Consider the following 115343-nt stretch of genomic DNA (forward strand, 5'->3'; position numbering starts at 1 on the left):
ATGTTGTAAGCCGTCATCAGTAATGATGAAATCTACCACATGAGATTGCAGTAATTCCTTGATAGCCTCTGCACGCTTTGGTGACACAGCGACCGGTGCCCCCGTCCGCTGAAAGATCAGAACTGGTTCATCACCCGCCTGAGCGGTGGTGGTGTCATCAGACAGCAGTAGCGGGTAGACCGCTGATTTACCGCCGTAGCCACGAGACACGACACCCACACGATAGCCACGCTGTTGTAGCTGTTCAACCAACCAGATCACCACCGGTGTTTTACCGTTACCACCCGCAGTAAGATTCCCCACAATGATCACTGGAACCGGCGAACGCCATGCCGAACACAGCCCCAAGCGATAACTGGCCCGGATCAACCAGGTGACAGCACCATATAACCAGGACAATGGCAGCAGCAGTAAATACAGCCGCGATTGACCAGACCAGATACGCTCAATCATTGGCCAAACTGCATACGGTTGAGTTGCGCATAGACACCTTGCTGGGCCAGCAATTCAGCGTGCACACCACGTTCCACAATACGCCCGTCTTCAATGACCACGATCTCATCCGCTTTCTCGATAGTGGACAAGCGGTGGGCAATCACCAGAGAAGTACGGTTTTTTTGTAACTCATCTAGAGCGGCCTGAATGGCACGCTCTGATTCAGTATCCAACGCTGAAGTCGCTTCATCCAAAATCAATATCGGGCAGTTTCGCAGTAAAGCACGCGCAATAGCGATACGCTGACGTTGACCACCAGAGAGCATGATACCGTTCTCACCAATAACGGTATCCAAGCCATGTTCCATCTTATTGATAAAGTCCATGGCATACGCCATTCGAGCGGCTTCTTCAATTTCAGCACGGCTGTACTGTTCATCACGAGCGTAAGCAATATTATTAGCGACAGTATCGTTGAATAAGTGAACATTTTGTGAAACCAACGCGACTTGATTACGTAAGGCACCTAACCGATAATCTCTCAGATCATGCCCATCTAACAAAATGCTCCCTTCACTGACATCGTAGAAACGGGTCAGTAAGTTAGCAATAGTGGATTTACCTGAACCTGAGCGCCCAACCAATGCCACGGTTTTGCCTGCTTCAAGGTGTATATTGATATCATTTAGCGCAGGCGTATCCTTACCGGGATAATAGAAAGTCACATGACGGAATTCTATATCACCTTTCGCCCGTTCAACTTCAAGCTTGCCTTCGTCTTTTTCCTGCTCCATATCCAGTATGCTGAATAACGTCTGACAGGCTGCCATACCACGTTGGAACTGGGCATTAACATTTGTCAGCGACTTCAATGGACGCATCAGAGCAATCATCGCAGAGAATACAACGGTGATAGTACCGGCAGTCAACGTTTCCATTACACTTGGAAAACTTGCCGCATAAAGTACAAATGCCAAGGCAAAAGAGGCAATCAATTGAATGATGGGATCTGAAATAGAAGAGGCAGAAACCAGTTTCATCCCCTGCTGGCGCATACGGTTACTGACGGCATCAAAGCGCTCGGTTTCAACCTTCTGACCACCAAAGATCAAAACTTCTTTATGCCCTTTGAGCATTTGCTCAGCGCTGGTGGTCACTTCCCCCATAGTACTTTGCATATTCTTACTGATATTACGAAAACGCTTGGATACCAGACGGATCGAAATAGACACAATGGGTGCAATGACGATTAAAATCAGCGACAACTGCCAGCTGTAATAAAACATCATAATGAACAAACCAATGATAGAGGCCCCTTCCCGCACCACGGTCACCAATGCACTGGAGGAGGAGGCAGCTACCTGTTCAGAGTCATAAGTAATGCGCGACAATAAAGTGCCAGTCGATTGTTGGTCAAAGAAAGAAACGGGCATACCCATCATATGGCTGAATAAGCGACGGCGGATATGCATTACAACTTTACCCGACACCCAAGAAATACAGTAGCTTGAGATAAAGCCAGTTACGCCACGAATAACCATCAGGCCGATGACGGCCAAAGGCATCCATTTCAGAATTGAACTGTTCGAATTGCCAAACCCATCGTCCAGCAAGGGTTTCAGTAACGACAACATAAAAGTATCACTGGCCGCATTAAGGATTAATGCTATCGCCGCAACGATAAGACCGGTCTTATAAGGGGAGATCGTTGGCCATAGGCGACGAAAGGTCTGCCAAGTGGATAGATCTTTATCATTCATCATGCAAATACCAGCACCAGAAGAAATAGCGGCCCATTCTACTCATTATGACCTCTAACGCCAAACCGCTGGTGATACCAACGTGGCATTAATTGTTCCCGATAGCCTTTAACGAACCAAGTATCGCCGTAAAAATATACACTTAATTGCCCTGATATTGATGTATCACGCCAAATAATGCCATTTTTTTGATAGCGATTAATCACTTTTTTCGCAGGTAACCGCCATTGGTTATAACGAGCAACAGAAGCGAAGCCCAACTCTGGGCTAACTGCCCGCAGAAAAGGCGCGGTTGAAGAAGTATTACTGCCGTGATGTGGCACTTGCAGCACCGTTGATGCTAATTTCCCCCGGAAATCGTTCACCAACTGCCGCTCTCCTTGAGACTCAAGATCGCCGGTCAATAATATGCTATGTTTACCATCATTGATGCGAATGACACATGAGTCATTATTTTGAGCATTAAATACCTGTTCTTTCGGCCATAACACTTCAAAATCCAAACCTTGCCACCGCCATCTCTCACCCTGTTTACAAGGCAGAGTATTAGCTACGTTTTTTACGGAGAAAGGCGCACGTACGGTTGCCCATGGAAAAGCATCCAAGAGTACAGATAAACCGCCAGTATGATCCTGATGGTCATGGCTAAGGATAATCTGTTCAACAGTAATGCCACGCCATTTAAGGAACGGTAAAATGAAAATAGAGGCCATATTACCTGTAGGCCAATGATTGCCAGTGTCATAGATAATGGCTTTCCCCTCACGCTCAATCACCACAGCCAGACCATGCCCGATATCCAGCATATCCACACGCCAGTAATACTCATCACGCCGTTGAGTCAGTAATACCATATTAATGCACAGCACGACGACACCAAGAGGATGACTGCGCCACCACTGAAAGCGCCAGATAAATAATGCCAGCCAGCCACAATAAGCGATCGCAACAGAAGTCATACCAGTGTGTAACCAGCCTGCTTTTAGCTGATTAAGAGGAAATAGCACCACAGTCAACGAGATATCAGCCAAGAACCAGAATATATCAGCAGCAGGGAGTAATGCTAAAGCCAATGCCAATAATACGCAGGGCACGGTGAGCAATGAGACTATGGGGACCGCCCACAGATTGGCGGGTATAGAAAATAAACTTATACCGTGAAATAGCCCTATCTGTAACGGCATCAACAGTAGCATCATGCCAAACTGCAAATGAAACCAACGGATAACCAAGCCATACCAACCAGTCATGAAACGAGAAGAAATAGGGGCTAAGTGAAACCAACATATCAGGCTAAATACCGCCAGGCAGGAGAGCCAAAAGCTGTCTGATAATACGGCTAGCGGGTCGCTGACTAAAATTAGCCCCAGTACCCACCCCCACACCTGCCATGAGCTACATAAAACGCCGAACAAACGTAACAACAGCCACAGCGTTAACGCAATGGCGGCCCGGATTGCCGGAGAGTTTGCTCCCGCCAGCCAGACATAAATCATGGCAATCAGCCAGCCAATCAGTAGCGGTAGCAAAGGCCCAATCCAACTGACAGGAAAAAGAAACTGTATTAATCGGGCTAGCACTCCACCAAATAAGGCCGCCAGTGCGATATGTAAACCTGAAATCGCCATCAGGTGCGCAGTGCCGGTGTAGCGTAAGAGTGACCACTCTTCTTTGTTCAACTGCGATCTTTCACCAAAGGCCAGTGCTAACATGATCCGCCGCTGATCATATCCCACCAGCTGCTGCTCTACGCTACTGATAATTTTCTGACGAAGACTACACTCCGCATCCAGTAATTCAGCCTCAATGATTCGCCCTTGCAGTGGACGTCTGTTAGCCATAGCCCAGCGCTGACTGTCAAACCCGCCTTCATTCAATACGCTATGTACCGCTCTCATACGTAACCTAAACACCCACCGTTGTCCTGCACAGTATTGATCCAACCGCGCTGGCCACTTAACGTTGACTGCGATTGGAGGGAAAACCCGTTTTTCATTAATTTTCTGAATACTTATCACAACTTTCTGAGCGTCATCCCATGAAAGATATGAACTGTTTATTGTCGCAACTACCTGCTGATCCCCCTGAGTTAATGTTTCTATTTGCATCAGTATCCCATTGCCATGCCAAGTCCCCCACAGAAAGCTAATCACAGCCAGCGCTAAAAATTGGCAGTAACGATTGCGGCTTAACCACAAGAATGCACTTAGGGCTAATAGAGAACCAATAATGGTGGGCCCTGGCAGTTGATGCAGAAAAATAAGAGGCAAGACCCCAGCGGTTACAGCGGCGGCGGCCCGATCTGTTGATAATGCGATAAAAACCATCCCTGTTTTTACTCTTGAATAGCTTCGTTGCTATTCATCTTTGTCATCTGGCTGTTTACGCCATTTGGAATAGGTTGATTTTCAACATTGCGGACCAAGGACGCTAGCGCAAAAAGTAGAATTTCAACGCTGGCTCGTTAGCTATTTTAACTTGTTGCAGGAGTCGCCAAAAAAATGCGGGATGTATCGAAACCAGAAAAATGTTGAATGCCAGCGTGCATTAGTTAAAGAGTATTTATGGACCCGTATTTATGGGCGAGTGTTAATGAATGGATACATGCGAAGAAGTGCGTGTGGAAAAACACAGAGAAAAAGGTAGAAAAGAGAGTGAGTGTGACGATGGAGAGGATAACCGGTGGTCAATAAAACTATGTGATAAACAAGCTATTCAAGGAATTCGTTTTTACAGATATAACATTTACTTTTTACGCAAAAAAAAACGATGCCGATAAGGGCACCGTTTCGTATCAGCGTTTACATAATAACGCGGTAAGTTGTGAACAACTTAGCCGTAGATATTAGCGCGATCTCGCAATTCTTTACCTGGCTTAAAGTGTGGAACATACTTACCTTCCAGTTCAACTTTATCACCGGTTTTTGGATTACGGCCAACACGCGGAGCACGGTAGTGAAGAGAAAAACTGCCAAATCCTCGGATCTCAATGCGCTCACCTTCAGCTAGTGTTCCAGCCATATGCTCAAGCATTTCTTTCACTGCATCCTCAACGACCTTAGCAGGTACGTGAGATTGCTGGCCAGCAAGTCTTTCAATAAGTTCAGACTTGGTCATATTACCTCCAAGCTTTTCAGCTAAACTACCGTATTGGGGCGGAAGAATCGCCCCCCGTTATTATTACTCGCCTTTCGCAGCTTTGAACGCTTCAGCCATTGCGCTAGAGAAATTACTTTCTTCTGGCTTGGTGTTAACCGTAGCAATAGCATCTTTCTCATCAGCTTCGTCTTTAGCACGAACAGACAGGCTGATTACGCGGTTTTTACGGTCAACGCCAGTATATTTGGCTTCAACTTCATCACCTACGTTCAGAACCAGCGTCGCATCTTCAACGCGGTCACGAGTTGCTTCGGAAGCACGCAGATAACCTTCTACGCCGCCAGCCAATTCAACTGTAGCACCTTTAGCGTCAACTGCAGTTACTTTACCAGTAACAATAGCACCTTTCTTGTTAACAGACAGGTAGTTATTGAACGGGTCTTCTGCCAGTTGTTTCACGCCTAAGGAGATACGCTCACGTTCTGCGTCAACCTGCAGAACCACAGCTGCGATTTCGTCGCCTTTCTTGTATTCACGAACTGCTTCTTCGCCTGCAACGTTCCAGGAGATGTCAGACAGGTGAACCAGGCCGTCGATGCCGCCGTCCAGGCCGATGAAGATACCGAAGTCAGTGATAGACTTGATTTTACCTTCAACGCGGTCATTTTTGTTGTGGGTTTCTGCAAACAGCTGCCATGGGTTAGACTTGCACTGTTTCAGGCCCAGAGAAATACGACGACGTTCTTCATCGATGTCCAGAACCATAACTTCCACTACGTCGCCAACGTTAACAACTTTAGACGGGTGGATGTTTTTGTTGGTCCAATCCATTTCTGAAACGTGTACCAAACCTTCAACGCCTTCTTCGATTTCTACGAAGCAACCGTAATCAGTCAGGTTAGTCACACGACCAGTCAGCTTAGTGCTTTCTGGGTAACGTTTAGCGATAGCAACCCATGGATCTTCGCCCAGCTGTTTCAAGCCAAGGGATACACGAGTACGTTCGCGGTCGAATTTCAGAACTTTAACAGTGATTTCGTCGCCCACATTGACGATTTCGCTTGGGTGTTTAACACGTTTCCAAGCCATATCAGTGATGTGCAGCAAGCCATCAACGCCACCCAGATCAACGAATGCACCGTAGTCAGTCAGGTTCTTAACGATACCCTTGACTTCCATGCCTTCTTGCAGGTTTTCCAGCAGTTGATCACGCTCAGCGCTGTTCTCAGATTCGATAACTGCACGACGAGAAACAACGACGTTGTTGCGTTTCTGATCCAGCTTGATGACTTTGAACTCAAGCTCTTTGCCTTCCAGATGCAGAGTATCGCGAACTGGACGCACATCAACCAGTGAACCAGGCAGGAACGCACGGATACCGTTCAGTTCGACTGTAAAGCCGCCCTTCACTTTGCCGTTGATCACACCAGTAACGGTTGCAGCTTCTTCGTAAGCTTTTTCCAGCATCAGCCATGCTTCGTGACGCTTAGCTTTCTCACGGGACAGCAGAGTTTCACCGAAGCCGTCTTCAACAGCGTCCAGAGCCACGTCAACTTCGTCACCAACTTGAATTTCCAGTTCGCCTTGCGCGTTCTTGAACTGTTCTGCTGGAATTGCTGACTCAGATTTCAGACCAGCGTCAACCAGTACGATATCTTTATCAATAGAAACAACAACACCACGGACAATAGAACCCGGACGTGTTTCAATTGTTTTCAGGGATTCTTCAAAGAGTTGAGCAAAAGATTCTATCATGTTAATAATCTTCAGGATTCTTAAGTTTAACGTCCATCTAGCATCCCGCCGGATGGGGTTGTTTCACATGCCTCGCCACACATCCTTGCAACAAGGTTAAAGTGCTCTTCAATATTAATTTTAATAATTTTTAAAAAAATCGTATTGAGAGCGCAGAACTGACCGCATTGTCGTTATTTTTTCAACGGCAAGGCTAAAATTCGTTGGGCATAAGCCAGCGCCTGTTCGATCACCTGTTCGATGGACATACTGGTTGAATCCAGTACCAACGCATCCGCCGCAGGGACTAAAGGTGCAACAGACCGGTTACGATCACGGTTATCCCGCTCCTGTATCTCGGCCAAAAGACGTTCAAAGTTAACATTAAACCCTCTTTCCTGCAACTGTAGCATACGTCTGCGCGCGCGTTCTTGTGAACTGGCATCAAGAAATATTTTCACAGGTGCATCAGGAAACACGATAGTTCCCATATCCCGGCCATCAGCAATTAAACCCGGCGCTTCGCGAAAAGCTCGCTGACGACGCAGTAATGCTTCACGTACCCGGGGAAAAGCTGCCGCTTGGGATGCGATATTACCCACAGTCTCGGTTCGGATCTCATTGCTGACATCCTCACCTTCTAAAATAACTTGTAGCTGCCCATTCTGTGAAACAAAACGAACATCGAGATGTGCGGCAAGTGGTACCAATGCCTCTTCGGTGCTGATATCGACCTGATGATGCAAAGCGGCGAGTGCTAGCACTCGGTAAATCGCACCAGAATCCAGCAAGCGCCAGTTTAATGATTCAGCCAATGCTTTGCAAAGTGTACCTTTACCCGCACCACTCGGTCCATCAACGGTTATCACCGGGGCTATCGCCGTCATTTATCTCTCCTTTCGGTAGGCAAACCTCTCGTCTGCCCCCGGCAGGGCAAACATAGAGATAGCATTATACGCTGCATCAGTATGAACTGTTACCCTGAGTTGGTTCAGTTGCTGAAAATAAGACCATAGATTGTCGCTTGAAGTGTAGAAAAGATAGGGAGGATAGCCAGAAAAACATTTGCGATAGCGCTCTATTCGCTTACTCCTCGCCATTTATAAAAAAAATGAACAATGGGAGATATATCTTATAGAAACAGGCGGTTGATTCGCGCCCGTTTTAGTGTGATAGAACCTATCCCATCCAATTCAGGTGTTATCAGGCCAGTTGGCTCAGATGCGCAAACTGTTCGAAATAATCAGGAAAGGTTTTTGCGGTACATTTCGGATCAAGGATCGTCACGGGAGTGTCTGATAACGCGACCAGCGAGAAACACATCGCCATACGGTGGTCATCGTAGGTGCCTATATTTGCAGCGATTAGCTGCACAGGTGGAACCACGCGGATGTAATCTTCCCCCTCTTCCACTTCAGCACCCACCTTTCTCAACTCGGTTGCCATCGCCGTCAGCCGGTCAGTTTCTTTTACCCGCCAGTTATAGATATTGCGGATCGTCGTTGGGCCAGTGGCAAATAATGCCGTTGTCGCAATGGTCATTGCAGCATCAGGAATATGGTTCATGTCCATATCGATACCTTGTAGTTCACCACGGCTGCACTCGATATAATCGTCCCCCCACGTCACTTTCGCGCCCATTTTTTCCAGCACATCGGCAAATTTAGTGTCGCCCTGTACACTTTTCTTGCCAATACCGGTGACACGTACCGTTCCGCCCTTAATAGCCGCAGCAGCTAAGAAGTAGGAAGCCGACGAGGCATCACCCTCAACCAAATAAGTACCTGGTGAACGGTAGGTCTGGCCTCCTTTAATGTGGAAAATTTGGTAGTTTTCATGCCCCACGTCAATACCAAATGCTTTCATCAAGTGAAGAGTAATATCGATATAAGGTTTGGAAACCAGATCACCCAGGATCTGAATAGTCGTATCTTGCTCCGCCAGCGGGGCGGTCATCAATAAAGCGGTCAGGAACTGGCTGGAGACGCTCCCATCAACGGTTAACTCCCCCCCTCGGAAACCACCGCGTAAACGTAATGGCGGGTAATTTTCTTGTTCCAGATAATCGATCTGTGCACCGCCCTGACGCAGCGCATCCACCAAATGACCAATTGGCCGCTCCTTCATCCGAGGCTCACCCGTTAAGACGATATCGCTGTTACCCAAACATAACACCGCTGCCAAAGGACGCATGGCGGTGCCAGCATTGCCCAAGAAAAGCGACAATGGCCGGTCAGCCACTAATTTGCCCCCCAGACCATCAACCTCACAACACGTGCGATCAGCAGAAAGGCGGAAGTTCACCCCTAATGCCTGTAATGCATTGAGCATGTGGCGGATGTCGTCGCTGTCTAACACGTTATTCAACTGAGTGGTCCCTTCGGCCAACGCGGCCAGAAGCAATGCACGGTTAGAGACACTCTTCGAACCAGGTAAATTAACGGTGCCATTAACCAGGGCAATGGGTTGTAAGGTCAGGGATTCCTGCATGGGAAAAACATTCTCCAGTTTTGTATAGGCAACAGCCTCGCACAAAACGAAGCTGTTATTACAAATTAACGTGTTATTACGAATTAACGAGTTATTACACACGAACTCATTGTTGCAATAGACTCATCGACCTGGAGCGGATGGGTACCCGCTCCAGAAAAATCAGCCATGGCGGCGTTCAAAGTCAGCCATAAAGTCGGTTAAGGCTTTTACGCCTTCAATTGGCATCGCGTTATAGATAGAAGCCCGCATACCCCCGGCAACACGGTGGCCTTTTAAGGCCTGCAGACCTTGTGCTTCAGCTTCACTCAAGAACAGTTTGTCTAATGAAGTATCTGTCATTTGGAACGGAACATTCATCCAAGAACGGTTAGCAATAGCAACCTGATTGCGGTAGAAGCCCGTGCGGTCGATGGCACCGTACAATAACTCAGCTTTCGCCTGATTACGCTTTTCCATTTCACCTAAACCGCCCTGCTCTTTCAGCCATTTAAATACCAGGCCAGAAAGATACCAAGCGAACGTTGGCGGTGTATTGAACATCGAATCGTTATCTGCCAGTACTTTGTAATCCAGAATCGACGGCAACGCCGTGTGGGCTTTACCAAGTAAATCTTCACGCACGATAACCAGTGTCAAGCCCGCTGGGCCAATGTTCTTCTGTGCGCCAGCATAGATCACACCATAACGGCTAATATCGATAGGACGGGAAAGAATGGATGAGGAGTAATCGGCAACGACAATTTTATTGCCGAAATCAGGCTGTTCATTAATAGCAACACCGTCAATGGTTTCATTTGGGCAATAGTGCACATAGGCAGCATTATCGCTCAACTTCCATTGCTTCATTGGCTGAATACCTGTCAAGCCATTGTCATGGGTGGTGACATCAATAACATTAGGGGTGCAGTATTTTTGTGCTTCTTTAACCGCACTGTGCGCCCAATAGCCACCATCGATATAGTCAGCGCTGTTGCTGTCACCAAGTAAGTTCAATGGCACCGCAGCAAACTGCGCCCTGGCACCACCATGGCAAAATAACACTTTATAATTAGCCGGTATCTGTAATAGGTCACGCAGATCTTTCTCCGACTCTTCAGCAACCTGCATAAATTCTTTACTACGGTGACTAATTTCCATCACCGACGTTCCCAAACCATGCCAGTTACGTAATTCTTGTTCTGCACGACGTAATACTTCAACCGGTAACATTGCTGGACCAGCGCTAAAATTATAAACCTGTGTCATTTCCCCTCACCACGCTCTACTGAGATTGCCATCGTTATAACCCGTACCCCGGTTTTATCATTCGAGTCGGCCTGCTGCAACGGTTATACCCAAAATAATTCGAGTCGCAGGAAGGCAGCAAGGGAGAGACAAATAGGTTGGAACCGATTTGAACAGCATTTATGCTGTCCGAGGGTGAGCCTCAGGGATGAGACTCATTAATCCCGATGAGCTTATTTATTTTAAAGTCAACTACCAGTAAGTGACTGGGGTGACAAATCTGCTGGGAGCAGATTTGAACGCTGCTTGCAGCGGCCTCGCAGAGGCGAGGCCCAAGGACGGGCCGAATAATCGAGTAATAAGGGCTGCTCGCCCCCCCTACATCTTGAAGGACGACGGGTATAGATCATATGCCAATAGATAAACCCGTTAATAAACTAACACCACGTTGAGTATCGTAAGTCATCGTTGTATTCATTGTGATTCGTTGATTTACATGCCAAATCGCTCCCACAGATCCTGCGCCTTGATCGCTATATCCTGCAAGCCCGACACCAATAGAGACTTTAGAACCCGATTTTTGAGGAATAACCGCAGCAGCCATCGTCGCCGCTATTCCCGCGTTTAATTGTTTCTGCTTTTGATTAATATCTTTATCAAAACCGCCAAGTTTTCCATTAGAATAGGTTAAAAATTCATTGTTAAAAGTACGTTGGTACTCATTGATTTGAGAGTCTGTATATTGTTTTTCGGTATATATAAGGGTATAAACTGAAAGATCAGTATAGTTATTAGAATTATTTAACGTCACATCTATAAGATTATATACGTAATTAGTCTCTTCATTATACATAGCTAACAAAGATTCATCAGCGTAGATATTTGCATAATTATTAGCACTCTCCATGCCATTGTCAGTATAATTATTGCTTTCATTAGCAACCAATAATATTGAGTTGTCGGTATATTCATCAGTTGTATTCAACACAGCATCTAATGAGGCATCAGTATAATTATTTATATTTTCAGTGACAGTGAAAAAAGAGTTGTCAGAATATTCATTTGATAAATTCAGAACATCATCAAAGCTATCGTTTAACTGACTAACATTGATTGTATCTGTGTTCTCAACACCTTTTTTAACGCTGGTGATTTGTCTATCACCGATATTCAGTTCATCATCCCGTGTAGCAATCGAACCGCTACCCAATGCAGTTCCTCCTCCAGAGGATACCGAACCTATACCTAAGCTAGCACTATTATTACCGTTTGCTGCTCCGCCGATATTAACGACATTGTTCCCCGATGTACCGTTGCCGCTAACAGATACAGAATCTGTCAGAATGGAGTCTGTTGAATTACCGGATGTATTCCCACCGAACACCACGCTATTGGCAATCGAGGTTACTGAATCCCCCACGCCCATATTGCCAGAGCCGCCCAATACAGAGTTATCTTCAGTCAAATCATCTCGACCGATTCCATTCCCATCTATCACGTAGTTATTACTACCATTGATATTTGCGTCTGTGCTGTCAGTAACATTGTTTTCGCTCCCAAAAATGTCATTGTTTCCACCACCACTAATGGTGTTGTAGTGCCCTCCCGCGATAATATTATTATGCGTATCCATTAAATTATTTACAGAGCTAGCAATAATATTATTGTGATGACTGTTATGAAGACCATTCAGCGCCCCGGTGATCGTATTGTTATCACTGCCAACGAGCGTATTTTGATTGTCAACGCACCACGCTCCTGATGGGGACGTGGGATCCGAATAACAACTATTTTCATTACCGATAATATTGCTGTTGCTCTCTATAAGATTATTACCAATGCCAGACACCGTATTACTATCAGAATCCGTCAGAGTACTGCCCTGAGTGACAATAAGTAGGTTGTTGTTTGAGTTTATTAACGTGTTATTCTGCGCGCCGTAGAAGAGGCCATCTCCCAAGCTAATGGAGCTGATCGTATTGCCATCGCTACTTGCCAGGTTGTTACTCTGACCACCGTCTATCGTATTATTATGAGAGTCGATAAGATGATTACTAAATCCTCCCAACATCTCATTACCAAGACCGGTTAGTGTATTAATATCGTTATTACTGCTGGCATCAAAAATATTGATTGTACCATTGCCGTTATTATTGGTGCTGCCATTAATATTAGTATTGTTAGCTATCGCTATCGGCGAGGTAAATGCCGCGATTAACCAAGTGGCGATATATGTGCGTTGCATCCGTTGCATCCGTTTAATTTCCTTATTCATTAATTAATGCCAAAAGCAAAACCCGCTGCAACACCGACACCGCCTTCAGTGTCGGCAGAAACATTGACTCGCGTTATCGTTTTATGATTGATGTTCCAGTCGCCTCCCACAGCGAGTGCACTTTGCCCGCGATAAGCACCTATCGCCATCCCAAACGATTTTTCATATCCGAATTTTTGAGGAATACCTGACATCGCCATTGCACCAGAAATACCTGCATTAGTCTTATTAAAATTCTTGTTAACTTTATCACTAAGTTGATTGTATTTATCATCAACATAACTTTTAGCATCGGATAATGACGTTTCAAACGCTGTATTTACCGTCTTATCCGTATAGCTATTTACATCATAAATAATTGATGAAACCTTACTATCCACATAGTTATAGGTGTTATTTAGCGTTTCTTTCGATTTCCCGTCCATGTATGTTTTAGTTGTATTAAATATCTCAGCAGTTTTACTGTCAGTATAAGTATTTGCACTATTCAATGTTTCAGATGATTTATTATCAGTATAGTTATTTGCTGAATTTAGCGTTTCGGATGATTTGTTATCTGTGTATGTATTTGCATTATTAATTGTTTCAGTCGCTTTGTTATCCGTGTATGTATTCGCATTATTAAGTGTTTCGGTCGCGTTGTTATCCACATATATATTAGCGCTATTAAGTGTCTCACCAGCTTTAACAACCAGTTGACCGACATTCGCTGCATCGGTATCTACCACCCCCGCTTTAACACCGGTTATCTGGCGATCACCGATGTTCATTTCATCAGATCGTGTTGCATTGGAGCCGCTACCAATAGCAATTCCGCCATTCGTTGACATGCCGCCACCTACCGATACTCCATCCCCATCACTAACACTGCCATTCCCAATGACAACGCCATTTGTCGAGTTAGATAAGCTGCCACCGTTGCCAACAACCACACCATTTGTCGAACCGCCAAGCGAGTTATTATTCCCTACCGCAGTTCCATTGCCAATAACCCCCGTATTTAAATCACCGATATTGACATCCGCGAACACAGACCCAGAAAAAATTGCCGTGATGATAACAACCGATTTTTTAAAATTACTTTTTGTAAACATGTTTAATATCCATAAGTGCTATTAGGGTTTGCATTATTTTCACCCCGTTATATTTTGACACATTGATACCGACTCAATGGGGCGTCCATTCCATTACAACCATATTTTGGTTAATATTATCCAGAGAACATTCTCCTTCGGATATAACCAAAACCATTCTATCTATTGTTCTGCCTCGAATGAATTGCAAAAATGAGGAGAGGGGTTGCAATAAATGTCTGTCGGGAATTTTTATTTCTAAATGAATACCACGTCCATAGGACGTGGTATTCATTTAGAAATAAAAAGACCGTAGCCTTCGCAAAAGATTCACAGCATCAATATGCGTGGAATATTTTTTGAATTTCTTGTGGTTTTTGAGTTTGCGTTAGTGCTAACTGTAATAAAACCCGTGCTTTCTGTGGATTAAGTGCACCCGCAGCGACAAAGCCGTATTTAGCGTCATCAATTTCAGCACCTTCTGTGGTTAAACCACTGGGCACTCGAGACGAGCGCACAACTGCAACCCCGTGACTTGCGGCGGTTGCCAGCGTATCGAAAACCGTATGATAGAGATTGCCGTTCCCCACGCCAGCACTGACAATCCCCTGATAACCATCGGCAATCAATGCCTTGGCTGGGATGTCCGATGCATTAGCATAGTTATAAATAATACCAACTTTCGGTAATGTATTTAGCTTACTGATATCAAAAGCAGGTTGTTTTGCTGTTGGTTGATGCAAATAATTAACCTTGCCGTCATAGATATACCCCAATGGCCCTGTATTCGGTGATTGGAATGTTTGCACTGATGTGGTGTTAGTTTTTACCACATCACGACCAGTGAGTACGGTGTCATTCATTGCCACAAGCACACCCCGTTTAGCCGAGTCTGCTTCACTGGCGACCACCACCGCGTTGTAGAGGTTCAACGGGCCGTCTGCCCCTAATGCCGTTGCCGGACGCATTGCGCCGACTATCACTACGGGTTTATCACAATTGACGGTTAAATCGAGGAAATAAGCTGTTTCCTCTAAGGTGTCCGTCCCATGGGTTATGACAAAACCGTCTGTTTTAGTACAGTCTTCGTTGATTTTTTTCGCCAGAGTGAGCCAAACATCATCATTCATATCTTGTGAGCCGATATTCACCACTTGTTCGCCCTGAATATTAGCAATATCTTTTATGGCCGGAACGGCCTCTACCAGTGCTTCAACCCCCAATTTGCCAGCGGTATAATTGGATTTTGTGGCAGAATCACCTCCCCCGGCGATGGTACCCCCGGTTGCCAATAAAGTAATATTAGGTAGAGCAAAAGCCGGGCTGCTGATCCCTACAAATATTCCGGCGAGTACAGTTAGCTTTATGTATTTCATATAATTACCCCATTATTTATAAGCTAATTAATTATCCGGAATATCCATATGAAAACTGTGATATCTACTGTGCTTTCGGAATACATGGAGCTATTAACCAAAACCCCGTATGATTGCACGCTTTTAGTACCGCCAAAAAGTGAAGACAATGACGCAAACTTTTATTCCCGGCAAAGACGCTGCGCTGGAAGACTCCATCTCCCGTTTTCAGCAAAAACTGAACGACCTCGGTTTTAATATTGAAGAAGCCTCCTGGCTTAACCCTGTTCCTCACGTTTGGTCGGTACATATTCGCGACCGCGACTGCCCGCTGTGTTTTACCAACGGCAAAGGTGCCAGCAAAAAAGCGGCCTTGGCATCAGCTCTGGGCGAATATTTTGAGCGTTTATCCACCAACTATTTCTTCGCTGATTTCTATCTGGGCAAAGCCATCGCTGAAGGTGATTTCGTTCATTACCCAAACGAGAAATGGTTCCCGATCCCGGCGGATAATCTACTACCGGAAGGCATTCTGGATGAGCGTCTGCTGGCGTTTTACGATCCAGAACAAGAGTTGGTCGCCAGTGATTTGGTTGATTTGCAGTCGGGTAATACCAAACGAGGTATCTGTTCACTACCCTTTACTCGTCAATCAGATTTAGAAACTGTCTATATCCCGATGAATATTATCGGTAATTTGTATGTTTCAAACGGTATGTCAGCCGGGAATACCGCTAACGAAGCCCGCGTACAGGCGCTGTCTGAAGTTTTTGAGCGTTATGTGAAAAACCGCATTATTGCGGAGTCCATCAGCTTGCCAGAGATCCCCACGGAGGTATTGAATCGCTATCCAGACGTGGTGGAAGCTATCACTAAGCTGGAAGAAGAAGGTTTTCCTATCCTGTCTTACGATGCCTCTCTGGGGGGAGCTTACCCGGTTATCTGTGTCGTGCTGTTTAACCCGTCAAACGGTACCTGCTTCGCATCATTCGGCGCACACCCCGATTTTGGAGTGGCATTGGAACGCACAGTGACGGAGTTATTACAGGGCCGCAGTCTGAAAGATCTTGATGTCTTTACTGCACCGACCTTTGATGACGAAGAAGTGGCAGAACATACCAACCTGGAAACCCACTTTATCGATTCAAGCGGTCTAATTAGTTGGGATATGTTTAAGCAGGATGCAGATTACCCATTTGTTGACTGGAGCTTCAAGGGCACCACGGAAGAAGAGTTCGCGACATTGATGGCTATCTTCCAAGAAGAAGGTGCCGAAGTGTACATCGCAGATTATGAGCACTTAGGTGTCTACGCCTGCCGGATCTTGGTTCCGGGGATGTCTGATATCTACCCTGCCGAAGACTTGCTGATGGCGAACAACACCATGGGCGTGCATCTGCGTGAGACTTTACTGGCCTTGCCAGATACAGACTGGCAGCCAGCACAGTACCTGGAATTGATTCAGCTGATTGATGATGAAGGCTTGGATGATTTTGCCCGCGTGCGTGAACTGCTTGGTATCGCCTCCGGTAAAGATAATGGCTGGTATACTTTGCGGGTCGGCGAGCTGAAATCAATGCTGGCACTGGCGGGCGGTGATCTGGAGCAAGCGCTGATCTGGGTTGAATGGACACAAGACTTTAACTCTTCCGTCTTTACAGCAAAACAGGCCAACTATTACCGTTGCCTGCAAACGCTACTGCTATTGAACCAAGAACCCGATCGTGATCCAATGCAATATTACAATGCATTCGTCAAGATGTATGGTCAGGAAGCTGTCGATACCGCCTCAGCGGCATTATCGGGTGAGATTCGCTTCAACGGTCTGTTCAGTGTTGACGAAGATCTGAAAGCATTACCCGCTCATCAGGCTTTACTCGGCGCTTATGCTAAGTTGCAGGCGGCTAAACGTCGCCATTGGGCTAAAAGCGAGTAATACGGCTCTTCCTTACCGCTCCGCCAAGTTATTGAGTTTGTAGCTTGGCGACAAACGGACGGATCCCGAATCACTGACGCCTGTCAGTGATTCGGGCAAGAGTGATTCAGGTAAAAAACATGCCGCTACCCCCCTAGCAATACCCAGCCAAAAGGCGATAAGCCCCCCTACTCAAGATGAGAAAAACCTAAAGCGTCAGTACGTATTTTCACCACACCTTTTTATTTCGTTCTGGCTGTTGCTTATTTATTGTTGCAGTTATTCCTTATTAAAAATAAATACACTCATCTGAGTCTGGCTATTGTTTCTGTTATAAAAAACATTATTTTCTGACACCCAAATGACTTTTTTGAACAATTATTTTTTTCTAAAAAGGTAAAAAAGATACAGAGGTAAATAAATAGTTAATTTTTAATGAACAGCACCAATAAAAACAGCTACAAACCTCCCTTTTTTTTAACTTTCTCGGCAACGTTCAGGCTGTTAAATCAAAATTTTTTGCAAAAATTAAAATATTTTTTTCTGTTTAAAATCAATATAATAGATCGATAATCCCTATGAAAAACAAGGTTTAAGGGTAAGCTAAACTCGCCCAATATGATCCATATCAATTTTCACGCTATACTGCTTTGCTAGTATCTCACTGTGCTTTATTAACCCTATAAGAGAGAGTTAGTGTGAAAGCTGACAACCCCTTCGATGCATTATTACCTTCGGCAATGGCTAAAGTAGCTGAAGATGCTGGTGTCTATAAAGCCACCAAGCATCCGATGAAAACTTTTTATTTAGCGATTACCGCGGGTGTCTTTATTTCCATTGCGTTTGTTTTTTATATTACAGCAACCACCGGTACTGCAGGTGTCCCTTTTGGCTTTGCCAAACTGGTCGGTGGTATTTGTTTCTCCCTAGGGCTAATGTTAGTCGTGGTGTGTGGAGGTGATCTTTTCACTTCAACTGTGCTTACCACTGTTGCCAAAGCCAGTGGCCGTATCACCTGGCGTCAGTTGGCAACTAACTGGGTTAATGTCTATATTGGGAACTTGTTCGGCGCACTGTTCTTCGTCGGCCTTATCTGGTTTGCAGGCCAATATACCGTGGCAAATGGCCAATGGGGCTTGAATGTTCTGCAAACGGCAGAACACAAATTGCACCACACTTTTATTGAGGCAGTGTGTTTAGGTATTTTGGCTAACTTGATGGTTTGCCTGGCGGTTTGGATGAGTTACTCCGGCCGTACCATAACAGACAAAATGTTGGCGATGATTTTACCGGTGGGAATGTTTGTTGCCAGCGGTTTTGAGCACAGCATCGCCAATATGTTTATGATCCCGTTGGGTATTGTGATTAAAAACTTTGCTTCACCTGAGTTTTGGCAAGCCATCGGTTCAGCACCTGAGCAATTCGCTCACTTGACCGTAAGTAACTTTATTATTGATAACCTGATCCCAGTCACCATAGGCAACATCATTGGTGGCGGACTACTGGTAGGGTTGACTTATTGGGTAATTTATCTGCGCGGTGACCAGCAACATTAACGTGTGGCCGCTACGTCTGGTTTTCGAGAAATTAACATTAAAAGGTAGATGCATTATGACCGAACTTAATGAGAAATTGGCCAAAGCATGGCACGGTTTTACCAAGGGTGATTGGCAGAATGAAGTCAACGTTCGTGACTTTATCCAGAAAAACTACACCCCTTATGAAGGTGATGAATCCTTCCTTGCCGGCTCTACCGAAGCGACCGACAAGCTGTGGGCGCAAGTTATGGAAGGTATTAAACTGGAAAACCGCACCCATGCGCCAGTGGATTTCGATACCGACGTAGCATCAACCATTATCTCCCACGATGCAGGCTACATTAATAAAGATCTGGAAACTGTCGTTGGTTTACAGACTGAAGCGCCATTGAAACGTGCTCTGATCCCATTCGGCGGCATCAAAATGGTCGAAGGCTCTTGCAAAGTTTATGGTCGTGAGCTTGATCCACAACTGAAAAAAGTCTTTACCGAATACCGTAAAACACATAACCAAGGTGTGTTTGACGTTTATACCAAAGACATCCTGAACTGCCGTAAATCTGGTGTGCTGACTGGCTTGCCAGATGCGTATGGACGTGGTCGTATCATCGGTGACTACCGTCGTGTTGCGGTATACGGTATCGACTTCCTGATGAAAGACAAACTGGCTCAGTTCAATTCACTGCAGGCAGATTTGGAAAACGGCAAAGATCTGGAAATGACTATCCAGTTGCGCGAAGAAATTGCTGAACAGCATCGCGCCCTGGCTCAAATCAAAGAGATGGCGGCTAAATACGGCTGTGATATTTCAGGTCCGGCGACTAACGCCCGTGAAGCAGTTCAGTGGACTTACTTCGGCTATTTGGCTGCAGTTAAATCCCAGAACGGCGCAGCAATGTCCTTCGGCCGTGTTTCTACCTTCCTTGATGTGTACATCGAACGTGACATGAAAGAAGGTAAACTGACTGAAATCGAAGCGCAGGAACTGATTGACCATTTGGTTATGAAACTGCGTATGGTTCGCTTCCTGCGTACGCCTGAATATGATGAGCTGTTCTCTGGTGACCCAATCTGGGCAACCGAGTCTCTGGCAGGTATGGGCGTTGATGGGCGTACTTTGGTCACTAAAACCAGCTTCCGCTTCCTGAATACCCTGTATACCATGGGGCCATCTCCAGAGCCGAACATGACCATTCTGTGGTCTGAGAAGCTGCCACTGAATTTCAAAAAATATGCGGCTAAAGTGTCTATCGATACTTCATCTGTACAGTATGAAAACGATGACCTGATGCGTCCTGACTTCAACAACGATGACTACGCTATCGCGTGTTGTGTCAGCCCAATGATTGTGGGTAAACAAATGCAGTTCTTCGGCGCCCGTGCCAACTTGGCTAAAACCATGTTGTACGCAATCAACGGCGGCGTTGACGAAAAAATGAAGATCCAGGTGGGCCCGAAAGAAGCGCCAATGATGGATGAAGTGCTGGACTATGAAAAAGTCATGGAACGCATGGATCACTTTATGGATTGGCTGGCTAAACAATACGTTACTGCGTTGAACATCATTCACTACATGCATGATAAGTACAGCTATGAAGCTGCACTGATGGCGCTGCATGACCGTGATGTTTACCGTACTATGGCATGTGGTATTGCAGGTCTGTCTGTTGCTGCTGACTCCCTGTCCGCTATCAAATATGCCAAAGTAACCACTATCCGTGATGCTGATGGCCTGGCTGTTGACTTCAACATTGAAGGCGAATATCCACAGTTTGGTAACAACGACTCACGTGTTGATGATATTGCCTGTGATCTGGTTGAGCGCTTCATGAAGAAAATTCAGAAGCTGCGTACTTACCGCAACGCGGTTCCAACTCAGTCCGTGCTGACCATCACGTCTAACGTTGTTTATGGTAAGAAAACAGGTAACACCCCAGATGGCCGCCGTGCTGGTGCTCCATTTGGCCCAGGTGCTAACCCAATGCACGGTCGTGACCAAAAAGGTGCGGTTGCCTCTCTGACTTCCGTGGCTAAACTGCCGTTTGCTTACGCGAAAGATGGTATCTCATACACCTTCTCTATCGTGCCAAACGCACTGGGTAAAGATGATGAAGTCCGTAAAGCTAACCTCGCTGGTCTGATGGATGGCTACTTCCATCACGAAGCGTCCATCGAAGGTGGCCAACACCTGAACGTGAACGTAATGAACCGTGAGATGCTGTTAGACGCGATGGAAAACCCGGAAAAATATCCGCAGTTGACTATTCGTGTATCTGGTTATGCTGTTCGCTTCAACGCGCTGACCAAAGAACAGCAGCAGGATGTAATTACCCGTACCTTTACACAGTCAATCTAATTTTTTGATGCAGTAAGGTGTTACAACATTAAAGGCTCCATATTTTATGGGGCCTTTATTTATTCAGGGTAGGAAATACCGGCTATATTGATGAGTGGATGAAAAATTCAAATATCACTATTTTGAACCGTATTCCTTCATTTCATCGAATGTTCTGGTGAACTGATGTGTACGGTCGATCTCTTTATATTCAATATCACTGATATCGGTACGCTGATAGCCAATAACCGGATAAACTCCATACCAGTTATCTATCTCCATTATTTTCAACCAGTTAGAATCCAAGCCGAACTCTGACGATGACTCACCATTGGTTAATCGCTGAACAGATTCAGTGTAGTTATTGATTAATTTTTCATAGTAATGATTATTGACCAGATAGCTGTTAGCCAAGTAGGCGAAATTTACTTTAAAAAAATTCTCATCAATAGCATTAACGATATAATAACTCGCGGATAAAAATGCAGCATCCCAGCGAATACTATTCAGTTTAGAGAAGAATTTGTTTGTCCGAATAATGGTTTCATCGTCATCGTCGAAGATCATGTCGTCTTCAAGTACCAAAATATTTTTCCAATTATTCTCTTGCGCCATTTTTAATACTGCAAGATGTGATTTTGCACAACCGATAAAACCTGACCCCGATCTTATTGCTTCAAAGCGGATTATTTTTTCAGGTGGAAAGCATACTTTTTCCAGTTCTTTTTTGATGTGCTCATTTCTATCCGTACGTTCCTTCAAATTAATGTAAACAACTTTGTCTACTAAAGACCAATTCCAATTTCCATTCATTAGTAAAACTCCATTTACATCTATACCAAAATAATTCCAGTTACAGGAAGGCAGCTACCGTACATGCATCTTGAAGTATGGCGGGTATAATTTTCCTGCCTATTATTACATAGAGCGTAGTTTGCCTACAATAACAGAACTGTATGAAATACACTCACCACATCGTTACATTAACGATTGGAAAATATTCAATTACCAATAAATACAGTCAGTTGATAGTACCCCTTAAGTTTTTAACTTAAAAACAGTCAAGTCTCCACGTTTTATGCTGTAACACACATCTTAGCAAGAGTTATGCCATAAGAATTCATCCATCAGGTCATTGTTTTTATAAGAATGGTTTAATTTATGACTAATGGCATTATTTATAGTGAATAAACAGCGTGACCAGACACTCATTGATCATAAAAATCCCAGTAAAAAATAGCATTATTTTTCATCTGATGTAATAGCTCCGTTGAGACAGCGGTGGTCGAAAAATGAAAACAAATTCTAGGGTGAAGTTATCTGAAATAAGGCCATTATTTTGATAATATACTGATGCTTATCAAGAGACAAAAATGGAAGACGTAGTCCGTTTCCTGCCTCTAAAACTATTCCATCTGATAAGGCAGCGAAGTACAGACTTACCGTTTAAGTCAAACTATAGTTAACAGCATAAAAGACGGAGGTCAGTGAAACCCCATATCCTTAATTACTGGGCTATACCTGAGCTGAGGCACATATACGCCACGCTTTTTATAGTAAATAGAGGTAATATTTACACTAGAAAAAATTTAAGGCTCTCCGCAATACAACAAATGATGACGTATCTACGCGTCTTGTAAAATGCAAAGGTACTGAGTCCCATAAAGGAGTGTCTATATCATGCCTACCATTCAGCACCAAACAGTACTAACTGGAACTTTATGAACAAGATAACCGATTGTATTACAACAGACCCCTCCGATCTTGTAGAGGATAAGAAGCCTGTGCTTGGTCGTATTCATTCATTCGAATCCTGTGGCACTGTTGATGGCCCAGGCATTAGATTTATCGTATTCTTCCAAGGCTGCCTAATGCGCTGCCTGTATTGTCACAACCGAGATACCTGGGACACCCACGGTGGCAAAGAGGTGACAGTTGAAGAATTAGTTAAAGAAGCGGTTACCTATCGCCACTTTATGAATGCTTCAGGTGGCGGTGTCACTGCCTCTGGTGGCGAGGCCATATTGCAGGCTGAGTTTGTCCGCGATTGGTTCCGAGCCTGTCACAAAGAAGGTATTCACACCTGTTTGGATACCAATGGCTTTGTACGCAGGTATGATCCCGTCATTGATGAGCTGTTGGATGCGACAGATTTAGTCATGTTGGATTTAAAACAGATGGATGACAGCATTCACCAGAACTTGGTTGGCGTATCCAATCACCGGACCTTAGAGTTTGCCCGTTATCTGGCAAAGCGTAACCAGAAAACCTGGATCCGCTATGTCGTGGTACCAGGCTGGTCCGACGATGATAAATCAGCACATATGCTGGGTGAATTTACTCAGAACATGAGCAATATAGAAAAAATAGAATTACTGCCTTACCACGAACTGGGTAAGCACAAATGGATTGCGATGGGGGAAGAATACAAGCTTGATGGCGTCAAACCGCCAACAAAAGAGATTATGGATCGCGTGAAAGGTATTTTGGAAAGCTATGGCCACAAAGTTATTTACTGATTTAGAACCCTGTGCTGATGTATGTATTTACTAATACATGTTATTTGACTCATGCATACTGCTTGCTCATGGGCATTAAGTTTGGCCTAACAACTGCCGCCATACTGGATGAATCCGCTGGCGGCGTTGTCTCATATATTGATACCGTTTTATATTGATACGGTGTGCTTTTATACCGCAGCATAAGGCGTTTGTTGGTGATCCGGCTTCTTCAACAGCATCATCAAATACACCAGTGCCACACCCGCTATCATGATAAACAATAAATTATCTGAATAGCGCTGCATCAGCAGTGACGTCATTGTCGGCCCGGCCAGACTCCCGAGGGTATAGCTCATTAGTAACGCCTGATTCATCGCAACCAATTCATCAGCGCTGGCTTTTTCACACGCCCAGGCCATAGCCACCGGGTACAAAGTGAAACCCGCGCAGCCTAGAATAAATAATGCCGGTGCCATCGCGTAATTACCCAAGATCGCCACACTACCGAGAATGACGACAAACACTTGGATCCGCAGTACCAATAAGCGACCATAACGGTCAGCCATTTTCCCCATCGGCCATTGCCCAATAATCCCTGAACTGACCAGCAATGCCATCCACCACCCCACGCTGGCGTCACTCATCCCCTTATGGGACAAATACAAGGGCAGTAACCCATAAAGTGACCCTAAGAGCACACCGGAGATAATACATCCATTGATACCTAAACGGGCGCTACGGCGTTTTAACATGGGCCAAACCGCAATAGGCGATGACTCGCGACAACGCTGATGTGAGAACTGAGCAAACAGTAACGGTAACATCGCCGTAATCACCAACGCCCCCACCCACGGAATAACACTGAGCCGCTGTGTAGAGACCATACCCAGTAATAATTGCCCGATGACTGTCCCTAAATAGTAAACCATCATGTAGGCCGCCAGCAGTTGCCCGCGGTTAGTTAAGGTGCCACTGCGTAATAAAGCGCTTTCGACGATAACCCAAATCAGCGCGCAGGCAATACCCGCCAAAAAGCGCCAGCCCAGCCAGCTCCAAAAATCAACTGTCAGCATCAGCCCACAAGTTGCCAGTGCAAACAATATACAGGAGAAGTGATAACTGCGATTAAACCCGAGTTGCTGAATAAAGCGGCCTGCAATCAACGTTCCTACAAGATTACCAGTGAAATAAGATGAACTCACCATCCCCACTTGCCAGGTCGGCAACTGTTGATGTGATAGCCATAAGGGAACCAGTGTGTTTAAAACCGCGATAGAGATCGTGAACAGCAATAGCCCACAAAGCAGGAGTAGCACGGGACGAGAATATGCGGACATAGTAAGACAGAAGCCGTCGGGACAATAAAAGTGAGCGCATCATGCCACTGGCGATAAAAAAGTCAATTACCCATTGGGGAGGGATAGCACAATATGTCATTTGGCTATGATTTCAGTATTTATACGGAGGTATTATGACGGGCAGTGAGGGAGATGAACAAGAAAAGAAAAGCGCCCGCAGGCGCTTTCGCAATAGCAAATAACAGACGCGGCAATTAACTCATTAACCAATGTATTCCAAGCCACCCATATATGGGCGTAGTACTTCAGGTACTTGGATACGACCATCAGCCTGTTGGTAGTTTTCCAACACCGCCACCAAGGTACGCCCAACCGCCAAACCAGAGCCGTTCAGCGTGTGTACTAAACGCGTCTTTCTGTCAGTTTTGTTGCGACAACGGGCCTGCATACGGCGCGCCTGGAAATCCCACATGTTAGAACATGAGGATATTTCACGGTAAGTGTCCTGTGCTGGCAACCACACTTCCAGATCGTAAGTTTTGCTGGAGCCAAAGCCCATATCACCGGTACACAGTAATACCTTGCGGTATGGCAACTCCAGTAATTGCAGAACTTTCTCGGCGTGCCCCGTCAACTCCTCCAACGCAGCCATAGAATCTTCCGGACGAGTGATCTGCACCATTTCAACTTTGTCGAATTGATGCATACGGATCAAACCACGAGTATCACGGCCATAAGAACCGGCTTCAGAACGGAAGCACGGCGTATGGGCGGTTAACTTCAATGGCAGAGAGTCCTCTTCCAAAATTTCATCGCGCACCAAATTGGTCAGCGGAACTTCAGCAGTAGGAATCAAAGCATAGTTACTGTTGTCTGATTCTTCTGTCAACGGTTTAGTATGGAATAGATCTTCACCAAACTTGGGTAATTGGCCCGTGCCGTACAAGGTGGCATGATTAACCAGATAAGGGACGTAAGCTTCCAGATAACCGTGTTTCTCGGTGTGCAGGTCTAACATAAACTGAGACAGAGCACGGTGCATACGGGCAATTTGCCCTTTCATCACCACAAAACGTGCGCCGGTCAGTTTTACTGCCGCAGCAAAATCAAGGCCACCGGCCATTTCGCCCAGAGAAACATGATCTTTTACGTCGAAGTTATACTTGCGAGGCTCGCCCCACCGGCTGACTTCGATATTGTCACTCTCGTTTTTACCTACTGGTACTGAATCATCTGGCAGATTAGGAATAGACAGAGCCAAATCGCGGATTTCGTTTTGTAACTTATCCAACTCAGCTTTAGCGGCATCCAGTTTCTCACCCAGAGCATTAACTTCCAGACGTAATGGTTCGATATCTTCGCCACGCGCCTTTGCTGCGCCGATCAATTTCGATCGGGAGTTACGTTCTGCTTGCAGACTTTCTGTTTCAACCTGTAAAACTTTGCGGCGCTCTTCTTGTTGGCGCAACACCTCAACATCAAGTTTAAAACCTCTGCGAGCCAGTTTTTCGGCGACTGCGTCTAGCTCATTGCGCAGCATATTGGGATCGAGCATGCTAGTCCTGTGCTTGTAGTTATGGATATACCCTTTTAACTTGAGGTTGCTGCGGTATTAGCAGTTCCAGCTCACTCGAATCACTTGGTCTTCGTAAGCTCATCAAGATTCGCTGGCTGACTACCTGCAACGTCAATCATTAAGGGCATAAATGGTAATTAAAGAAGAATTTAACGATGTAAGTGATATAAACAACCACTTACCAAGTAGTTATAATGCTAACCTTACCGCAACAGCAAAGCTAGCGGTAGCGTTTTATCGGGCTATTTTTATCCTGTTCAGCTAACCATGCCAGCTTCTCACCGATTTTACCCTCCAGACCACGAGATGTTGGCAAATAGTAGCGGGTCGCCGCCATTTCAGGTGGAAAATAATTCTCACCCGCAGCATAGGCGTGCTGCTCATCATGGGCATAACGATACTCAGCTCCAAGCCCCATCTCTTTCATCAGTTTAGTCGGTGCATTACGCAAATGCTCTGGAACATCGAAATCGGGCTTATCGCGAGCATCCTGCATCGCAGCTTTAAATGCAGCATACACAGCGTTACTTTTAGGTGCGCAGGCTAAATAAACAATCGCTTGGGCAATCGCCCGCTCCCCTTCGGCTGGCCCCACACGGGTAAAACAATCCCAGGCCGATATCGCCACCTGCATCGCACGAGGATCGGCATTACCAATATCTTCTGATGCGATAGCCAACAAACGCCGGGCAACATAGAGCGGATCGCCCCCCGCGGTGATAATGCGCGCATACCAGTACAACGCAGCATCCGGTGCCGAACCACGAATAGATTTATGTACCGCCGAGATCAAATCGTAATAACGGTCGCCTTTGTTATCAAAACGGGCGCTACGCTCACCAGAGACTTCTTTCAGCAATTCTGGAGTCAACACACGGACGCCACTGGCATCTATTTCTGCCATGTCAGCCATCATTTCCAGGCTATTCAACGCCCGCCGAGCATCCCCGCCGACGAGTTCAGACATCATACGGCGAGTTTCATCGGGCAGTAAAATATTCTGCCCGCCGTAACCTCGACTGCTATCAGACATGGCCTGATCGATCACTTTCTCAATATCTGCTGCGGTTAGCGCTTTGAGCAAATAGACTCTGGCTCGCGAGAGCAATGCAGAATTTAGTTCGAAGGAGGGGTTTTCTGTTGTCGCACCAATAAAAGTGATAGTGCCATCTTCAATATGAGGTAAAAATGCATCCTGCTGGCTCTTATTGAAACGATGAACTTCATCAACAAACAAGATAGTCCGTCGGCCAGCATCGCGGTTTTGCCGCGCCCGCTCGATAGCCTCGCGAATCTCCTTAATACCAGAGGTCACTGCAGAAATCCGCTCAACATCGGCTTGACCATAACGGCCAATAATTTCTGCCAATGTCGTTTTACCTGTTCCCGGCGGCCCCCAGAGGATCATGGAGTGTAACTGCCCGGCAACGATTGCCCGCGGTAGCGGTTTACCCGGTGCCAGCAAATGTTGCTGACCAATATATTGATCCAACGTCAAAGGCCGCATACGCGCAGCCAATGGTTGAAACTCATTTTGGGAAAAATCGAGGGACATATTACTCACTCAGACCTCACTACCGCTGATCATCTAGCGTCACACCTTTTGGGGGAGTAAAAGTAAACTTACTGGCGTCAACCGAGCTACTTTGCTGACTTTTCAGTGTATAAGCACTGCGTTGACCATCTTGCTCAACGGCAGTAAAGCTTTTGATAGTGCCGCTCGGCGTCACACTTATTGCAAATTGCTTTAAATTACCGCTAGCACTTTTAGGTGTCAGTTCAAAATCATCGCCTTTCTGCTTAACATTATATTGCTTCCAGTCATCTGGGTTGTTGCGGGTAATCAACATAAACGGGGTGTTACCCGTCGCATTCTTCAACCAGGTGGCTGTGGCTTGTTCAACAAATGGGTTATAGAACCACAGCGTTTCGCCATCAGATATTAATACGCTCTCATCTGGTGATGTCATATGCCAGTTAAACAAATTAGGACGTTTTACCCACAGTTCACCCTCACCTTCCTGCACCACTGCCCCATCTGAACTGGTAACAGCTTGCGAGAAGCTGGCATGGAAGCTATTCACTTTACTCAAACGATTTTGTAGATCTGTGCTGGCATCCGCCAACGCAGAAGCTGAAATAAAACCCGACAGAAAACAGCAAGCAACAAGCAGTCTTTTCATTATTCTAAACACCTTATAAATTTCATTGCACCCCAACTGGGCTGCCACAAAGGCTGATTAATAAACACGTTCTCCCCGACCGACTTGAAGTTGCAGGGGGCGTTAATCTCGAACCTTTAACTTGCGTAAGGGCCGCAAAGCGGCCCTTCAGATATTAACAGAATTCGTCAGCACTACCGCGAAGTAACCCATTACTCATGGGGTGGTGGTGCCAGAACCTCACGATTACCATTATGGCCCGGTGTACTCACAATCTGCTGAGCTTCCATCTGCTCGATAATACGAGCGGCCCGGTTATAACCGATACGGAACTGGCGCTGTACACCTGAGATAGAGGCCCGGCGTTTTTCCAGCACAAAGTTCACTGCTTGATCAAACAAGGGATCCAGTTCTTCATCGCTGTCCAGACCAAGGCCACCGCCTTCGCCCTCTTCACCGCCACTGAGGATGCTATCAATATATTGCGGACGACCACGGGCTTTCCAGTCATTAACCACGGCATGCACTTCCTGATCACGGACAAACGCACCATGGACACGTACCGGAATTGAGGAGTTAGGGGCCATATACAGCATATCGCCCATCCCCAGCAGTGATTCGGCACCACCTTGATCAAGGATGGTACGCGAGTCAATTTTACTCGATACCGTAAATGCAATACGCGTTGGGATATTGGCTTTAATCAAACCAGTAATCACATCCACTGATGGGCGCTGTGTTGCCAGAACCAGATGGATACCGGCAGCGCGGGCTTTTTGAGCCAAACGAGCAATCAGCTCCTCCACCTTTTTACCCACCGTCATCATCAGGTCAGCAAACTCATCAACCATCACTACGATGTATGGAAGCTTCACCAACATTGGTGGTGAGATATCCATACTGTCAGAAGGTTTCCAGAACGGATCCGGGATTGGACGCCCCATGGCCTCAGCTTGTGCCACTCGCTCGTTGTAGCCTGCCAGATTACGCACACCTAAAGCAGACATCAATTTATAGCGGCGTTCCATCTCACCGACACACCAACGCAATGCATTTGCGGCATCCTTCATATCGGTAACCACCCCGGTTAACAAATGAGGAATACCTTCATACACTGACAGCTCCAGCATTTTCGGGTCAATCATGATAAAGCGCACGTCATCTGGCGTAGCTTTATACAAAATGCTGAGGATCATCGCATTCACCCCAACAGATTTGCCTGAACCGGTGGTACCTGCAACCAGTAAGTGAGGCATTTTAGCTAAATCAGCCACCACGGGTTGCCCGGCAATATCTTTACCTAGCACAATCGCTAATGGCGACGGGTTCTCACGGAACTTGGCGCAATCCAGAACTTCCCGCAGGTAAACTGTTTGGCGATGTTTGTTGGGTAGCTCTAAGCCGACATAAGGTTTACCAGGAATAACCTCCACGACACGTACCGCGATAGCCGATAAAGAGCGGGCTAAGTCGCGGGATAAATTGGAAATTCGCGACGCTTTAACGCCGGGTGCTAGATCCAGTTCAAACCGGGTAATGACAGGCCCCGGAGAAATCCCCACCACTTCAGCTTTAACCCGATAATCCCCTAACCGGGCCTCAACCAGCCGAGCGGTTTGTTCTAAAGCGAACATATCCACCGGTTCTTCTTCTGCTGGCGGAGAAGACAGCAAATCAAGCGTAGGCAATGGTGTCGTCGGTTTTTGCAACGGCTGGTCATTACGCATCAGGAAGGGATGGATCAAACTATCCATAGCCGCTGTCGGCTGTGAAAACGCTGGCGGTTGCGGAGATGACGATAGCGGTGCCGCGCTCACCGGTGCTGCATTCAGCGACGCAATGCTAGCGGGTGTAACGCTGGCTGATGTAACACTGGCTGATGTAGCACCGGCTGATATAACTACAGGCTGTGACACAGGTGCCGGTGTCGATTGGCCATATGTTGATTGACCATATGTTGGCGTATGGCTTGGCTGAGTTGGTGCGGATTGCCCCAAATGTGCCTGCTGCACGGATGGCTGATAAGTTGGCACTTGCTCAGGGTAATCTTGGGGGAGGGTTTCTTCTTCCCCTTCTAACTGCACTGGCTCATCAACATCTGTCTCATCAACATAAGGAGAAAGCGTGAACAGAGGCTCACGCGGGCTGTCATCGACTAAATCAGCAATCGGTGAGAAGGTAAAAGCCGTACTCGTATCAACCGAACGTATGTTGTCAACGGCGTTATCTGCATCCCCCGTAGATCCATAACGGTGTTGCTGTTGCGCGGCAAAAGCCTGACGTAATTCTGCCTCTTGCAAAGCCTGCTCATCTCCAAGATCGCTCACCTGCGAGGACGTAGTAGGCATTTCTGCCGCAGGTGACCGTTCTGTTACAGATGACTGTTCTGCTAAAGGTGTCTGTTCTGCTAAAGTCGATAACGCGTAACGTTCTGATTGCTGATCGGCAAACGCTTTGCGCAAGATAGCCTGCTGCAAAGCAGCATCTTCATCAGATGTTATTTCAGTACCGTAAGAAGATGCCGCCATCTGAGAATTTTGTGTTTCGTCACCATCACGTTCACGTAATTCCTGCTCTGCCATACGCTGCGAAGGCAGTTTGATGCCGAAGGAGGCCAGTTCACGCCGTGTTGGAATACGAACCGGATTTGGCCGTGGCAATTCAGGCCCGATACCTTGTTTTATTTGGGAACTGCTGTCACTGGTGGCCGTGAACGCAGGCATAAAAGTCGCTGCCACAGTACCAGATGCTGATACTGGCTTATTGGTCAGGCTTGTTGTGGATAAACCATCAATCTGCGCATCCAAGCCAGGGTTCATATACGGCGTACTTCCTACCGAAACATGCCCGCTCTGAACGCTATTTATCTGATGACTATCTAACTGACCACCAGTGCGCTGAATCGCCGAGAAATCGAATGGGGAATGAGACACTGGCGTTAGCGACATATCCCATGCGCCCAACTCAGGTTCAGGCCGTTCAGTTGGCGCATCAGCAAGTGTCTGAATTGGCAGTGACTCTTCTGGCAGTTCAAAAGAATACAGAGGAGGTGTTGCCGTATTGGCCATTACAGGTGTCGTACCATAGATCGCTGCCGCATCATGATTGAGAACCGGTTCAGCCGCTACGTCAGCGGTCGGAGACGATGCCGCGTCTTGAACGCTACAATCCGTAGCCCGTAACGGACTCAATAATGGGTCATACTCATCTTCTCTATTAGCTGCAACTAATGACCCATGCTCAGCAATACTGTCAGTCACCGAAGGAGCCGAGAACAAAACGTCATCATCTGTATGGGCTAACGCCGATGTAGCCACAACACCAGCACCTGCCGCGTTGTTTGAGATAACCCCCTTTTCTTGCCGGGCGATATCGCTGCCATCAGCATGAACATCGTCATGATAGCTATCTTCATCATCATAGCGCTCTTCACGACGGGAGCGGTTGGTGATAAATGTCAGTGAACCTAATACCGCTGCACCAATTTTCTCGGCAATCATCAACCATGACCAGCCAGTAAATAGCGTTAATCCCACCGCCCAAATACAAAGCAGTGTTAAAGTCGCACCGACACCGTTAAACCACGGCAACATGGCATTACTGAATAAGCTACCAATTACCCCACCAGAGGCAAAGTAGTAAAGGTCATCGATATTAAGTGCTGCCAGCCCACAAGACGTCAAAATCAGGGCTAGGGTACCAATCAGCCGTAATGAAAGGGCAAAGTAATCGAGATACTCATTGGCATCACGTTGGCGAAAAGCCGTCCAGCAAAATATCACCATGATGGGGGGGATCGCGTAGGCTAAAACACCAAAGGTGGAAAATAGCGTATCGGCCATCCAGGCACCGATACTCCCACCTAAATTATGGATAGGCTCATGCCATGCGGTCTGAGACCAGCTAGGGTCTGAGGGGTTGAAACTGACCAGCGCAACCATCAGGTACGCAGCCAAAATAGTAACCACAATCAACACAGCTTCAAGCAAACGACGGCCATTGCTGAGTTTTTTCAGGGTAACTTCTTTATCTTCTGTATATTCCTGGCTCAAGAAAGGCTCTCCAGGTTCCTGTTAACGGGTCTGAGCAACAACGCCGAGAAGCCTCCCCGGCGTTGAAACTGTATGAATAAACAGGAGTGTAACCAAATTACTCAGGTTTTGCACCTGCCCGTTTACCGAGTTTTAATAACCAAGCGGTTACTCTGCTTCACTTCTTCCATAACGACATAAGTGCGAGTGTCATTAACCCCCGGTAGGCGAAGCAAGGTTTCACCAAGTAATGTCCGGTAGGCAGACATATCAGGCACTCGGGTTTTCAACAAGTAGTCGAAATCACCTGAAACCAAGTGACACTCTTGAATTTCCTCAAGATTTTTAACTGCGGCATTAAATTGCTCAAATACATCCGGAGCACCACGATTCAGAGTAATCTCAACGATTACCAGCAATGATGCATCCAAATATTGTGGATTAAGCAATGCGGTATAACCATGAATGAAGCCCTGACGCTCTAAGCGGCGAACCCGTTCCAGACATGGTGTTGGTGACAACCCTACTCGTTTCGAAAGCTCAACATTAGAGATACGGCCATCCTTTTGTAATTCATTTAGGATGTTACGATCAATACGATCGAGCTCTTTCCCCGGGCGTTTCTTATTATCCATCATTTATAATCTCTCTTAATTTCTTTGAGTCTGTAACAGGCTCTGGCCGTAAAAGATCCCAGAGTCTGTTACAAACAACGACCCGCAGCCTGTTTTATGCAAATAGATCAACACGTTGTTATCTCACACCCTGTCTGTCCAACCGTATGCGAGCCACTCGATGATTATTAGCGTTGAGGAAGAGACAAGACACCATAAACACCAGCAGAAACTCCCCCCTACTGTTGCCCATGAACTTATTCCACATGCCATCCAGTATTAATCGAAAACATTCCAGGGTTTTCGATTGGCATCACTGATACCAAATCTGAAATCATAGCGCGCAGATAATTTCTTCTTCCTATGATGTTTTCGCAAATGCACAGCCGATTGTCAAAGTAAAAGAAGTTAAATCAGTAGAACGTGCCAGAATTAGCGCAACAGTCGTCGCCTCTGACCGATTTTTCTTCTTTTTTTTGACGATAAAATAGTACAAAAAAGCTTATAGAATTTCAGGAAAAATGTTGCCTATCGCCCTGTAAGCCACATATTTTATGGGGTCAAAGCAATTTTAGGTTTCTTTAGCCTGAACGTTGAGGTGGAATTTTGACCTAATGCATTAATGTTTTTAATTATCGATATTGCTAACTGTCAATTCTTAATACACTTAGTTTAATAAATAGGCTTTACCTATCAAACAAATTGCTAACAACATTTTTGTTTGCTTTTTTTAATGTCATATTTTCCCTACAATCACTCACATTATCCGCCATTGTGGGAAAGAGGTATTCATGAGCACGGTTAAACATAGCAAATTGATTATTTTGGGTTCTGGCCCTGCGGGTTACACCGCGGCAGTTTATGCCGCACGTGCCAACCTGAAACCAGTATTGATTACCGGGATGGAAAAGGGCGGGCAGTTGACCACTACCACAGAGGTAGAGAACTGGCCAGGTGACCCTGAAGGTTTGACCGGGCCAGCACTGATGGAACGTATGCACGAGCATGCTGAAAAATTCCAGACAGAGATTATTTTCGACCATATCAGCAGCGTAGATCTGCAAAACCGTCCATTCCGCCTGTTCGGCGATGGGGCGGAATACACTTGCGATGCCCTGATTATCGCAACGGGCGCTTCTGCCCGTTACTTAGGGATGGAATCAGAAGAAGCCTTTAAAGGAAAAGGGGTTTCTGCCTGCGCGACCTGTGATGGTTTCTTCTATCGTAACCAGAAAGTTGCCGTTGTCGGTGGTGGGAACACGGCGGTTGAAGAAGCACTGTATCTGGCGAATATTGCCGCTGAAGTCCATTTAATTCATCGTCGCGACACGTTCCGCTCAGAAAAAATCCTGATTGACCGCCTGATGGAAAAAGTGAAGAACGGCAATATCGTGTTGCACACAGACCGTACGCTGGATGAGGTTCTGGGTGATGACATGGGGGTAACGGGGATACGCCTGAAGACAACCCACAGTGATGAGACCGAAGAGTTAGCCGTTGCCGGTGTGTTCATCGCTATCGGCCATAGCCCTAACACCGGTATATTTAGTGGCCAACTGGCGTTGGAAAATGGCTATATCAAAGTGCAGTCTGGCCTCCAAGGCAATGCCACACAGACCTCAATTCCTGGTGTGTTTGCTGCCGGTGATGTGATGGATCATATCTATCGTCAGGCTATCACCTCCGCGGGAACTGGCTGTATGGCAGCACTGGATGCAGAGCGCTACCTAGACGGGTTGGCAAACGATAAATAACGCCCTATTCCATTGGGTTTTTATTGCGACTGGTAACACCGTTTCACCTCGCTCTATACGGGTGGCCACATGAGCCGCCCGCTTTTTTATCTGCTTTATTGTTGGGTATCCACATCCCAATAAAAAACAATCAATTAGTTATTTTCATTTTGACATGCGGCGACTATCACAAACTCATTTTTTTTCACAAATGCAATTGTTTTTACAAGCATAATTATTTTCACCTCGGGTCATGACAGGGTAAGATTACTCCTCGCTGGTTTGCTCACTCAAGGGTGACAAACATTTTTGATATTTTTATCCTCAAAGTAATTGGAGTCGCAAGTAGGCTGCAAGCAAACGAACCCCGATGAGCAGGTACCAGTCGTGCTTAGAATGAGTAAGCGCCGCTTAGTATACAAAGGGGATATCACTCTTTTATGTGCAGACAAGTCATCTTATGAATAAGACAAGACAGTATGAGTTGATTCGTTGGCTGAAAAAACAAAGCGCCCCCGCGCAACGTTGGCTCCGCCTATCCATGTTACTCGGCCTGCTTAGTGGGCTATTGATTATCGCTCAGGCGTGGTTGTTAGCCACCCTGTTGCAATCTCTCATTATCGACAAATTATCCCGTGCGACACTGACCACAGAGTTCTACCTGCTGGCAGGCGCATTTGCCTCGCGTGCGGTGATCAGTTGGCTGCGTGAGCGGGTGGGGTTTATTTGTGGTATGCGAGTGCGTCAGCAGATCCGTAAAGTGGTGTTAGACCGGTTAGAACAACTGGGGCCATCGTGGGTGAAAGGTAAACCGGCCGGGAGCTGGGCAACAATAATTCTGGAACAAATTGAAGATATGCAGGAGTACTACTCCCGCTATCTACCACAAATGTATCTGGCGGTATTTATCCCGGTACTGATATTAATTGCCGTCTTCCCCATCAATTGGGTTGCGGGCCTGATCTTGTTTGTCACCGCCCCCCTGATCCCCATATTCATGATATTGGTCGGGATGGGGGCCGCAGATGCTAACCGGCGTAATTTTGTCGCATTGGCAAGATTGAGCGGTAACTTCCTTGATCGCTTGCGTGGGCTGGATACGCTACGTTTGTTTAACCGCGCCAAAGCAGAAACCGACCAAATTCGTGACTCTTCGGAAGATTTTCGCAGCCGAACAATGGAAGTACTACGTATGGCCTTCCTCTCTTCTGCTGTCTTGGAGTTTTTTGCCGCCATCTCCATTGCCGTAGTTGCCGTCTATTTTGGTTTTTCCTATTTAGGGGAACTGAATTTTGGTAGCTATGGCTTCGGCGTGACGCTGTTTGCCGGTTTTTTGGTGCTAATACTGGCGCCTGAATTCTTCCAACCCCTTAGAGACTTAGGGACGTTCTATCATGCTAAAGCACAAGCTGTCGGTGCGGCTGAATCGTTAGTGACATTTTTAAGCAGTGAGGGAGAAGCCATTGGTCAAGGCGAGAAACAACTGAACGGTAAAGAGGCCATCGCCCTTGAGGCGAATGAGCTGGAGATCCTGGCACCCAATGGTACCCGTTTAGCTGGGCCACTTAATTTCTCACTGCCAGCAGGCAAACGGGTTGCCATTGTTGGCCAGAGTGGTGCGGGGAAAAGTTCGTTGCTCAATCTATTGTTGGGTTTTTTGCCTTATCGCGGCTCGCTAAAAGTCAACGGTATCGAATTACGTGAACTGGAACCACAAGTCTGGCGTAGTCAGTTGAGTTGGGTAGGCCAAAATCCACATCTACCGGAACAGACGCTGGCCGCCAATATTTTACTGAGGCAACCTAATGCAAGCGAGCACCAACTGCAACACGCGGTGGAACGGGCTTATGTCGATGAATTTTTGAAGGATTTACCTCAAGGGCTGAATACTGAAATTGGCGATCATTCGGCACGTCTTTCGGTTGGGCAAGCCCAACGTATTGCCGTCGCCAGAGCATTATTAACCCCATGTCGTTTATTGTTGTTGGATGAGCCCACCGCTAGTCTTGATGCCCACAGTGAGCAGTTGGTGATGAAAGCGCTGGAAGAGGCCTCCCGCGCGCAGTCTACCCTGCTGGTCACTCATCAGTTGGAGGACACGCTGGGTTATGATCAAATCTGGGTGATGGATAACGGCCGTCTAATTCAACAAGGTGATTACTCCACCCTTAGCCAGTCAGCTGGTTCATTTGCCAATCTGCTGTCTCAGCGCAATGAGGAGCTTTAATCATGCGCGTACTTCTTCCATTTTTGGCGCTTTATCGCCGTCATTGGTTCTTGATTTCTCTTGGCATTGTATTGGCTATTGTAACGTTGCTGGCCAGTATTGGCCTACTGACGTTATCGGGTTGGTTTCTTGCCGGAACCGCTATTGCGGGGCCTGCGGGGTTATATACGTTTAACTACCTGTTACCCGCCGCAGGTGTCCGAGGTTCGGCAATTATCCGTACCGCAGGCCGCTACGCTGAACGGGTCGTCAGCCACGATGCCACGTTCCGGGTACTGACGCATCTGAGGATATTTGCCTTCCAGAAGATCTTACCTCTCTCTCCTGCCGGTATTGCCCGCTTCCGTCAAAGTGAGTTGCTGAATCGCCTGGTTGCTGATGTCGATACCCTCGACCACCTCTATCTCCGGGTGATATCACCGCTGGTAGCAGCCTTGGTGATTATCGCTGCGGTAACGTTTGGTTTGAGCTATCTGGATCTTAATCTAGCATTGACACTCGGGGGAATACTGCTCGGCTTACTGCTCTTGGTGCCCTTGATTTTCTATCGCGCCGGTAAGCCTATCGGCAGTGACCTTACGGACTTGCGTGCGCGTTATCGTTCACAGCTTACATCTTGGTTACAAGGGCAAGCTGAACTCTTGGTTTTTGGCGCATTACAGCGCTTTCGTGCTTCACTTGAAGAAATTGAACAACATTGGATGGCGCGTCAGAAACAGCAGGCGTCGCTGGCGGGCTTAGCACAAGCCCTGATGATTTTAGCCTCCGGCCTTACGGTCACACTGATTATGTGGTTAGCCGCAGGGGGAATTGGCGAGGATAACCAGCCGGGTGCATTTTTGGCCTTGTTTGTTTTTACTTCGTTAGCTTCGTTTGAAGCGCTGTTACCCGTTGCTGGTGCGTTCCAACATTTGGGGCAAGTCATCGCTTCAGCAACCCGTGTGGGTCAGCTAATGGAACAAAAACCTGAAGTGACATTCCCCACCAACGGTCCAGCACCAACCTCACAGGTCGCGCTGGAAGTAACAGGGTTGAGTTTTACTTACCCACAGCAGCCGTTACCCGTTTTGCAAAATATATCGCTGTCCCTGGCCGCTGGGGAGCATATTGCGCTACTTGGCCGTACGGGTTGTGGTAAATCTACACTGTTGCAATTGTTAACCCGTGCCTGGGATGCCAGTCAGGGCCATATCATGCTGAACGGGCAACCACTAGCATGCTATGACGAGGCGGCGTTGCGCCAGATGATAACTGTGGTTAGTCAGCGTGTGCATATTTTCAGTAGCACGTTGCGTGAAAATCTATTACTGGCCTGCCCCACAGCTTCCGATGAACAACTGAAAAAAGTATTGGAACAAGTAGGTCTAACCAATCTACTGGATAACAGCGAAGGGTTAAATGCCTGGATGGGGGATGGAGGCCGGCCTCTATCCGGTGGTGAACAACGTCGTTTGGGCATAGCTCGCGCATTACTACACTCGGCTCCGTTGTGGTTGCTTGATGAACCAACCGAAGGGCTGGATGCGGAAACTGAACAGCAGATTCTGGGGCTGTTACGTGAACATTGTCAGGATAAAAGCCTGATTATCGTCACTCACCGCTTGTATGGATTGGAATATATGGACCGTATCTGCGTAATGGATGGCGGTAAAATTGTTGAACAGGGTGATCACCACCAGTTGTTGCAAAACAAAGGGCGCTATTACCAATTCCATCAGCGGCACTGAGCCATCAGCGGAACGAAGAAAATAGCCGCATTGGCAACCATGCTGTGGTAGATGCAGATATAAAGTCAATTGGCAGCTAACATTAATAAAAGCTGCTGAACCAAAGCGATACTATCAGTTATTGAGACCCAGATAGCGTGTCAGTGCTATAAATATTTGTCAGTGCCATTAAGGAAGCTTATGCGCGTCACACAGCTCTCATCACAGTCATTTATTTTTCCCTCACCTGAGCTGGCTCTGCGCGAACCAAACGGTTTATTGGCATTAGGGGGGGATCTCACTGCTCCTCGCCTACTGGCGGCCTACCAGCGGGGTATTTTTCCCTGGTTTAATCCCGGAGAGATGATTTTATGGTGGTCGCCAAATCCCCGAGCCGTATTATTCCCAGAAGATTTACACATCAGCCGGAGTATGCGGCGTTTTATTCGTCATTGCCCTTATCGTTTTACCCTCAATCACGCTTTTGCTGATGTGATTAGCGCCTGTGCCACAGAACGTGATGAAGGGACATGGATTGGCCATGATGTACAACGAGCTTACTGCCAGTTGCACGCTTTGGGACACGCCCATTCGCTGGAAGTTTGGTTGAAAAACGAACTGATTGGTGGTTTATATGGCGTTGCTGTTGGCGCAGTGTTTTGCGGCGAGTCGATGTTCAGCAGGGCTGATAACGCTTCAAAAAGTGCATTAATGGTTTTTTGTCATCATTTTACCCGTCATGGTGGAGAACTGATTGACTGTCAGGTCCTCAACGCTCACACTGCGTCGCTGGGTGCGATTGAAATCCCACGCAACTTTTTTTTGCAGCAGTTGAGTCAACTCCAGTTTAGTCCACTACCGGCTGAATGCTGGTTACCGCAATCGTTGAGTTTTTCATCCGCGATGCAGTAAAGATCAATCGTTCAAAAACACCCCATATTAGGCTTTCTCCCCTCTTGCCGGCAGACTAATTTTGCTGAAATAGTGCGATGAACGCCAACACTTCTTTACATAATGTGGGTTTTTCGGCATTATCTTGCCGGTTAAAAACTAAGGTAGTTACACCTAGAGGATTCGATGGCCAAAGAAGACAATATTGAAATGCAGGGCACCGTTCTTGATACGCTGCCGAACACCATGTTCCGCGTTGAATTGGAAAACGGGCACGTGGTAACCGCTCATATCTCCGGTAAAATGCGTAAAAACTATATCCGCATCCTGACGGGTGACAAAGTCACTGTAGAGCTGACCCCGTACGACCTGAGCAAAGGCCGCATTGTCTTCCGTAGCCGTTAATCGGCTAATCTGTCGTTAGTGATGACTAGCGAGCTCTGAGGATGTAGTCCCCCCTCCGGCGCCCTTCCCATTTATGGCAAGGGCGTTTTGCGTTATCTTTTATTTGCGGCAAATAACCGGATGTAAAAAACAGGCTGAACGTAAAATAATCACCATCTCCCGAGACGGTGCTTTGAAAGCTGGCAATAAAAAGGGCGAATGCTGTTTTAGCTATCGCCCTTTATTTTTATACTGACCCGTCCTAAATAGCGTTTTTTTAACCGACTAACTTAATGAACTGCCCCTTCAGTTTTACGCTTTTGCGCGCTCTGAAATTCATAAGCCAGTTGTTGTTTCTCTTTATCCAGATTAACCGTAACCGAGCCACCGTCAACCAGGGAACCAAATAACAACTCATTCGCCAGTGGTTTCTTCAGATTCTCCTGAATAACCCGGGTCATTGGTCGGGCCCCCATCGCTTTGTCATAGCCTTTCTCAGATAACCAATCGCGCGCTTCATCACTGACTTCCAGTGACACGCCTTTAGCATCTAATTGCGCCTGCAACTCAACGATAAATTTATCGACCACCTGCTGGATAACCGCAGGAGACAAATGGTTGAACCAAATAATATTATCTAACCGGTTACGGAACTCCGGTGTGAATATTTTTTTGATCTCTTCCAGCGCGTCAGTGCTGTTATCCTGCTGTTTAAAACCAATGGAGGTACGCTGCGTTTCCCGTACACCCGCGTTGGTGGTCATCACCAAAATGACGTTACGGAAATCGGCTTTACGCCCATTGTTATCGGTCAGTGTACCGTTATCCATCACCTGCAATAACAGATTAAACACATCAGGATGCGCTTTTTCAATTTCATCCAATAACAACACAGCATGAGGATGTTTGATCACTGAATCAGTCAATAACCCGCCCTGATCGTAACCAACATACCCAGGAGGCGCACCAATCAGGCGACTGACAGTATGGCGCTCCATGTATTCAGACATATCAAAGCGGAGCAATTCGATGTCGAGCGCTTTAGCCAACTGCACCGTAACTTCGGTTTTACCTACCCCCGTAGGACCTGCAAACAGGAAAGAACCGACGGGTTGACGCTCGTGACCTAACCCTGCACGGCTCATTTTGATCGCCTCAGATAGCGCATCAATCGCCTTATCTTGACCGAATACCAACATGTTTAGGCGATCACTCAGATTTCGTAGGACATCGCGGTCACTGGCAGAAACCGTTTTTTCCGGGATACGGGCAATACGGGCTACCACCGATTCGATATCCGAGACATTGACCGTTTTCTTGCGTTTATTCACTGGCATCAGGCGGCTACGTGCACCGGCTTCATCAATGACATCAATGGCTTTATCCGGTAAATGGCGGTCATTAATATATTTAACCGATAATTCAACCGCAGCACGTATTGCTTTCGCGGTGTAACGCACATCGTGGTGCGCTTCATATTTTGGTTTCAGGCCATTAATAATTTGAACCGTCTCTTCTGGTGTAGGTTCGATGATATCAATTTTCTGGAAACGACGTGCCAGCGCGCGATCTTTCTCAAATATATTACTGAATTCCTGATACGTCGTGGAACCAATAACCCGGATCTTACCACTGGAAAGCAGAGGTTTAATCAGATTCGCGGCATCCACCTGACCACCAGAAGCCGCACCAGCGCCAATGATTGTGTGGATTTCATCGATAAACAGGATGCTGTCTTTGTCATTTTCCAACTGCTTTAGCAGCGCCTTAAACCGTTTTTCAAAGTCACCACGGTATTTGGTACCCGCCAGCAATGAACCGATATCCAATGAGTACAGCGTACATTCGGATATGACTTCAGGAACATCACCTTGCACAATACGCCAGGCCAACCCCTCAGCAATAGCGGTTTTACCAACACCTGATTCCCCCACCAGCAGCGGGTTGTTTTTACGTCGGCGACACAGTACCTGAATAGTCCGCTCCAGCTCTTTATCGCGCCCAATAAGCGGATCAATGCCGCCAACACGGGCCAGTTGATTTAAGTTTGTGGTGAAGTTTTCCATACGGTCTTCCCCGCTGGCCTGCTCTTCACTCGCCGAGCTATCAACATTCGGCGTCTGGCTAGGCTCGTCCTTACGGGCACCATGGGAAATAAAGTTCACGACATCCAAGCGGCTGACATCATGCTTACGCAGCAGGTAGGCCGCCTGAGACTCTTGTTCACTGAAGATGGCAACCAACACGTTCGCGCCGGAAACCTCATTACGGCCCGATGACTGCACATGGAAGACCGCACGTTGTAGTACGCGCTGAAAACTGAGCGTTGGCTGGGTATCACGCTCTTCTTCACTGACAGGTAGTGTTGGTGTAGTTTGTTCGATAAACGCTTCTAATTCCTGGCGTAACGCCACCAGGTCAACCGTACAGGCCTCCAACGCTTCCCGCGCGGCTGGATTGCTCAGCAATGCCAGCAATAGGTGCTCCACGGTCATAAACTCGTGTCTGTGCTCACGCGCTCTGGCGAAAGCCATATTAAGACTGAGTTCAAGTTCTTGATTGAGCATAGGCACCTCCCAATAATTGCCTTAATCAGGCTTTTTCCAGCGTACAAAGCAGTGGATGCTCGTTCTCCCTGGCGTATTGATTTACATGGGCGACTTTTGTCTCTGCCACTTCAGCAGTAAAAACACCACAAATCGCCTTTCCTTGATAATGCACATTGAGCATCAGCTGTGTTGCACGTTCAATATCATAAGAAAAGAACTTTTGCAGAACGTCAATCACAAATTCCATCGGTGTGTAATCGTCGTTGTTAAGTATCACTTTATACATCGAAGGCGGTTGAAGCGCTTCGATTTGTTTATCTTTGACTAAATGTTCAAAATTCAGCCAGTCGTTGTTCTTGCCCATTGCCTGCCCATCGTTTTACTGAACCCCACAGGAGCAATACCTCACTCCGGTTATAAGACCATTTCATACAGATATCTATCATTATTTTAACATCACTTATGCCATAACGCCGCCAAAGAAAAAAACGCCAGCGTTTGCGCAAAAAAACGGTAAAATTGTAACCAAATAAGCGCAATAGCGTTAGCTACATCAAACTTTGAAGAACGCCTTCCACCAGACAAAAGCCGTTCTCTTGACGTTAAGGCCATTTCCACTAGAGTGTATTTTTGTGAGCTGTTGGAGTTTTAACCAACTCGCGTTCACTTTAACCAGTGATTACCTCATCTCAAACTAGAATAGCCTTGCGAGGGACGTAGAAGTATGGAGACGGGTACTGTTAAATGGTTCAACAACGCCAAAGGTTTTGGCTTTATTTGCCCTGAGGGCGGTGGCGAAGACATTTTCGCTCACTATTCAACTATCCAGATGGATGGTTACCGAACATTAAAAGCCGGCCAAATAGTTAACTTTGATGTTCATGAAGGCCCCAAAGGGAACCATGCCAGCCTGATTGTTCCGCTAGAGTTAAATAGTGTACCACCGTTAGACGGTGTATCACCGCCGGAACTCGCTATACTGGCCTGACACCACGTGACCTGCCAGCCATATCCAAAGATATCGTTGAGTTACGTTAACTGCGCTGTTCATCGCAACTCAGCGCATTGTGATTCATACCTGTACTTTTGATTCAAAATGCCAGTCAATGACGACTGGCATTTTTATTTTTTCTACTTCGACTACCCTAATAGAAGAGTACGAACAGAGAGCCGTTGTTTATCTTCTATTCACGGGCTAATGCTATTCATGAGCTAATGCTATTCACGAGCTAACGCATCAATCGGGTTAAGCCGTGCGGCACTGCGGGCAGGCAAATAGCCAAACACCACGCCAATCACTGTCGAACATAAAAATGCACTGAACAATGCCATGGGGGGGAAAGCAATACGCCAGTTAGGCAAGAACATTTCCACAATCAGCCCTATGGCAAAGGATAATGTTATTCCGAGCGCCCCGCCTATCAGGCACACCAGAACCGCCTCAATCAAAAATTGTTGCATAACGTCGCTGGAACGCGCCCCCACCGCCATACGGATACCGATCTCGCGCGTCCGCTCGGTTACGGAAACCAGCATAATATTCATCACGCCTATTCCACCAACCACCAGTGAAATAACCGCCACCAACGTCAGAAACAATTGCATTGTCTGCGTTGTTTTTTCAGCCGTCTGCAACAGACTATCCATATTATAAGTAAATATATCTTTTTTGCCGTGACGTAAGGTTAACAACCTGACCAACTGCTGTTCAGCCTCTTTACTGCTGTACCCCTCTTTAATCCGGATCGTGATGGAATCAAAGTAAGATCGCCCCATCAAGCGGCTGGCCATCGTACTGTAGGGTACCCACACCCGCAGTGCTTTATTGCTGCCAAACATCGATTGTTTTTCTTTCGCCACACCAACCACTGTAGCAGGCATATTGCCCACCAATATCACTTGCCCAACCACATCGTTCATATGAGGGAACAGGCGGCGTTGGGTATTGAGGTCAATAACCACTGTCTGGGCCTGCCGCTCAACCTGTTCGCGGGTGATAGGTGCCCCCTGTTCCATCGCCATACCGAATACCCGAGAGTACTCGTCACTGACTCCCAAGACACTGGCTGCCACATCAATATTGCCAAACCGCAGCCGCATGCTGCCGCCAATAGAAGGAGATACCGCACTGACGTAAGATTGAGCTTTCAATGCCGCCATATCGTCATGTACCAACGCTTGGCGGGTACTGGGGTCATCATCACCAAAATCTTTACCGGGATAGATCTCAATGGTGTTCGTACCGATAGCGCGGATATCCGCCAAGACAAGCTGCTTCGCGGCATCGCCTACAACCAGTATCGATACCACCGACGCAATACCAATAATGATACCTAGCATCGTCAGCGCGGTACGCATTTTATTGGCCGACATGGCGCGCCAGGCCATTAACAGAGCCTCACGAAAACGGCCAACCAGTTGCTGCCATGAAGGTGCCGCTGGCGTTAGACTCATCAGTTCCGCCGCCGCTACGGCTTGCCCACTTTTTGAGCCTGAGTCGGCCATAATACGGCCATCTTTGATCTCAATGACCCGCTCAGCCTGCGCAGCAACTGTGGGGTCATGAGTCACAATAATGACCGTATGCCCCTGCTGTTGTAGTTGTTTCAGGATAGCCATCACCTCGACACTAGAATGGCTATCCAATGCGCCAGTAGGCTCATCGGCGAGAATAACTTGCCCACCATTCATCAACGCCCTGGCAATACTGACACGTTGTTGTTGTCCGCCGGAAAGCTGATTAGGCCGATAACTCACACGTTCACCCAGCCCCAACCGGGTCAACAACATGTTTGCTCGCTCGCGGCGCTCATTTTTACCTAACCCAGCATAAACCGCCGGGACTTCCACATTATGCGCGGCACTAAGATGCGGAAGCAGGTGGTAACGCTGGAAAATGAAACCAAAATGTTCACGGCGTAGTGCCGCCAACGCATCGTCATCCAACTCATCAACATTCTGCCCAGCGACACGATAAATACCGGCACTGGGTTTATCCAGACATCCCAAGATATTCATCAAGGTCGACTTACCCGAGCCGGAAGCGCCAATAATCGCGACCAGTTCACCCGCATTGATGGTCAATGAAACATCCTGCAATACATCGACAATTTCTTCGCCAGATTGATAACTACGGCGGATGCCTTCTAATTCAAGCAATGCCGCCATTATGCCTCCACCGCGCCACCGCGGCTGACGATGACGTCTTCGCCGACACTCAGCCCGCTAATAACCTGAGCATCGACATTATTACGAATACCGATGGTCACTTCACGCTTCTCTTCTTTACCCTCTTTCAGGACCGTAACCTGATAGCGATTACTCCCTAACTCATCACCCAACGCTGCCAGTGGGATCACCACGGCCTGCTCTATATTGGCTAGCTGTATAGATACCTGAGCCGTCATTTGCAACCGCAATAATCTGTCAGGATTTGGTACTTCAAAACGTGCTGAATAAAAGATGGCGTCATTTACTTTCTCTGGCGTTGGCAGAATATCTTTTAGTACGTCAGAAAAACGCTTGCCGGGATCGCCAAGTACCGTGAACGAGGCTTTCATCCCCGGTTTCAGGTTGATAACATCTGCTTCTGATACCTGCGCTTGCACCAACATGGTACTCATATCGGCCAGTGTCAGAATATTGGGCGCTTGCTGTGCGGCAATCACCGTCTGACCTTGCAACGTGGTGATTTGCACAACATCACCATCCATCGGTGCAGAAATTTGGGTGTAATCCAGATTAATTTTGGCCGTATCTAAACTGGCTTTCGCTTTGTTGATTTGGGCATCAATCGTGCCAACTTTCGCGTTTTTAACCGCCAAGTCTGTTATCGCCTGGTCCAAATCCTGCCGTGATACCACCTGTAATTTAGCCAGATTTTGTTGACGACCGAGCGTAACCGTTGCCAATTGTAATTCGGCCTTCGCCTGTATCCGTTGTGCGTTCAAGTCCTGTAATGTTGCTTCCACTTCCTTAATTTGGTTTTGCGCCTGCTGTGGATCGATCATCGCCAGCAATTGCCCCTGCTTAACGTGATCGCCAATTTCTACATACAGTTTTTCCAACTGACCACTGACCTGCGCACCCACATCAACTTTACGAACCGCATCGAGCTTACCGGTTGCCAATACATTTTGCTGCAGATCACGGTGAACCACTTTGACTGTTTGATAGCTAACGGGGGCGGGTGCCATCAGATTCCTGGCGATGAAAAAACCACCGATAAGCAATACCGCAGTGGCGGCAAGCCACCGACACTGACCTCTACTGAGTTGCATCAAATCAATTACCTTCCCTATTCTTATTTCCATGGCAGTTAAGTGGTTGAAAAATGGATCATATCAACACAAAGAAAATATGCCTGTTGAAAATACCATTAAAAAATCTCATTTAGCTAAACCAAGCGCCTGGATCTATCGCACCACGGCACAAAATATTAGATTTATTGATATTTTGTTTAGCTCTTACCTGTTTCAATACCACTGGTAAAACAGTAATTAGACGGATTTAATCATGCGAGTTATCAGTAATACACAATTAAAATCTGACGATATCAATCATTGGAGACTGATTGTATTGTTATGCAAAGGCAGTCCGATATTCAGTGATTCGTGGCAAGAATGGAAGTTTCGGCTTAAATTTATCATCCGGGCATCAATTAGCCCAAGACTAACACTTAAGCTACTGATACTAATAACAAAACAACCTTTTTCACATAGCCTTCTACGCGCACAACCCGATTTACCGTGCAAATTACATCGCCCCTATCTGAGCCACACCTTCAATAACCACCAGAAACTGGGTGTCTTATGTGATCACTTTCAGCTAATCACTCAATGTATGCCGAAAGCATTACATTACAACTATTTACATCGTTCACCTTATAAACTGGTAACGTTAACCGGCAAAGGCGGCGAAAAATATTCCCTTTATTTGGGCATAATACCAAAGCTCAATAAAGAGGGAGAAATTACGCTGATGTTGGCCAATGAGCAACGACAAACACTGGCGTTGATCACTTTCAGTTTATTTTATTATCAGCAGCAAAAAACATTATTTATTGGCGGCTTACAGGGTGCTGATAATAAAACACCTCACCGTGAAATTCAGGGCTGTACTAAAGCGTGCCATGGTTTATTCCCAAAGCGTTTGGCGCTAGAGGCTACCTGTTATCTGGCTGAACTAATGGGAATAGAACAAATTATGGCGGTAGGAAACTCCACTCATATCTATCAACATTGGCGTTATCGGGCGAAGAAAAAAAATAAATTACATGCAGATTATGATGGCTTTTGGCTCTCACTCGGTGGTAACCCAGACACTGAAGGGCATTTCAGATTACCCACCAGAATTGCCCGTAAACCTCTCACCGATATTGCCAGCAAAAAGCGGGCAGAATATCGTCGTCGCTATGCGTTCCTGGAGCAATTAGAAACCGGGTTAGCCACACATTTTATGTAAACGGCTTAATCGAATTACGTGAGCGATTTAAATTACGTGAATGACTTAGCAAGATATATCTAAAATAATTCGAGTTACAACGGGGTCCCACAGAGACGAGGCCCATGGACGGGCCGGGTAACGAACGCAGTCAACACGGCTACAGCTTGAAGTATGACGGGTATAGTGTCCTCTCTATTCATCAGCCCGGCCTCGGGCCAACCAAACCACGCGAGAGAACATCTTTTTCAACAATGGGGGGATTGATTCTACTCCCCACTGTCCTGCCTGGTTGGCCACTTCAATGGCTAAATCGGGTTTGGAAGTGCGATGTATGGCTTTATCAATGACCCTGCGGGGTTGCATTTTCGCATTCGCGGGGATCGCCGAAACACGGTGATACACTTCATCAAAACCGGCACGGTATAAAAAATGCTCCATATCAGGCGCAGGCAAAATTGTCAGGCGGTCCCGCTCACTATCGCGCCCCTGATCGGCCATATTGCGCACCGTGGCCGCGTATTTTTTACCCGCGTCATCACCATCGGTCAAGGTATGCCACTGGATCCCCATCCGGTTGGCAAATTTCAACAACGGGCGCAAACCACTCTGGGCAAATTCGATCACTTTTACCCCTTCAGCCTCAAAGTGATAACCACACTGGCGGGCTAATTCGTTCAGTAGCCAAATTTCTGTTTCACCTTCCACCAGCAACCAGCAGCGGGCGAATAATGCGGAGGGCCGGTTGAAGCGAATGTGAAAAGCAATTCGGCGGCTGTCTTCAGGACTCATGCCTCTTGGGCCAATACGGTAAGTGGCCACTCTGGAAGATTCACGTACCAAGCGACAAATGCTTTCCAGTGGCACTAATGACACTAATTCGCCGGAGTTAGTGGTGGTGATACGCTGTAGCGGTAATTGGCTAAGCAGCCCCCAAGCTACGGAGAGCATAATCGGATGTAGCCGCGTTTCCGGGTCTTCGACCAAGAGCAATGGCCGGGCATGAGGATCGAGGCTCAGTGAACCTTTTGCTTGCAATAAAGTTGAAAACATCCCCAACAAAATTAGCCTCATACTGCGGCTGTTAGGTTCTGCCGCCATGCGGTTGATATTGTCTAATGCTTGCCATGCCGCACGTTCCGGCTGCGGACGGGGGGGATGATTGTGATGACCCGGCAATTGAGAACCTTGCTCAGCAAAATAATGCTCAAGCAGTTGGCGCATCGCCTCCACCCCTTGGCGCAACTCTGCATTGGTCAGTTTTTGCGGATTCCGTACCAACTCGCGGCTCAACTGATCTAACTGCCGATTCAATTCGGCCTTATCTGGCGCTTTGCCGTCTTCGGAAACGGTACTGCGCAAACGGCGTATAAAACGCGCATCCCGTAATCGTAGTACGGGGTGAATACGGATCACTCCCCGCGCCAGTTTTTCGATATCGTGCAACGGCAGAGGTTGCCCGTCTAGATTCAGAAAAGTACGCCAAGTGCATACCGTCCCATCATCACCCAGCTCTCCTTCCACTCGATAGTAAATACGATGTAACCCATCGTCATTTTTTATCCACAGTGGGGCTAACTGGCGGTAACGTGGAGCATGCCAATGGCCAATATCTTTTTCACAAAAAGTCAAAATAACCTGTAGATGGCGCTCTTTAGCACTTTCATCCCCTGCTGGATAATAAAAATCCTGCACAGTGAAATGATAAAGTTGGGGCTCTGGAGATAAAAGTAGTGTCAGCGCATCTAATAAACTGGATTTACCCCAAGCGTTCTCACCGATCAGCACCGTATTATCGTCAAGGTTCAATGAAATACGATTAATACCGCGAAAACCGACAATTTCTACGCGTTCAAGATACATGCTACGCCTCCGATGAGAACTCATTCAGACTAATACTAGAGATAACATTGTTAACCCAATAATAATAGTGGTTCATTCTGCGAGAGAAACGTAAAAAAACCTTATAGGTCAAGTATTAGTCAAGCATGGCATAGCACTTTACTCTGTCCAGGATTTTATATAGTTTATTGTGGTACAGAGCCATTGTTCATCCGTTCGTGATACCCACATTATTGGTATCACAGCAAGGTAACATCACGGTGAGCTTACTTCAGTCAGTGATTAAGGTGAGTGAGCGCGGCTAACACCACTGTAACCTCTAGTCATAAGAGTCTATTTTTATTTTAGTCGCCATACAGGACGGTACCACTCGTGTATTCAGGATTGCTGATCATTCTTTTGCCGTTAATTATTGGTTATCTCATCCCACTTAGCCGCAAAACACTTATTCAATGGATCAACCGCTCGTTAAGCTGGATGGTCTACGTGATTTTATTCTTTATGGGTATTAGCCTGGCATTCCTGGAAAACCTTAGCGCTAATCTGCTGCTTATTTTCCAATATACCAGCATCTTTTTTCTGTGTATTTTATGCGCTAACCTGCTCGTCCTATTTTTACTTGAACGCAAAATACCGTGGAAACATACACATCGTCAGGAGACATTGCCTTCACGATTACATATGGCACTGGAGTCATTAAAGCTCTGCGGTGTCGTGATTGTGGGTTTCCTGTTAGGCCTGAGCCAATGGGAATGGCTACAATTTGCGGCCAAAGGCAGTGAATTAGCCCTGATTTTTCTGCTGTTTTTGGTCGGGATTCAATTGCGTAACAGCGGTATGACGCTGCGTCAGATAGTATTAAATCGCCGGGGAACCATAGTCGCTTTTGTAGTTGCGCTGAGTGCGCTTGTGGGCGGTATTATTGCTGCTGCCCTGCTCGGTTTACCGATAAAAACCGGGTTGGCGATGGCCTCAGGTTTTGGCTGGTATTCACTGTCCGGTATTTTACTGACTGATGCCTTTGGGCCTGTTATTGGTAGCGCCGCGTTCTTTAATGACCTCGCCCGAGAATTAGTGGCAATTATGTTGATCCCAACGTTGGTACGCAGTAGTCGCTCCACAGCACTGGGCTTATGCGGGGCAACCTCGATGGACTTTACCTTACCCGTATTGCAGCGCAGTGGCGGGCTGGAAATGGTCCCTGCGGCTATCGTACATGGCTTTTTGCTCAGTTTGCTGGCACCAATATTAATGGCTTTCTTCTCCTAATCTCACCTTATCCCCCCAGTCGCGCCCCCGCCCTCTGGGGGTTCTCTCTTCCCTATATCGAATAAATTCTCATTCGCAGTAATAATTGCGCCAAATCAATATAAGTGAATATTGCATTAAAAATACCTTTTTAAACCGACGGCGTATCTCTATGCTTCAAAACACGCATTACAAATGCAACTTTAAAAAGGAAAATAAAAATGTTCTGTGTGCAATGTGAACAAACTATCCGAACGCCAGCAGGTAACGGCTGCTCTTACGCGCAGGGAATGTGTGGGAAAACCGCCGAAACCTCAGACCTACAAGACTTGTTGGTTGCTGTATTACAGGGGCTATCAGCTTGGGCGTTACAAGCCCGTGAACTGGGTATTGTCGATAGCCAAATTGACAGCTTTGCCCCAAGAGCATTTTTCTCAACGCTGACCAACGTGAACTTCGATTCCGACCGTATTGTGGAATACGCCAAAGAAGCCATTTTACTGCGCCATTCTCTGGCTGTCCGTTGCCGTCTGTTGGATAGCACGATTGCCGTTGAACACCCACTGGCTGAGTTGCAACTGGTGGCAGACGATATCCCTTCACTGTTGCAACAATCACAGCAGTTCGCCCTCAATAACGATAAAGCTGATGTCGGCGATGATATTCACGGCCTACGTATGCTGTGCTTATACGGCTTGAAAGGCGCAGCGGCTTATATGGAGCACGCCCACGTATTAGGCCAGTCTGATGAGCAAATCTATGCTGAGTACCATGCCTATATGGCCTGGTTGGGCACTCAACCCCGTGATATCGATACCTTACTGAATAACGCCATGGGTATTGGCAAAATGAACTTCAATGTGATGGCCATTTTAGATCAGGGCGAAACCCAGTCCTATGGCGATCCACAACCGACATCCGTTAATGTCCGCCCGGTAGCGGGCAAAGCGATTTTAATTTCCGGCCATGACCTGAAAGACTTACAAATGCTGCTGGAACAGACGCAGGGCAAAGGCATTAATATTTACACTCACGGTGAAATGTTGCCCGCTCACGGCTATCCAGAGTTAAAACGTTATCCACATTTGGTGGGGAACTATGGCAGCGGCTGGCAGAATCAGCAGACCGAATTCGCCAAATTCCCTGGGCCGATCCTGATGACTTCCAACTGTATTATTGACCCGAATGTGGGCAACTACGGTGACCGCATCTGGACTCGCAGCATCGTTGGCTGGCCGGATGTCAACCACTTAGACGGGGAGGATTTCGCCCCAGTGATTGAGCAAGCACTAGGAATGGCGGGCTTCCCCTACAGTGAGCTGGAACACCTGATCACCGTCGGTTTTGGCCGCCAGACACTCCTGAATGCCGCTGATACGGTTATTGATTTGGTTGCCAGTAAAAAGCTACGCCATGTCTTCTTGGTGGGGGGATGTGATGGTAGCCGTACTGAGCGCAGTTATTTCACCGATTTCGCCCGCAGTGTGCCGCAAGATTGCATCATTATGACGCTAGCCTGTGGCAAATACCGCTTCAATAAACTGGACTTCGGCACTCTGGAAGGATTGCCGCGCTTACTGGACGTCGGTCAATGTAATGATGCATACGCAGCTATCATGTTGGCGGTTAAATTGTCGGAAAAATTAGGTTGCACCGTCAATGACCTGCCTCTCAGTCTGGTGCTGTCATGGTTTGAACAAAAAGCCATTGTCATTCTGCTAACGCTATTATCGCTGGGGGTGAAGAATATTTACACCGGCCCAACGGCACCGGGTTTCCTGACCGATAACCTGATGGCGATCCTTTATGAGAAATTTGGCATGCAGCCAATAACCACCGTAGAACAGGATATGCAGGCGATTTTGGGTCATTAAGTCAATTATGCCGCCCGGTCAATAGATTTTCTCGCCGTTGACCGGGTTATTATTGCACGCTTTTTGCGACTTCTTTTGCCAGAGAATGACCAGATTCATTGTGAGGCCCCAATGACCGATTTTATTCCAACCGATTCCCCTACCCCCTTCTGCCCTAACCGTATGCAGGTCCATTCCATCGTGCAAGAGACGCCCGATGTCTGGAGCCTACGGCTGATTAATCACGATTTTTATTCTTATTTGCCGGGCCAATACGCGTTGGTGAGTATTCGCAACAGTGATGAAACCTTGCGCGCCTATACCCTCTCCTCGACACCGGGTTTAAGCCCTTTTGTCCAACTCACCGTGCGCTGTTTACCTGATGGTGAAGGCTCCCGCTGGCTGACTCAGCAGGTTAATGTCGGGGATTATCTGTGGCTTTCTGATGCTCAGGGCGAGTTTACCTGCGCCAATGCCGATGATGACCACTATCTGATGCTGGCCGCGGGTTGTGGCGTCACGCCAGTGATATCAATGTGTCGTGCACTACTGGCTCAGCGCCCACAGGCAGACATTCGGGTAATTTTTAATGTCCGCACCCCTGCCGATGTCATTTTTGCCAATGAATGGCACAACTTATTGCAACGCTATCCACAGCAATTAAAACTCACGCTAATGGCAGAGTCAGCGGCAACGGCTGGGTTTATTGAGGGGCGAATTAATGCCCATATTATGCAGCAAATCGCCCCAGATATTGCCCGCCGCCGCGTGATGACTTGCGGGCCTGCGCCCTATATGGCGTGGGTTGAACAGTATTGCCAACAACAGCAAGTGCCTGCCGATCATTTCCAGAAAGAACAATTTCGTACCGCTGATGAGGTTATCGATACCAGTAATGAATTGATGATGACTATCAGCCGCCCGCTACGCAGTGTCAACGTCCCGGTTGGCACCTCCCTGCTATTTGCGTTGGAACAACACAAAATACCGGTGATGGCCGCCTGCCGCGCGGGCGTTTGTGGCTCCTGTAAAACCCACATTCTGCATGGTGAATACACCACCACCAGTACCATGACATTGACGCCAGAAGAAATAGCTCAAGGTTATGTTCTGGCATGCAGTTGCCAACTTCAGGGGGATATCCAGTTGGCGTGATGGCACTACTGGCCTAACGACAACCGCCCTTCCCGCCCCATAAAGTGCCTATCTTGGTCATCAATGGGGCATTTATCCTCAAACACGCCATACTTTGACCTCATAGAATAATAACTTCGCCAAGACACCTTGAGGTAACAACTATGAAGCAAACTGTGGCAACACTGATCGCTAAAACGTTGGAACAGGCGGGCGTTAAGCGGATTTGGGGCGTAACCGGGGATTCACTCAATGGTCTGAGTGATAGCCTGCATCGTATGGGAACTATCGAGTGGCTGGGCACACGTCACGAAGAAGTGGCCGCTTTCGCCGCCGGTGCGGAAGCACAGCTCACCGGGCAGCTAGCTGTATGCGCGGGTTCCTGTGGCCCTGGTAACCTGCATTTGATTAATGGCTTATTTGATTGTCACCGTAACCATGTTCCGGTACTCGCCATTGCTGCACATATTCCCTCCAGTGAAATTGGTAGCGGTTATTTTCAGGAAACTCACCCACAGGAGTTATTCCGCGAATGTAGCCACTACTGTGAACTCGTTTCGAACCCAGAACAGTTACCAAGAGTGTTAGAAATCGCCATGCGCCAAGCCATTCTTAACCGTGGCGTATCGGTTATTGTTTTGCCGGGCGACGTTGCATTACAGGCGGCTCCGGAAGATGCCGCCGTCATCTGGCAGACACCGAAATTACCGTTGGTTCAGCCACCGATGAGTGAGTTAACGCTATTGGCTGATATCCTGAATAAAGCTAAAAATATTACCTTGATGTGCGGTAGTGGCTGCGCTGATGCTCATAATGAAGTGGTCAAATTGGCTGAGAGACTACAAGCCCCTGTAGTTCACGCCCTGCGTGGAAAAGAGCATATTGAGTGGGACAACCCTTACAGTGTCGGTATGACCGGGCTGATTGGTTTCTCCTCAGGCTATCAAGCGATGCTCAATGCCGATACCCTGATTCTGTTGGGGACCCAGTTCCCCTACCGCGCGTTTTATCCCACTCACGCCAACATCATCCAAATTGATATTAATCCCGGAAGTCTTGGCGCTCATTGCCCCGTCAACATGGCGCTGGTTGGGGATATCAAAACCACCCTAACCGCGCTGTTACCGCAGCTAGATACCAAAAGTGACAGGGCGTTTCTGGATAAAGCGCTGGAACATTACCGTACCGCCCGCCAAGATCTGGATGCTCTCGCCACCGCGAATGATAACCAGCCGATCCACCCACAATATCTGGCACAACAAATCAGTCACTACGCCACAGAAGATGCGATTTTCACCTGCGATGTGGGTACCCCAACCGTTTGGGCCGCACGTTATTTGCAGATGAACGGCAAGCGCCGTTTACTGGGGTCGTTTAACCATGGCTCAATGGCTAACGCCATGCCGCAAGCAATTGGTGCCCAAGCAACCGCCCCTGACCGACAAGTCGTGGCCTTGTGCGGTGACGGTGGTTTCACCATGCTAATGGGGGATTTTCTCTCACTGACCCAGCTAAAATTACCCGTAAAAATCGTGGTGTTTAATAACAGCGTACTGGGGTTCGTGGCAATGGAGATGAAAGCGGGCGGTTATCTGACGGATGGCACGGACCTGCATAATCCAGACTTCGCCGCAATTGCCAACGCTGCCGGCATCAAAGGGATTCGGGTAGAAAAAGCCTCTGAATTAAATGCGGCACTGGAAAGTGCCTTTGCACATCCTGGCCCCGTATTAGTGGATGTAGTGACGGCGAAACAAGAGCTATCAATGCCACCGCAGATTAAGTTTGAGCAAGCCAAAGGATTTAGCCTTTATATGCTCAGAGCCATTATTAATGGCCGTGGTGATGAAGTGATCGAGCTGGCAAAAACTAACTGGTTACGCTAATCAAAAGGTCTTGTAGCCAATAAAAGTCTTTGTCATTTACCCAGACAGTCGTATCGGATGTGTGCCGACACGGCTGGCGATATATTCTTTGCCCGGCAAAACAGCGTTTTTACATCACATCTAACTAAAATTTAATCAAGAGCTTGGGGGAGATCCTGTTTAAAACAAATAGCGAGCCAGTAGGCTTTTTTGTTTCGATATTCTCGCTATGATGAAATCTATTTTTCCAGCCAATGAGAAGACGATGCTGATCGATTTACGCAGTGACACAGTAACGCAACCCTGTGTAGCCATGCGCGCCGCGATGGCGAATGCCGAAGTCGGTGATGATGTGTATGGCGATGACCCAACCGTCAATGCGCTTGAAGCCAAAGCCGCCAGTTTGTCAGGTAAAGAAGCCGCGCTGTTTCTACCGACAGGTACTCAGGCAAATCTGGTGGCGTTATTGACCCATTGTCAGCGTGGTGAAGAGTATATTGTCGGCCAAAAAGCCCATAACTATTTGTATGAAGCAGGAGGTGCCGCCGTTCTGGGCAGTATCCAACCACAACCTATTGATGCCAATGATGACGGTACATTATCACTGGATAAAGTTCTGGCCGCCATCAAACCCGATGATATTCACTTTGCACCCACCCGGCTGTTAAGTCTGGAAAATACTCACAGTGGCAAAGTCTTGTCTCTGCACTATTTACAGCAAGCCTGGGCGTTGACCCGCGAGAAAAAACTGGCACTGCATATTGATGGCGCACGTATTTTTAATGCTGCGGTGGCGCTGAACGTGCCATTGAGTGACATTAGCCAATATTGCGATACCCTGACAATTTGTCTGTCAAAAGGGTTGGGGACGCCTGTTGGGTCCCTGCTCTGTGGCAGCGCAGAATTCATTCATCGCGCCCGGCGTTGGCGAAAAATGACCGGTGGTGGTATGCGTCAGGCCGGTATTTTAGCGGCAGCCGGGTTGTATGCGTTACAACACAACGTGGCGAGACTCAAAGATGATCACGATAACGCCCAGTGGCTGGAGCAGCAATTACGTGACCTGGGTATTGAGATAGCCGCCCCCGGCGCACAAACAAACGTGTTGTACATTAAGCAATCTACCGAGGTCGCCTCAAAGCTGGGTCCCTGGATGCGTGAACGCGGTGTGCTCATCAGTGCCGGGCCGCTCACCCGCATGATTACTCACCTTAACGTTAACCGAAAAGATCTGGAAAAAGTTGTCGCGCTGTGGCGTGAATTTATTGCCGAGCAACATTCATGACACCACAACGGATCTTAGTGTTAGGTGCCAGTGGCTATATCGGCCAACATTTGGTTCCCTTGCTAAGCCAGCAAGGCCATCATGTCACGGCCGCAGGCCGCCGTATCGAGTGGCTAAAAGAGCAGGCGTGGCCAAACGTTAACTGCTGCTTTGTCGATCTTTATCAGCCCGCAACCCTCAATGCCGCGTTGCAAGATATTGATGTACTGTATTATCTGGTTCATGGCATGGGTGACGGCCAAGATTTGATTGAGCAGGAACGTATAGCTGCCAGCAATATGAAGAACGCTCTACAGCCATTGGGAACAACGCAAACATCATCCGTTAAACAGATCATTTATCTCGGCGCATTACAGCCGGGAGATAACAGTTCTTCGCATCTGATCGCCCGCAAATTAACGGGCGATATCCTTCGTCAAAGCGGTATCCCGGTCACTGAGTTGCGAGCCAGCATTATTGTCGGCCCCGGTTCTGCTGCCTTTGAAGTGATGCGCGATATGGTTTATAACCTGCCCATTCTGACACCTCCCCGCTGGGTACGCTCTAAATCGTCACCCGTCGCACTGGATAATCTCCTGGTTTATCTGACGGAGCTACTCAATCATCCAGCAGAAGAACACCGAATTTGGGATGTCGCCGGGCCAGAATATATCAGCTACCAAACGATGTTTGAGCGGTTTATTGCCATCAGCGGCAAACGCCGCTGGCTGATCCCTATTCCACTGCCAACCCGGTTTATTTCGGTCTATTTCATTAATATGGTCACCTCGGTGCCAACCCCGATTGCCAGCGCACTGATCGAAGGCCTAAACCATGATTTACCGGCTGATGGCCGCGCCTTACAGGCACTGATCCCGCAAAAATTAATCAGTTTTGAGGAGGCGGTTAAAGAGACACTGCGCCGTGAGGATGAGGTCGTAGACTCTGCTGACTGGGGTTATGACCCAGAGGCCCGCGCACGCTGGCGGCCAGGTTACGGTTTTTATCCTAAACAGGCCGGTTGCCAACTTTCAACAACCGCGTCCAGTGAAGCGTTGTGGCATGTGGTGCAACAAATCGGTGGCAAAGAAGGCTATTTCTACGGCAACCCATTGTGGAAAATCCGAGCCAGGATGGACGATATGATCGGCGGTGGTGTGGTGTATGGCCGCCCTAAACGGGAAACATTGGAGTTGGGTGATCTCATTGATGGCTGGAAAGTCATCACCGTCAAACCATTACGCCAGTTGGCATTGATGTTTGGTATGAAAGCACCGGGTTTAGGCCGCCTGACCTTTACGATTAAAGACTTGGGCGGTTGCCGCAGCTTCGATGTCCGCGCGTGGTGGCATCCAGCAGGTTTCAGCGGATTACTCTACTGGTTTATTATGATGCCAGCACATCTGTTTATTTTTCGTGGAATGGCGAGACGCATTACTGCGCTGGCAGAACACGATGACCGTGGACGTGATGCGCCGGCAAAAAATAACTCGGACTCAAAGCAATGATTGCATAGCGCATCATTTCACGGAAGAATGGCATCTTATTTTCGGGGCGAATAGTTTCAGGCGCTAGCATTTTGATTTTGGGTGGGAATCGGATTCGTTATGAAGGTATTGGTTACCGGCGCAACCAGTGGATTAGGCCGAAATGCGGTTGAATATCTCCGTCGTCAGGAGATCAGTGTTATCGCCACCGGTCGTAATCAGGCGATGGGCGAGTTATTGACAAAACTGGGTGCTAAATTCATTCATGCTGACCTGACGGATCTGGTTTCCTCACAGGCAAAAGCCATGCTGGCGGATGTCGATACACTGTGGCATTGCTCAAGCTTTACCTCACCTTGGGGAACAGAGCAGGCTTTTGAGTTGGCAAACGTACGCGCGACGCGCCGCCTCGGAGAATGGGCAGCGGCTTATGGCGTAGAGAATTTCATTCATATCTCCTCGCCATCCATTTATTTCGATTACCACCATCATCGCAATATTCAGGAAGATTTCCGCCCCGTGCGCTTTGCCAATGAATTCGCTCGCAGCAAAGCCGCCGGTGAAGAGGTAATCAAACTGCTGGCGCTGTCCAATCCACAAACACACTTTACTATTTTACGCCCACAGGGGTTATTCGGCCCGCATGATAAAGTGATGCTGCCCCGCTTGCTACATATGATTAAACATTACGGTACCCTGCTGCTGCCCCGTGGCGGTGACGCACTGGTGGATATGACCTATCTGGAAAATGCCGTACATGCGATGTGGCTTGCCACCCAAAGTCAGAAGACTCTTTCTGGTCGCGCTTATAATATTACCAACCAGCAACCCCGCCCTCTGCGCACTATCGTGCAACAGCTACTGGATGCCTTGGATATGAAATGCCGAATTCGCTCAGTGCCTTATCCCATGATGGATATCATGGCCAGGGCGATGGAGAGAATGAGCAATAAAGCAGAAAAAGAGCCGGTGTTAACACACTATGCGGTGGCTAAACTCAATTTTGATCTCACACTCGATACCCTCCGTGCCGAGCAGGAGTTGGGCTATCGCCCAATCATCTCACTGGATGAAGGTATTCTCCGCACCGCCCGCTGGCTGAAAGAACACGGTAAGTTTCGCGGCTAATGGGGTATTAGGTTATCTTGTAACTAGTCGGTTATCTTATAACTCGTCAGTTATCTGCCAGCCGCCATAACAGATTACTTTACCTAAGGTCATCATATGAAAAAGAAAAATATTGCCCTCATCCTCCCTCTCGCTCTTTTACTTAGTGCCTGTGCCAGTAACGTTAATCCTGTTTTTGAGGCCACCAGCAGCCGCAGTAGTCCCTGTATTGAGGGAGGGCCAGACACGGTAGCGCAAAAATTTTATGACTTGCGTATCCAGCAGATAGGCGGCCAACAGGGCCTACCTGATGATAATCTGTCCGCACAATTTCGCCCTTATTTAAGCCAGTCGCTGTATAACGATATTCAAGCCGCCAGAAAACAAGCCAGTAACCGCACACCGGCTCAAGCGAATAAAACCCAAATGATCAGCGGTGACATTTTCACCAGCTTACGTGAAGGCAGTACCTCCGCCAGTGTTGCCAGCGCATCGACAATCCCCAATACTGATGCCAGGAATATCCCGCTACGCGTTAATCTGAGCCACCAAATGGCTGATGGCAAGGCGGTGATGTGGCAAGATGAAGTGCTGATGATCCGTGAAGGAACATGCTGGGTCGTTGATGATATCCGTTTTATGGGCGTTAGCGCACCCGCCAGCAGCCTGCGCCAATTGTTGGGTAATCACTAACCTAACGGCTCGCCACGGGGAATGGCTCACGGCACGTCATCCACTATCACCTCTTCCCACAGACAACCGTAGTGGTCAACATACTGGCCTCTTTGATAGGAAGAGATGATACCAAGACCATTCCCTATCAACCCCACGAGCCGTCATTGTCAACAAGGAGGAAATCACTATGCAACCCACTCATACGCTAACAAGGTTAACTGTTATCGGTAAATTAATTATCGCCAGTAGCTTTTTTCTTTCCCTGGCCGTACAGGCACAGCAATGCGGCCAGACGGCTCCGCTCATTAATGAGCGATTAAGCTATATGAAAGATGTCGCGGGATATAAAGCTGAAAATCATTTACCTATAGAAGACCGCATTCAAGAAGAGAAAGTGATCAATAGCGCCATGGCGCAAGCGGAATCACTGGGCTTAAACGGTGAATCAATCAAACCGCTTATGGTGGCACAAATCAATGCCGCAAAAGCTATCCAGTACCGTTACCGCGCGGACTGGTTATCACAGCCAGAACCGGGTTGGCAACCCAAACCGCTAGATAACGTACGCGCTAATATTGGTGAGTTAAGTACGAAGATCCTCAAGCAGATAGCGGAAGAACTGAAAACCTGTAAACCCGCCGAAATGGGTGATAAGGCGCACTTTATCAACACGATTCGCCAACATAATCTCACCAGTGCTGATGTTGAGGCCATATTCTCAACCTTCAATCAGGTAAAATTAAAATAACGGGCCAGTCCTCCCGGCCACACATCTTTCGTACCGGGTTCCTTCCCGTGGCCCGGTACTTATTGATTTACAAACTCATTTTTCTGTCTGTTTTTTAATCGGCACTGCTGATGTTGCTGCTCTGGCAGGTTTATTCATCACGCGACAAATTCCCCCCGAGCGCAATCAAATACAGATGTTATGCTGTTTTTAACCGTTTATTCTGGCTATTCATAAATTTTAACGCACAAAGATTGCATAAGTATGCCGTGGAAGTTACCATTCCCCGCATCATTGGCTATTCAGATTTGGCGCATGAGTATTCAACTTAACGGAATTAACTGTTACTACGGCGCACATCAAGCGTTGTTCGACATTACATTAGATTGTCCAGCAGGCGAGACCCTGGTGTTACTAGGCCCTAGTGGTGCGGGTAAAAGCTCGTTGCTGCGCGTACTTAACCTGCTGGAGATGCCACGCTCAGGTACCTTGCAGATCGCCGGTAATCACTTTGATTTTTCCCGCGTTCCGGGTGAAAAGGCTATTCGCGAGTTGCGTACTAACGTGGGCATGGTCTTTCAGCAATATAATCTTTGGCCGCATCTTTCCGTGGTACAAAATCTGATTGAAGCCCCTTGCCGCGTGCTAGGTTTGCCAAAAGAAGAAGCCATGGCCCGTGCGCAGAAATTATTGTCACGCCTGCGTTTAACTGATTTTGCTGACCGCTTTCCTCTGCATCTTTCGGGGGGTCAACAACAGCGTGTGGCTATCGCCCGCGCGTTGATGATGGAACCGCAAGTGTTGCTGTTTGACGAGCCGACCGCCGCGCTCGATCCAGAGATTACCGCACAAATCGTCAGTATCATCCGTGAATTAGCCGGAACCGGTATTACTCAGGTGATTGTAACCCATGAGGTTGAAGTGGCTCGCAAGACGGCCAGTCGTGTGGTTTACATGGAAAACGGTCATGTTGTGGAACAGGGCGATGCCAGCCACTTTACCCAACCAACAACCGAAGCTTTTGCCAGCTATCTGTCACATTGATATCTATTTGGGAATTTGCGATGAAAAAATTAATAATAGCGACCGTCCTCGCCAGTATCAGTTTGTCAGCCTCTGCCGCTGAAACCATTCGTTTCGCTGCGGAAGCCACTTACCCACCGTTCGAATTTATTGATGCCAATAATAAAATGCAGGGTTTCGATATCGATCTGGCTAATGCACTGTGTAAAGAGATGCAAGCCGATTGCACCTTTACCAATCAGGCCTTTGATAGCTTGATCCCAAGCCTGAAATTCAAACGTTTTGATGCCGTTATTTCGGGCATGGACATCACCCCAGAACGCCAGAAACAAGTGGCATTCACGCAGCCTTACTACGATAACTCAGCGCTGTTTATCGCCCAGAAAGATAAAGTGGCAGATTTAGCCGCACTGAAAGGCAAACGTGTCGGTATGCAGAACGGCTCTACCCACCAAAAATACTTGATGGAAAAACACCCTGAAATCACGGCTGTACCTTATGACAGCTACCAGAATGCCGTCCTTGACCTGAAAAATGGCCGTTTGGATGCCGTATTTGGTGATACCGCAGTGGTGAATGAGTGGCTGAAACAGAATGACCAATTAGCGGCTATTGGTGACAAAGTGACTGACGCTGACTTTTTCGGTACCGGTTTAGGTATCGCGGTACGCCAGAGCAACACCGAATTACAGGGTAAGTTAGATGCTGCGCTAACGAAAGTTAAAGCCGATGGCACCTATCAAACTATCTATAAAAAATGGTTCCAGCAGTAATCTAAACACCCATGAATGAATTTCAACCTTTAGCAAGTGCCGCCGGTATGACCGTCGGCCTTGCCGTTTGTGCACTGGCACTCGGTTTGGTTCTGGCGATGCTGTTTGCCGTCGGTGAATCATCACGTTTGAAAGTGGTTAGTTACCTGACTATCGGTTGGGTGACTCTTTTACGCGGATTACCCGAGATTCTGGTGGTCCTGTTTATCTATTTCGGCTCTTCTCAGCTTTTGATGATGTTGTCGGACGGTTTCACGCTGAATCTCTATCTGTTTGAGCTGCCCATTAAGCTTAATCTGGATAATTTCGAGGTTAGCCCATTCTTGTGCGGTGTGATCGCACTGGCCCTGCTCTATTCCGCTTATGCATCGCAGACATTGCGCGGCGCACTAAAAGCGGTGCCTATCGGGCAGTGGGAATCCGGCCAGGCACTCGGTTTAAGCCAGACGGCGATTTTCTTCCGTTTGATTATGCCGCAAATGTGGCGACATGCCTTGCCAGGTTTGGGTAATCAATGGTTGGTATTACTCAAAGATACCGCGCTGGTGTCGCTTATCAGTGTCAATGACCTGATGCTGCAAACCAAAAGTATTGCCACCCGGACGCAGGAACCCTTCACCTGGTATGTGATTGCCGCAGCAATCTACCTGGTCGTGACCCTACTGAGCCAGTATGTCCTCAAATGGATTGAACTCCGTACCACCCGTTTTGAGCGGAGCGCATCCTGATGTTGGAATATATACCCGAGATACTGAAAGGGCTGCATACCAGCCTGACCTTGACCATCGTCTCTTTACTGGTGGCGTTGGTGCTGTCAGTGGTGTTTACCATCGTTCTGACGCTGAAAACCCCCATTGCTACCCCACTGGTCAAAATTTATATCACCCTGTTCACCGGTACCCCGCTGTTGGTACAGATCTTTTTGATCTATTACGGTCCAGGGCAATTCCCGGCAATCCGCGAATATCCGTGGTTGTGGAGTCTGCTGTCACAGCCATGGCTGTGCGCAATGATTGCTCTGGCATTGAACAGTGCAGCGTATACTACCCAACTGTTCTACGGTGCAGTACGGGCTATTCCCTCCGGCCAATGGCAATCCTGCGAAGCACTGGGGATGTCAAAACGTCAATCGTTACGTATTCTGCTGCCTTTTGCCTTTAAGCGGGCACTATCATCCTATTCCAACGAAGTGGTATTGGTCTTCAAAGGGACCTCGCTGGCATACACTATCACCTTGATGGAGGTGATGGGATATAGCCAACTGATGTATGGCCGAACCTATGACGTAATGGTGTTTGGTGCCGCCGGGGTTGTTTACCTGTGCGTGAATGGCTTGCTGACGTTGCTGATGCGGTTAGTGGAGCGCAAAGCACTGGCCTTTGAGCGACGTAATTAAGCGGCCCTGCCCCTTATGCGACAACGCCGGATCATCAACCAGAAATTGCGTGATGATCCGGTTTCCTTAACGCCCCTCCCCCGCGATTTACCTTATATACCCGTCATACTTCAAGCTGCATGTGTGTTGACTCGAATTATTTTGGGTATAACGGTCAGTTTGCCTTGTGAATATCAGGCCACCTTCTTTTTACTGCGTAACCCCAGTTGAATGCACGATACCACCACCAGCCCGCCGCCAATCAATGACAACATCAATGGCACCTCATCCCAAAATAGCCAGCCCCAGGTAATATTGAAGACAATGCCGATATAGCGCACCACAGACACCACGATCAGGTTATCCGAAGAGAATGCCTGCGTTAAAACCACCTGGCCTAGCAATGAGACAAGAGCAATAGCGATGAGTATGCCGAACTGATACCCGCTCGGCCAAACAACGTTATGCCACATCAGCGGGATAGAGATCAGCGTTGCGATAAACAAAAAATAGAAGACGATTTCATAATTATGATGGCGTTTAGTGAGCTTATTCACCGACAAATAAGCAATAGCCGCAAATACCGCACTCATCACCCCCACCAGAGACGCCAACGTATAGGTGGAAAAATTCCACGGGCGAATCAAGATAATCGCGCCAATAATCACCATCACCAACCAGAAAGCCATGGTGGCATTCACCCGTTCGCGCAACACCAGCAATGACAGCACAATCGAGAAAAACGGTGACATATAGGCCAACATGCTGGCATCTGCCAATGTCAGGTGCGCAATACTGTAAAAATAACAAATCAGATACAGCGCCCCCATCGTACCTCGTAGTACTAACAATGGGCGATCTTCACGGCTGAACGCTATCCCCCTCTGATACATCAGTAACCCAATCAACAAGCAACCAATGCTACTGCGGAAGAACACGATCTCACCGGTAGGAATTTCATCAGCGATGGTTTTGACTAACACATTCATCAGGCTGAAAATCAGGGAGGCAAGAATGGCCAACAACGCGCCTTGGTTCATGTCTGGCTCCGCCATTGTTGTTCGATGATGGCCGCCTGCCTGTCACAATCGTTCACCCATAGAGAGGGATGGCAATGTTCCTCACCGACCCGGTCAATAAACACATTGAGCGCCTGTTGGAATCGCTGTAGCAGCCGCTGTGCTGTGGGCATCACCACATCCAGAGCGCTCGCCAGTAATAACAGCGTTCGCAACTTGCGAACATCCTCCAGCGGTACTCGCGGTAAATGCCACAGAGCATTCGCATCTTGATATACCGTGGCCACTTTAACCGCCGAAAAGTCATAAAATCGGCCTTGTTCATCCGGTGTAGAGTATGGATCCACTAACAGGGCGGTGTAGCGAACAAACAGCGCGTATTGCTGTTCAATAGGGGAAAGTTGCGGAAATTCGTCAATCCAGCGCCGACTGACCATGGTGGCAGGTACCGGATAGTTGTCGTCATTGAGAAAACGCAGTAAGTTGATTTCTTCCACCCCTAGCCGGTTGAGGAGTCTTTTATAGTCATCGGCCAGACCGGCTAAATCCGCAATCACCGCCGGGCAGACCGGTCCTTCTGGCTGGGTTTTATACAGATATTGGCTACGTTGATCCGGATAAAACAGCGCCTGTAACGTGGTATCCGCCAGCGCCAAAGGGGGATGGACATAATTGGTGATGCTAAAACGCTCAGCAGCCAACAAGTTAGAACAAGGTAAGGTGTCAATGTGATGGCGGGCTAATACCGCCGTTAACCAGCTAATCTCTACCGATCCCGCGTTACCCCACTGATTGGCCAGATATATCCGCTGCTTAAACGCTTTGGTATACGCCCGATAAGGCTGTATAGCGCTAATATTTTGGATATCAGCGCTAATATATTTAGTATCAGCATAATAACTGGACAGGCTGATGACCTCGACATCGCACTTCCCCGCTACGTTTAACAGATTCTGCACCATCAGGCCGGACCCTATTGAAGAGGATAGCAAAATCACCGATTTTAAGTGTGGCAACTCTGCCCATGGTATCTGTTGTAGGACGGTATAATAGTGGTCGGCGGGCACTGCCAAAATCAAGCGCTGCCAATCACCAACCACCTCCGCCAATTGATCGATATAGCAATCAATCGTGACGCGGTTCTCTTTCTGGGTTGCTTGTGCCTTGCCGGTACCCTGTAGATAAAGGGTTGGTGTAAGTGCCAGATACTGCTTTAATCGCTCGCCCTTGGTACTGGGCCGATTATATAGCCCCAGCCGAGCATCGCCTGTAGCTTTGATATCCACCGAAAGTTGGATAGCCGCAGGCCCGGCCCCCAGAATTAAGGTCGGCAGGGTGTTATTCATGGTGATTAGGTTCCAAAATGATAAGGTCATAAAGCCCAGTGGTCACCGGTTTACTGGCGGTGCGCCAATGTGAGCAGTTCGCCTCATGGCAATAAGGGCAGTTGAAAATAGACTTCAGCCCATTGCCATAGCGCATCACTAATTTGCAGGATCGGGTCACATAAGGAACCAATTGTGCTAACAGCGCCTGTTTATCCGCCACCAATGAAGCAACGATAATGTGGTCAACGGGACGGTCCGTTAACTCTTTCAGGTTATCAATAAATTGCACCTGTTTTTCCAGACCGAGGGATTGAACGAGCTGGCGAGCTAACTGCTGTGCGGCGGGATCGTGATCGTAGCAAAAGACGGTTGCACCGAGCTTGGCAACCAGTACCAGCGCCGTGGTCGGCAAGGCACCGCTGCCCACCAACAACACCTTCTCACCCATCTGCATACCGGCAAGTCCGATCTCTTGTTGCAGCGATTGGTTAAAACTTGTCAGGTAGTCGTCAGTATTGGAGGATGGCCCACACAGAGCGCATACCTGATGTTTTTCATAGTCACACAATGCCGCATTGGCGACCTGTCGTAGTTGGGAAATTTGTTTTACCACCGCATCATCGTGCTCCAACTGCAACCGGTAATCTTGCAGTTGCGGCTCGTCATTGAAGGACTGCAAGCGACTAAAACGGCGCTCTAACAGCACAAAATGAGACTGATCCTGCTGGGCATTATCGTGTAGCTGGCTGATTTCTTGTTGCAGCCCCGCGAGTTGGGCCAGCACATCGGCTTTCATCAACGCATACATATTTTCTCTCCATGAGTAGGTAAGAACTGAGTGGGTAATAAGTAGTGATAGCCCAAAGGGCTTGTTCCACTTTCAATACCTACACCAAATACGGTGGACATCATGGGATCCGCGATCACCTGATGGGCTGCGCCATGACAGGCAATATTTCCACGGTGGAGCAACGTGAGTGTTTGGCAAAAGCGCAGCGCCAAGCCCAGATCGTGGATCACCATTAATGTGGTGCATTGGTGGCGTTTGCTGTAATCGACGATTTTTTGCAGCACACGCAATTGGTGGTGAATATCCAGAGCGCTGGTCGGCTCATCCAGCAAAATGATCTGCGGCTGAGCGATGAAAGCCTGTGCGAGCATCACCAACTGGCGCTGTCCGCCACTTAGCCTGTTGAAGGTTTGGTTTGCCAGAGAGGAAATGCCGCACTCTGCCAATACCAGCTCGACCGCATCAGTTTGCGCGGGGCTGACACGCCAGCTCAATTGGCGAACTTTACCCAGTAAAACCATTTCAAAAACAGTCAGTGCAGAATCACTACGGTTGAGTTGTGACACATAGGCGATGCGTGTGACGCGCGTATTAAGTGGACACTGCTGATATTCGATCTGCCCGGTAATGGGTACCATGTGGTTAATGGCTTTGAGTAACGTGGATTTACCCGCTCCATTGGGGCCAATAATGCCGCTCACCTGTGCCGCAGGCCACGTCAGAGAAATATCGGTGAGCAGTGGGCGTTTGTGAAGCGTGACGCCGACTTGCTTTAACGTCAGTTGCGTCATGCCCGTTTCACCTGTTTAGTCACAAAATAGAACAATACCGGGACACCGATCAGCGCAATGATAATGCCTATCGGCACGACACCATTTGGCAGCACGAGTTTGGAAATAATGGAGGCCAGAACCAATAGCAGGCTGCCACAAAGCGCCGAAATACCGATCAGGTAACGTTGATCTTCTCCAACCAACATGCGGGCGAAGTGAGGAGCGACCAAACCGATAAAACCGATAGTGCCGACGAAAGACACAGAGGCGGCGGTCAGCAAGGTTGCCAGTAGAAAAGCTAACTTGCGTAAGGCGCTAACATTAATCCCCAAACCTAGCGCTTGCTCTTCCCCTGCTGAAAGTGCAGTCAATCGCCAAGCCTGCTGCAAACAGATGACTAACGAACAAGCCAGCACGCTGCCTGTAATTAACACCCCCTGCATATTGGCTTTAAGCAGGCTACCAAACAGCCAAAATACAATTTGTTGCATCGCTTCTGGTGAGGCCAAAAATAGCATGAGTGATTGCAACGACTGAAAAAAGAACAACACCACAATGCCGCTCAACACCAAAATTTGCGGTGTCATCCCCTGCCGTTGGCCCATAAAGTAAATGGGCAGACAGGCCAGTAATGCCATCAGAGAAGCCAATAACGGGGTGCCTAACGCTAATACTCCCCCCACGCTGAAGCCAGTGAGGATCGATAATGCGGCACCAAACCCTGCTGCCGCTGAAATACCCAAGGTATAAGGGCTGGCTAACGGATTCGCCAATACGGTTTGCATCAACAAGCCAGCCAAACCCAAACTCGCTCCCACCACCACGGCGGTTAACGTCATCGGCAAACGAATGGACCAAAAAATGATCTGGTGTAATTCATCATGCTGCGAAGAATCCACCAAGAACAGTCGCAACACATCAAATGGGCTAAGGTTGGCCGCGCCAGTAGCCAAATCGACAACCATTGTGGCCAGTAGTGAGCTGATCAATGCCAGTGTGAGTAACCAGCGTCGTAGATGGAGTTCCTGAAAAAATTGCCGTCCCTGGGTGGTGGGTTCTGAAAAGGTTGCCATTATTCTCCCTGCCATTGCTGCATAAATACGCCATCTGCTTTGATGGGCAGATACTCGTCATAAAACATTTCGAGATTACGTTGCGGGTTCACATCTTCAAATACAGAAGGAAAAAGCGCCTTGGCGACAAATTGCACGAAAATGTAGTCGTACAACGTACGGACGCCACCATGGTAGAGCGCGTAAAAACGTGTTTGTTTAATCGCAGGCAACTGTGACCAGCCGGGGCGCTGAGCATATTGGGTCATGCTTTTCTGGATGATCTCAGGCTTGGCACCAAAACCCATCGACACCGCGTTCGGCATTTTCGGCCAGTCTCCACCCGCCAAAAAAATCACCTCGGGTTTCTGAGATAACACATACTCTGCGCGCAATGGAGAAGGCGTGGTGACCACGCCTGTAGCGATATTATTGGCACCGGCCTGTTGAAGTAAGGGGCCCCAAATAGATGTCCCATAGCTGCTGCTGTATTCACCCGGCCCTTTATCACCGAGTTCAATATAGGTTTTCGGCGAAGGCAAATTCGCTTGGGTAATTCGTCTGCGAATATCTGCAAAGCCTTGTTGATAGGCGATAGCCAAGCGTTCAGCCCGTTCGCCGTGACCTAATGCTTGCCCCATCACCCGAATACTGGTGAGCTTCGCGTCCTCTCCCTGATTAAAATCAACCACGACATAGGGAATAGAGAGTTGCTGTAATACCGGCAAATAGTTGGCGAAGCCTTCGAGCTGCCATTTTGCCAGAATCAGCAAATCTGGTCGGGTCGCCAACAGGCGCTCAAAGTCAAAACTTTGGTTATACAAAGAGCCAACATCCACCAGTTGGCTTAAACGCCGTAGGGCTGCCTGATAGCGTGGCCATTGGCTGGCCCGTAGGCTCCAATCACTTTTAGAGAAGGCCACGACATGTTGATAACTGTCTGGCCCATTGATCGCCAAAAAATCCTCATAATAAAAACCGATATAAACACGCTGTGCTGGCGCAGCCAGTGTGACCTCTCGACCATCAACATCCTTGAGATGGATCTCAGCCAGCGCACTGCTGCTGATACCCCACCAAAGGCATAAACTCCAAAAAATACGTAACAACATAAAGGACATTCTCGTCAATGTGCGTGTTATGTTATAATGTATCAATTAAATGTTGCGCTCAAGAAAAAGATTGAGGTTGATGGCAAAGCTCAGTGAGTGAAGGGTTGACCGCACTTAGGCGCGCGCTGGTGACTTACACCACTTACGACCCCAAAGGCACATTTCCCCTCCATTTGACTTTATCAGCAGCTTGGATTCTCATTGAGTCTAATGAGAGGTGCTGATACAAGGGGTTTGAGGGCCAATGGAACGAAAACGTACTATAAGGGCTTCCCCGAACAGTCAACGCCGGTTTGATTTTTTCTGTCTGACGCTCAATGAAGCAAAGGGATAAGACTGCGGTACTATAAACGGTCATGATGAATCGTCATCGATTCGGACCCTGATGAAAGACGCTCGTGAGGTTCTCGTTCGCTAAGCGGATGCAGATATCCAGTAGGTTTTGCAGATATTCCTCTCGGGGTCAAACCCGTTAACATCAACGCGTGCAGCCAGAAAAAGTGTTGGCCTTCAGATAATGAGTTTCAGCTATTGGGTGATGAGTACAGCTTAAAGTCATCACCATAATTCAATGATGCCCAGCATAGTCGGGTGTTTTTTGCAGCAATAGCGACGGCTGCACGCCAGTAACCCCGGCGATTGATCAGTGAACATACCCACCGACTGAAGGGATCCTGTTTATGCTCCACGCCAATCATTACAGAGCGAGCGCCCTGAACCAGTAAAGTACGCAAATAAGCGTCACCCGCTTTTGTTATTTTCCCCAGCCGGGCCTTTCCTCCACTGCTGTACTGTGATGGCGTCAGACCCAGCCAGGCAAATTTTTGTGGTGTTCTCTGGCTAATCTCCGCAGCTGTTCTGTACTCTGCGGGGCAATCAGGCCAAATTCAGATACCAGGCCACGAAGCCGGTTACCGGTTATATGATGCGGTGCGTTCCTCAATAAAACCCTGGCGGGTACGATGCAGGCATTGCATGGACTGCTGTTCTTCATCTTTTACCGGCACAAAACGCATGTGGGGCCGTCGGGCGGCTTCGCAAATTGCCAGCGCATCAGTTGCGTCATTTTTACCGGTTTTACCTGCCAGCCGGTATGGCGAAACGAATTTCGGGGCCATCAATGTAACGTCGTGACCATACTGCTTGAAAAGCCTTGCCCAGTAATGATCGCCTAAACAGGCTTCCATCCCAATAACGCAAGGTGGCAGGCTGGCAATGAGTTCGGGCAGTGCAGCCAGGGCTACTTTGGGTTTAACGAGAACAGCATTGCCATTTTTATCAACACCATGAACGGCAAAAACATTTTTAGCGAGGTCGATCCCAACAGTTACAACGGCCATGGTTATTCCCCTGTAATATTTTGGTACTCCCCATAATGTCACGGAAGATGGTTACAGTAACCACATCGAGGGGAAGTCCCTTTCATTCGCTAAGAATGATAATTCATTGTTTTGCTTAAATACTTTCAGTCATCAGTCGGTACTCTTCTGGCGTCAGATTGGCTGGGATGTTTGCGCTAATGCGACAGAACCATCTTTAATAGATAGTTCAGCCATTTCTCTATAACCGTATTCATTATTAAAAATAACACACATCGGCTTCCCATTTGCTCTACCTGAAAGTTCCAACAGTGCGTTTGAGTTTTCAAAAAGATATCTATTGATATCACCTTTTGAGCATTTTTCAAAACCACTTGAAAAATCAACATACATAGCTAAAGCAGAAGAGTTATAATTATTTTTTGGCAAAAACAAAATCTCACTTAAATTTGGATTGTAAGTAATAGAACTATTTATATGTGCCAGGTCTGCCAATCTTCCCTTTTCAATGTGTTTTTTAACGGCATCAAGATCATCCTGCCCTCGTTCTCTTTTTAAAAATTCACCTTCACTGCTAATCTTAAAATGTTTATCTCTAAACAGGACATTCTCTGTAATACCTTTAGTATATGCCTTGTTTGAAATATTATGAACTTCCCTATGAGAGTGGTTTATTGTATTATGCATGCTTGGAAACGCGTTTTGGATATCAATTGACTCAGGATTAATAATACACCCAAAGGATAATTTGCTTAGCTTCATGGAGCTAATATGTTGGTTGCCAACATCTATCATTTCTTGCAACTCTTCAATCTCATATTTGTCTGTACATGTATTCAACTGCTCTGAAAGATCAGCAACATATGCTTTTATGTTGTGATTGTTTCTTGGAGAAAGGTCTGTTCCGAACAATTTGTCGTTACACGAAGGGAAAATAACTGAACCAGAAAAGTTCTGGCACCCTTTTTCATCCCCTGAAAATAATCGACTTCTCCGTTCAAGATTATCATTTTCAATGTGCTCAAAATTAAAATCAAATACATCAATCTTTCCTGTGAAAGATACAACAAGAATCGGCTTGTTATGCAAGTTAAAATCATTTACAACCAAGCCAACATCACCGATTTGGTTTGCAGAAGCTTCAGAAGTCTGCTCAATTTTTCTAAATATAAATGCAGGACTATGATCATTAACCTTCATTATTTATCTCATCCTAAATTAAATTTTTTCAAAAAACACACCTACCAAGAAAATAAAACCGAGTGAGCACGTAGGTATCATCTACATCTAAGAAAATCCTGCAATAATATACTCACATCTTACAAAAACTCTTTCTGTTTTCAACTGAGGTAAAATACTGAATTTGGCCACCTGGCTCGCTGTGATTAGCTGATTCAGCTACTAAATGTAGCTTCGCACGCATCTTTTGGAAAAGTTTCATCTGATATTTAAAACCCTTTTTATCAAGATGTTAATCTGTAAATTAAGATCTAATTAAGCTACCTTTCCATCTTCCAGAATTTTATAAACCGTGGAGTGGGCGATCTGCTACGGGCAGCGCGGTGAGATCAGAAAGCGCTATCGAGAAGGGCAGGAAGATCAACTGAGTGCACTGGGCCTGGTCACTAACGCAGTGGTTCTGTGGAACACGCTTTATATGCAGGAAGCAGTGGGCTGGATGCGCAGTAATGGAGAAGAAACCGGGGAAGAGGATATCGCCCGGTTATCCCCACTGATGCGCGGGCATATCAATATGCTGGGACATTATACGTTCACGCTACCGGAGGATATTATGAAGGGAGAAATGAGGATGTTAAATTTCAATTTAAACAATGAATTATCTCCTTAACGTACGTTTTCGTTCCATTGGCCCTCAAACCACTACACCACGAGTCTCCATGGGGAAGTGGGCTTCAGATTTATTGATTAACGCTCAAAAATCACTTGCCGTCTTTATTTCTGGCATTGATAAATGGAACACTGCTATTTGGGAGCATCGTCTGTGGTAACTCTCCGTTCCATTTTTCTGCGGTAATTAACTCGACCAACAATGGATTTTGTTTTAAGGCATCAGCTCTTAATTTTATAGCTTCAGCCTCTGCTGCGCCCATTAATCTGATAGTCTCAGCTTCTGCCGCACCCATTAATTTTATTTTTTCAGCGCCAATTTTTGCAATACTTAATTGAGACTCGGATTGACCTCTTGCTTGTTCAATGGCGATATCAGCATTAATTTTTTCTGTCTCTAACATTTTTCGCGTTTTTTCGACGTTAACTTCAGCCTTCATTCGCTCTTCTATGCTGGCTTCATACCCTTCGGTAAAATCAATATTCTCGATATTAACGGAATTAATAATGAGAGGTTCGTCTTTAAGCACCAGTCTTAACTCTTCGGTGACTCGTCTAACAAAATCTTCTCTGTTCTGCACAGCAGATACTGCGGTGTATTGGCCAAATACATTTTCTACTTGTGTTGGAACATGTCGGCTTACCAGACGCTCCGCCATATTTTGAATCGAGCCATATTTTACAAAGAGATCTTCAACGCTAGCAGGCGGGACCTGAAACCCAATAGACACAACCATTTGGGCAGGTTGTTGATCTTTACTGTACGCTTTTAGTCTGTCGTATTTAATTGAACGATTAGAAATAGATATCGTTTCAACTTCTGTAATTATTGGTATTTTAAAGCCAAGGCCCGGTTCAGCCACAGCGACCACTTTTCCCCATTTAGTAATGATGCCCCTGTCACTTTCATTAATTGTGTACCAACTTCCCAGTAAGCAAATAACCGCGATTAATGTTAATATCGCCAGAAAGCCACACACAGTAACAAATCTCATGGACATTTCTTTCTTCATTCTCATATTAATACACCCTGTTTTTAATAAAAAAACTTATATCTAAGAAATAAAAACCTCAAATAGAAAAATATTGTTATTTCTCTTTTTATTCTATATGTAAACGTGTTTTATTTGGTTGTCACTCTAAATACAACCAATGCGTTTAATTTAAGTAACTTATATTCTATTTTTAATGAAACACTCCCTAGCGGGATAATAACAAATCACTCCCTATCTTTATTTTTTAATACCAACCTTTTGCTCAGCCTCATTATACCGTCATCAAAATAATTTTATACAAGATATGTCCTATTTTATTATTTAAACTCACCAATAATATAATTTTATAATGAAAATCTCATCATTTAACAAATGATCATAAAATTATCACCATGGTAATACCAGAAACGATCAAAACAATAACGCTAATCTTCATTGAGACAATGTTAACCACGAGCATCGTATTAACCCCATGATTTAGGCACTCATCTTCATTGAGCCAAACCATATTGGCGATGGGGAATGGAACCATCTGGTGGCAGAAATGCGGGCATAAGCCCATATAGACAGAATGGGTTATCTCCAGACATGCTAACAACCCATACTCAGTTTCCGCACTTTCACTCATTTCTCTGGATAATATATTTTAAATTTTTAATCACATTACTTGCATATAAATTCATAAAATGGCAATGTGAATCTCATCAGATGGGGGCTGTTTTTGCGAAAGAAACAAACCAGATACAATAAAATCAATAACTAATAACATATTCTATTAAAAAATTCAGACAGGAGTTTAAGCATGAAAAAGTTACTATTGGCAACCTTATTAAGTGGCATGGTTTTCAGCGCTACCGCCGCAGAGACCATCCGTTTTGCAGCCTCAGCCACCTACCCGCCATTTGAATCTATGGATGCCAATAACGAAATCGTTGGCTTTGATATGGATCTGGCAAAAGCACTGTGTAAACAAATGGAAGCTAACTGTACTTTCACTAACCAAGCTTTTGATAGCCTGATCCCAGCGCTTAAATTCAAGCGTTATGATGCCGTTATCTCTGGTATGGATATCACGCCAGAACGCAGTAAGCAGGTGGCATTCACTCAGCCTTATTACGCTAATTCCGCGATTGTTATCGCCCCGAAAGGTAAATTCAGCACTTTTGCTGACCTGAAAGGCAAAAAGATTGGGATGGAGAATGGCACTACCCATCAGAAATATTTACAGGATAAACATCCTGAAATTCAGACCGTGTCTTATGACAGCTACCAGAATGCCATCATTGATCTGAAAAATGGCCGTATTGATGGTGTATTTGGTGATACTGCGGTAGTGAATGAATGGCTGAAAAGCAATCCTAATTTAGCCTCTGTCGGTGAACATGTGACCGACCCACAATATTTCGGCACCGGTTTAGGTATTGCTGTGCGCCCGGATAACATCGCCCTACTGACAAAATTGAATGAAGCCATTGATGCGGTGAAAGCTGATGGTACTTATCAAGCGATCAATGATAAGTGGTTCCCTCAATAATCCCCTTCATATTTGACGTTGCAGGGGATGCGCTTGTTAGCTGCCTACCTGCAACGTCAGTGACTTTAGCTCTTTAACTCTTTGACTTTGGTTCACTGCATACTCACTTAAACCACATCTAGCGACGCAGAGCCAGTAATGTGAGTACTTCGTAGTGGCTGGTATGCGGGAACATATCAAACAGTTGTACCCGTTTAATGTGGTAACCCGCAAGCAAACTGATATCTTTCGCCATCGTCTCTGCATTACAACTTGAATAGAGAATAAATTCAGGTGCCATCTGGCTCAGGTAATCACATAACTCGTGGCCAATCCCCCGCCGTGGTGGATTCACCAAGACCAGTTCAGGTATTTGGGCTTCAGCGGTAGCAAAGCGGGTAGAATCCAGTGCAGCGAAACTGACATTTTTTAGCCCTAACTGCTCAGCCGACTGGCGGGCACAGGCGATAGCTTCAGCACTGATTTCAATGCCTGTTAATTGAGTCTCTGGCCCCGCACAATGTAAACCAAAGCCGCCCACACCACAGAACAGATCCCACATACTGTGAACCTCATGCTCCTGCACCCACTGCCGTGCTGTTGCATACAACGAAGCCGCCACCTGTGGATTGGTCTGGAAAAAACTTTGTGGGCGGATATACAACGGCACCTGATTAAACCGCTCAGGCAGGGCCTGTTGTTCGGTCAGCGGGATCTCCCGCTCCCCTTCCAGAATCGCCATATGCACTGGCTGAATATTGGCTGAAATCACCGCCAACTGCGGCAACTGTTGTTGCAGCCACGGTAACGCGGCAGTTAACTGCGCTAACTTGGTTTCAGAACGCAGCACAAAGCGCAGCATCAATTCACCGTTGTAGGTACTTTCTGTGAGTAACAGGAATTTAAGTTCGCCACGCTTGCGCGCAACGTTATAAGGAGTCAAACCCGCCCTGGCAATAAAGGTTTTCAGTACCGCAAATACCGGTTCGAAGGTGGCCGGATAAAGTGGACATGCGCATAAATCAACCGGTGTACCGTCACGATGCAGCATACCGAGTAACGGGCGTTCCACACTGCCGCTGACGACCATTTTCGCCTTGTTGCGAAAGGCACTTTCGCGCCCAAAAACCGGTGCTAGCCACTGGGTGACCGCATGACCAGCCAACAGGCTTTCCAGATGATGTTGTTTATCAGCGAGTTGTTGTGGATAGGGTTTATCCAGCCACTGACAAGAACGGCAGCGACCCGCCGTATACTGTGCGCAATGCATTAATATTGACCGTTATACTCTGAGACAGTAGATAATGTGCAGCCGAAGCTGTCGATGGGCGCGAATTGTAGCACTCTATGGCGTTAAACACTCATTTTTGACTGGTGGAAATAGCGGTGCCAGGGGAAAAATAACAACCCGAGAATCACCACATCGGGGATTTTTTGCAAAAGCAAACTGTGCAAAATTTCAGCGCCGCTATCGCCTTCAATACGGAAAATATCTGGCTCCAACCAATTTAGTGAAGCCATAAGCAGGTAAATCATGATGATCAACTGACAAATCAGATAACACCAGCGCGCCCAGTTTCGACGGTGACACACCGCAACACCACACACCATATCCAACAACAGCAAGACAATACTGGCAAAAAAAATCAAGCCGGTGTCCCAACGTTGCAGGCTATCACTGATAACATCGCTAACACCACTGAAGCCCAGTTCAGCCACTAATAACAATACGCCGATGATTCGGGTCGCAATGATAGCCGTTCCCCCAATGACGACAGGGACAGGCGTTGCTGCTGAGGATGAAAAGGACGGTCTCATATTGCTTGGTTACCCCCAGTCTGATGCTCATAATCGGTTTTCCGCAACCTGATGTTATCTCTCACAATAACGCCGCTCTAAAGCGGCGTTAAAGGAGACGAAAGACTAACAGCTTTAGGGAGAATCAGCTACGAGCAGCTTTACGTAATTCGCGTAATCTCTGCTTTTCCGCACGCGACATTATCCACCATGTAAATAAACCGATAACCCCAACCACCAGCAGGATAAGTGTCGCTAACGCATTAATCTCTGGATTCACCCCCATACGCACACTGGAGAATACCAACATCGGTAACGTGGTGGCCCCCGGCCCGGCAACAAAACTGGCAATAACCAGATCATCAAGGGATAAGGTAAAGGCCAGCAACCAACCAGAGATCAGCGCAGGGGCGATCATCGGCACAGTAATAACAAAGAAGACCTTCAGTGGTGTCGCGCCCAGATCCATGGCCGCCTCTTCGATAGAGCGGTCCAATTCGCGCAACCGCGAACTGATGACCACCGTCACATAGGCCGTGCAGAAAGTCACATGGGCCAGCCAGATGGTGAACATGCCACGTTCTGCGGGCCAACCAATGGCATGCCCCATCGCCACAAACAGCAGCAGTAGTGACAAGCCAGTGATGACATCAGGCATAACCAGCGGTGCGGTCAGCATAAAAGCAAAACCGGTTGACCCACGAAAACGCCCAAAGCGCACCATGACCACCGCGGCAATCGTCCCCAACACCACCGCCATAGTGGCAGAGGCGGCGGCAATCGTCAGACTCAGCCCAACGGCAGAGATCATCGCCGAATCATTAAATAGCTGCGTATACCAACGGGTTGACCACCCTGCCCACACCGTCACCAGCTTCGAGCTGTTGAACGAATAAATTACCAGCATCAACATCGGGGCATACAGGAAGGTATAACCGACGGTCAGGATCACCCGACGCCAGACAGAACGCACCTCCGGTAAGTTATTCATACCGCTCCCCCAATATCTTTATTTTGATGTTTGTGGAACCAGAGTATCGGGGCAATCAGCAGCACTAACATCACGGTTGCCACCGCAGAGGCCACCGGCCAGTCGCGATTATTGAAAAACTCCTGCCACAAAATGCGGCCAATCATGATGCTATCCGGCCCACCAAGTAGCTCGGGGATCACAAACTCCCCAACTGCGGGGATAAATACCAACATGGAGCCGGCGACAATACCGCCTTTGGTCAACGGGATAATCACACTGATAAACGTCTTGAACGGCCTGGCCCCGAGATCCAACGCAGCTTCTACCAGCGAGTAATCCAGTCGCGTTAATGCGGTATAAATCGGCAACACCATGAATGGCAGGTAGGAATACACCACGCCGATATAAACCGCTAGATTGGTGTGCAAGATGACTAACGGCTGATCAATAATTCCTGTCCATATTAAGAAATTATTCAAAATACCGTTATTTTTTAGAATACCCATCCAGGCATAAACCCGGATCAGGAATGACGTCCATGACGGCAGGATAACCAACAGCAATAAGATGTTGCGGGTCGATGATTTACTATGAGCAATCGCCCAAGCCAATGGGTAGCCAATAAGCAGGCAGCACAGCGTTGATACTGCCGCCACTTGCAACGATTGCAAATAGGCATCGATATACAACGGATCATCCAGTAGTAGCAGGTAATTACCCAGATTTAGCGAGATATCCAGCTTACCGTCCAGCCAGGTGGTGAGATCGGTATAAGGTGGAACCGCCCGCGCCATTTCCGCCAAGCTGATTTTAAACACGATCAGGAATGGCAGCATAAATAACAGGAATAGCCATAAATATGGCATGGCGATGACCAGTTTACGGCCATGCGCCATTTGGAAACGTTGTATCCGCGCCTTAACCGGCCCAACTGAGTGGATCGGGGGTTCTGCGGCCCCACTCGTGGATTCTGGTATCACAATATTGGCTCCCCAAACTATTAATTAGCTTCCCAAAACCACGCAACTGTCAGCATCCCAACAGAGTTGCACTTCATCACCCCAGGTTGGCATACCTTTACGGTAGCGATGACCATTCTGTAACTGCGCACTCAGCATCTGCCCACTGTGCAATTTCACGTGATAAATGGATAAATCGCCCAGATAAGCAATGTGAACCACTTCACCTACGGCAAAGTTACAGCCATCTTCTGGCACCTGATCACATAACATCACTTTTTCCGGACGCAGGGCGACCAACACGGGCACTCCGTCAACAACTGAGGCATCGGAATCCACTTTTAGTGGATGGCGTAGGCCAGGGCTATCAATCACCAGCGCGTCATCTAAACGTTCTTTTAGTACTCCTTCGAACACATTCACTGAGCCGATAAACTCAGCGCTGAATCTGCTGTTCGGATGCTCATAAATCTCTTCTGGCTCACCAATCTGCACAAACTTGCCCCGGTTCATAATGGCAATGCGCCCGGCCATAGTCATCGCTTCTTCTTGGTCATGGGTGACCATCACACAGGTTGCGCCCACCCGCTCCAAAATATCCAACACTTCCAGTTGCATACGGTCACGTAGCTTTTTATCCAGCGCCCCCATTGGCTCATCCAAAAGCAGCAGTTTTGGCCGTTTAGCCAGGCTGCGTGCCAATGCCACACGCTGGCGCTGACCACCGGATAATTGATGCGGTTTACGTTTAGCAAACTCTTGCATATGGACCAGTGTCAGCATCTCTGCAACCCGGTTTTTAATTTCATCAGACGGCAGCTTATCCTGCTTCAAGCCGAAAGCGATGTTTTGCTCCACGGTCATGTGCGGGAATAGTGCGTAAGACTGGAACATCATATTGATAGGGCGTCGATACGGAGGAACATGGGATAAATCCTGCCCATCAAGGACTATCTGGCCTTGCGTTGGCTGTTCAAAACCGGCCAGCATCCGTAACAGAGTCGATTTACCACAACCTGAAGCCCCCAAAAGTGCAAAAATCTCACCTTTATAAATGGTCAGATTGACATCATCCACGGCCACCTGACCGTCGAATGACTTGGTTAAGTTGCGGATTTCCAGCAAAGGGGTAAACACCTTCTGGGATTTTGGCTGTGGGCGGGGAATAACATCATTCACTCAGCGTGCTCTCCGTAAAAGCAGAACAGGCCACATTTAACATGCGGCGCAATAAAAGACAGGAACAGGAAGATAAACTCCCTGCCCCTACCAGGATCAATTTCATTTTTACCGTCAATGAATGAACAGTAAAGTACGTTAGCCGCCCCCTATTCATTCATCATAACGGCTTATTTACCGCTTTTAACTTTTGTCCAAGCCCGAGTGATGACCCGGTCAATTTTCGGATCCTGCACTTTTAGTGTAAACATTTTGGCACGTATATCCGCTGGGGGGTAAATCCCTGGGTTATCACGTACTTCGGCATTCACCAACGGTGTAGCCGCTTGATTGGCGTTCGCGTAGAACACGTGGTTACTGATATTCGCAATCACATCAGGACGCATCAGGTAATTAAGGAACTGGTAAGCTTCATCCTGATTCTTAGCGTCAGCAGGCATCGCAAACACATCAAAGAACGCTAATGCGCCTTCCTTTGGGATACTGTAGGCCACATTCACCCCATTCTTCGCTTCTTTGGCACGATTAGAGGCTTGCATGATATCGCCGGCCCAACCAACAGCGACACAGATATCCCCGTTCGCCAGATCATTAATATATTGTGAGGAGTGGAAATAACGGATATTCGGCCGCAACTTCAGCAATAAATCCGTCGCGGGGCCAGTGTAATCCGCAGTGAGTGTACTGTTCGAATCTTTACCTAAATAGTTGAGTACCGTTGCAAAAATTTCGCTCGGCGCATCCAGGAAGGAGACACCACAACTTTTCAGCTTCTCAAGATTTTCGGGCTTCAGCACCAAGTCCCAGCTATCGACTGGCGCATCTTTTCCTAGCACTGCCTTCACTTTCTCGACGTTATAGCCAATACCGGTCGTGGCCCAGAGATAAGGAATGGCATATTTATTATCGGGATCGTGCTTACTGACCAGCGCCAATAACTCAGGGTCGAGATTTTTCTCATTCGGTAATTTGTTTTTATCCAGTGGCTTAAAGACACCGGCTGACAATTGACGCTCAAGGAAACTGGCTGATGGCACCACCAAATCAAACCCTGTGCTCCCCGCCATTAATTTCCCTTCCAACACCTCATTAGAGTCAAACACATCATAAACAACCTTAATGCCGGTTTCCTTTTGGAAATTAGCCAGCGTATCTGGGGCGATATAATCGGACCAGTTGTAAATGTGCAATATCTTCTCTTCGGCAGATGCTGAGACGGACGCAGCCATCAACAGACCGGCAGCAACACCCGATAACCATTTTTTACGTTGGGTGAACATCCGTTAACTCCTCCAAAACAGGGGGTAAAATAGTGCGTTAAATTTGTATCTGGTGAGATACAACGCCGTTGCCTTCCGAGCATCGTAATCACCCAATACCGATGTATGGCTATGCACTGTAAGTGACTATTTACCTGGTAAGAGTAATCTCTGACTTCGCGGGGAAATATTATGCCCTTTGCAGAAATAGCAGCATAACCGCAGTTCGTAATCTGCACCATACTCTAGGGTAAAAAACGCCTTTTATCGATTTTTCATGCATATTCTATCTATGTAATACGCCACTAATGGCACAAACGGCGACAAATATCTGGCAAAGGAGGGCAAAAAGCAGAATATCTTATGGCGAGTAGGGGATTATGTTAGGTAAATAGGGGATTATGTTAGGTAAATAGAGGATCATGACTGGTAAGTAAAGGGCTATGACAAGTAAATAGAGGGTTATGAAAAATAAATAGAAGAAATAGCCGCGTGCCGCTGATATCTGCGGCACACACTCTTTAATTCAGGCAACATCACCCAACCACGTACTCTCATTCCCCCCATTATTGGGGATATAAATTAATGAATGATGGGGTAAGAGGTGGCGGTTAGCGGTACTTCCTCTTCGTCATTGTTGCCAATAAACAACAAATCATTGGCCCGTGCTTCCATAATAATCATTGAAATTTGCTCTTCACATTGCTGCATGAAGTAACCAAATTGCTCAATTGTGACGCCAACTTCCACCACCAAGGACTGGCAGACAATCAGTTTTGGTAGATTATCATCCTGAATATCGATAAACGCTTTGACCGTCAGTGAGCTGGCATTAATTTGGCTAAGATCAGCGACCAAGGGGATCAACGCGGTTGGCCTAACTTCAGCCAGTGCCGAAAACAAGATAATGTTATCAACCAGATCGATTTTGGCATCAAACACACCCTCAAAATTTTGCATGTGCGGCAAATGGAGCGCCTGACAGGAGTCACACTCAAAAAAGGAAATACCGAGCTGATCCAGCCAACGCCGTAATAAGGCTAAATCAGGGACGATGAGTGAATCCATAACAACCTACCTCACGATGCTCATAATACGAAAAGTGGCATAGCTTACGGAATATTGGCCGATAGCGCTATGATCAATCCCGACTAATTTGATGTCTGGACCGTCCTTCGACTTAGATATTCTCAATGTGCTTATAAAATCTTAGTGATTATCCTGACCCGATTTTTTACTTTTCGCAGCCAGTTTTTCCTCTGACACCTTCTGTGGCGTCGATATTCTGTCAGCACTGCCCAATAATGGACCAAAACCGCTGGCTAAACGCCAGACAATACACACTGCCGCCGGGATCATCAGGCCGATCCCCACAAAAATCATCATAATGGCAGCAGTGGGTGTCCCCATTTCCCCTGGCAATGACAAATAATTATTGATGCTTAAATAAGCAACAACCAATAACAGCAACCCCAGTACTTCTGAAATGATCACAATCCGGGGCATATTTCCTAACGAGCGCATCTTTTCCTCCGACAGGCTCTGCATGAGCATTTATACCTAAAATAATTCGAGTTGCAGGAAGGCGGCAAGTGAGATATCCCAATGAGCTTACTCATTTAACAATCAACGGCCAGTAAGTGATTCGGATTATTGAACGTAGCCAACGTACATGCAGCTTGAAGTATGACGGGTATATCCAGTGTATTGAATCCATACAGCTTGTAACAGCACCAAGAAGCAAATAGGTAAAATTAATCAAACTAACAGGTAATACCTGCTTTTTTTTCACTGCACCAACGGGCATAGTAGACCACAGTAAAAATGAGTAATACGCCAAATGTCATTTAACAGTTGAATATATCAGCAACTGTTGACGAAGTGATTATCTCAATTTAATAAAGGAGTTTTGCATGTTTGCTGTGATTTTTGGACGTCCTGAGTGCCCTTACTGTGTCCGTGCCAAAGAGTTGGCTGAGAAACTGGCATCTGAGCGTGACGATTTTAAATTCCGTTATATCGACATTCATGCCGAAGGCATTTCCAAAGCCGATCTGGAAAAGACCGTTGGTAAACCGGTTGAAACCGTGCCACAAATCTTTATTGATGAGAAACACATTGGCGGCTGTACTGATTTCGAAGCCTACGCCAAAGAACATTTGAGCCTGTACAAGTAATCTGGCAGGCAACTTGGCGGTGACCGCACTTATCCGATAAGGGTGTCCAAGACACCCTTTCTTTATTGCTGGTATTTCGCTCGGTGATAACCAAATAGTTAAAAAAATATAACACTCACTCATCTTCAGTAGATAAAACCATCATCTATTTCTATTCTAGTGATCTCATCTGGCAATACTAAACTTTCTGCTTACTACTGGCTGTCTTGCAACAGACCGACTAGAATAAGCCCCGCTATCATCTGTCTGTTTCTCCCATGTCTGTTTCTCTCGCATAGCGATTCGCGGGTTGAATTTAGGAAGAGGTGTCGTTCTCTCTGGTTATGGAAGAACGGATGCATAGTGAATCATTCAAATTTAACGATCCTGGGCTTAATAAAAAGTCATACTTTGTGAATATAAACATCCTGTGAATATAAACGTCGCAAATTTGTTAAACGGCAACTATATCTTGCTGTTATTCGTAGTCTTAGCGCTGGGGTTATGCTTAGGTAAGCTGCGCCTTGGTTCTATCCAATTAGGTAATGCTATTGGTGTACTGGTGGTATCACTATTGCTAGGGCAACAGCATTTCGCCATCAATACTGAGGCGCTAAATCTGGGCTTCATGTTGTTTATTTTTTGTGTCGGTGTTGAAGCCGGTCCTAACTTCTTTTCTATCTTCTTCCGTGATGGCAAAAATTACCTAATGCTCGCCTTGGTCATGGTGGGCAGCGCGATGATGTTAGCATTGGGGCTTGGCAAATTGTTTGGTTGGGATATCGGTCTGACCGCCGGGATGCTGGCAGGGTCAATGACTTCAACCCCCGTTTTGGTCGGAGCCGGTGATACGCTACGCCATACCATTACCAATAACACGTCACTACAACAAGCACAGGATAATTTGAGCCTCGGCTATGCCCTGACTTATCTTATAGGACTGGTTAGCCTAATTTTAGGCGCGCGCTATTTACCTAAGCTTCAGCATCAGGATTTACCGACCAGCGCCCAACAAATTGCCCGCGAACGAGGCCTGGACACCGATAGCCAGCGTAAAGTGTATTTACCTGTCATCCGTGCTTATCGTGTAGGCCCGGAACTGGTTGCCTGGGCAGATGGTAAAAATTTGCGTGAATTAGGGATTTACCGCCAAACCGGTTGCTATATCGAGCGTATCCGCCGTAACGGTATTCTAGCGAATCCAGATGGTGACGCCGTGCTACAAGTCGGCGATGAAATCTCGTTGGTGGGTTACCCAGATGCCCATTCTCGCCTTGACCCCAGTTTTCGCAATGGTAAAGAAGTTTTCGACCGTGATCTGTTGGATATGCGTATCGTCACCGAAGAGATCGTGGTCAAAAATAGCAATGCCGTCGGTAAACGCCTCAGCCATTTAAAACTCACCGACCACGGTTGCTTCCTTAACCGGGTCATTCGCAGCCAAATTGAAATGCCCATTGATGATAACGTGGTGTTGAATAAAGGCGATGTGCTGCAAGTCAGTGGTGATGCCCGGCGAGTAAAAAGTGTGGCAGAAAAAATTGGCTTTATCTCTATTCATAGTCAGGTCACTGACCTTCTGGCCTTCTGCTCATTCTTTATTCTTGGGTTAATGATCGGCCTGATTACTTTCCAGTTCAGCAATTTCAGTTTCGGCATTGGTAATGCCGCAGGGCTGTTATTGGCGGGGATCATGCTGGGATTTTTACGTGCCAACCACCCTACTTTTGGCTATATCCCGCAAGGCGCCTTGAATATGGTGAAAGAGTTCGGGTTAATGGTCTTTATGGCAGGTGTCGGGTTAAGTGCTGGCGGCGGCATTAATAGCAGTCTGGGTGCCGTCGGTGGGCAAATGTTGATTTCCGGTTTGATAGTCAGTTTGGTTCCGGTGGTGATCTGCTTTGTCTTTGGTGCTTATGTTCTACGTATGAACCGTGCGCTGCTTTTTGGTGCCATTATGGGGGCCAGAACCTGTGCACCCGCCATGGACATCATCAGTGATACCGCGCGCAGCAATATTCCCGCATTAGGCTACGCGGGGACTTACGCTATCGCCAACGTATTACTGACCTTGGCTGGCTCGTTGATTGTCATTCTCTGGCCAGGGATATTAGGTTAGATAAAAGAGGCCCAAGGCAAATCTAAATACTATTTTATACTTTTTTCATTTCCCCCGAACTTTCTTATCAGACGGGGGTCTGAATTAGTGCCACTGCTTTTCTTTGATGTCCCCATATTGAGGAGCCCGGTAGTCCCGCCTTCTTAGGTTCAAGACTAACCGGGTTTTTTCTTGCCTGAAATTCAAGATTTTCACATTTATCACTATTATTCCCCATTTTTCCCAGACGTTACCCCCTCCCCCTTAAGTCTTTCTTAAGACAAAATTATTACAGTACATATATTCGCTATTTCTACTTCAGGTCACTCCGTGAAGATCAGCAAAACTGCCCGACAAGCCAGCATCAGTCCGTCAACATTAAATAATAGCTCAACAACACCAACAATTAAGACAATCTCCCTTTACTCGTTGCCTTTATCCTTCTATTTTTGGCAAGTTTTTGGGCTGTTACTGGTTGGCCTACTCTTTTTAGCGTTGTCACGTAATGAACAACTGGATTGGCTTATCAGTAACTATTGGTTCGATCCCGTCGGGCGGAATTTTCCTTGGGAACACAATAAATGGCTCGATTTACTGAATCACCGGCTGCTCAAAATGACCCTAATCACTGCCGCTATTGCTGCACTACTGTGGGGGATTTATCGCCGAAATGGGCGTTTAATGACCATCGCCCTGTTATTTGGCATCGGCCCATTGGTGATCGGCATTTTGAAAGCCACCAGCGCGCACTCCTGTCCTTGGGATCTGGTGGCGTATGGCGGTAACGCGCTCAATTATGTACTGATGGATACCCCCCCCACAGGGTACTGGCCCTGGTCACTGTTTTCCTGGTGGTCATGCTTCCAGCGGTTTTGCGGTCATGGCACTGTTTTTCTTGTTTTACCCCGAACGCCCACGGTTGGCGATGCTGTGTTGGTTCGCCGGTATTGGACTGGGTATGTTGATGGGTTTCGGTCAAATAATGCGCGGGGCGCATTTTCTTACTCATAACTTGTGGGCGGGTTGGTGGGTATGGTTCAGTCAGTTGGCTGTATTTTGGATGGTTAGCGGCTATTACCAGCGCATTAAAGGTACTGAATAATGGAACAAATGAATTATTTTTTCTTCTCCATGATAAACGCAACGCCAGCATCATCACCATGGATGATTTCTTTTGCGACTTTCATCGCACGTGACCTGATTATGCTCATCCCCATTTTACTGGTAGGGCTGTGGCTATGGGGGCCAAAAGATACCATGGACATGCAGCGTACTGTGGTGACGAAAGCGGCTATCGCTCTCGCTTTTTCCATGCTTTCTGCCACCTGTATAGGGATGCTCATTCCTCATGATCGGCCCTTTGTCGATGGCTTTGGTTATGTCTTCATGAGCCATGCGCCGGACAGTTCCTTTCCCAGTGACCACGGTACCGCTATTTTCACTTTTGCACTGGCCTTCCTTTTTTGGCACCACCTTTGGTCCGGTGTCAGCCTGATGTTTATCGCCATTGCAATTGCCTGGTCACGTATCTATCTGGGCGTTCATTGGCCATTCGACATGCTGGGCGCGTTCCTGTTAGGTATTGTTGGCTGCTTGTTCGCACAACTGGTTTGGAACTTATTTGGGGAAATTATTGCCGGTACCACAAAGCGTCTCTATCACGTGAGTTTTGCCCTACCAATCAGTAAAGGATGGGTAAGAGACTAACCCATTCACGGTATTTGTTTCACACTTGCCGGTTAGTATGTAACCGGCAATCTCTCCATAAGCCCATTTATCCCTCCAAATCCTGATTAAGTGACCCCAAAAAAGCTACTGAAACCTTTCCATCAGGTTTCTCATCTGCCTTTGGCTATAAATGTAATTTAAATAACAAAAACCATAAATATTACGGTAAAAACCGCCTTTTAGTTCATCATAATGTTATAATTATTACAATTACCAATAAGCTAAAGGATCTCATCATGACTATCAATTACGCTAATTATATTGATCACACTCTACTGGCGATGGATGCCACCGAAGCGCAAATCATTAAGCTGTGTGAAGAAGCTAAGCAACATCATTTCTATGCTGTATGTGTTAACTCTGGATACGTTCCTGTTGTCGCCCAGCAATTAGCGGGTAACTCAGTCAAAGTATGCTCAGTCATTGGTTTCCCATTGGGGGCTGGTCTGACCGCAGCAAAAGCTTTTGAAGCTCAAGCCGCAATCAATGCAGGTGCGCAAGAAATTGATATGGTTATCAATGTTGGCTGGCTGAAAAGTGGAAAAATTGCCGAAGTCAAAGCGGATATTAAGGCCGTTCGGGATAATTGCGCCGCTACACCGTTGAAGGTAATATTAGAAACTTGCCTGCTCAGCGATGAACAAATTGTACAAGTTTGCGAAATGTGTCGTGAACTTGGCGTTGCTTTTGTTAAAACATCAACCGGTTTTAGTACCGGTGGCGCTAAAGAAGAACACGTCAAATTGATGCGTGCAACTGTTGGCCCGGTTATGGGGGTTAAAGCCTCAGGTGCTGTTCGTGACAGAGCAACTGCAGAAACGATGATCCAGGCAGGTGCTACGCGGATCGGCACCAGTTCTGGAGTCGCCATTGTTTCAGGTCAACAAGCGGCCACATCAGATTACTAGAATGTGCTGACCGTGATTGAGAAGTATATCAAGGGTGCACCTTGGGGTGCTCCGGTGGCTTACGCCACGACGATCCCAACGGCACACGTCCCTTTCATTTGACTTTGTCAGCAGTCTGAGCCCGGGATTATGGACTGCACCTTAATCAGTTGGGCGTCCAACTTTTGGGGTGCAGTCCAATTACCGGGCTTATTTATTGCCGTACTCTTTATATAATAAGTTGAATTACAACATATAACCTTGGGAACCGCTGATGGAAACTCGTCGCGCAGAACGAATCAATAAACTTATTCAGGCCCTTAAGCGTTCCGACAAAATCCATTTGAAAGATGCTGCCAATCTGTTGCGTGTGTCTGAAATGACCATTCGGCGGGATCTCAGTGCCGACCCCACGGCCGTCATTTTGCTGGGGGGTTACGTGGTGATGGACCCCAAGAGTAACAATGCCAACAACTATTTTGTTTCTGATCAACAAGCTAAACAGGTAGAAGAAAAACGTCGTATCGGCCAGTTAGCTGCACAACTGATTATTGAAAATGATACCGTTTTTTTCGACTGTGGGACGACTATCCCCTGGATTATTGATGAGATAGATGAAGAGCTGGCATTTACTGCCATCTGTTACTCTCTCAATACCTTTATTTCCTTACAAGATAAGCCTAACTGCAAAGTGATCCTGTGCGGTGGGGAGTTCAAACCCAATAACTGCATTTTCACCCCACTCAGCCAGCAGAGCGAGCTGGATAATATTTGCCCAAGTAAAGCCTTTATCTCAGCCGCCGGTGTTTCCATTGAGTACGGTGCAACTTGTTTTAACTTTGATGAAATCTTGCTGAAGCACCGTGCTATGGCTAAGTCGCAATATAAAATACTGGTGGCAGATCACAGTAAGTTTGGCCAGATTAAACCAGCAAGTATCGGTACTTTGGCGCAATTTGATGCTCTGGTGACGGACCGCCCCCCACTAGCTGAGTTCAGCCAGTTCTTTTCCCAACACAGTGTAAAAATCTACTGTTAACCCCGCTCTTTCACCATGATGCGTGTAATGCGCATCTACTGCTCTTGACGGTAACCTCTCCTTCACTTTCGACACATTTGTCGCCAGCATCTTGGGTTGATAGCAAAATGCTCAGATCACCGATGATAAGTGAATAAATCAAAGAGCTATATTTTCCGATAATCCATAGATTATTTTTATATAGAATCTACTAACACCTATAACCATATATTTAATATGGGTTAAAGGTTTTATTCTCCTTAATAAAATTAAAACAGGGTTTTAGTGATTAATTAACATCCAATAATAAAAAAATTAAAACTCATTTCTCTAACATTTTAGGTTTATTTAACACATTCCAGTAAAAAATAGCCCCTACTTTTGTATGACAAGTTATCTGTAATAATAATTCATATGACAAATAAAACGTATAATTCTCTCTTCTGCTAGCTCACTTATTCCCACTCGTTATAAAACTTACATTTAGCCCACTGTATTTTTGTTTATATTTCCGGCCAATTCGAGCATCACACCTAATCTTCTTCAGACAAAAACAAAACATAAAATAGCTTTAAATCAACTAGTTAAAAAACAACCATTATGTTTTTTTTAAAAATATATCAATAAAATAAAAAAATACTATATTTTCTCTAGATCAAACCTCTTAATTAAAATATATTTTCACGCGTGAGATACAAGTTAAGTAAAAAGGCTATCTCTTTTTATGCCTCTTACCTATACAGCTATAAACATTTTTGTAACAAAAAGCCGTAAATGCTCAATAAACAACCTATTGCGACTTTATCAATCAACTGGGATCATGATCACGGTAGTTTAAACTACAAATCGTTATCTTGCCGCCATCAAAAACCAAGGCAGACACTAAAACGACATAAATATCAGATAAAAAGACACCAACCGCTAAGATAGGTTATTTTTTAAACTTTTTGTTTTAAGCATATCGTTCGACTACAACACCAAAGTAATAAACCAGGGCACCATTTTAAACGAATCGGTTTGACTGAATTTTCACCTGATGATGCCATTCAATAATGCATTACGGGTCCCTAATTTTCGGTTATTAATTTTAAATTAACGTGTTCACGATGGAGATTTTTATGGACACTACGCAAACAAGCACTCTTGCCTCTGCAAGCAAAATCTCACCAAGTACATGGCGCAAAAGTGACACCATGTGGATGCTGGGTCTGTATGGTACGGCGATTGGCGCAGGTGTACTCTTTTTACCAATCAACGCCGGTATCGGTGGACTACTACCACTGATTGTTATGGCTATCATTGCTTTCCCAATGACCTACTACGCTCACCGTGGCCTGTGCCGCTTCGTGTTATCGGGTAAGAATCCGGGTGAAGATATTACTGAGGTGGTTGAAGAACATTTCGGTGTAGGCGCAGGTAAACTGATTACCCTGCTTTACTTCTTCGCTATCTACCCCATTCTATTGGTGTACAGCGTAGCAATTACCAATACCGTTGATAGCTTCATTACACATCAGATGCACCTGCCATCACCACCGCGCGCCATTTTGTCCCTGATTCTGATTGTGGGCCTGATGGCTATTGTGCGCTTTGGTGAGCAAACTATCGTCAAGGCCATGAGCATCTTGGTATTCCCGTTTGTTGCCGTATTGATGATGTTGGCGATATACCTGATCCCAAACTGGTCAGGTGCAATATTTGAAAACGTATCAATGGACGGTAACGGCACGGGTAGCGGCCTGTGGATGACAATGTGGCTAATCATTCCCGTCATGGTGTTCTCTTTCAACCACTCTCCTATCATCTCCGCCTTTGCTGTAGCAAAGCGTGAAGAGTACGGTGTGGATGCGGAGAAAAAATGTTCACGCATTTTGAGTTTTGCCCACATTATGATGGTCATCACCGTCATATTCTTCGTCTTCAGCTGCGTACTGAGCCTGTCTCCTGCGGATTTGATGGATGCAAAAAACCAAAACATCTCCATTTTGTCTTATCTGGCAAACCACTTTAATACGCCAGTAATTGCCTATATGGCACCGGTTATTGCCTTTATTGCCATCACTAAATCATTCTTGGGCCACTATCTGGGTGCCCGTGAAGGTTTCAACGGTATGGTCATTAAATCTCTACGTAGCAGAGGCAAAACCATTGAGCAGAACAAGCTGAACCGCATTACTGCGTTGTTCATGTTAGTCACCACGTGGGCTGTCGCGACCTTAAACCCAAGTATCTTGGGGATGATCGAAACGTTGGGTGGCCCTATCATCGCGATGCTGCTGTTCCTTATGCCGATGTATGCCATTCATAAAGTCCCGGCCATGCGTAAATACAGTGGCCAGATCAGTAACGTATTCGTGGTACTCATGGGCTTGATCGCCATCTCTGGGATCTTATTCAACTTAATTAACTTGTTTGATTAATAGATTGTTTGATTAATAGATTGTTTGATCAACCGCTCCAGGCTGGCCACTTCCACGGCCAGCCTGTCATTCTCTTCTATTTTTTCATTGATATACCCGTCGCCCTTCAAGATGCAGAGGTGTTAGCAGCCCTTGATCACCCAGTTACTTAGTTATCTAAGCTTCTAAGGTCTTGCTCGGTTGCCGCCTACCTGCATCTCGAAGTAACTTGGGTATATTGCGGTGAATAGTGTCAAAAAAATGGCGTACACTGACCATTTAGCACTGCGCCTAACCGGTAAGCCACGCGTTTTTTTAGATAAAAATATTGAGGTGATATAGAAAACCGGGACAGAGATATCAAAAATGCAGTGGAGCATTTCGTGGAGATCAAGCAGTGAAGGTCGTTGCCTGTAGCAGGCCCTAAGAAGTACCCTGGAAAGCGCGATAGTCACATCGCGCTTTCTATTGGTTAATATTGGTTAATATTGGTTAATATTGGCTCATATAGACTAAGTTAGCCGAATATCCCACCAAACCATTGGCTAAATTTCATCATAACGTAATCCCAGAAACGGCTAAAGATGCCCCCCTCTTTGACCTCGTTCAGTACAACTAGTGGACGCTGTTCAATGGTTTTGCCATTGAGTTGAAAATCGATGGTTCCAACCACTTGATGTTTTGCTAGCGGCGCACGTAGCTCGGTTTGGTTCAGGGTATAGCTGGCTTTCAGATTTTTCATCTGCCCTTTAGGAATGGTGATCGCAGCATCCTCCGCCACCCCAAGCTCAACCTGGCTATTATCGCCAAGCCAGACTTTCTCTGTCACAAATGGCTTCGTTGACTTAATTGGCACCACGGTTTCATAGAAGCGGAAACCCCAAGTCAGCAATTTTTCACTTTCACTAAAACGCACTCTGTCACTTGGTGCCCCCAGTACCACGGAGATCAAGCGCATCGGCCCATCTGTCGCCGATGCCACAAGATTATACCCCGCCCCGGAGGTATAACCGGTTTTCATCCCATCAACGTTTAGACTGCTGTTCCATAACAGCCGGTTACGGTTGGTTTGGCGAATTTTATTAAAGGTAAATTCTTTCTCTTTATGCAGCGCATATTCTTCCGGCACATCGCGGATCAATGCCTGCCCCAACACCGCCATATCACGAGCAGTACTGTACTGCCCCGGTGAATCCAGGCCGTGTACCGTCATAAAGTGAGTATTATTCAGGCCAAGTGCTTTAGCGTAGTTATTCATCAGGCCAACAAAACTGTCCTGACTGCCAGCAACATAGTCAGCCAATGCAATACTGGCATCATTACCTGATTGGATCACAATGCCTTTGTTGAGATCAGACACTTTCACCTGATCGCCCGGCTTCAAAAACATCAGCGACGAGCCACGCAGAGCCGGGTTACCGGTCGCCCAAGCGTCTTTCCCCACAGTGACCAGATCATCAGGCTGTATTTTGCCCGCTTTAATAGACTGCCCGATCACATAGCTGGACATGATTTTTGTCAAACTGGCCGGATCAAGGCGCAGATCAGGATTGCCTTCCGCCAGCACTTTTCCGCTATTAAAATCCATCAGCACATAAGCTTTGGCATCAATCTGGGGAGCGGCAGGGTCATCGACTGCATAAGCAGTAGGTAGAGCCAGGAGCAGTAAGCCCGCACTGAACGTAAAATTTTTAATCTTGAAAGGGAGGATATATTTCATCATGAGGTCGCCAGAGTATCCTTGCAAATAATCGGAAATTAGTGGTATTCCCAGAGCTCGCCACTGTCCAATTAGCGAAAAATAACGTCTTTCCACTGATACTAAAGTATTCGCTTAACCATACTTCAGTACCTTTTCTAAATTTATCCCATTGTCGGCACAATTGGGCATAGTTTTACGTTTTGTTTTGTAAAGATCCTGATTTAAAGCGATTTTGATGATAATGCGGCTTTCTCTCTCCTTGGCTAAGCGCTCAGTAAGCTAAGCACTAAAAAGTCTAAAAAACAATAATTCATATTCCAAAAAGAAATACATACTTTGTTTGTCATCGAAAAATCTGCTGCTTTCTATATTGACCGCTTCAATCTATATTGACCGTTTCAATGGCCCAACAAAATCGCTCAATTCAATAACCCAACAGGTACGTTCAAAACATATCAATAAAAGAGAGGTGTGAGGTAACGAACGGAGAATATAGGGCAAAGAATGTAGAGTGAAGAGTGAAGAGTGAAAATATGGAGCGAATAGTATCAGCGCCGGTGTGCCAGTGACCTCACCCACCTATCGCCAAGGCTTTGTATCCCTTGAACCAAAATCACCAGTATCACTAATGTTGCGACCATCACTTCATTATTAAAGCGCTGATAACCATAGCGAATGGCTAAATCGCCCAACCCACCACCACCGATCACGCCAGCCATGGATGAGAAACCCACCAGCATCACTACCGTTAATGTTATACCCGCCAATAATGCAGGTAACGCTTCTGGCAACAACACTTTTTGTATAACATGGCGGGCGGAGCCACCCATGGATAAAATGGCTTCTACACGCCCTTTATCGACTTCGTCCAATGCCGCCTCAACGACCCGCGCAAAGAAGGGGATCGCCCCTAACGTGATAGGAACAATGGCCGCAGTACTGCCCAGCGTGGTACCGATAATCCAGCGGGTGATGGGGATCAAGGCGATGAGTAACACCACAAAAGGCATTGAATGCCCCACATTGACCAGTGCACCGATCACGGTATTCAGCCGTGGTGCCGGTAGCACCCCAGCAGGCCGCGAGACAAACAGCAAAACCCCCAATGGCAAACCAATCAATACGGTGAAAAAGGTCGCAATCATCACCATATAAATCGTTTCTCCGCTGGCATTAGCGACCAATACCAGTAATTCCTGCCAACTCATGCCATTTTTCATATCAGCTCTGCCCTCACACCGCGATCATTCAAAAACTGTAACACTTCGGCTAAATTCAACCCGCCCTCTGGGCGGCTGAAATCAACTTGCAAGCGCCCAACCCGCTGACCACCAATAAACTCCACGCCGCCGCCTAATAATGTCACCCCCACCGCATGTTGTTGCGCCAACGCACTGAGCACGGGTGAAGCCGCCAGCGTGTCAAAGAACGTCAATTCTGCTCTCGGCGTGGCAGATACTGAGAGCGGGCCACAGGTCGGCAATAATGAACGCCCTAAGCGAGAAAGTGGATCGGCCAATAAATCAGCAATAGTCCCAGTTTCAACCACCCGCCCTTTCTCCAGTAAGGCTGCGTTATCACAAATGGATTTCACCACATCTAGCTCGTGGGTAATCAGCACAATGGTTAACCCCAGTTGGCGGTTAATATCGCTAAGCAGAGCCAATATCGAGGCCGTTGTTTCTGGATCCAACGCGCTGGTTGCTTCATCTGATAACAGATATGACGGCTTAGCCGCCAGTGCTCTGGCGATACCTACCCGCTGTTTTTGCCCACCGGATAATTGCGAGGGAAAAGCATAGGCTTTGTCATTTAAACCAACGACATCCAACAATTCCGCAATCCGCTGCTGACGTTGTGCCTTAGGCATACCAATAATTTCCAGCCCCACCGCAATGTTGTCCCAAACGTTACGGGAGTGCAGTAAGTGGAAATTCTGGAAGATCATGCCAATATTCTGCCGTTGCAGGCGTAATTCGCGATCAGACAGCGTGGTTAACTCGCGCCCATCCACTTGAATTCGGCCCGAGGTGGGACGTTCCAGCTGATTCAAACAGCGGATTAAGGTGCTTTTCCCCGCCCCGCTGCGGCCAACAATACCGAACACCGAGCGGGTTGGGATCTCAAGCGAGACCTCTTCCAAGGCCACCATCGGCCCCTCCCCTTGTGGATAGATTTTACTCAGCCGTTCGATACTAATCATGATTTGGTTCCTGCCACCGGGATAACGGAGCCAGCATATTTTTCAGTAATAAATTTTGCCACTTCCGGCGATTGCAAATCTTTTGCCAGTTGCTTGATTCGCGGATCATTTTCCAACGTAGGGGGGGTCACCAAAATATTGGCGTAAGGATTACCTTCGGCTTTCTCCAGCCCTAATGCATCAATTGCCGGGTTCAACCCTGCTTCCAGAGCATAGTTGCCATTAATTACCGCTAAATCAACATCATCTAGTGAACGAGGGATTTGTGGTGATTCAATTTCCAAGATTTTCAGGTGCTTGGGGTTCTCCGCGATATCTTTCGGTGTCGCCTGCTGTTTGGCTGGGTCAGTAAAACCCGGTTTTAAGGTGATCAGCCCCTGCTCTTGCAGTAAATAGAGCGCACGACTGAGGTTAGTGACGTTATTCGGTACCGCGATACTGCCTTTATCCGGCACCTCGGCAACGTTTTTATATTTGTGTGAATAAATGCCGAGCGGCTCAATATGAACGGTGGCAGCAACCACAAATTTTTGCCCTAATGCCTGCTCTTGTGAGCGTAAATAAGGGACATGCTGAAAATAATTAGCATCAATATCGCCATGGGCCAGCAATTCATTGGAATTCACCCCGTTGGGGATTTCGATAATAATCAAATTCAGTGAAGGGTCCAGCTTTTGTACAAATTGCAGAATTTCAGCATGGGGCACAGGGTCAGCAGCTACCCGCAATGCCTCAGCCGCTTGGGCTGATAAGCTGAAATAAGAGGCGAATGCAACGAATAATGCAGTACGAACCAAGCCAGAAACAGGTGTTTTAGTCATCGTGATTGCCCCCTAAAATAAGATTCTATAATTGTCATTGGTGTTACCGCTTCACGTCAGTGATTCGGGTAAATGCGCGCAGCTAACCCCCCTATGACCTCAAGGATAAAGGGCATGCCCAACGTTATTGGAGCGGTAGGCAGGCAGCCAGCAAACGAATCCCGATGAGCTGACTCACGTCAGTGATTCGGGTAAGTGCGCGCAGCTAACACCCCTATAACCTCAAGGATAAAGGGCATGCCCAACGTTATTGGAGTGGTAGGCAGGCAGCCAGCAAACGAATCCCGATGAGCTGACTCACGTCAGTGATTCGGGTAAGTGCGCGCAGCTAACACCCCTACCACTTCAAGGACAAAGGGCATCGGAGTAATACCGCTCCGCCACATCTGGATGCGACCGCAAACGCCCCTTGAGATAATTCAGCCCAACATCACGGAACAACGGGTTGTGCGGATCACTGGCTGGCCCGCGAGCTTCCGCCGCCAGTGCGGCAGATAGTGGATACAGTGGCACCACAGCATCCAAACGTGCGCCTAAAAAGAAGGCAATAGACAGGCGGTCAATCCCTGCGGGTGGGGTTTCCACCCGGTGTACGGTGGCACGCAAGTAACCATTACTGGCCAGTTCCAACAACTCACCGATATTCACCACAAAAGTACCTTCACGCGGTACGGCATCAATCCATTGGCCCTCTTCCATTTCGACTTGCAAACCTCGTTGCTGATCTTGTAGTAAGAAACTGAGGAAACCCGAATCTTTGTGCGCACCGACCCCCTGCCCACTTTGGGTCGCCTCCCGCCCTGGATAACGAATCAGCTTGATATGTTCATTGGGTTTATCACCGTACAACTCATCAAAAGCCTTCTCATCCAGATCCAATGCCAGTGCGAATGCCCGCAGGAGGCGCAGTGACATGCAGGTCATCTCCTCTTGCCACTGCAATAACACAGGTTTTAATTCTGGCAGTGCGGTTGGCCATTGGTTCGGGCCTTGCAGCCGTGTCCAACTGGGTGCGCCTGCAATTGGTGGTAATGGGGTTCTTTCAGCACCAATGTCAAATTGCTCGCGCCAATCTGGCTGACCACGGGTGAATTCAGAAGCGGCGCGGTTATAGCCGCGAAAATGTGGGGAGCGAACCATAGCAATTGACAGTTTTTCTTCATCACTCAACGCAAAGAACTGCCGTGATAGGATTTGTATCTGCCGTAGTAACGAGGTATCAATGCCATGCCCGGTAAGATAAAAAAAACCGACCTCCCGCGCCGCATGGCGTAAGGCCGTTAAAAATGCCTGGCGTTCGGTATTACTGCCACTGAGTAGTGAAAGATCCAATAGCGGTAATGTGCTGATAGCTGGCTCATTCGCCAACAATTGGCTACTGACTGATTGATGACTTAATAACTGTTGGCCCATTTTTTACTCCAGTCGTTTCAATTGGTGGTTTTTTGCGTTCGAAACCAATGAAAACGGGACAACCATACAAACGAATAATCAGCATAATCAGCTCCTGAGCCATGGGTGAAGACCAACAGACGGCAACACACTTAGCATTGCTGGCAAACTCTGTTTTTTTAAGATAATTTTCGACCAGATACTTAACAATCTATATCTATTCGATATAAACAATTAACACTCAAAATTAACAACCTACCAATATCATTCCGTTCTATGTTATTTCTTTCATTATTGATGGGATAAGTAACGTGCGCAGCTAATCCCCTACGATTTCAAGTACGAAAGGGGATCATGATTCTGTCTTAATCAACAGCTAACCTGCCATTGGGTAGAAAGAAACCAGCGAGTGGTTGCCCCGCTTTATTCTGGGAAAAAATATCTGGTGTTCAGCACAGACACTGTTAAGTTTCAGTTCAGTTGTTCTGATTATTTAGGAGGTAGTTTAATGGATTTAGCCCTGTTTGATTTAGATGAAACATTGATCAGTGATGACAGTACTGGTCTATGGATACGTTGGCTGGTGAATGAAGGGCTTGCTCCCCTTGAGCTGTCAGAACAGGAACAGTCTTTAATGAAGCAGTATTACCAGGGGCAGTTGTCTATGGCGGGTTATATGGCAGCGACATTGTCACCGTTAGTGGGCAAACACACTGCTGAAGTTGCAGGCTGGGTTGAACATTTTATCGCGCGCGATATTCTGCCGCGTATTTACCCACAAGCCTTGGAAAAACTGGCCTGGCACCGCAACCGTGGCGACTATATCGTAATTATTTCAGCGTCAGGTGAACATTTGGTCACCCCAATCGCGAAACACTTTGCCGCCGATACGGCGTTATCAATCGGTGTGACAGTAGAAAATGAGCGCTATACCGGCCAGACCTATGGCACCCTGACCTATCAGAAAGGAAAGGTTGATCGGCTGAACCAGTGGCTATCGGCCTCACCCCAGCTAAACTTTAAACGTAGCTATGGCTACAGCGACTCGATTAATGACCACCCCCTGCTGGAATATGTGGATCACGCAGCGGTGATTAATCCAGGAGCTGAATTAATTGATTTAGCGGTTTTGCACCACTGGCATATCCATCATTGGCAACATCACTGATAGAACAGACATAATAGAAGGCCCATGATTTTACCCGCACGGTTATCAATATCGGTGACCGGGCATGTGAATTTGTGCCGCTTTCTCTGTGTTGCCATGTTTTTTTGTCACAATATAACGATATAGGGGGTTGCATGCTGACAGTCTGGGGCCGAAATAACTCGACCAATGTCAAAAAAGTGCTGTGGTGCTTGGAGGAGCTGGGAATAGCCTATCAGCGCATCGATGTCGGGGGGCAATATGGCAAACTAAATGATCCGCAGTACCGTGCGTTAAATCCAAATGGTTTGATCCCCTGCCTGCAAGATAAGGATTTCATCCTGTGGGAATCCAACACCATTGTGCGCTATTTAGCCGCGCAATATGGTCAAAATTCACTTTATCTGGCCGATCACCAACAACGGGCCAGTGCAGAAAAATGGATGGATTGGGCGACATCCAGTGTAGCAGAGCCCTTTAAAGCTGTGTTTATCGGTTTGATTCGCACCCCACCAGAGCAGCAGGATAAAGTGAAAATTGCTCAGGGAATGGAGCAAATGAATACGTTGATGTCCATTGCCGACAAAACGCTGGGGAAACAAGCCTATCTTTCCGGCGATGCCTTTGGCATTGGTGATATTCCTTTGGGCTGCCTGGCCTATGCCTGGTTTAACTTACCCATCGAACGCCCAGAATTACCTCATTTACAGCGCTGGTATCAGAGCCTGATGCAAAGAATAGCCTTCCAAAAAGTGATTGTAATTGGTTTGAGTTAATGAGGTTATTGACAAAGTGCCCGCGACGGAGAGAACAGGCAGATCGTAAAGACGCCGTAAATACATCCATGTAGGCTCGAGCCGCGCCATCCTTGGCGCGGACGCTTTACTCCTCTGCCTATCCTCACCGTTCAAGATCACGTCATCGGGGTTTGTCAGCAGTCTGAGTTAATACTCTTCTTTTATTCCAAAACACCTTGGCGTTGCTGATCAAAATCCCGAATCACTTACTTATTTTAAAGTCAACAACCAGTAAGTGATTCGGGTAAGTGCGAGCAGCTAACACCCCTGCTGCTTCAAGGACGAAAGATATCCCCAAAGTCATTGGAGTTGCAGGTAGGCAGCAAGCAAACGCATCCCGATGAGCTTACTCAAGTAAGTGATTCGGGTAAGTGCGAGCAGCTAACACCCCTGCAGCTTCAAGGACGAAGGGGAGAGGCAGTTAAAAATCGTAGCTGGCACCCACCATATACCGACGACCATCCAACACTTTATCGTTAACGTCAATATCCACACGCTTATCCAACAGGTTGTAAACACCGCCCATCAGACGCACTTCTTTTGTCAGCTGATAATTTGCCCCTAAATCGACAAACGTATAAGACGGAGTACGGCTGCCCATACTGGTACGATTAAGATATTCAGAAGCCTTGCCACGGTAATTGGCTCGGATCCAGGTTGCAAAATCTTCGGTAGTTTTCCAGTTTAACGTCCCATTCAGCATATGCTTAGGCATCTGGTTTAATGGCTGGCCGGCAAATGCTCCGCTCTTCTGCTCAGATTGGGTAAAAGTGTAGTTAGACGTTAACGACCAGGCTTGATTGATATCCCAAGAAAAGGTCGCTTCTACCCCACGAGTTATGGCTTTATCAACGTTAGTACGGTCACTGATATATTTATAACTGTCGCCATTAATCATGCACTGCCCAGAAGCATTGCCAGTGGTATCAGTACAGCGACGAATTTCGGTGATTTTGTCTTTAAAGTCGGTATTAAACAGGGTCACACCGGCGTTCATCCCTTCCTGATCGTCCCACAGTATGCCAATTTCCTGGCTAATACTGCGCTCAGGTTTCAAATTAGCATTGCCGATAATAATGGCTGGATCCCCCTTTCCACCCGTGATTTGTCCCCAGTTCTCGGTGGCCTGACGTAAATCAGGTGAACGGTAACCACCGGATACGCCACCTTTTAATGTCCACTGTTCGGCCAAATGCCAAACACCGTATAGACGTGGTGTCCAATGCGTGCCGTAGTTTTCATCCCGATCCATACGAATACCGCCAGTCAGAGCGAAATCGTTGGTCATCTGCCATTCATCTTCAGCAAATAATGCCCAACTCCAGCGAGTCAGTTTCGCCAAATCACTGGCCGAGGCCAATTGGTTGCCTTTGTCATACAGTTCTTCATAACGATATTGCCCACCCAAAATTAAAGTGTGGTTATCTAATAAGAAGGATGTTTGGGTATTGAAGATATTATCCACACTTTTCATTTGACGGGATGGATTACGGGTTTCATCACGCTGAATATAACTGGTTGAATTACCAAAATCATAATAACCATTATGAGTAACCGCATAGTTATTGCGGTCATATTGGGTATCACTATTCGTTCCGCTTAATGCCAGTGTTCGTCCTGGGGTTGAATTTCTATCTTGTACATAATGGCCAATATCAAAATCAAATTCATTATTATCGTCAGGCGTCAGAGTAAATGTTGCCGTGCCATTTCTCATGCGCTGTTGATTATAACCATCGATAATTTTATCTTCACTGCGATGAGAGAGTAGACCGCTTACTTTAAGGCCCAATAAACCGTCAATTAAAGGGCCTGAGGCGTAAGCATTGGTCTGGAATATATCCCCGGACTTGCTGTCTTCCTGTAAAGTCGCATCCGCACGTACTGTGCCATGCCACTCTTTACCTACTTTGCGAGTAATGATGTTAATCACACCGCCCATGGCGTCCGAACCATATAAAGAGGACATTGGCCCACGGACCACCTCGATACGTTCAATGGCCGCCAGAGGGGGCAACCAACCTTGTTCAATCCCAGAGCCATCGCTGTTTGGCCGGGTACTGCGGGTATCGACACGTTTACCATTGACCAAAATCAGGGTGTATTTCGCTGCCATACCCCGGATGCTGATATCGCTTTTACTGCCCCCACCGGTAATCACAACACCGGGAACATCTTTCAACGCATCCGTGACATCACGATAGGCTTTATTTTCAATCTGCTCACGGGTGACCACGGAAATTGATGCCGCAGAGTCCTGAATACGCTGCTGGAAACCTGACGCAGTGACCACCATAGTATCGGTTGGTGTGGTTGTATTTATTTTTTCAGCCGTATACCCTTGCGATGAAATAACCGCCGCTATAACTAATGCGGCTGAATGTGTTTTTCTAAAACGTTGGTTAACCTTAGTCACTATATAATCTCCATGAGGTTTAAATTAATTAATTTCCGTCAGGTTATTTTTTTGCAGAAATACTGACTGACGGGCAGGTGATAAATATCATTTATATAAATTTTGACAATAGCTCACATAAGTAGAAATAAAGTTTTCACTCTTTCTACTTGATTGTTATTTTTATAAAATAAATTACAACTGAAATACACCCCACGTCATTGTCATTGTCATTGTCATTGTCATTGCAGTTAACGCGCCTACAAATTCAACGACGAGGGTATAATATTAATTAAATTGTCGGTTCCGTTACTAATCCATCAATTAATACTTGCGGTGTCCCTTGTGAACAACGCTCAATACGCCCTTTCACACCATAAACTTTAGCCAGACTTTGCGGTGTAATCACCTCTTCTGGCTGACCATTGGCGATCAACGTACCATTTTGTAGCATCAGAACATGATCACCATGGCGCAAGGCAATATTAATGTCATGTACTACCACCACCGTAATAATATTCCGTTGGCGAGTTTCCTGACGTACCAAGTCCATCACATGGAACTGATAGTTAAGGTCTAAGGCACTGAGGGGTTCATCTAGCAATAACAGTGACGGTTGGCGAATCAGTGATTGTGCCAAGCCCACCAGTTGCTTCTGCCCACCAGAGAGTTGATCCAGATAACTCAGCGCTAGATGGGCAATCCCCAACCGTTCCAGTAACGCCATGACGTGGGCTTCACTGCGAGTATTACTACGGCCACCAGAGGCTCGCTGTGCCACGATAATCGATTCCAGCACATGTAAATGCACACCCGCTGGCAACGATTGTGGCAAATACACCACTTTTTCTGCCCGCTGAGTAAACGGCATTTTCATCAGGTCGCTGTCGTCTAACCACAACTGGCCTTCTGCGTGGTTCAAACCTGCCAGTGAGCGCAATAAGGTTGATTTACCACTGCCATTCGGCCCAAGTAATACGGTGATTTTGCCGCGAGGAAGCAAGGGCACATTCAGATTTTGGATCACTGGCCGTTTAGGATAGCCCGTATAAAAGCGCTCAATACGTAAACCCGAAGTCATACATTCCCCCTATGGCGCAGAATAATACTGAGGAAGAATGGCACCCCCACCAGCGAGGTCACGATCCCAACCGGAATAATAATGCCAGGAATCAGGTTTTTCGATGCAATAGAGGCCATAGACAGCACCAATGCACCAATTAGGGCACTGGCTGGCAAATAAAAACGGTGATCTTCGCCAAAAATCATTCGTGCGATATGCGGTGCGACTAATCCGATAAAACCAATCGGGCCGACAAAGGCCACCGCCAGTGCGGATAGCATACTAATACGCAATAATGTCCCCAGACGTAAACGGCGCACATCAATACCGAAGCTAATGGCACGATCTTCGCCTAAACGTAGGGCTGTCAGCTTCCATGAATTCATCATCGACAGCGGTAACATCAATGCAAACACCGCCAGCATAATACCCAGTTTGGTCCAAGATGCTCGTGCCAAACTGCCCATAGTCCAGAACACTAAGCCTTGTAGCGTGTCTTCACTGGCAATGAACTGCATCATTGATACCAGCGCATTGAAGGTAAAGACCAAGGCAATACCAAACAACACAACACCCGAGCTTGCAACTCGCGTCCAGCGGGTAATACCATCAAGCATCAACGCGGCGAATAGCGCAAAAATAAAGGCGTTAACCGAAATAAACCACTGATCAGGGACACCCGGTATACCAATCCCCGAGACAATCGCCAGCGCAGCACCAAATGCAGCCGCAGAAGACACCCCCAGTGTAAATGGGCTGGCTAGCGGATTATTTAAAATGGTTTGCATTTCTGCCCCGGCAAGGCCAAGAGACAGGCCAATCACCACTGCCATCAGCGCATACGGTAAGCGAATATCCCAGACGATGACTCGGGTACCGGCATCGGCACTGGCTGGATCAATCAACGTCTGCCACAGCGATGACAACGTTAAACCAGAAGGCCCCATGGTGAAATCCAACAGCAAGCAGCCAAAAATGGCTAACACCAGCACACCCATAATTAATAAACGGTGGCGTACAATGTTCTGATAACGCCCCATGACACTGAGATCAGGCTGGTTATGTGTTTTTGTCATGGGTTCAGTAGTTACACTCATTTGCTTCTATCTACCTACTATGGGCCGTATCTGCTACAGACCAATCTGTTACGGGCCAATCTGTTACGGGCTATATTTGATATGGCTTATATTTGCTATGGATTAGGCCACTTCAAATCCACTCGGTCACTTCAATCCAACTCTCTTTTTGCCTCAATCCAATAGGTGCCACTTGGCTCGACGGCCAAAAACTGTGAATACAGGCTGTCCATAGTTTTTTTCGGATCGAGATCAGCAAACTGCTCTGGATAGAACCATTTGGCAAAGCTTTGAATTGCCAATACGTTATACGGTGAATTGTAATAATTGTGCCAAATCGCATAGCTATGACCCGTGTTGACCGCATTTAGAGTATTGATCCCCTTGCGGCCCAGAACTTTTTGCAACGAGGCTTGTGCCTGCTCTGGCGTCACCTGCGCACCAAGGGCGACACCCGGCGCATTGCTGCCTGGTGATTTGCCCCCACTGGCAATGTAGATATCTGGTTTCGCCGCCAATACTTTTTCTAAATTCACAGTACCTAGCGAGCCTGGTAGTAGGTTTTTAGCAATATTATTGCCGCCCGCCTGATCGATAAAGTCGCCCATATTGCCCTTCCCGGCAGTACCACAGCACTCTTCCGACGCCCCTGCGCGTAATTCAATGAATACGCTCGGTTTTTTATCTTCCGGGATTTTATTGGTGACATCGGTCACCTTGTACACATTATCTTGATAGAAATTAATGTAGTTTTCAGCTTGCTGCTCGCGGTGCAGGGCTTTGCCCAGTAAGCGTATACTTGGCAACGTGTTCTTTAATGGCGAATTACGGAAATCCACGAAAACAACCGGTACACCGGCTTTCTCAAGTTGCTTGACTAATTCACTGCCTTTACCTGGACCATGGCCAGATAAACCAAAAATAGCGATATCCGGATTTAAGGTGAGCACCTTTTCCGGGCTGATACTGTCAGCCGTCGTATTACCAATGAGGGGGATTTGATCAATCTGCGGGAATTTTGCTTTATAGGTGGCGTAAGTTTGGGGATCCAGTTTGCGAAAATCGCCCTGCCAGCCAACAATACGGTCTAACGGTTTCTTACCTTCCAATAAAGAGACAGCATAGAACAAGCGCCCTTCACCCAGTAAAATACGATCAACTTTAGCCGGTATTGTTACCGTACGGCCAGCCATGTCAGTAACTGTCGCAGCCAAGGCACTAAAGCCAGTCATCAAGGCCCATCCCAATAACAGACTGATACTTAACCCTTTAACCATTTTTAGTGAAACACATTTCACGCCAAACCCCTTACCTGTTCCCATAAGATGGCGCTAACAATAAAGCAAATGATAATACTTATCAATAAGATTGCCACAAGTAATTGAACGTAACTTTTTGTAAGTGTTTGCCTGGTAATATTATTGAATCAGTTTGGCTAATGTAGCCTGATGTTCACGGGTAGAACGAAACCAATACCAGCAAATTTCGTGCTGAATATTGCATCTGTTACCGCTAATTTATAGACACTAAAGAAGGGCGATAGCGTTATCGCCCGTCAGACTGCTGACAAACCCCGATGACGCGATCTTGAACGGTGAGGATAGGCAGAGGAGTAAAGAGTCCGCGCCAAGGATGGCGCGGCTCGAGCCTACATGGATGTATTTACGGCGTCTTTACGATCTGCCTGTTCTCTCCGTCGCGGGCACTTTGTCAATAACCTCAGGGCGATAGAGTTATCGCCCTTCAGACTCACATTATAGAGCTAAGTACCATCACCGACTTGTCGGTTCCTGATGATCTTCACTCTCATCACGCCATTTCGGGAATTCCATCTCTTGGTATTTCACTACCCGCGTACCACGGCTGAGCTTATAGCCAAACCAAATCACCAGGAACAATGGAATACCAATATAGGTTGCCGTCACGCCATACCAATCAATACGGTCTTGCAGGAATGCCTGATAATTCTGGCCTAACGTGATGATTAGACACAGGACGAAGGCAAAGATCGGCCCCAGCGGGAAGAAACCAGACTGATACGGTAAGTCGTTCAAGTCACGGCCCTGCATCATATAGCCCCGACGGAAGCGGTAGTGACTGATGGCAATACCCAACCAGGCGATAAACCCAGTCATCCCCGAGGTATTCAGTAACCACAAATACACGGTTTGGTTACCAAACATGGAGCTAAGGAAGCACAAGCCTGCAACGACTGTCGTGGCGTACAGCGCATTACGAGGGACACCGCCCTTAGATAACTTGGCAAAAATACGCGGTGCTTTGCCTTCAGAGGCTAAGGTAAACAGCATACGGGTCGAGGCATACATCCCCGAGTTACCCGCCGATAAAACAGCGGTCAAAATAACCGCATTCATCACTGCGGCTGCAGATAACAGACCCGCATTCTGGAATACCAGTGTAAACGGGCTGACGCTGATATCTTTCACATCGTTGCGTAACAAACTTGGGTCGGTATACGGAATAATCAGACTAATAATCAGAATAGCGAAGATATAGAACAACAGAATACGCCAGAACACTTTGCGAATGGCCTTTGGAATATTTTTGCCTGGATCTTTGGATTCCCCAGCCGCAATACCAATCAATTCAGTCCCCTGGAAGGAGAATCCGACGATCATTGCCACCCCAATCATGGCAGAGAAACCACCGGCAAATGGTGCATCACCGATAGTCCAATTATGCCAACCCGCCGTTTCGCCCCCTTTCATGATACCAGTGATCATCATGACACCAACGATGATGAAGATAACCACGGTCGTCACTTTAATCAGCGAGAACCAGTATTCCGCTTCACCGAAACCTTTCACCGAGATGTAGTTCAGTAAGAACATCAGGCCAAGGAATAAAGCACTCCAGATCCAACCGGGCGCGTCCGGGAACCAGTAGTTCATTACTAACTGTGCGGCTACCAAGTCAACTGCAATGGTTACCGCCCAGTTGTACCAGTAGTTCCAACCCAGGGCAAAACCAAATCCTTCCTCGACATATTTAGAACCATAAGTAGAGAATGAGCCTGAAACTGGCATGAACGCAGCCAATTCTCCCAAGCTGGTCATCAGGAAGTAAACCATCAAGCCAATCAATGCGTAGGAGAGCAATGCCCCTCCCGGACCGGCTTGCGATACCGTTGCACCAGAGGCAACAAATAAACCGGTACCAATAGAACCACCGATAGCAATCATGGCTAAATGCCGCGATTTAAGCTCCCGGCGTAAGCGCTGTGCACCCTGCTGCGCTGGGATTTTAGTATTTTGCTGAGTCATTCTTACCCTAATCCACCCTTAAAAATAAGGCGGGATTGTAACAAATCTCACCGGCTCGGATAGCCAGAATACACTGATATAAGATACCTTCATAATCCCGGCTAAATTATTAGTAAAAGCCTAAATGATAAATAAAAGCGGATATAGGGTGGGTATTCTGACCGAAAAAACTCACCCTACTGGTATAAAACACTTTACCGAGATAAAGCATGTCATCAGCATAAAACACGTCGCACACACTGCTGCAGTGGCGCATTTTACTATTCTTCCTGACAATAGCTAAGAAAGCGCTGCAAAGCGTTAGAGATATGTTTTTGCCGATGATGGATCAGATACAACGTGCGAATTAAAGGCGGTAAAGGAATATTAAGCTCGACCAATTCACCGCTGGCGAGTTGATCGGCAATCACCCGCCGCGAGAGGCAACTGACCCCCATCCCGTAGCGAACAGCGCGCTTTATTGCCTCGGAGTTACCCAACTCCATCACTAATTTAAAGTGTGGTAATTGTGCCAAGAGTAAATGATCGAGGACTTCACGCGTCCCTGAGCCACGCTCACGTAAAATCCAGTCGGCATCAGCAAGGTCCACTAACGTTAGCGCCTTATGACATAAGGGGCTATCAGGGGCAGCAAACACCACTAGCTCGTCTCGTAGCCAATTTTGCGTAACTAATTCGGGCATATGACACGGCCCTTCAATCAGACCAAGGTCACCGCGAAAGTCGGCGACAGCTTCGATCACATCTTGGCTATTACCGATATTCAGCTCTAAAGGTGTACCGGGGAAGTCACGGCGATATTTGGCAATCATCCCCGGTAGCATGTAGTTACCAATAGTGCTGCTGGCGGCGATGCGTAATGCGCCCAAATCGTGTAAGAAAAGCTGTTCGATTTCGATGGCCTGATCGAGTAATGCCAACGCTTTGGGATAAAGCAATCGCCCATGCTCATTCGTGACTAAACGCTTACCCACGCGGTCAAAAAGCTGCACCCCAAGTTGCCCTTCTAAATCCGCCAATGCTGCGCTGACTGCCGATTGTGAAAGCGCAAGTACCACGGAGGCTTGGGTCGTTGAGCCACTTTTTAGCACCTCAGTAAAGACTTCGAGTTGACGCAAGGTTATATGCATAACACTCTCTGTAGTAATAAAGGGGAACAGTAATCAAGGGGGACGCGGTTATTGACGAGGTGAGTATATAGCCTCAATCACCGTATAAGACTAACACCTTTAAGTAAAAATGGGGGGGTGGTAGATAAAATCAGACCATTCAATGCAATTCGTTATCATTGAATGTTAAAAATAAATGATACGGAATAGCCGAAAGAATAATGATAAGTGCATGTAAAATAAACCATATAGCCAAAAAACAGCTAAATATTTAATAGGATGCCATACCTTGTTCTATTTTAAAGGGATTAACATGTCGCCAAGGAACTATATAGAAAGGATATAAATTATATAATTTGAAAAAATAAGCGGACAAATAAGCAGAAATGCGACAATAAATAAGGGCCGCGGTTACACAGACTTATTTACAGGGTCATCTCACCCACAACGGCTATTTCATAGCTGGTTTTTTCATAGCAAAAATCCACATTCCGCGGTCATTAGTGATGCGCCCCTCGCCTACCTTTTACTGAATTCGCTGATATCTGATACCGCTCAAAATATAATCCCGCACGCAGCATTACCACTTATACTGATAAGATATAAATATATAATGAATTTATCTATTAAAACAATATCGTTAAACTATGCCCATATTCATTGCAAACAGGAGGTCACATGGCGACTTCTCAGACAAAAGAACTCCCCCGCCCTCAGCTGTTTACTCTGATGATCCGCTATATTCCGGGTTTGATGTTAACGGGTGTGATTACCGGCGTAGCCCTTAACGTGGGCGATATGCCGTGGTTTATCAATATGGGGCTGGGGGCGCTGACCCTAGCTATTCTATTCGGCATTATCGTGGGAAATACGCTGTACCCATGGCTACAACCAGTCTGTTCTGATGGTGTGGTCTATGCCAAACAGTATTTACTGCGGCTAGGGATCATTTTGTACGGTTTCCGCCTGACTTTTCAGCAAGTGGCTGATGTCGGGGCGACCGGGATGGTGATCGATTTATTGACCCTAAGCTCCACCTTTATACTGGCGTGTTGGCTGGGCAAGCGGGTATTTGATCTGGATCAGCAAACAGTGATGTTGATCGGAGCCGGTAGTAGCATCTGTGGTGCCGCCGCCATTATGGCCACGGAACCCGTATTAAAAGCGGATGCCAGTAAAGTGGCGGTTGCCGTTGCCACCGTGGTCATTTTCGGTACGCTGGCTATTTTTGTTTACCCTTGGTTGTATCAGCTAAACCTGCATTATCAATGGTTGCCTTTCAGCCAAGAGACATTTGGTATTTTCGCCGGTTCGACCATCCATGAAGTGGCTCAGGTCGTCGCTGCCGGACATGCTATTGGCCCTGATGCTGAAAATGCGGCGGTGATCACCAAGATGATCCGCGTGATGATGTTGGCACCGTTCCTGCTGCTACTTTCCGCCTATCTGGGCCGTAGCCGCATAAAAACAAGCGGTGAAAAACGTGAGAAAAGCGCTATCACTATCCCGTGGTTTGCGGTGATATTTATTCTGATGGCGGGTTTTAACTCACTGAATCTGTTGCCTGCAGCATGGGTTAATCATTTGATTACGCTGGATACTATTCTGTTGGCCATGGCAATGGCTGCGCTGGGGTTAACCACGCACATTGGTTCCATCCGACAAGCCGGGGTGAAACCGCTGTTACTGGCCCTGTTGTTGTTCATCTGGTTATTGGTAGGTGGAACTGGTATCAACTTATTTGTGCAACATATCGCACTTGTGTAAATCATCCCACTTGTGCAAAACATCATAGGCTAAAACAGACCGTTTGAGGGCCGTATCCGCGGCCCTTACTTCCCTTCACCGCTTATCCCATTCAATCATGTCCCTATCAATGCCATAATGGCCGGGTTATCAAAGGAGAATGGAATGAAATTTGTCGGTGCACATGTCAGCGCAGCGGGTGGTGTAGATCAAGCGGTAATTAGAGCGCATGAACTTGAGGCCACGGCCTTTGCGCTGTTTACCAAGAATCAACGTCAATGGCGGGCCGCCCCTTTAGCGGAAGACGTGATTGAGAAATTTAAACTCGCGTGTGAGAAGTACGGCTATACCTCGGCACAAATTCTGCCTCACGATAGTTACCTGATTAATCTCGGGCACCCAGTCACCGAAGCACTGGAAAAATCCCGTGAAGCCTTTATCGATGAGTTGGTTCGTTGCCAGCAACTAGGGCTATCATTACTGAACTTCCATCCCGGTAGCCATTTACTGCAAATTGATGAAGACCAATGCTTGGCGCGAATTGCCGAATCGATCAACATCGCGTTAGACACCACTGAAGGCGTGACTGCGGTGATTGAGAACACCGCAGGTCAGGGCAGTAACCTGGGCTTTAAGTTTGAACATTTAGCCGCCATCATTGAAAGAGTGGAAGATAAAAGCCGCGTCGGCGTCTGTATTGATACCTGCCATGCTTTCGCCGCAGGCTATGATTTACGGACTGAAGAGGATTGTGAGCACACCTTCGCGGCACTGGGCAATATCGTCGGCTTCCAGTATCTCCGTGGTATGCATCTTAATGATGCGAAAAGCGAATTTAACAGCCGGGTTGACCGCCACCACAGCCTGGGTGAAGGCAATATCGGCAAAACCGTGTTCAGCTATATTATGCGCGACCCACGTTTCGATAATATCCCATTAATTCTGGAAACGGTGAATATGGATATCTGGGCCGAAGAGATAGCCTGGCTGAAATCACAGGCAGAGGTTTAGCCATCGTTGTAACGTAAAAAATACCCGCCAGTAAACCTGTCGGGTTGTGTATCATTGCGGATGCCTTTAATGGCATACCCCGCTGAGCATATACAGCCCGGCATCACCTTTTTCCGCTGGCGAGAGCTGGTAATCCACCTGGCATTGTTGGCCCGCATTTTTACCCCATTGCACCAATAACTTCCCTGTTTCCGGTAACCCGGTTAGATAGGCTTTCCCTCCTTCATCGACAATGGCTGCATTGGCCGACTGATTAACCAAGCTCGCCATCGCACCAAACGGAATAGTTTGGCCATTAGCGCGGGTGATAGTCATCAACGCCTTTGCCCCGATTTGTGGGCTAAAACTGGCACGAACAATCGCCCCCTCGGTTGGCAAGACCTTGGTATCTGTTTTTGTCACCTCCGCATCAGGTGGTAAGTCGGTGGTTTCCAACACGATATCGTGTTCCTGATAAGGGGAGATGCTCGGTACAATACTGTAACCGCGAAAATCCGTTTTCAGACGGTGATCTTCTGTGGTGGCAACCCCGCCGACGCCCGGTACTTCAACCAGCACAGATGTGCCATTGATTTGTGGCCCTAATGTCAGCCCATGCCGATGGATGATTGCCCCCCCGGAAACATTAGCAGATAGCTGACGTATGCTCGGAGTGTAGTAGTAATTTCCCGCGATATTGCCATAAGCCCCCTGCCAACCCAATCTGAGTGAGCCGCTGTTATGCCCTGAGTTGGGTTGACCATAATGCTCTGCCTGACGCACACTCCAACTTAATCGAGAGTCAAATGCCTGGCCGTACATTCCTATCTCATGGTCATTGCTCCCGTTGGAAGATGTCATGCTATAGGCAGCATAAGTATCGTGATTACCTCCCAGCGGAATACTGACAGACAAACTCAATATCCTGTCATTCTTGTTCTCATTCGCATTTTGCACCCAACTCAGTGCCCAAAAACTATTACCGACATTGAGGTTGTAGTGTATTCCCAACGAATTCTTAGCCGGAATTGGGCCACGGTATACCTGCCGGGACCAATTAAGATTCAGGTAGCCAAACTTGCCCAATGACTGCCCGATGACCGCACTGATTTGGTTACGCAAATTCCTTGAACGAGGATATTCGTCACTTTTATCGCTACTATCGCGATTACCGCCACTCCCGCTATGCCGGTAGCTTTGTAATACATCAGATAACGTACTGAAACCATTAGTGCTGTATTGGCTATTCACCAATGAAAACGACGTATCAGAAGCTTGTAAGGTTTTGTTGTATCGAACCTCCCAGGCTTGCCCTTTAACCGGTTGTTGATGGTGATACTGACTGGTTGCCTGCGTGATACTGGATGACAACGCGCCATACTCCCCCAATAGCACCCCTAATCCGGCAGAGGTAGCCTGATAATGCCGCGACCACTGCTCACCGATAAATGCGGTCAAGTTCCACGGCAGGCCGTAGGCGATGGTTGCCTGAGCGACCGGAGGCGTCTCAACATCGGCATTGGCGGGGCGATATTGCCCTGCCACCAGACTGTATCGCAAGTGCCCTTTGCGCAATGCAATGGCTGGCACCTCATAAGGCACAATGAATTCCTGCGATGCCCCGTTACTTTCCAGCACCCTAACATGTAGGTCACTGCCTGATTTACTCGAGATCACGTCAGAGAGTTCAAACGGCCCCGGCGGCACCACCGTACTATAAATCAGATAACCATTTTGTCTGATTTCCACCCGCGCCTGACTACGGGCAATACCACGCACCACCGGTATAAAATCCCGCTGGTTACCAGGCTGCATATTAGGGTCGTCCCCCAACATCACGCCACGAAAGGGAATACTGTCGAAAAAATCACCTGGAGTGTAACTATCCCCTAAGGTCACCCGGCTCTTTAAACGATAAATCCCGCGAGTGGCATAGGTATAAGCACTTTGCCATTTACCGCCCCGATCACCAGATTGATTCCAGTTGGTAGCATTACGAATACGCCACGCCCCAAAATTTAAACCGGGGTATAACTGGATATATTGTGAACGCCGATATCCACCATTTTGACGAAACTGGGTTTCACTGATATTTGCCATGTAGTTCAGCAAAAAAGCCGTAATGCCATCATCCCAGCGTTCTATTGGCACTTCATCCTCAGGCCGTAAAGCCGCTTGTGGAATACTAAGTACCAACTGCATATTATAAAATTGGAACTCTTCACTGGCCTGGGGGATAGCGGCCAAATTGACACACTGGTTTGTCTGTGAGTTGTTTAATGCCGGAGATAACTCAGGATAGGCATCAACATCAACACCATAGCGGGATAGTTGCTCCTTGGTTAAGCAAGATTGCAAGAAAGACTCTCCAGATGGCGATTTCTCTGAATGAAAGGCCACATTTGTAGAGTCCACCTTATTACCATTCAGGATAATATCCACCAAATAGGTGCCCGGTAATTGATTACCCTGTTCAAATAACGATGTATCAACGTTGTCATTGCCATCCACTAGCAGGTTGGGATCAAAAGAATAACTCTGGGCACCCGCTAAAAATGAAGTGCTTATCAATAGAGTAATAGTAGTAAATTGAGCTATTAATTTTTTCAAAATAATACCTCAGGTATTTTCTGAAAAATATAAATAGAAACTTACTGGGCCGTGCTTTTAAACTCCCGACTCACGCCACCATT

Annotated in this window: 88 protein-coding genes and 4 pseudogenes (2 of these 92 cut by a window edge); 38 read left to right on the top strand and 54 right to left on the bottom strand. The window is 47.0% G+C overall.

Annotated features, from left to right (window positions below):
- The 11 genes from lpxK to ansB form a co-directional block, all read right to left on the bottom strand.
- Positions 1-453, bottom strand: partial view of a tetraacyldisaccharide 4'-kinase gene (lpxK, locus tag AC971_RS00230; protein ID WP_025383315.1) — the 5' end (the start) only. 534 nt of this gene lie to the left of the window's left edge; 453 of the gene's 987 nt are visible here — the first part of the coding sequence; its start codon is at positions 451-453; the stop codon falls past the left edge of the window.
- On the bottom strand, positions 450-2198 hold the full coding sequence (msbA, locus tag AC971_RS00235) for a lipid A ABC transporter ATP-binding protein/permease MsbA (protein WP_025383314.1): 1749 nt from the start codon (positions 2196-2198) through the stop codon (positions 450-452). The genes lpxK and msbA overlap by 4 nt, the downstream gene beginning before the upstream one ends.
- 35 nt (positions 2199-2233) lie before the next feature.
- Positions 2234-4522 carry a ComEC family protein gene (locus AC971_RS00240; protein ID WP_025383313.1) on the bottom strand — a complete coding sequence of 763 codons (2289 nt, stop codon included), beginning with the start codon at positions 4520-4522 and terminating at the stop codon, positions 2234-2236.
- A gap of 505 nt (positions 4523-5027) precedes the next feature.
- The gene (gene ihfB, locus AC971_RS00245) at positions 5028-5312 is read right to left on the bottom strand and encodes an integration host factor subunit beta (protein ID WP_002211322.1); all 285 of its coding nucleotides are present in this window, start codon (positions 5310-5312) and stop codon (positions 5028-5030) included.
- Positions 5313-5375: 63 nt separating this feature from the next.
- The gene (rpsA, locus tag AC971_RS00250) at positions 5376-7049 is read right to left on the bottom strand and encodes a 30S ribosomal protein S1 (protein ID WP_011192057.1); all 1674 of its coding nucleotides are present in this window, start codon (positions 7047-7049) and stop codon (positions 5376-5378) included.
- A 173-nt stretch (positions 7050-7222) separates the two neighbouring features.
- Positions 7223-7915 (bottom strand): (d)CMP kinase, encoded by a 693-nt coding sequence (cmk, locus tag AC971_RS00255; RefSeq protein WP_025383312.1) that lies wholly within the window; start codon positions 7913-7915, stop codon positions 7223-7225.
- Between the two features lie 316 nt (positions 7916-8231).
- Positions 8232-9518, bottom strand: coding sequence for a 3-phosphoshikimate 1-carboxyvinyltransferase (gene aroA, locus AC971_RS00260; RefSeq protein ID WP_025383311.1), 1287 nt, complete (start codon positions 9516-9518; stop codon positions 8232-8234).
- Between the two features lie 162 nt (positions 9519-9680).
- Positions 9681-10766 carry a 3-phosphoserine/phosphohydroxythreonine transaminase gene (serC, locus tag AC971_RS00265; protein WP_025383310.1) on the bottom strand — a complete coding sequence of 362 codons (1086 nt, stop codon included), beginning with the start codon at positions 10764-10766 and terminating at the stop codon, positions 9681-9683.
- Positions 10767-11151: 385 nt separating this feature from the next.
- Positions 11152-12999, bottom strand: a complete 1848-nt coding sequence (locus AC971_RS00270) for a YadA C-terminal domain-containing protein (protein WP_025383309.1) — start codon at positions 12997-12999, stop codon at positions 11152-11154.
- Between the two features lie 20 nt (positions 13000-13019).
- Complete coding sequence (locus AC971_RS00275) at positions 13020-14114, bottom strand: YadA-like family protein (protein ID WP_025383308.1); 1095 nt, start codon at positions 14112-14114, stop codon at positions 13020-13022.
- A 317-nt stretch (positions 14115-14431) separates the two neighbouring features.
- Positions 14432-15469, bottom strand: a complete 1038-nt coding sequence (gene ansB / locus AC971_RS00280) for an L-asparaginase 2 (RefSeq protein WP_025383307.1) — start codon at positions 15467-15469, stop codon at positions 14432-14434.
- A gap of 148 nt (positions 15470-15617) precedes the next feature.
- Here ansB and ycaO point away from each other — a divergent pair, with 148 nt between their 5' ends.
- The 3 genes from ycaO to pflB all read left to right on the top strand — a co-directional run bounded on the left by ycaO (position 15618) and on the right by pflB (position 21257).
- A complete protein-coding gene (ycaO, locus tag AC971_RS00285; RefSeq protein WP_025383306.1) occupies positions 15618-17384 on the top strand; it encodes a 30S ribosomal protein S12 methylthiotransferase accessory factor YcaO in 1767 nt (588 codons plus the stop codon).
- Between the two features lie 677 nt (positions 17385-18061).
- Positions 18062-18919 carry a formate transporter FocA gene (gene focA, locus AC971_RS00290; protein WP_025383305.1) on the top strand — a complete coding sequence of 286 codons (858 nt, stop codon included), beginning with the start codon at positions 18062-18064 and terminating at the stop codon, positions 18917-18919.
- Positions 18920-18974: 55 nt separating this feature from the next.
- On the top strand, positions 18975-21257 hold the full coding sequence (pflB, locus tag AC971_RS00295; RefSeq protein WP_025383304.1) for a formate C-acetyltransferase: 2283 nt from the start codon (positions 18975-18977) through the stop codon (positions 21255-21257).
- A gap of 117 nt (positions 21258-21374) precedes the next feature.
- Here the strand turns inward: pflB and AC971_RS00300 are convergent, their stop codons facing one another.
- Entirely contained in the window at positions 21375-22049 is a 675-nt protein-coding gene (locus AC971_RS00300; protein ID WP_025383303.1) for a glycosyltransferase family 25 protein, read from the bottom strand.
- Between the two features lie 971 nt (positions 22050-23020).
- On the opposite strand from AC971_RS00300, the gene pflA reads away from it, so the two are divergent.
- Positions 23021-23755, top strand: coding sequence for a pyruvate formate lyase 1-activating protein (pflA, locus tag AC971_RS00305; RefSeq protein WP_025383302.1), 735 nt, complete (start codon positions 23021-23023; stop codon positions 23753-23755).
- A gap of 170 nt (positions 23756-23925) precedes the next feature.
- On the opposite strand, the gene AC971_RS00310 is transcribed toward pflA, so the two are convergent.
- The 6 genes from AC971_RS00310 to lrp all read right to left on the bottom strand — a co-directional run bounded on the left by AC971_RS00310 (position 23926) and on the right by lrp (position 33442).
- Entirely contained in the window at positions 23926-25074 is a 1149-nt protein-coding gene (locus tag AC971_RS00310) for an MFS transporter (RefSeq protein WP_025383301.1), read from the bottom strand.
- A gap of 223 nt (positions 25075-25297) precedes the next feature.
- A complete protein-coding gene (gene serS, locus AC971_RS00315; protein ID WP_025383300.1) occupies positions 25298-26590 on the bottom strand; it encodes a serine--tRNA ligase in 1293 nt (430 codons plus the stop codon).
- A 241-nt stretch (positions 26591-26831) separates the two neighbouring features.
- The gene (locus AC971_RS00320; RefSeq protein ID WP_038402183.1) at positions 26832-28175 is read right to left on the bottom strand and encodes a replication-associated recombination protein A; all 1344 of its coding nucleotides are present in this window, start codon (positions 28173-28175) and stop codon (positions 26832-26834) included.
- A gap of 10 nt (positions 28176-28185) precedes the next feature.
- The gene (lolA, locus tag AC971_RS00325) at positions 28186-28794 is read right to left on the bottom strand and encodes an outer membrane lipoprotein periplasmic chaperone LolA (protein WP_025383298.1); all 609 of its coding nucleotides are present in this window, start codon (positions 28792-28794) and stop codon (positions 28186-28188) included.
- A gap of 191 nt (positions 28795-28985) precedes the next feature.
- Complete coding sequence (locus AC971_RS00330; RefSeq protein WP_025383297.1) at positions 28986-32825, bottom strand: DNA translocase FtsK; 3840 nt, start codon at positions 32823-32825, stop codon at positions 28986-28988.
- 122 nt (positions 32826-32947) lie between these two features.
- On the bottom strand, positions 32948-33442 hold the full coding sequence (lrp, locus tag AC971_RS00335; protein ID WP_025383296.1) for a leucine-responsive transcriptional regulator Lrp: 495 nt from the start codon (positions 33440-33442) through the stop codon (positions 32948-32950).
- A 767-nt stretch (positions 33443-34209) separates the two neighbouring features.
- Here lrp and trxB point away from each other — a divergent pair.
- The 5 genes from trxB to infA all read left to right on the top strand — a co-directional run bounded on the left by trxB (position 34210) and on the right by infA (position 40380).
- Positions 34210-35172 (top strand): thioredoxin-disulfide reductase, encoded by a 963-nt coding sequence (gene trxB / locus AC971_RS00340; protein ID WP_025383295.1) that lies wholly within the window; start codon positions 34210-34212, stop codon positions 35170-35172.
- Between the two features lie 439 nt (positions 35173-35611).
- Positions 35612-37378, top strand: coding sequence for a heme ABC transporter permease/ATP-binding protein CydD (gene cydD, locus AC971_RS00345; protein ID WP_025383294.1), 1767 nt, complete (start codon positions 35612-35614; stop codon positions 37376-37378).
- 2 nt (positions 37379-37380) lie between these two features.
- Positions 37381-39105, top strand: a complete 1725-nt coding sequence (gene cydC / locus AC971_RS00350) for a heme ABC transporter ATP-binding protein/permease CydC (protein WP_025383293.1) — start codon at positions 37381-37383, stop codon at positions 39103-39105.
- Positions 39106-39285: 180 nt separating this feature from the next.
- A complete protein-coding gene (gene aat / locus AC971_RS00355) occupies positions 39286-39996 on the top strand; it encodes a leucyl/phenylalanyl-tRNA--protein transferase (protein ID WP_025383292.1) in 711 nt (236 codons plus the stop codon).
- A gap of 165 nt (positions 39997-40161) precedes the next feature.
- A complete protein-coding gene (gene infA / locus AC971_RS00360; protein ID WP_002211347.1) occupies positions 40162-40380 on the top strand; it encodes a translation initiation factor IF-1 in 219 nt (72 codons plus the stop codon).
- A 269-nt stretch (positions 40381-40649) separates the two neighbouring features.
- On the opposite strand, the gene clpA is transcribed toward infA, so the two are convergent.
- Both clpA and clpS read right to left on the bottom strand, forming a co-directional pair.
- Entirely contained in the window at positions 40650-42926 is a 2277-nt protein-coding gene (clpA, locus tag AC971_RS00365; RefSeq protein ID WP_025383291.1) for an ATP-dependent Clp protease ATP-binding subunit ClpA, read from the bottom strand.
- Between the two features lie 25 nt (positions 42927-42951).
- Positions 42952-43272, bottom strand: a complete 321-nt coding sequence (gene clpS, locus AC971_RS00370; RefSeq protein ID WP_002211349.1) for an ATP-dependent Clp protease adapter ClpS — start codon at positions 43270-43272, stop codon at positions 42952-42954.
- Positions 43273-43632: 360 nt separating this feature from the next.
- On the opposite strand from clpS, the gene cspD reads away from it, so the two are divergent.
- Positions 43633-43896, top strand: coding sequence for a cold shock-like protein CspD (gene cspD, locus AC971_RS00375; protein ID WP_002211350.1), 264 nt, complete (start codon positions 43633-43635; stop codon positions 43894-43896).
- A 230-nt stretch (positions 43897-44126) separates the two neighbouring features.
- On the opposite strand, the gene macB is transcribed toward cspD, so the two are convergent.
- Both macB and macA read right to left on the bottom strand, forming a co-directional pair.
- Positions 44127-46076 (bottom strand): macrolide ABC transporter ATP-binding protein/permease MacB, encoded by a 1950-nt coding sequence (gene macB, locus AC971_RS00380; protein ID WP_025383290.1) that lies wholly within the window; start codon positions 46074-46076, stop codon positions 44127-44129.
- A complete protein-coding gene (gene macA / locus AC971_RS00385; protein ID WP_025383289.1) occupies positions 46076-47188 on the bottom strand; it encodes a macrolide transporter subunit MacA in 1113 nt (370 codons plus the stop codon). Before macA ends, macB begins: the two co-directional genes overlap by 1 nt.
- Positions 47189-47219: 31 nt before the next feature.
- Between macA and AC971_RS00390 the strand changes: the two genes are divergently transcribed.
- Positions 47220-47399, top strand: coding sequence for a hypothetical protein (locus AC971_RS00390; protein WP_025383288.1), 180 nt, complete (start codon positions 47220-47222; stop codon positions 47397-47399).
- A gap of 24 nt (positions 47400-47423) precedes the next feature.
- Complete coding sequence (locus AC971_RS00395) at positions 47424-48371, top strand: VirK/YbjX family protein (RefSeq protein WP_025383287.1); 948 nt, start codon at positions 47424-47426, stop codon at positions 48369-48371.
- 174 nt (positions 48372-48545) lie between these two features.
- Here AC971_RS00395 and AC971_RS00400 read toward each other — a convergent pair whose 3' ends face one another.
- The gene (locus AC971_RS00400; protein ID WP_025383286.1) at positions 48546-50213 is read right to left on the bottom strand and encodes an ATP-dependent endonuclease; all 1668 of its coding nucleotides are present in this window, start codon (positions 50211-50213) and stop codon (positions 48546-48548) included.
- A gap of 351 nt (positions 50214-50564) precedes the next feature.
- Between AC971_RS00400 and AC971_RS00405 the strand changes: the two genes are divergently transcribed.
- The 13 genes from AC971_RS00405 to artM all read left to right on the top strand — a co-directional run bounded on the left by AC971_RS00405 (position 50565) and on the right by artM (position 64744).
- Complete coding sequence (locus AC971_RS00405) at positions 50565-51461, top strand: LysO family transporter (RefSeq protein WP_025383285.1); 897 nt, start codon at positions 50565-50567, stop codon at positions 51459-51461.
- A 200-nt stretch (positions 51462-51661) separates the two neighbouring features.
- Positions 51662-53314, top strand: coding sequence for a hydroxylamine reductase (hcp, locus tag AC971_RS00410; RefSeq protein WP_025383284.1), 1653 nt, complete (start codon positions 51662-51664; stop codon positions 53312-53314).
- Between the two features lie 111 nt (positions 53315-53425).
- Positions 53426-54448: an NADH oxidoreductase gene (hcr, locus tag AC971_RS00415; RefSeq protein ID WP_025383283.1), complete on the top strand. Its 1023-nt coding sequence runs from the start codon at positions 53426-53428 to the stop codon at positions 54446-54448.
- Positions 54449-54591: 143 nt separating this feature from the next.
- The gene (poxB, locus tag AC971_RS00420; protein WP_025383282.1) at positions 54592-56313 is read left to right on the top strand and encodes a ubiquinone-dependent pyruvate dehydrogenase; all 1722 of its coding nucleotides are present in this window, start codon (positions 54592-54594) and stop codon (positions 56311-56313) included.
- A 244-nt stretch (positions 56314-56557) separates the two neighbouring features.
- On the top strand, positions 56558-57577 hold the full coding sequence (gene ltaE / locus AC971_RS00425; protein WP_025383281.1) for a low-specificity L-threonine aldolase: 1020 nt from the start codon (positions 56558-56560) through the stop codon (positions 57575-57577).
- Complete coding sequence (locus tag AC971_RS00430; protein WP_025383280.1) at positions 57574-59064, top strand: DUF2867 domain-containing protein; 1491 nt, start codon at positions 57574-57576, stop codon at positions 59062-59064. The genes ltaE and AC971_RS00430 overlap by 4 nt, the downstream gene beginning before the upstream one ends.
- A 99-nt stretch (positions 59065-59163) precedes the next feature.
- Entirely contained in the window at positions 59164-60171 is a 1008-nt protein-coding gene (locus tag AC971_RS00435) for an NAD-dependent epimerase/dehydratase family protein (protein WP_025383279.1), read from the top strand.
- A gap of 96 nt (positions 60172-60267) precedes the next feature.
- On the top strand, positions 60268-60843 hold the full coding sequence (locus AC971_RS00440) for a lipoprotein (RefSeq protein WP_025383278.1): 576 nt from the start codon (positions 60268-60270) through the stop codon (positions 60841-60843).
- A gap of 169 nt (positions 60844-61012) precedes the next feature.
- A complete protein-coding gene (locus tag AC971_RS00445) occupies positions 61013-61573 on the top strand; it encodes a chorismate mutase (RefSeq protein ID WP_025383277.1) in 561 nt (186 codons plus the stop codon).
- Positions 61574-61867: 294 nt separating this feature from the next.
- Positions 61868-62596, top strand: a complete 729-nt coding sequence (gene artP / locus AC971_RS00450; RefSeq protein WP_012105392.1) for an arginine ABC transporter ATP-binding protein ArtP — start codon at positions 61868-61870, stop codon at positions 62594-62596.
- A gap of 20 nt (positions 62597-62616) precedes the next feature.
- Positions 62617-63348, top strand: a complete 732-nt coding sequence (gene artJ, locus AC971_RS00455; protein ID WP_025383276.1) for an arginine ABC transporter substrate-binding protein — start codon at positions 62617-62619, stop codon at positions 63346-63348.
- 11 nt (positions 63349-63359) lie between these two features.
- Positions 63360-64076 carry an arginine ABC transporter permease ArtQ gene (gene artQ / locus AC971_RS00460; protein ID WP_002211369.1) on the top strand — a complete coding sequence of 239 codons (717 nt, stop codon included), beginning with the start codon at positions 63360-63362 and terminating at the stop codon, positions 64074-64076.
- Complete coding sequence (gene artM / locus AC971_RS00465; RefSeq protein ID WP_002211370.1) at positions 64076-64744, top strand: arginine ABC transporter permease ArtM; 669 nt, start codon at positions 64076-64078, stop codon at positions 64742-64744. The genes artQ and artM overlap by 1 nt, the downstream gene beginning before the upstream one ends.
- Before the next feature lie 173 nt (positions 64745-64917).
- Here the strand turns inward: artM and AC971_RS00470 are convergent, their stop codons facing one another.
- From AC971_RS00470 to AC971_RS00510, 8 genes and pseudogenes are all read right to left on the bottom strand, one after another.
- The gene (locus AC971_RS00470) at positions 64918-65763 is read right to left on the bottom strand and encodes a DMT family transporter (RefSeq protein WP_025383275.1); all 846 of its coding nucleotides are present in this window, start codon (positions 65761-65763) and stop codon (positions 64918-64920) included.
- The gene (locus AC971_RS00475; protein WP_025383274.1) at positions 65760-67088 is read right to left on the bottom strand and encodes an opine metallophore biosynthesis dehydrogenase; all 1329 of its coding nucleotides are present in this window, start codon (positions 67086-67088) and stop codon (positions 65760-65762) included. The genes AC971_RS00470 and AC971_RS00475 overlap by 4 nt, the downstream gene beginning before the upstream one ends.
- Complete coding sequence (locus AC971_RS00480; RefSeq protein ID WP_025383273.1) at positions 67081-67878, bottom strand: nicotianamine synthase family protein; 798 nt, start codon at positions 67876-67878, stop codon at positions 67081-67083. Before AC971_RS00480 ends, AC971_RS00475 begins: the two co-directional genes overlap by 8 nt.
- Positions 67866-68651, bottom strand: a complete 786-nt coding sequence (locus AC971_RS00485) for an ABC transporter ATP-binding protein (RefSeq protein WP_025383272.1) — start codon at positions 68649-68651, stop codon at positions 67866-67868. The genes AC971_RS00480 and AC971_RS00485 overlap by 13 nt, the downstream gene beginning before the upstream one ends.
- A complete protein-coding gene (locus AC971_RS00490) occupies positions 68648-69721 on the bottom strand; it encodes a FecCD family ABC transporter permease (RefSeq protein ID WP_309598767.1) in 1074 nt (357 codons plus the stop codon). Before AC971_RS00490 ends, AC971_RS00485 begins: the two co-directional genes overlap by 4 nt.
- Complete coding sequence (locus AC971_RS00495) at positions 69706-70797, bottom strand: ABC transporter substrate-binding protein (RefSeq protein WP_025383270.1); 1092 nt, start codon at positions 70795-70797, stop codon at positions 69706-69708. The genes AC971_RS00490 and AC971_RS00495 overlap by 16 nt, the downstream gene beginning before the upstream one ends.
- A 524-nt stretch (positions 70798-71321) precedes the next feature.
- Positions 71322-72137, bottom strand: a pseudogene (locus AC971_RS21590) (IS110 family RNA-guided transposase).
- A gap of 153 nt (positions 72138-72290) precedes the next feature.
- Complete coding sequence (locus tag AC971_RS00510) at positions 72291-73316, bottom strand: hypothetical protein (protein ID WP_025383269.1); 1026 nt, start codon at positions 73314-73316, stop codon at positions 72291-72293.
- A 340-nt stretch (positions 73317-73656) separates the two neighbouring features.
- Between AC971_RS00510 and AC971_RS00515 the strand changes: the two are divergent.
- Positions 73657-73965, top strand: a pseudogene (locus tag AC971_RS00515) (Tn3 family transposase); the annotation flags it as partial.
- 91 nt (positions 73966-74056) lie between these two features.
- On the opposite strand, the gene AC971_RS00520 reads toward AC971_RS00515, so the two are convergent.
- Entirely contained in the window at positions 74057-74983 is a 927-nt protein-coding gene (locus tag AC971_RS00520; protein ID WP_038402180.1) for a prohibitin family protein, read from the bottom strand.
- A 778-nt stretch (positions 74984-75761) separates the two neighbouring features.
- Here AC971_RS00520 and AC971_RS00530 point away from each other — a divergent pair.
- Complete coding sequence (locus AC971_RS00530; protein ID WP_025383266.1) at positions 75762-76493, top strand: arginine ABC transporter substrate-binding protein; 732 nt, start codon at positions 75762-75764, stop codon at positions 76491-76493.
- A gap of 118 nt (positions 76494-76611) precedes the next feature.
- Here AC971_RS00530 and rlmC read toward each other — a convergent pair whose 3' ends face one another.
- The 8 genes from rlmC to AC971_RS00570 all read right to left on the bottom strand — a co-directional run bounded on the left by rlmC (position 76612) and on the right by AC971_RS00570 (position 84163).
- A complete protein-coding gene (gene rlmC / locus AC971_RS00535; RefSeq protein WP_025383265.1) occupies positions 76612-77742 on the bottom strand; it encodes a 23S rRNA (uracil(747)-C(5))-methyltransferase RlmC in 1131 nt (376 codons plus the stop codon).
- An 83-nt stretch (positions 77743-77825) separates the two neighbouring features.
- Positions 77826-78290 (bottom strand): YbjO family protein, encoded by a 465-nt coding sequence (locus AC971_RS00540; RefSeq protein WP_025383264.1) that lies wholly within the window; start codon positions 78288-78290, stop codon positions 77826-77828.
- Between the two features lie 124 nt (positions 78291-78414).
- Complete coding sequence (gene potI, locus AC971_RS00545; RefSeq protein ID WP_025383263.1) at positions 78415-79260, bottom strand: putrescine ABC transporter permease PotI; 846 nt, start codon at positions 79258-79260, stop codon at positions 78415-78417.
- Complete coding sequence (gene potH, locus AC971_RS00550) at positions 79257-80222, bottom strand: putrescine ABC transporter permease PotH (RefSeq protein WP_025383262.1); 966 nt, start codon at positions 80220-80222, stop codon at positions 79257-79259. Before potH ends, potI begins: the two co-directional genes overlap by 4 nt.
- A gap of 24 nt (positions 80223-80246) precedes the next feature.
- The gene (gene potG / locus AC971_RS00555; RefSeq protein WP_025383261.1) at positions 80247-81380 is read right to left on the bottom strand and encodes a putrescine ABC transporter ATP-binding subunit PotG; all 1134 of its coding nucleotides are present in this window, start codon (positions 81378-81380) and stop codon (positions 80247-80249) included.
- Between the two features lie 170 nt (positions 81381-81550).
- Complete coding sequence (potF, locus tag AC971_RS00560) at positions 81551-82660, bottom strand: spermidine/putrescine ABC transporter substrate-binding protein PotF (RefSeq protein WP_025383260.1); 1110 nt, start codon at positions 82658-82660, stop codon at positions 81551-81553.
- Positions 82661-83221: 561 nt separating this feature from the next.
- Complete coding sequence (locus AC971_RS00565) at positions 83222-83707, bottom strand: YbjN domain-containing protein (RefSeq protein WP_025383259.1); 486 nt, start codon at positions 83705-83707, stop codon at positions 83222-83224.
- 141 nt (positions 83708-83848) lie between these two features.
- Positions 83849-84163: a YbjC family protein gene (locus tag AC971_RS00570; RefSeq protein WP_025383258.1), complete on the bottom strand. Its 315-nt coding sequence runs from the start codon at positions 84161-84163 to the stop codon at positions 83849-83851.
- A gap of 389 nt (positions 84164-84552) precedes the next feature.
- Here AC971_RS00570 and AC971_RS00575 point away from each other — a divergent pair, with 389 nt between their 5' ends.
- The 7 genes and pseudogenes from AC971_RS00575 to AC971_RS00605 all read left to right on the top strand — a co-directional run bounded on the left by AC971_RS00575 (position 84553) and on the right by AC971_RS00605 (position 92946).
- Positions 84553-84816: a GrxA family glutaredoxin gene (locus AC971_RS00575; RefSeq protein ID WP_025383257.1), complete on the top strand. Its 264-nt coding sequence runs from the start codon at positions 84553-84555 to the stop codon at positions 84814-84816.
- Positions 84817-85225: 409 nt separating this feature from the next.
- Positions 85226-86914: an aspartate:alanine antiporter gene (locus tag AC971_RS00580; protein ID WP_025383256.1), complete on the top strand. Its 1689-nt coding sequence runs from the start codon at positions 85226-85228 to the stop codon at positions 86912-86914.
- A gap of 408 nt (positions 86915-87322) precedes the next feature.
- A pseudogene (locus AC971_RS00585) lies at positions 87323-87995 on the top strand (phosphatase PAP2 family protein).
- Positions 87995-88600 carry an undecaprenyl-diphosphate phosphatase gene (gene ybjG / locus AC971_RS00590; protein ID WP_025383255.1) on the top strand — a complete coding sequence of 202 codons (606 nt, stop codon included), beginning with the start codon at positions 87995-87997 and terminating at the stop codon, positions 88598-88600. Before AC971_RS00585 ends, ybjG begins: the two are co-directional and overlap by 1 nt.
- Positions 88601-88857: 257 nt before the next feature.
- Positions 88858-89529, top strand: coding sequence for a deoxyribose-phosphate aldolase (deoC, locus tag AC971_RS00595; protein ID WP_025383254.1), 672 nt, complete (start codon positions 88858-88860; stop codon positions 89527-89529).
- A 253-nt stretch (positions 89530-89782) separates the two neighbouring features.
- Positions 89783-90547, top strand: a complete 765-nt coding sequence (gene deoR / locus AC971_RS00600; RefSeq protein ID WP_025383253.1) for a DNA-binding transcriptional repressor DeoR — start codon at positions 89783-89785, stop codon at positions 90545-90547.
- A gap of 1097 nt (positions 90548-91644) precedes the next feature.
- Positions 91645-92946, top strand: coding sequence for an HAAAP family serine/threonine permease (locus tag AC971_RS00605; RefSeq protein ID WP_025383252.1), 1302 nt, complete (start codon positions 91645-91647; stop codon positions 92944-92946).
- Between the two features lie 496 nt (positions 92947-93442).
- Here the strand turns inward: AC971_RS00605 and AC971_RS00610 are convergent, their stop codons facing one another.
- From AC971_RS00610 to AC971_RS00630, 5 genes are all read right to left on the bottom strand, one after another.
- Positions 93443-94648 carry a serine hydrolase gene (locus AC971_RS00610; protein ID WP_025383251.1) on the bottom strand — a complete coding sequence of 402 codons (1206 nt, stop codon included), beginning with the start codon at positions 94646-94648 and terminating at the stop codon, positions 93443-93445.
- Between the two features lie 527 nt (positions 94649-95175).
- Entirely contained in the window at positions 95176-95847 is a 672-nt protein-coding gene (locus AC971_RS00615; RefSeq protein WP_025383250.1) for a methionine ABC transporter permease, read from the bottom strand.
- Positions 95844-96830: a methionine ABC transporter ATP-binding protein gene (locus tag AC971_RS00620; protein WP_025383249.1), complete on the bottom strand. Its 987-nt coding sequence runs from the start codon at positions 96828-96830 to the stop codon at positions 95844-95846. Before AC971_RS00620 ends, AC971_RS00615 begins: the two co-directional genes overlap by 4 nt.
- Positions 96827-97651, bottom strand: coding sequence for a MetQ/NlpA family ABC transporter substrate-binding protein (locus AC971_RS00625; RefSeq protein WP_025383248.1), 825 nt, complete (start codon positions 97649-97651; stop codon positions 96827-96829). Before AC971_RS00625 ends, AC971_RS00620 begins: the two co-directional genes overlap by 4 nt.
- A 345-nt stretch (positions 97652-97996) precedes the next feature.
- On the bottom strand, positions 97997-99064 hold the full coding sequence (locus tag AC971_RS00630) for an isopenicillin N synthase family dioxygenase (RefSeq protein WP_025383247.1): 1068 nt from the start codon (positions 99062-99064) through the stop codon (positions 97997-97999).
- Between the two features lie 487 nt (positions 99065-99551).
- Here AC971_RS00630 and AC971_RS00635 point away from each other — a divergent pair, with 487 nt between their 5' ends.
- Both AC971_RS00635 and AC971_RS00640 read left to right on the top strand, forming a co-directional pair.
- A complete protein-coding gene (locus AC971_RS00635) occupies positions 99552-100211 on the top strand; it encodes an HAD family hydrolase (RefSeq protein ID WP_025383246.1) in 660 nt (219 codons plus the stop codon).
- Positions 100212-100345: 134 nt separating this feature from the next.
- Positions 100346-100966 carry a glutathione S-transferase gene (locus AC971_RS00640; protein WP_025383245.1) on the top strand — a complete coding sequence of 207 codons (621 nt, stop codon included), beginning with the start codon at positions 100346-100348 and terminating at the stop codon, positions 100964-100966.
- Here AC971_RS00640 and AC971_RS24955 read toward each other — a convergent pair.
- The 7 genes and pseudogenes from AC971_RS24955 to yieE form a co-directional block, all read right to left on the bottom strand.
- Positions 100953-101036: pseudogene (locus AC971_RS24955) on the bottom strand (gluconate 5-dehydrogenase); the annotation flags it as partial. The gene AC971_RS00640 and the pseudogene AC971_RS24955 overlap by 14 nt on opposite strands.
- A gap of 372 nt (positions 101037-101408) precedes the next feature.
- Positions 101409-103403 carry a ligand-gated channel protein gene (locus AC971_RS00645; RefSeq protein WP_025383244.1) on the bottom strand — a complete coding sequence of 665 codons (1995 nt, stop codon included), beginning with the start codon at positions 103401-103403 and terminating at the stop codon, positions 101409-101411.
- 271 nt (positions 103404-103674) lie between these two features.
- On the bottom strand, positions 103675-104463 hold the full coding sequence (locus tag AC971_RS00650) for an ABC transporter ATP-binding protein (protein ID WP_025383243.1): 789 nt from the start codon (positions 104461-104463) through the stop codon (positions 103675-103677).
- The gene (locus AC971_RS00655) at positions 104460-105542 is read right to left on the bottom strand and encodes a FecCD family ABC transporter permease (RefSeq protein WP_025383242.1); all 1083 of its coding nucleotides are present in this window, start codon (positions 105540-105542) and stop codon (positions 104460-104462) included. The genes AC971_RS00650 and AC971_RS00655 overlap by 4 nt, the downstream gene beginning before the upstream one ends.
- Before the next feature lie 131 nt (positions 105543-105673).
- Positions 105674-106819, bottom strand: a complete 1146-nt coding sequence (gene yiuA, locus AC971_RS00660; RefSeq protein ID WP_025383241.1) for an iron-siderophore ABC transporter substrate-binding protein YiuA — start codon at positions 106817-106819, stop codon at positions 105674-105676.
- A gap of 474 nt (positions 106820-107293) precedes the next feature.
- On the bottom strand, positions 107294-108805 hold the full coding sequence (locus AC971_RS00665; RefSeq protein WP_025383240.1) for an amino acid permease: 1512 nt from the start codon (positions 108803-108805) through the stop codon (positions 107294-107296).
- Positions 108806-109065: 260 nt separating this feature from the next.
- The gene (yieE, locus tag AC971_RS00670) at positions 109066-109935 is read right to left on the bottom strand and encodes a DNA-binding transcriptional regulator YeiE (RefSeq protein WP_025383239.1); all 870 of its coding nucleotides are present in this window, start codon (positions 109933-109935) and stop codon (positions 109066-109068) included.
- 657 nt (positions 109936-110592) lie between these two features.
- Here yieE and AC971_RS00675 point away from each other — a divergent pair.
- Positions 110593-111681 carry a YeiH family protein gene (locus AC971_RS00675; RefSeq protein ID WP_025383238.1) on the top strand — a complete coding sequence of 363 codons (1089 nt, stop codon included), beginning with the start codon at positions 110593-110595 and terminating at the stop codon, positions 111679-111681.
- Between the two features lie 144 nt (positions 111682-111825).
- A complete protein-coding gene (gene nfo, locus AC971_RS00680) occupies positions 111826-112671 on the top strand; it encodes a deoxyribonuclease IV (protein WP_025383237.1) in 846 nt (281 codons plus the stop codon).
- A 66-nt stretch (positions 112672-112737) separates the two neighbouring features.
- On the opposite strand, the gene psaC is transcribed toward nfo, so the two are convergent.
- Positions 112738-115218 carry a fimbrial usher PsaC gene (gene psaC / locus AC971_RS00685; protein ID WP_038402615.1) on the bottom strand — a complete coding sequence of 827 codons (2481 nt, stop codon included), beginning with the start codon at positions 115216-115218 and terminating at the stop codon, positions 112738-112740.
- 83 nt (positions 115219-115301) lie between these two features.
- Positions 115302-115343: the final stretch of a chaperone protein PsaB gene (psaB, locus tag AC971_RS00690; RefSeq protein WP_025383235.1), read on the bottom strand. The gene runs 780 nt beyond the window's last position; the window shows 42 of its 822 coding nt (coding positions 781-822); its start codon lies beyond the right edge, outside the window; its stop codon occupies positions 115302-115304.

The organism is Yersinia similis, from assembly GCF_001053095.1.
Classification (GTDB): Bacteria; Pseudomonadota; Gammaproteobacteria; order Enterobacterales; family Enterobacteriaceae; genus Yersinia; species Yersinia similis.

Excerpts from the sequence above, each read along its gene's own strand:
- msbA (WP_025383314.1), bottom strand. The coding sequence starts at position 2,198 with ATGATGAATGATAAAGATCTATCCACTTGGCAGACCTTTCGTCGCCTA.
- AC971_RS00240 (WP_025383313.1), bottom strand. The coding sequence starts at position 4,522 with ATGGTTTTTATCGCATTATCAACAGATCGGGCCGCCGCCGCTGTAACC.
- ihfB (WP_002211322.1), bottom strand. The coding sequence starts at position 5,312 with ATGACCAAGTCTGAACTTATTGAAAGACTTGCTGGCCAGCAATCTCAC.
- rpsA (WP_011192057.1), bottom strand. The coding sequence starts at position 7,049 with ATGATAGAATCTTTTGCTCAACTCTTTGAAGAATCCCTGAAAACAATT.
- cmk (WP_025383312.1), bottom strand. The coding sequence starts at position 7,915 with ATGACGGCGATAGCCCCGGTGATAACCGTTGATGGACCGAGTGGTGCG.
- aroA (WP_025383311.1), bottom strand. The coding sequence starts at position 9,518 with ATGCAGGAATCCCTGACCTTACAACCCATTGCCCTGGTTAATGGCACC.
- serC (WP_025383310.1), bottom strand. The coding sequence starts at position 10,766 with ATGACACAGGTTTATAATTTTAGCGCTGGTCCAGCAATGTTACCGGTT.
- AC971_RS00270 (WP_025383309.1), bottom strand. The coding sequence starts at position 12,999 with ATGCAACGGATGCAACGCACATATATCGCCACTTGGTTAATCGCGGCA.
- AC971_RS00275 (WP_025383308.1), bottom strand. The coding sequence starts at position 14,114 with ATGTTTACAAAAAGTAATTTTAAAAAATCGGTTGTTATCATCACGGCA.
- ansB (WP_025383307.1), bottom strand. The coding sequence starts at position 15,469 with ATGAAATACATAAAGCTAACTGTACTCGCCGGAATATTTGTAGGGATC.
- ycaO (WP_025383306.1), top strand. The coding sequence starts at position 15,618 with ATGACGCAAACTTTTATTCCCGGCAAAGACGCTGCGCTGGAAGACTCC.
- pflB (WP_025383304.1), top strand. The coding sequence starts at position 18,975 with ATGACCGAACTTAATGAGAAATTGGCCAAAGCATGGCACGGTTTTACC.
- AC971_RS00300 (WP_025383303.1), bottom strand. The coding sequence starts at position 22,049 with ATGAATGGAAATTGGAATTGGTCTTTAGTAGACAAAGTTGTTTACATT.
- AC971_RS00310 (WP_025383301.1), bottom strand. The coding sequence starts at position 25,074 with ATGTCCGCATATTCTCGTCCCGTGCTACTCCTGCTTTGTGGGCTATTG.
- serS (WP_025383300.1), bottom strand. The coding sequence starts at position 26,590 with ATGCTCGATCCCAATATGCTGCGCAATGAGCTAGACGCAGTCGCCGAA.
- lolA (WP_025383298.1), bottom strand. The coding sequence starts at position 28,794 with ATGAAAAGACTGCTTGTTGCTTGCTGTTTTCTGTCGGGTTTTATTTCA.
- lrp (WP_025383296.1), bottom strand. The coding sequence starts at position 33,442 with ATGATGGATAATAAGAAACGCCCGGGGAAAGAGCTCGATCGTATTGAT.
- trxB (WP_025383295.1), top strand. The coding sequence starts at position 34,210 with ATGAGCACGGTTAAACATAGCAAATTGATTATTTTGGGTTCTGGCCCT.
- cydD (WP_025383294.1), top strand. The coding sequence starts at position 35,612 with ATGAATAAGACAAGACAGTATGAGTTGATTCGTTGGCTGAAAAAACAA.
- cydC (WP_025383293.1), top strand. The coding sequence starts at position 37,381 with ATGCGCGTACTTCTTCCATTTTTGGCGCTTTATCGCCGTCATTGGTTC.
- aat (WP_025383292.1), top strand. The coding sequence starts at position 39,286 with ATGCGCGTCACACAGCTCTCATCACAGTCATTTATTTTTCCCTCACCT.
- infA (WP_002211347.1), top strand. The coding sequence starts at position 40,162 with ATGGCCAAAGAAGACAATATTGAAATGCAGGGCACCGTTCTTGATACG.
- clpA (WP_025383291.1), bottom strand. The coding sequence starts at position 42,926 with ATGCTCAATCAAGAACTTGAACTCAGTCTTAATATGGCTTTCGCCAGA.
- clpS (WP_002211349.1), bottom strand. The coding sequence starts at position 43,272 with ATGGGCAAGAACAACGACTGGCTGAATTTTGAACATTTAGTCAAAGAT.
- cspD (WP_002211350.1), top strand. The coding sequence starts at position 43,633 with ATGGAGACGGGTACTGTTAAATGGTTCAACAACGCCAAAGGTTTTGGC.
- macB (WP_025383290.1), bottom strand. The coding sequence starts at position 46,076 with ATGGCGGCATTGCTTGAATTAGAAGGCATCCGCCGTAGTTATCAATCT.
- macA (WP_025383289.1), bottom strand. The coding sequence starts at position 47,188 with ATGCAACTCAGTAGAGGTCAGTGTCGGTGGCTTGCCGCCACTGCGGTA.
- AC971_RS00390 (WP_025383288.1), top strand. The coding sequence starts at position 47,220 with ATGGCAGTTAAGTGGTTGAAAAATGGATCATATCAACACAAAGAAAAT.
- AC971_RS00395 (WP_025383287.1), top strand. The coding sequence starts at position 47,424 with ATGCGAGTTATCAGTAATACACAATTAAAATCTGACGATATCAATCAT.
- AC971_RS00400 (WP_025383286.1), bottom strand. The coding sequence starts at position 50,213 with ATGTATCTTGAACGCGTAGAAATTGTCGGTTTTCGCGGTATTAATCGT.
- hcp (WP_025383284.1), top strand. The coding sequence starts at position 51,662 with ATGTTCTGTGTGCAATGTGAACAAACTATCCGAACGCCAGCAGGTAAC.
- hcr (WP_025383283.1), top strand. The coding sequence starts at position 53,426 with ATGACCGATTTTATTCCAACCGATTCCCCTACCCCCTTCTGCCCTAAC.
- poxB (WP_025383282.1), top strand. The coding sequence starts at position 54,592 with ATGAAGCAAACTGTGGCAACACTGATCGCTAAAACGTTGGAACAGGCG.
- ltaE (WP_025383281.1), top strand. The coding sequence starts at position 56,558 with ATGCTGATCGATTTACGCAGTGACACAGTAACGCAACCCTGTGTAGCC.
- AC971_RS00430 (WP_025383280.1), top strand. The coding sequence starts at position 57,574 with ATGACACCACAACGGATCTTAGTGTTAGGTGCCAGTGGCTATATCGGC.
- AC971_RS00435 (WP_025383279.1), top strand. The coding sequence starts at position 59,164 with ATGAAGGTATTGGTTACCGGCGCAACCAGTGGATTAGGCCGAAATGCG.
- AC971_RS00440 (WP_025383278.1), top strand. The coding sequence starts at position 60,268 with ATGAAAAAGAAAAATATTGCCCTCATCCTCCCTCTCGCTCTTTTACTT.
- AC971_RS00445 (WP_025383277.1), top strand. The coding sequence starts at position 61,013 with ATGCAACCCACTCATACGCTAACAAGGTTAACTGTTATCGGTAAATTA.
- artP (WP_012105392.1), top strand. The coding sequence starts at position 61,868 with ATGAGTATTCAACTTAACGGAATTAACTGTTACTACGGCGCACATCAA.
- artJ (WP_025383276.1), top strand. The coding sequence starts at position 62,617 with ATGAAAAAATTAATAATAGCGACCGTCCTCGCCAGTATCAGTTTGTCA.
- artQ (WP_002211369.1), top strand. The coding sequence starts at position 63,360 with ATGAATGAATTTCAACCTTTAGCAAGTGCCGCCGGTATGACCGTCGGC.
- artM (WP_002211370.1), top strand. The coding sequence starts at position 64,076 with ATGTTGGAATATATACCCGAGATACTGAAAGGGCTGCATACCAGCCTG.
- AC971_RS00470 (WP_025383275.1), bottom strand. The coding sequence starts at position 65,763 with ATGAACCAAGGCGCGTTGTTGGCCATTCTTGCCTCCCTGATTTTCAGC.
- AC971_RS00475 (WP_025383274.1), bottom strand. The coding sequence starts at position 67,088 with ATGAATAACACCCTGCCGACCTTAATTCTGGGGGCCGGGCCTGCGGCT.
- AC971_RS00480 (WP_025383273.1), bottom strand. The coding sequence starts at position 67,878 with ATGTATGCGTTGATGAAAGCCGATGTGCTGGCCCAACTCGCGGGGCTG.
- AC971_RS00485 (WP_025383272.1), bottom strand. The coding sequence starts at position 68,651 with ATGACGCAACTGACGTTAAAGCAAGTCGGCGTCACGCTTCACAAACGC.
- AC971_RS00490 (WP_309598767.1), bottom strand. The coding sequence starts at position 69,721 with ATGGCAGGGAGAATAATGGCAACCTTTTCAGAACCCACCACCCAGGGA.
- AC971_RS00495 (WP_025383270.1), bottom strand. The coding sequence starts at position 70,797 with ATGTTGTTACGTATTTTTTGGAGTTTATGCCTTTGGTGGGGTATCAGC.
- AC971_RS00510 (WP_025383269.1), bottom strand. The coding sequence starts at position 73,316 with ATGAAGGTTAATGATCATAGTCCTGCATTTATATTTAGAAAAATTGAG.
- AC971_RS00520 (WP_038402180.1), bottom strand. The coding sequence starts at position 74,983 with ATGAGAATGAAGAAAGAAATGTCCATGAGATTTGTTACTGTGTGTGGC.
- AC971_RS00530 (WP_025383266.1), top strand. The coding sequence starts at position 75,762 with ATGAAAAAGTTACTATTGGCAACCTTATTAAGTGGCATGGTTTTCAGC.
- rlmC (WP_025383265.1), bottom strand. The coding sequence starts at position 77,742 with ATGCATTGCGCACAGTATACGGCGGGTCGCTGCCGTTCTTGTCAGTGG.
- AC971_RS00540 (WP_025383264.1), bottom strand. The coding sequence starts at position 78,290 with ATGAGACCGTCCTTTTCATCCTCAGCAGCAACGCCTGTCCCTGTCGTC.
- potI (WP_025383263.1), bottom strand. The coding sequence starts at position 79,260 with ATGAATAACTTACCGGAGGTGCGTTCTGTCTGGCGTCGGGTGATCCTG.
- potF (WP_025383260.1), bottom strand. The coding sequence starts at position 82,660 with ATGTTCACCCAACGTAAAAAATGGTTATCGGGTGTTGCTGCCGGTCTG.
- AC971_RS00565 (WP_025383259.1), bottom strand. The coding sequence starts at position 83,707 with ATGGATTCACTCATCGTCCCTGATTTAGCCTTATTACGGCGTTGGCTG.
- AC971_RS00570 (WP_025383258.1), bottom strand. The coding sequence starts at position 84,163 with ATGCGCTCGTTAGGAAATATGCCCCGGATTGTGATCATTTCAGAAGTA.
- AC971_RS00575 (WP_025383257.1), top strand. The coding sequence starts at position 84,553 with ATGTTTGCTGTGATTTTTGGACGTCCTGAGTGCCCTTACTGTGTCCGT.
- ybjG (WP_025383255.1), top strand. The coding sequence starts at position 87,995 with ATGGAACAAATGAATTATTTTTTCTTCTCCATGATAAACGCAACGCCA.
- deoC (WP_025383254.1), top strand. The coding sequence starts at position 88,858 with ATGACTATCAATTACGCTAATTATATTGATCACACTCTACTGGCGATG.
- deoR (WP_025383253.1), top strand. The coding sequence starts at position 89,783 with ATGGAAACTCGTCGCGCAGAACGAATCAATAAACTTATTCAGGCCCTT.
- AC971_RS00605 (WP_025383252.1), top strand. The coding sequence starts at position 91,645 with ATGGACACTACGCAAACAAGCACTCTTGCCTCTGCAAGCAAAATCTCA.
- AC971_RS00610 (WP_025383251.1), bottom strand. The coding sequence starts at position 94,648 with ATGATGAAATATATCCTCCCTTTCAAGATTAAAAATTTTACGTTCAGT.
- AC971_RS00615 (WP_025383250.1), bottom strand. The coding sequence starts at position 95,847 with ATGAAAAATGGCATGAGTTGGCAGGAATTACTGGTATTGGTCGCTAAT.
- AC971_RS00620 (WP_025383249.1), bottom strand. The coding sequence starts at position 96,830 with ATGATTAGTATCGAACGGCTGAGTAAAATCTATCCACAAGGGGAGGGG.
- AC971_RS00625 (WP_025383248.1), bottom strand. The coding sequence starts at position 97,651 with ATGACTAAAACACCTGTTTCTGGCTTGGTTCGTACTGCATTATTCGTT.
- AC971_RS00630 (WP_025383247.1), bottom strand. The coding sequence starts at position 99,064 with ATGGGCCAACAGTTATTAAGTCATCAATCAGTCAGTAGCCAATTGTTG.
- AC971_RS00635 (WP_025383246.1), top strand. The coding sequence starts at position 99,552 with ATGGATTTAGCCCTGTTTGATTTAGATGAAACATTGATCAGTGATGAC.
- AC971_RS00640 (WP_025383245.1), top strand. The coding sequence starts at position 100,346 with ATGCTGACAGTCTGGGGCCGAAATAACTCGACCAATGTCAAAAAAGTG.
- AC971_RS00650 (WP_025383243.1), bottom strand. The coding sequence starts at position 104,463 with ATGACTTCGGGTTTACGTATTGAGCGCTTTTATACGGGCTATCCTAAA.
- AC971_RS00655 (WP_025383242.1), bottom strand. The coding sequence starts at position 105,542 with ATGAGTGTAACTACTGAACCCATGACAAAAACACATAACCAGCCTGAT.
- AC971_RS00665 (WP_025383240.1), bottom strand. The coding sequence starts at position 108,805 with ATGACTCAGCAAAATACTAAAATCCCAGCGCAGCAGGGTGCACAGCGC.
- yieE (WP_025383239.1), bottom strand. The coding sequence starts at position 109,935 with ATGCATATAACCTTGCGTCAACTCGAAGTCTTTACTGAGGTGCTAAAA.
- AC971_RS00675 (WP_025383238.1), top strand. The coding sequence starts at position 110,593 with ATGGCGACTTCTCAGACAAAAGAACTCCCCCGCCCTCAGCTGTTTACT.
- nfo (WP_025383237.1), top strand. The coding sequence starts at position 111,826 with ATGAAATTTGTCGGTGCACATGTCAGCGCAGCGGGTGGTGTAGATCAA.